General features: G+C 45.4%; 55 protein-coding genes and 1 pseudogene (1 of these 56 only partly in view). 25 read left to right on the top strand and 31 right to left on the bottom strand.

Annotation, left to right across the window (positions count from 1 at the left end; all coding sequences use genetic code 11):
* Positions 1 to 846 (bottom strand): LPS-assembly protein LptD (locus HGH90_RS27965; RefSeq protein WP_169192431.1); only part of this gene is annotated, 846 nt, incomplete at its 3' end.
* Positions 847 to 848: 2 nt separating this feature from the next.
* On the opposite strand from HGH90_RS27965, the gene HGH90_RS27960 reads away from it, so the two are divergent.
* The 11 genes from HGH90_RS27960 (at position 849) to HGH90_RS27910 (ending at position 16,050) form a co-directional block, all read left to right on the top strand.
* On the top strand, positions 849 to 1,007 hold the full coding sequence (locus HGH90_RS27960; protein ID WP_169192430.1) for a hypothetical protein: 159 nt from the start codon (positions 849 to 851) through the stop codon (positions 1,005 to 1,007).
* A 104-nt stretch (positions 1,008 to 1,111) separates the two neighbouring features.
* A complete protein-coding gene (locus HGH90_RS27955; protein ID WP_168767330.1) occupies positions 1,112 to 1,693 on the top strand; it encodes an RNA polymerase sigma factor in 582 nt (193 codons plus the stop codon).
* 458 nt (positions 1,694 to 2,151) lie between these two features.
* A complete protein-coding gene (locus tag HGH90_RS27950; RefSeq protein WP_169192429.1) occupies positions 2,152 to 4,920 on the top strand; it encodes a TonB-dependent receptor in 2,769 nt (922 codons plus the stop codon).
* Between the two features lie 40 nt (positions 4,921 to 4,960).
* Positions 4,961 to 6,499 (top strand): hypothetical protein, encoded by a 1,539-nt coding sequence (locus HGH90_RS27945; protein ID WP_168767328.1) that lies wholly within the window; start codon positions 4,961 to 4,963, stop codon positions 6,497 to 6,499.
* Between the two features lie 66 nt (positions 6,500 to 6,565).
* The gene (locus HGH90_RS27940) at positions 6,566 to 7,549 is read left to right on the top strand and encodes a hypothetical protein (RefSeq protein ID WP_169192428.1); all 984 of its coding nucleotides are present in this window, start codon (positions 6,566 to 6,568) and stop codon (positions 7,547 to 7,549) included.
* Between the two features lie 94 nt (positions 7,550 to 7,643).
* Positions 7,644 to 8,456, top strand: coding sequence for a helix-turn-helix domain-containing protein (locus tag HGH90_RS27935; protein ID WP_168767326.1), 813 nt, complete (start codon positions 7,644 to 7,646; stop codon positions 8,454 to 8,456).
* 264 nt (positions 8,457 to 8,720) lie between these two features.
* Complete coding sequence (locus HGH90_RS27930) at positions 8,721 to 9,422, top strand: hypothetical protein (protein WP_168767325.1); 702 nt, start codon at positions 8,721 to 8,723, stop codon at positions 9,420 to 9,422.
* Between the two features lie 26 nt (positions 9,423 to 9,448).
* Positions 9,449 to 10,420, top strand: a complete 972-nt coding sequence (locus HGH90_RS27925; RefSeq protein ID WP_248277079.1) for a c-type cytochrome — start codon at positions 9,449 to 9,451, stop codon at positions 10,418 to 10,420.
* A gap of 35 nt (positions 10,421 to 10,455) precedes the next feature.
* A complete protein-coding gene (locus HGH90_RS27920; RefSeq protein WP_168767324.1) occupies positions 10,456 to 10,863 on the top strand; it encodes a DsrE family protein in 408 nt (135 codons plus the stop codon).
* A gap of 159 nt (positions 10,864 to 11,022) precedes the next feature.
* The gene (locus HGH90_RS27915) at positions 11,023 to 13,401 is read left to right on the top strand and encodes an ABC transporter permease (protein ID WP_169192427.1); all 2,379 of its coding nucleotides are present in this window, start codon (positions 11,023 to 11,025) and stop codon (positions 13,399 to 13,401) included.
* Between the two features lie 183 nt (positions 13,402 to 13,584).
* A complete protein-coding gene (locus HGH90_RS27910) occupies positions 13,585 to 16,050 on the top strand; it encodes a glycosyl hydrolase family 95 catalytic domain-containing protein (protein ID WP_169192426.1) in 2,466 nt (821 codons plus the stop codon).
* Between the two features lie 132 nt (positions 16,051 to 16,182).
* Here HGH90_RS27910 and HGH90_RS27905 read toward each other — a convergent pair whose 3' ends face one another.
* Genes HGH90_RS27905 through HGH90_RS27895 form a run of 3 tightly spaced genes read right to left on the bottom strand, consistent with a single transcriptional unit; the run spans position 16,183 to position 18,442 of the window.
* Positions 16,183 to 16,569 carry a DUF3037 domain-containing protein gene (locus HGH90_RS27905; RefSeq protein ID WP_168767321.1) on the bottom strand — a complete coding sequence of 129 codons (387 nt, stop codon included), beginning with the start codon at positions 16,567 to 16,569 and terminating at the stop codon, positions 16,183 to 16,185.
* Entirely contained in the window at positions 16,547 to 17,347 is an 801-nt protein-coding gene (locus HGH90_RS27900; RefSeq protein ID WP_168767320.1) for a HipA family kinase, read from the bottom strand. The genes HGH90_RS27905 and HGH90_RS27900 overlap by 23 nt, the downstream gene beginning before the upstream one ends.
* A gap of 45 nt (positions 17,348 to 17,392) precedes the next feature.
* Positions 17,393 to 18,442, bottom strand: a complete 1,050-nt coding sequence (locus HGH90_RS27895) for a winged helix DNA-binding domain-containing protein (RefSeq protein ID WP_168767319.1) — start codon at positions 18,440 to 18,442, stop codon at positions 17,393 to 17,395.
* A gap of 149 nt (positions 18,443 to 18,591) precedes the next feature.
* Here HGH90_RS27895 and HGH90_RS27890 point away from each other — a divergent pair, with 149 nt between their 5' ends.
* Positions 18,592 to 19,551, top strand: coding sequence for a hypothetical protein (locus tag HGH90_RS27890; protein WP_168767318.1), 960 nt, complete (start codon positions 18,592 to 18,594; stop codon positions 19,549 to 19,551).
* 5 nt (positions 19,552 to 19,556) lie between these two features.
* Here HGH90_RS27890 and HGH90_RS27885 read toward each other — a convergent pair whose 3' ends face one another.
* Complete coding sequence (locus tag HGH90_RS27885; protein ID WP_169192425.1) at positions 19,557 to 19,931, bottom strand: winged helix-turn-helix transcriptional regulator; 375 nt, start codon at positions 19,929 to 19,931, stop codon at positions 19,557 to 19,559.
* Between the two features lie 106 nt (positions 19,932 to 20,037).
* On the opposite strand from HGH90_RS27885, the gene HGH90_RS27880 reads away from it, so the two are divergent.
* Positions 20,038 to 20,913 (top strand): SDR family oxidoreductase, encoded by an 876-nt coding sequence (locus HGH90_RS27880; RefSeq protein ID WP_168767316.1) that lies wholly within the window; start codon positions 20,038 to 20,040, stop codon positions 20,911 to 20,913.
* Between the two features lie 216 nt (positions 20,914 to 21,129).
* Here the strand turns inward: HGH90_RS27880 and HGH90_RS27875 are convergent, their stop codons facing one another.
* From HGH90_RS27875 to HGH90_RS27850, 6 genes are all read right to left on the bottom strand, one after another.
* The gene (locus HGH90_RS27875; RefSeq protein ID WP_211093131.1) at positions 21,130 to 22,959 is read right to left on the bottom strand and encodes a cytochrome-c peroxidase; all 1,830 of its coding nucleotides are present in this window, start codon (positions 22,957 to 22,959) and stop codon (positions 21,130 to 21,132) included.
* A gap of 1 nt (position 22,960) precedes the next feature.
* Positions 22,961 to 24,535, bottom strand: a complete 1,575-nt coding sequence (locus HGH90_RS27870) for a purple acid phosphatase family protein (protein ID WP_168767315.1) — start codon at positions 24,533 to 24,535, stop codon at positions 22,961 to 22,963.
* 11 nt (positions 24,536 to 24,546) lie between these two features.
* The gene (locus tag HGH90_RS27865) at positions 24,547 to 25,626 is read right to left on the bottom strand and encodes a phytase (RefSeq protein WP_168767314.1); all 1,080 of its coding nucleotides are present in this window, start codon (positions 25,624 to 25,626) and stop codon (positions 24,547 to 24,549) included.
* A gap of 17 nt (positions 25,627 to 25,643) precedes the next feature.
* Positions 25,644 to 26,909 (bottom strand): right-handed parallel beta-helix repeat-containing protein, encoded by a 1,266-nt coding sequence (locus HGH90_RS27860; protein ID WP_168767313.1) that lies wholly within the window; start codon positions 26,907 to 26,909, stop codon positions 25,644 to 25,646.
* 23 nt (positions 26,910 to 26,932) lie between these two features.
* Complete coding sequence (locus HGH90_RS27855; RefSeq protein WP_169192424.1) at positions 26,933 to 29,683, bottom strand: TonB-dependent receptor; 2,751 nt, start codon at positions 29,681 to 29,683, stop codon at positions 26,933 to 26,935.
* A gap of 236 nt (positions 29,684 to 29,919) precedes the next feature.
* The gene (locus HGH90_RS27850) at positions 29,920 to 31,497 is read right to left on the bottom strand and encodes a tetratricopeptide repeat protein (RefSeq protein WP_168767311.1); all 1,578 of its coding nucleotides are present in this window, start codon (positions 31,495 to 31,497) and stop codon (positions 29,920 to 29,922) included.
* A 175-nt stretch (positions 31,498 to 31,672) separates the two neighbouring features.
* On the opposite strand from HGH90_RS27850, the gene HGH90_RS27845 reads away from it, so the two are divergent.
* The gene (locus HGH90_RS27845) at positions 31,673 to 32,443 is read left to right on the top strand and encodes a DUF1080 domain-containing protein (protein WP_168767310.1); all 771 of its coding nucleotides are present in this window, start codon (positions 31,673 to 31,675) and stop codon (positions 32,441 to 32,443) included.
* 69 nt (positions 32,444 to 32,512) lie between these two features.
* Here the strand turns inward: HGH90_RS27845 and HGH90_RS27840 are convergent, their stop codons facing one another.
* From HGH90_RS27840 to HGH90_RS27820, 5 genes are all read right to left on the bottom strand, one after another.
* Entirely contained in the window at positions 32,513 to 33,781 is a 1,269-nt protein-coding gene (locus HGH90_RS27840; RefSeq protein ID WP_168767309.1) for an acetylxylan esterase, read from the bottom strand.
* A gap of 233 nt (positions 33,782 to 34,014) precedes the next feature.
* A complete protein-coding gene (locus tag HGH90_RS27835) occupies positions 34,015 to 35,799 on the bottom strand; it encodes a RagB/SusD family nutrient uptake outer membrane protein (RefSeq protein WP_169192423.1) in 1,785 nt (594 codons plus the stop codon).
* 26 nt (positions 35,800 to 35,825) lie between these two features.
* Positions 35,826 to 39,200, bottom strand: coding sequence for a SusC/RagA family TonB-linked outer membrane protein (locus HGH90_RS27830; protein WP_169192422.1), 3,375 nt, complete (start codon positions 39,198 to 39,200; stop codon positions 35,826 to 35,828).
* Positions 39,201 to 39,278: 78 nt separating this feature from the next.
* A complete protein-coding gene (locus HGH90_RS27825) occupies positions 39,279 to 40,271 on the bottom strand; it encodes a FecR domain-containing protein (protein ID WP_169192421.1) in 993 nt (330 codons plus the stop codon).
* A gap of 86 nt (positions 40,272 to 40,357) precedes the next feature.
* On the bottom strand, positions 40,358 to 40,915 hold the full coding sequence (locus HGH90_RS27820; RefSeq protein ID WP_168767305.1) for an RNA polymerase sigma factor: 558 nt from the start codon (positions 40,913 to 40,915) through the stop codon (positions 40,358 to 40,360).
* 338 nt (positions 40,916 to 41,253) lie between these two features.
* On the opposite strand from HGH90_RS27820, the gene HGH90_RS27815 reads away from it, so the two are divergent.
* On the top strand, positions 41,254 to 44,055 hold the full coding sequence (locus tag HGH90_RS27815) for an alpha-L-rhamnosidase (protein ID WP_247680045.1): 2,802 nt from the start codon (positions 41,254 to 41,256) through the stop codon (positions 44,053 to 44,055).
* A gap of 6 nt (positions 44,056 to 44,061) precedes the next feature.
* Here the strand turns inward: HGH90_RS27815 and HGH90_RS27810 are convergent, their stop codons facing one another.
* From HGH90_RS27810 to HGH90_RS27790, 5 genes are all read right to left on the bottom strand, one after another.
* Entirely contained in the window at positions 44,062 to 44,877 is an 816-nt protein-coding gene (locus HGH90_RS27810) for an SDR family oxidoreductase (RefSeq protein WP_169192420.1), read from the bottom strand.
* 366 nt (positions 44,878 to 45,243) lie between these two features.
* Positions 45,244 to 46,254, bottom strand: coding sequence for a helix-turn-helix transcriptional regulator (locus HGH90_RS27805; protein ID WP_169192419.1), 1,011 nt, complete (start codon positions 46,252 to 46,254; stop codon positions 45,244 to 45,246).
* 464 nt (positions 46,255 to 46,718) lie between these two features.
* A complete protein-coding gene (locus HGH90_RS27800; RefSeq protein ID WP_169192418.1) occupies positions 46,719 to 49,418 on the bottom strand; it encodes a glycoside hydrolase family 2 protein in 2,700 nt (899 codons plus the stop codon).
* A gap of 77 nt (positions 49,419 to 49,495) precedes the next feature.
* Positions 49,496 to 50,935, bottom strand: a complete 1,440-nt coding sequence (locus HGH90_RS27795; protein ID WP_169192417.1) for a RagB/SusD family nutrient uptake outer membrane protein — start codon at positions 50,933 to 50,935, stop codon at positions 49,496 to 49,498.
* Positions 50,936 to 50,964: 29 nt separating this feature from the next.
* A complete protein-coding gene (locus tag HGH90_RS27790; protein WP_169192416.1) occupies positions 50,965 to 54,315 on the bottom strand; it encodes a SusC/RagA family TonB-linked outer membrane protein in 3,351 nt (1,116 codons plus the stop codon).
* A gap of 378 nt (positions 54,316 to 54,693) precedes the next feature.
* Between HGH90_RS27790 and HGH90_RS27785 the strand changes: the two genes are divergently transcribed.
* Entirely contained in the window at positions 54,694 to 57,387 is a 2,694-nt protein-coding gene (locus HGH90_RS27785) for an alpha/beta hydrolase family protein (RefSeq protein ID WP_169192415.1), read from the top strand.
* Between the two features lie 381 nt (positions 57,388 to 57,768).
* On the opposite strand, the gene HGH90_RS27780 is transcribed toward HGH90_RS27785, so the two are convergent.
* The 3 genes from HGH90_RS27780 to HGH90_RS27770 form a co-directional block, all read right to left on the bottom strand.
* Positions 57,769 to 58,026, bottom strand: coding sequence for a hypothetical protein (locus HGH90_RS27780; RefSeq protein ID WP_169192414.1), 258 nt, complete (start codon positions 58,024 to 58,026; stop codon positions 57,769 to 57,771).
* A 138-nt stretch (positions 58,027 to 58,164) separates the two neighbouring features.
* On the bottom strand, positions 58,165 to 58,728 hold the full coding sequence (locus HGH90_RS27775; RefSeq protein ID WP_169192413.1) for a TlpA family protein disulfide reductase: 564 nt from the start codon (positions 58,726 to 58,728) through the stop codon (positions 58,165 to 58,167).
* 55 nt (positions 58,729 to 58,783) lie between these two features.
* The gene (locus HGH90_RS27770) at positions 58,784 to 60,409 is read right to left on the bottom strand and encodes a hypothetical protein (RefSeq protein ID WP_169192412.1); all 1,626 of its coding nucleotides are present in this window, start codon (positions 60,407 to 60,409) and stop codon (positions 58,784 to 58,786) included.
* A gap of 589 nt (positions 60,410 to 60,998) precedes the next feature.
* Between HGH90_RS27770 and HGH90_RS27765 the strand changes: the two genes are divergently transcribed.
* Positions 60,999 to 63,653 (top strand): outer membrane beta-barrel protein, encoded by a 2,655-nt coding sequence (locus HGH90_RS27765; protein ID WP_169192411.1) that lies wholly within the window; start codon positions 60,999 to 61,001, stop codon positions 63,651 to 63,653.
* Positions 63,654 to 64,467: 814 nt separating this feature from the next.
* Complete coding sequence (locus tag HGH90_RS27760) at positions 64,468 to 67,113, top strand: alpha/beta hydrolase family protein (protein ID WP_169192410.1); 2,646 nt, start codon at positions 64,468 to 64,470, stop codon at positions 67,111 to 67,113.
* A gap of 313 nt (positions 67,114 to 67,426) precedes the next feature.
* On the opposite strand, the pseudogene HGH90_RS27755 reads toward HGH90_RS27760, so the two are convergent.
* Positions 67,427 to 67,858, bottom strand: a pseudogene (locus HGH90_RS27755) (integrase core domain-containing protein); the annotation flags it as partial.
* Here HGH90_RS27755 and HGH90_RS27750 point away from each other — a divergent pair.
* The gene (locus HGH90_RS27750) at positions 67,854 to 68,594 is read left to right on the top strand and encodes a hypothetical protein (RefSeq protein WP_169192409.1); all 741 of its coding nucleotides are present in this window, start codon (positions 67,854 to 67,856) and stop codon (positions 68,592 to 68,594) included. The pseudogene HGH90_RS27755 and the gene HGH90_RS27750 overlap by 5 nt on opposite strands.
* Before the next feature lie 79 nt (positions 68,595 to 68,673).
* Here the strand turns inward: HGH90_RS27750 and HGH90_RS27745 are convergent, their stop codons facing one another.
* From HGH90_RS27745 to HGH90_RS27735, 3 genes are all read right to left on the bottom strand, one after another.
* Positions 68,674 to 70,140, bottom strand: coding sequence for a RagB/SusD family nutrient uptake outer membrane protein (locus HGH90_RS27745; RefSeq protein WP_169192408.1), 1,467 nt, complete (start codon positions 70,138 to 70,140; stop codon positions 68,674 to 68,676).
* Between the two features lie 24 nt (positions 70,141 to 70,164).
* Entirely contained in the window at positions 70,165 to 73,320 is a 3,156-nt protein-coding gene (locus tag HGH90_RS27740; RefSeq protein ID WP_169192407.1) for a SusC/RagA family TonB-linked outer membrane protein, read from the bottom strand.
* Between the two features lie 475 nt (positions 73,321 to 73,795).
* Positions 73,796 to 74,182 carry a VOC family protein gene (locus HGH90_RS27735; protein ID WP_169192406.1) on the bottom strand — a complete coding sequence of 129 codons (387 nt, stop codon included), beginning with the start codon at positions 74,180 to 74,182 and terminating at the stop codon, positions 73,796 to 73,798.
* A gap of 131 nt (positions 74,183 to 74,313) precedes the next feature.
* Between HGH90_RS27735 and HGH90_RS27730 the strand changes: the two genes are divergently transcribed.
* A complete protein-coding gene (locus HGH90_RS27730) occupies positions 74,314 to 75,855 on the top strand; it encodes a sulfatase (protein WP_169192405.1) in 1,542 nt (513 codons plus the stop codon).
* Here HGH90_RS27730 and HGH90_RS27725 read toward each other — a convergent pair.
* The gene (locus HGH90_RS27725) at positions 75,844 to 77,943 is read right to left on the bottom strand and encodes an outer membrane beta-barrel family protein (RefSeq protein WP_168767282.1); all 2,100 of its coding nucleotides are present in this window, start codon (positions 77,941 to 77,943) and stop codon (positions 75,844 to 75,846) included. The genes HGH90_RS27730 and HGH90_RS27725 overlap by 12 nt on opposite strands.
* A 192-nt stretch (positions 77,944 to 78,135) precedes the next feature.
* On the opposite strand from HGH90_RS27725, the gene HGH90_RS27720 reads away from it, so the two are divergent.
* Together HGH90_RS27720 and HGH90_RS27715 are read left to right on the top strand one after the other, a co-directional pair.
* On the top strand, positions 78,136 to 79,200 hold the full coding sequence (locus HGH90_RS27720; protein ID WP_169192404.1) for a sensor histidine kinase: 1,065 nt from the start codon (positions 78,136 to 78,138) through the stop codon (positions 79,198 to 79,200).
* On the top strand, positions 79,197 to 79,931 hold the full coding sequence (locus HGH90_RS27715) for a LytR/AlgR family response regulator transcription factor (protein ID WP_169192403.1): 735 nt from the start codon (positions 79,197 to 79,199) through the stop codon (positions 79,929 to 79,931). The genes HGH90_RS27720 and HGH90_RS27715 overlap by 4 nt, the downstream gene beginning before the upstream one ends.
* A 65-nt stretch (positions 79,932 to 79,996) precedes the next feature.
* Here HGH90_RS27715 and HGH90_RS27710 read toward each other — a convergent pair whose 3' ends face one another.
* Both HGH90_RS27710 and HGH90_RS27705 read right to left on the bottom strand, forming a co-directional pair.
* A complete protein-coding gene (locus tag HGH90_RS27710; protein WP_169192402.1) occupies positions 79,997 to 81,199 on the bottom strand; it encodes a copper amine oxidase in 1,203 nt (400 codons plus the stop codon).
* A 90-nt stretch (positions 81,200 to 81,289) separates the two neighbouring features.
* Positions 81,290 to 82,525, bottom strand: a complete 1,236-nt coding sequence (locus HGH90_RS27705) for an ROK family transcriptional regulator (RefSeq protein WP_168767278.1) — start codon at positions 82,523 to 82,525, stop codon at positions 81,290 to 81,292.
* 159 nt (positions 82,526 to 82,684) lie between these two features.
* Between HGH90_RS27705 and HGH90_RS27700 the strand changes: the two genes are divergently transcribed.
* The 3 genes in view from HGH90_RS27700 to HGH90_RS27690 are tightly spaced (at most 30 nt apart) and all read left to right on the top strand, a layout consistent with a single transcriptional unit that may run on beyond the window.
* Positions 82,685 to 83,908 carry an AGE family epimerase/isomerase gene (locus HGH90_RS27700; protein ID WP_168767277.1) on the top strand — a complete coding sequence of 408 codons (1,224 nt, stop codon included), beginning with the start codon at positions 82,685 to 82,687 and terminating at the stop codon, positions 83,906 to 83,908.
* Between the two features lie 30 nt (positions 83,909 to 83,938).
* The gene (locus HGH90_RS27695) at positions 83,939 to 87,124 is read left to right on the top strand and encodes a SusC/RagA family TonB-linked outer membrane protein (RefSeq protein ID WP_169192401.1); all 3,186 of its coding nucleotides are present in this window, start codon (positions 83,939 to 83,941) and stop codon (positions 87,122 to 87,124) included.
* Positions 87,125 to 87,142: 18 nt separating this feature from the next.
* Positions 87,143 to 87,827, top strand: partial view of a RagB/SusD family nutrient uptake outer membrane protein gene (locus HGH90_RS27690; protein ID WP_169192400.1) — the start only. The gene runs 1,004 nt beyond the window's last position; the window shows 685 of its 1,689 coding nt (coding positions 1-685); its start codon is at positions 87,143 to 87,145; its stop codon lies off the right edge, out of view.

Raw genomic sequence — 87,827 nt, 5'->3', positions numbered from 1 at the left:
ATACGTGGGACTGGCCGTCAGGCTCCAGCTACCGTAAGAATATACATCTCCCCGCATGGTAAGATCGAAATGCTCGCCGAGGCCGAGGTAGTAGCCGCCATTTTCCAGTCCGATTCCTTTTTGTTGGTTCACCACATATTGCGGAGGCAGGATGCCGGAGCGCTGCCCCTGTGTAATCGGGAAAATGGCGAAGGGAATAAAGAGGGGGGTGGGAATCCCTTCAATTTCCAGGTTGGCGGGGCCGGACACCACCAGTTTATCTGGGATAATTTTTATTTTCCGGGCACGGAATTGAAAGTGTGGTGTATCGAGGTCGCAGGTGGTAAAGGTATTTTTAAATCCAAAGATGGTGTTATCTGTCATATGCTTGGCCTGCTGGCTACCGATATAGGCTTCTCCGTATTGGGAGCGGGTATGGTAAATCTTGGCTTTACGGGTGCCGATATTAAATTGGATGGTATCGGATTCGAAGCTCTGGCCGTTGTCGGTCATAACGGGGAGGCCTATTGGTTTTCCTGCGGTGTCTTTCGATTTGGTGGCTTCTACCATGCCGGTTTGCTGGTCTACCCGCATGCGTTCGGCGGTGATGCTGGTATTTTTGTATTTCGTGTCGGTGTTGCCATACAGGAGCATTCGTTTTTCAGGTACCAGCATTACGATAGAGTCTTTTGCCTTATAATGTATGGGTGCGTCTATGCTATCTTTCGACGCCCGGGGCAGGGTATCGGGCGGCAGGGTGTCTGCGGTGGCCAGTGGCAAATGCGTCATAATGGTGTTGGGCCTGCCTGCGGCAATGAGCAGGAGGACAATCAGGAACCCTGAAAGAAGTTGGCAAATAAATCTCATGTATGTTATTGGATGGCATCCGTGACGCGAAAATAGTACCGGAATTGCTGAGTTTGTCTTCATACGCACTTACCAAGAGGGTAGTGATAGGGGATTTCGGGGCAAGGAGGGGTAAAAGTGGCGATGGTAGCGGGGGATTACAGTTGGTAAAGAAAAGTTAACTTTTTCGGAGGATCGTTAGGGGACGTAGGAGCCGGCTATATACTTCATTTTGCCGGCAATGATTTTTGGCGTATCTTGGTTCTCCTCAATTAACTCCAACGTTATGCATGATAACGAATTATGGTACTCTTATAAAGAAGGGGATGTAAAAGCGTTAGAAGGATTGTACGAACAATATTATACCCCGCTCTCCAATTATGGATTTAGATTTACTCCCGACAATGTTTGTGTAGAAGAGAGCCTGCAAGATCTTTTCCGCAAGCTTTGGCAGAACCGGGAAGGAATTACCAGTCCCCTGGTGGTAAAGCAGTACCTGTACCGGTCCTATCGCCGTATCCTATTGCGCCGCCTGGAAGTACCTTGCCGGCATGAAGAAGAGTTTGCCGGAGAGCATATTCCCTTTAATGTAGAGGTAACCGGGGAGCACCCTATGGTAGGGCAGGAGCGCATGGCGGTGCTACGGAGTAAGATCAGTACTTTAATGGGGATCCTGAGCAACCGGCAGCGGGAAGCCGCCTTCCTGAAATATTATGAGGGCCTGTCGTACGAGCAGATTGCGGAGATCATGCATATGAACATCACCGGTACCTGTAAGCTGATTTATCATGCCCTGGAGCGTTTACGGGAAAAAGTAGGAGATTTTACCCTGTTGGTGTTACTATACATTTTGAAGAAAAAAGACTGAGCGGTGTGACCTGTTGAGCCGTAAAAAGAAGCAAGCGCTTTTGGGGAACGGGCAACGGGAGTGTATTGGTGGCCTTTTTTTGGGGAATGTACCGGAATGTAACGGCGCTTGCTTCCGGGTACAAATGTCTATCTAATATTATTTGTTATCAAGGGGATAAGTGCGTAAATTTTTAAATACGTGTTTATACCTTTTTTAGGCTTACTACTAAACCCATTGCCCATACATTTACAAAATATCCCCAACGCTTGATCAGTTTACAGTACAGAATCTCTCCAGAATGATTACAGATTATCTGCTAATACGGTTATCTTACCCTTTTATCGCCCTGTTTTAACTGGAGTTTCAGAGTACTGGTTATTAACTAATTATTACCTTATAATTACTTTTCCATTAATATCATAATAGTCCCTGTCATCTGAAAAGAATTCAAATTTCCTTTGTAGAAATTCTACCGGATGATAAGAACGATACTCATCTCCATTTTACTTTTTTGTAGTATATCAACCGTCTTCAGTCAACAGGCCGACATTACCCTGAAGGGAAGCGTCCTGGATGCGCAAACCAAAGAACAATTACCCGGGGCCACTATTCGTATAGCGGAGTTGAAACGTGCCGGCGGCGCCAGGCTGGATGGTACTTTTAGCATAGATAAGTTACCTGCGGGCACTTATCATTTGCAGGTGTCTTACGTAGGATACCAAACGCTGGATACAACCATCCACCTTACTGCTAATAGCTTCATTGGCTTGGTACTCAACAGCAATGCAAGAGACCTGAAAACAGTTAATATCAATACCAAACGCAATGCTGAATCATCGCAGGCCGCGAAGAAAGCAGAGATGCTGGCGGGCAATGTGATGAACATCGTTTCGGCCAAAGCGATACAGCTATCCCCTGATATTACTATTGCCAACGTATTACAACGCGTATCTGGTGTGTCATTAGAGAGAAGTAGCAGTGGAGATGGCCGTTATGCGATTATCCGCGGGATGGACCAACGGTATAACTACACCCTGATCAATGGTGTAAAGATACCCAGTCCTGATAACAAGAACAGGTATGTGCCGCTGGATATTTTCCCGGCGGAGCTGGTGGAAAGGGTAGAAGTAAACAAAACACTCACACCCGATATGGAAGGCGATGCCATTGGTGGTACAGTGAATATGGTGATGAAGAATGCCCCCGACCGCCTGTACCTGAATGGTAGCCTGTCTACAGGCTACAGCCAAACACTGCTGGAACGCCCATTCGATTATTTTCCTACTGGCGCTATCAATAAACAGTCGCCGTATGAAATGCATGGCCCTAACTACCAGGCGCAACCAGATGATTTTACCCGCGATAACCTGAATTATACGAAAAAGTATTTCACACCCAACGCCATTGGTAGCTTATCGGTGGGTAACCGGTTTTTTAATAATAAGCTGGGGATTATGCTGGGCGCGTCTTATCAGCATACGTATAAAGGTTATCACAGCATTTTTAATCCGGGTGAATATACCGACAGGGATAATGCCGATGGTTACCTGTTTATCAAGCATGCTTACCAGCGTGATTATTCTACTGCCATTACGCGGACAGGATTGAATGCCAAAGTAGATTACCGCTTTAATGAGAACAATAAAATCAGCTTATATTCTTTCACGGCCATACTCGAAGAGGCACAGGCACGGATAGGCCGAGATACCTTGCCTTACACCCCTCGTACAGGCCCTGGTACCGGACAGGTATGGTATAAGTTCCGTTCCAAATACCAGCATCAATCGATCAACAGCACTACCCTGCAAGGGGAACATTGGTTGTTATCACAGCATTTACAGTTAAGCTGGTCTGGTGTATATGCCAAAGCTGCCAATCGCATACCAGATCTGACTGAATATGGCTATGATGGCGGATTTTACGCTGATGGTACGCAGAAAGATCCTTACCTGCACCCCAATATTGTACAGCGTTACAACCGTACCTGGTGGAAAAATAACGACCGTGATTATGCCGCTTATGCCAATGCCGCTTACTATGCTACTATTGCAGATCTGCCATTTAAATTTTCATTGGGCGGTATGTATCGCGCCAAGCACCGGGATAATTTCTACCAGAATTATAACATGGACAATGTAGCTGATGGTTCCGGCTTGCAGCAATGGGTAGATATTTATCACTTCAAGTGGGGCGTGATTAATCCTGCCGGTTCCCCGGCAGAAGCAAATAACTACCGCGCTGATGAAAATGTAGCGGCCGGGTATGGTATGGTGAAATTTACCATACGGAAACTGGAAGCGATTGTAGGGGTGCGCGTAGAGAATACGGATCAGCAGTTTGATACCGATGTGCCTCCCACCCAGGCTGGAAAAACGGGATCCATTAATTATACCGATGTGCTGCCCAGCGTGCATTTGAAATACCTGCTCAGTAGCCGAACCAACCTGCGGTTGTCTTATTTCAGTTCCATTAGCCGCCCGGGTTATTTTGAGATTGTGCCTTATAATTTTACCGGCGACGAATGGGATGAAAGAGGTAATCCAATGCTGAAGCATACTACCGCCAATAACTTCGATTTCCGTTACGAATTCTTTCCTAAACCAGATGAACAGCTATTGATAGGCGCCTTTTACAAAAATATCCAAAACCCGATTGAATATGGGTTTTCACAAACCGGCGTACAAAGTCAATTGGTATATCAGCCGGGTAACTTCGGCGATGCTACCAACTTTGGTATTGAACTGGTATACGAAAAATATATCCGCAACTTCGGCATCCGTGGAAATTATACGTATACCAACTCATCGATCGAAACATCTAAGCTGAAAACGTTTAACCGTATTTACATCGATCCGGCGCCATTGGAAAAACGGCCACTACAGGGGCAGTCGGCGCATATAGCCAACGTGTCATTGTTGTACAAGAATCCTGCACTGGGGCTCGATATGCAGCTGGCATGGCAGTTCACCGGTAAACGTATTGTATTGGTATCTCCTTATTATGGTATGGATTACTGGCAAAAGGATATGAACCTGTTTGATATCTCTGCAGAAAAGAAACTGAATAAGCACTTTGTAGTATTTGCCAAAATACAGAACCTGTTGAATACACCTTACCAGGTGTATATAAAAGCTATAGCGGATAACCAGGCATTGATCCCCTTCGCGCAGAAAGGAAATGAAACCCTTGCCCAGAAGGATGTATATGGCCAGAACTATCAACTCGGTGTACGATTTGTCCTTTAATATTATTCAATAACATCTTTTAAATTTTCAAGCGAAAACTATGAAAAAGATCTTTATTAAAAGTGGTCTGATTGCCCTGACAGCGCTCTCCGTCATCTCTTGTAAAAAGAGTAGTGAGCATGTGGAAATTTCCAAGCCACTGGTAATCGTTGGACAAACGATCAGTGATACCACGCTGCCAAAATTTGATGCCAATGGCAACGCTATTCCATTGAAAGGTACTATGCTGGCTGGTAAAACCTATCATATCATGTCTGATGTAACCATTAACGAAGGCGATACCCTTTACCTGCAACCGGGTGTAAAGGTATTGATTCATGGTGATGGCAAAAGCCCGCAAACCAGTCCCGCGTTTTTGGTAAACGGTACGCTGGCGAGCGATGGCACCAAGGATGCACAAAACTGGTTTACCGTATATGAAACCGCTACTGTAAAGAAGTCGGATGCTACTTATAAGGATAATGCTGCCAACGACCCTGCTTTCAAAGGGTATTGGGGTGGATTCCAGTGTGGCGCCAACGCTAAATTGTTGTTGCTCCGCTGGACACACGTTGAATACACTGGTGGTGCATGGGGCGCTAATGCCGCAGATTATGGCGCTACACCCGGCGATGCGCGCTACACTATTTTCATGAACAGTAAAGGAGGCTCCCTCGGCAGCCTGATCGTGGAAGATTCCTGGTTCTATGGCGCGAAAGACGATGGTATCCGTCCGAGTAATGTATACATGAGCCTAATGCGTAACACCTTCACCAAAATTGGCGCCACCGGTGGTGAAGCCGTTAACATCAAAGATGGTGTAATCGGCGATATGGCGTACAACTTCACTTATGGTATTGCCACCAACGGTCTGAAAACTTCTGGATCCACCGGTAAAAGCTGTATGGTAAACATCTACAACAATACCCTAGTAAACTGTGGTTTCAGACAAACCAAAGCTACCCGCAACGGTTCTATCAATACCGAAACCAACGCAGGTGGTTATATCTTCAATAACATTATCGTTAACTGCAAAGCCGGTCTGAGAATTTCTTTCCACTCAGAGAAAGGTAAGCCCAGCGATACGCTGAATACCCTGTACAATAATAACCTGACAGCCATTGGCAGGGGTTATCCAATGGGTGATGGCGCCGAACAATTCATGGTGTTTATTGAAGCTAAGCAGTTTACACTGAAACAGAGCAACGACCTGAATGGTTATACCAACGGACCTATCGCTGCCGACGGCACCAATGCAGGTACCAACAATCCTAATGATTCGCTGAAGTACGATCCCCAGTTTGTTAACTATGATATGGCTGCTATGAGTTTAGGCACCAATTACCGTATCTACCAGATTCCGGCGGGCGCCGACTTCCACCTGAAATCCAGCTCTCCTGCCATTGGCGCCGGCGTATACGCAGGTGGTACCGGTAAGAATGCCATCCCGGTGAAGCCAAGTGCTCCGTTGCTGACTCAATACGGCATTCCGATGAAAATGATAAAAGCCGGCGGTACCTTCGGTGCTAACATTACCGGTCCCAATAAAGACCTGGGCGCCTTCCCTACTGATAACACCGGCAATCAACATACCTTTTAATTCCTATACCTGACACACGAAAAAGGACGTCTTTGTACGTCCTTTTTCGTTTTAATTTTTGAAAAGATGAACTGCGTTTATACCTGCCTGTTACTATCCGGGATGGCAGCCTTAATGGCGGCATGCGGTAAGGATAGCAACAGGGTAAGTAACCCACCCAAAGATACCACTGCAGTAGTAGTGGATACTGTGAAGACCGCCAACTATGATTTGTCATTCCTCAGCCCCTGCACCCTGTTTATGGCCACGCCGCAGGTAGTGATAACGGAGCGCCAGGACTATGAGGAATTGTCGGGCGTAGCAGCCAGTCATGCGTACCGGGGATTGTTGTATGTGCACGAAGACAGTGGTAATTCTAACGAAGTGTATGTAACTGATAGCAAAGGCGCCAACAGAGGTACGCTGGTACTGGATGGTATCGTTAACCGCGACTGGGAAGATATTGCTGCCGGGCCCGGGCCGGAAAAGGGAAAACAGTATATCTATGTAGCAGAAATCGGGGATAACAATGCCGCCTACCGCAGCGTTTATGTATACCGTTTCCCGGAACCGGACTTGTCGGCCGCCAATGCCAATACCGTTATCCACATTACCGCCGTGGATAAAATAGAGCTGGTATATCCGCACGGTGCTGTAAATGCAGAAACCCTGCTGCTGGACCCGCTGAGCAACGATGTATATATTGCTACCAAAGAAGTGGGTACCAGTACGTTGTATATAGCCCGGTATCCACAATCTACCACCGCCCCAACCACACTGGTGGCGCTGGATAAACTGCCTTTTGATCATCTTACCGCCGGTGATATTTCGGCAGATGGTACAGAAATCCTACTGCGTAATACCGGGCAGATCTGGTATTGGAAACGGCAACCTGGTGAAACTATCTGGGCTGCCTTACTGCGCAAACCCCAGGATGCGCCTTATGCCCGCAACGAAAGACAGGGAGAAGGCATCGGCTTTGCCGCTGATGGCAGTGGTTATATTACCGATTCAGAAATTAAGAAGTACCCCGGAGAAAAAGTGGCTTTGTCATTTTATAAAAGAAAATAAAGGTACGGAAGCGCCGGGTAGTTTATTTGCCTGAAAAACGAGTAAAGCTGGAGAAATTTCAGGACCTTTGGGACATACTTCAAAAAGCCAGTGTATGTTCAAAGTGCAATCTTTTCAACCCCATAGGTTGCTACAGGACTACATCGTTTCTTACCTCGTCCTGGAGAGCGATTTCCAGGAAACGGGTTTCCGGGAAATGATTGTGCTGCCCCATGTGATGCAAAGCCTCACATTCAATATCGGTATGCCCCAGGCAGTATATGATATCACTCACCAGGAATACCCTGCTGCCAACAGTATTACAGGTCCCAACCATGATGTATGCGAGCTACGCATTATGTCGGGTTTTAAACAGCTGGTGATCAACCTGAAGCCAGGCGCCTGGTATAAACTGTTCAGGATATCTTCGCAGCCATTCTGTAATAAAAGCGGCGATTTATCGGTAATACTCGGGCCACAGGTTGCAGAGATGAGCACCCGGCTGAAAGCAGGTGTAAATGAAGAACAGCAGGTGCGTATATTGGAAGCTTTTTTACTGCAACAGCTATGGAAGGAAAAGAAGTATGCCAGGAATATAGATGGGGCCATCCGGCTGATCTTTGCGGCAGATGGCAATATTTCTATCCGGCAGCTGGAGGCAGGTGTGTTTATGACGAAGCGCACATTGGAAAGAAATTTCCTGGAACAAACCGGGCTTCATCTTAAAATGTTTTGCCGGGTGGTGCGCTTCCGTAAAACCATTGAATACATTGAAAGGGAGCGGTTTCCGCAATGGAGCCTGCTGGCACAGAAGTTTGGGTACAGCGATCAAACGCATTTTATCAACGAGTTCAGGTACTTCACGCATTGTTTGCCTCATGAATACCCGGGTTTCCGCAGTGACCTGGAGCAGGCAATGGGATTATAAAATTGTCACTTTTTTCCGATTGTCTCTTTTCTAATTTTACTAATTTTATCCCACTTATACTTCTCATGTTAACGTGGTGAATCGATGTATATCAACCTGTTTCCACATTAACGAGGTCGAAAACACATCGCTGATATTTTTGACCAATCCCTGGAAAGCTACCGGTTTCTAATTAAATGTACTGGCCTGATCACAATGGGCACAGCGGTAGCTGCTTGTGCCATGAGCAAATCTGTTCTTTCTGTTCATCTAAATTTCCATCGTATGAACAATAATGAAAATGGAGCCACCAACCGTCGGGATTTTCTCGGCAAAATCATTGCGGGCGCCACTGTCCTGGGTATACCGGCTATGGTTCCGATTGACCTGCATGCGGCTATCCCGCAGGAGCATATGAAAATGACTACTAACAGCGCCGATGCCTGGATGAATAAGATCAAAGGCAAACACCGCATGGTACTCGACGTTGTACGCCCCAACGAAATATTTCCTTTTGCCTGGCCCCGGGTATTTTTATTGACCAATAGCGCCACCGGCACGCCGGAAAAAGATTGCGGGATAGTAGTGGTATTGCGGCATGCCGGTATTCCCTATGCGATGAAAAGTGAGCTGTGGGAAAAATATCATTTTGGCGAAATGTTCAAGGCGGATGACCCGCTCACCAAGGCGCCTTCCACCAGGAATCCTTTTTGGGAGCCTAAAGCAGATGATTTCAGCGTACCAGGGGTAGGCAATGTATCTATTGGCATTAATGAGCTACAAGCCAGCGGTGTGATGTTCTGCGTATGTAATATGGCGATGACGGTATTCAGTGCGGTAGCCGCACAAAAGATGTCACTTGACCCTGCTGTAGTGAAAAAGGAATGGATGGATGGTATTTTGCCAGGTATCCAGGTAGTGCCTTCCGGTGTTTGGGCGGTAGGCAGAGCCCAGGAAAAGAAATGTGCTTATTGCTATGCAGGATGAAACGTATGCCATTGCAAACCAGGCCGATGCTTCATGCGTTGGAAATTGTGTTGTTTGCCGGATTGCTGTTTATGGTGATCAACTATTTTTTTTACAGAAGCAACGGGCCACGCGAAAAACAAGGGGCGGCCACATTAGTGTGGATAGCCCCGGATACTGCTACCATTCCTGCTACAGCAGACGGTGATCTGATCCGGTATGGGCGGGAGCTGATTGTGCATACTGCTGTTTACCTGGGGCCTCATGGTTCCGTGGCCAGCATCAGCAATGGTATGAATTGCCAGAATTGTCACCTGCGGGCAGGTACCCAGCCCTGGGGCAATAACTATGGCAGTACGGCCAGCACCTACCCCAGATTCAGGGCCCGGAGTGGCAGCATAGAGTCTGTTGAAAGAAAAGTAAACGATTGCTTTATCCGGAGCCTGAATGGCCAGCCCCTGGACTCCGGCAGCCGGGAGCTGAAAGCGATCGTTGCCTATATACACTGGTTGGGAAAAGATATTCCTAAAGGACATCATCCACCTGGAAGTGGTATAAAACAGTTGCCGTACCTGGAAAGAAGTACAGATACCGCTGCGGGCCGAAAGGTGTTTCAGCAGAAATGCCAGCGTTGTCATGGTATTAACGGCGGTGGTATGATGAAGCCCGATGACGCCGAATTCCTGTATCCCCCACTGTGGGGAACAAAGAGCTATAATACCGGGGCAGGAATTTATCGCCTGTCGAAGTTTGCCGGGTATGTGAAGTATAATATGCCTTTCGGGGCAAATTATAGCAGCATACAACTCAGCGATGAAGAGGCCTGGGATGTAGCGGCGTTTGTGAATTCGCAGCCACGCCCGGTGAAAGCGTTTCCCGCGGACTGGCCGGATATAGGCTCCAAGCCGCCTGATCATCCCTTTGGCCCCTTCACTGATACTTTCCCGGTATCACAACATAAATATGGTCCCTTTAATCCTATTGTACTGGCACACCAGGGCCGATCACGCTTTAAGTAATATCCCGGTTTATTTTTTACCAAAAAAATCTAATCATGAAAAAGCTGTTGTTAATATTGGCACTTTCGTTGGGAAGCCGGTTGCTATATGCACAAAGCGACTATAAAGTAGTATTTGATATTACCAGTAAGAATATGGACGATCAAAATGCCGTCGTACGCCAGGCCAGCAGTATCCTGAAAGCTAATCCCGATGCACAGCTGGAAGTCGCAGTATATGGGGAAGCATTGGATATGGTATTAAAAGATAAATCTAAAATTGCACCCGGCCTTACAGACCTGATCAATAAAAAAGTGGCGGTGAAAGTTTGTGGTATGACCATGAAAAGAAATAACAAAGATGCTTCTCAACTGATACCAGGCGTTGAGATGGTGCCGGATGCCATTTATGAAATTCTCACCCGGCAAAGGCAAGGTTGGGGATATATAAAAGTGGCGCAGTAACTTGTGCGGAACTGAACAGGAAAAGTGTCGAAACCGGACAAATTATAAATTTGGATAATTTTATAGTGGTTGATCTTAAAATACCTGTATACTGGCATTGTGTTGGCGTTGTATAACAGGTTCCCTGTGAAGGTTCACTGTTAAATTATCCTGTTGTCAATGCTAAAAAACTATCTGAAAATTGCCTGGCGCAATCTCTGGAGAAATAAAATCTTTTCCCTGATCAATGTATTGGGCCTGACGGTGGGACTCACCGCCTGTTTCTTTATCTTCCTGTATGTGCATTTTGAATTGAGTTACGATCAATTCCATGCGAAAAAAGATCGTATTTACCGGGTGACTTGCGATGTGAAAACGCCCAGCGAAACCATACAAGGAGGAATAACTCCCTGGCCATTCGCGCCTAACATGCAGCGCGACTTCCCCGAGATAGCAGCATTTACCAGGGTGAGTACTGCTAACCTACTGGTGAAAAAAGGGAATGTCAGTTTCCAGGAAGACCAGACACTTTTTGCCGATTCCTCGCTGTTCCGCGTATTTGATTTTAAGCTGTTGAGAGGAGATGCGGCCACTGCGCTCCGCGATGTCAACAGTATTGTGTTGAGCGAAACCGCTGCCAAAAAATATTTCGGAAATGCTGATCCCCTGGGTGAATCTGTGTTGCTTACGGGCGACCTGATACCATCCACCGTAACAGGCGTCATGGCCGATATGCCGGAAAATACCCAGTTAAAGGCCAATATGCTGGTGTCGATGTCTACGCTGACTAAACTTAATCCTGGATTAGATAAATCCTGGGGAAATTTCGGCGCCACCACTTTCCTGTTGCTGCAACCCAATGCCAGTGCCGCTGCGCTCACCGCCAAGTTCCCGGATTTTATAGAACGGCATAACGGCGACGAACGAAGGAAGCACAAAATGTTTTACACGGTAGCCTTACAACCGTTAGCGGATGTATATCTTAATACCACGTACGGCGCCTATGTAAATGGTAGCCGGAACAATGTGTATATCTTTACCGTGATCGCTTTGTTTATCCTCTTTATCGCTGCTATTAATTTTGTTAATCTCACTACTGCCCGGTCGGTAGAACGGGCAAAAGAAATCGGCATTCGTAAAGTAGTAGGCGCTACACGGCAGGAGTTACTAAGACAATTTATAGGAGAATGCCTGTTGCTGTGCCTGATGGCGTTCGTGCTTACACTTGTGCTGTTTTCCGCCTTGCTGCCTGCCTTCAATTTGCTGGCTGGCAAAACGATCAGTGATGGGCTCATCGCGGAACCTGTTTATATTGTCATCCTCTTATTGGCGGCTATCCTGATTGGGCTGCTGGCAGGCATCTATCCTGCATTGGTGTTATCCTCCTTTAAGCCGATTATGGTGTTGAAAGGCCGTTTTTCTACCAGTTCCAAAGGCACCTTGCTACGTAAAGGGCTGGTGGTAACGCAGTTTGCTATTTCTATTACGCTCATTATCGGTACTATCATTGTGTACCTGCAAATGCATTATATGCATAACAAAGACCTGGGCTTCAGTAAAGAGCAGGTGCTGGTCATTGATACCCATGGCGACCCGGCAAGAGATGCTTTTAAGAATGCCATCGCCAGCTTACCCGGGGTAATGCGTACCACAATGTCGTCCGGTATCCCTGGCGGCAATACTGAAGGAGCCTATACCGAAATACAAAACAAGCAGGGGGAAATGCAGGTGGCTAACCTGGACTTATATTTTGTAGATTATGATTTTATTCCTCAATATAAAATTAAGCTGGTAGCGGGTAGGGGATTTTCCAGGGATTTTGGAACAGATACTACTCATGCGATGATAGTGAATGAAACGGCTGTTAAACTGCTGGGGTATACCAAACCGGAAGAGGCGGTAGGCCGGTCTTTCCGGCAATGGGGGCGCGAAGGCACCATTATAGGAGTGGTAAAGGATTTTCATTTTCGCTCTTTACAGGAAAACATTAAGCCGTTGACCATGCGTATCGAACCAGGCGGCTGCGAAGTGCTTTCTATCGTGGTAGCACCCCGTGATCTGCAAGGTACGTTGGCGGGTATTGAAAAAAATTGGAAGACATTGATACCCAACCGGCCTTTCAGCTATTATTTTCTGAACGAATTTTTTGACCGGCAATATCGCGCCGAAGAAAGGTTTGGTAAGTTATTCTTCAATTTTGCCCTGCTGGCCATCCTCATTTCCTGCCTGGGATTACTGGGACTGGCTTCTTACAGCGCATTACAACGCACCCGTGAAATAGGGATCCGTAAGGTGATGGGCGCCTCGGTAACGGATATCGTGAACCTGTTGTCGAAAGATTTTCTGAAACTGGTGATCCTGTCATTTTTAATAGCCACTCCACTCGCCTGGTATAGCATGCATAAATGGCTGGAGATTTTTGCTTACCGGATCAGTATTGCCTGGTGGGTATTTTTAGTATCCGGTGTAATTGCACTCGGAATTGCCATTGCCACTATCAGCTACCAGGCCATCAAGGCCGCGCTGGCAGATCCGGTGAAAAGTATGCGGGCAGAGTAACTTTCTCAAAATATTATCAACACGACAAAGCCGGGAAATTTATTCCAGGCTTTTGTGTTTATTAACGGTTGATTAGCCCTTTATTAAGCTGCCCCGCCGTTATTTGCAGTTGTAAATAAGTTATCGTTATTGTATCTTATCCACCGGGATAACCGGGGAGGTTACCATTTAACTATGATATCCATGTTAAGAAAAGCAAAAAAAAGCATATCCGTTTACGTAATCCTGCTGATGACCGCTGCCCCTGCATGGGCGCAGGAGCAGGCCTTGAAGCTGTGGTACAACCAGCCGGCCGGGGCGGTATGGGAAGCGGCACTGCCGGTGGGCAATGGCCGTTTGGGAGCGATGGTGTACGGCAATCCGGCGGAAGAACTGATACGGCTAAACGAAAACACCGTGTGGAGCGGTAGCCCTAACCGCAATGAAAATCATCATGCGTTGGCCGCCTTGCCGGAAGTCAGGAAGTTGATATTTGCAGGCCAGATGAAGGCCGCGGCTGAATTGGCAGCAAAGACGATGCAATCAGAGCAGATCAACGGGATGTGTTACCAACCGGTAGGCGATCTGCAACTGCATTTTCCCGGGCATGAACAGTACCAGGGTTATTACCGGGAGCTGAACCTGGAGAAGGCGGTGGCTACTACTGCCTATACGTTTAATGGCGTAAAGTATACCCGGCGGGTGTTTGCGTCTATTCCTGACCAGGTGATGGTAGTGCGGCTTACTGCAGAAGAGCCCCGCAGCATTACCTTTTCGGCTGCGCTGCATAGTCCGCAGCAATCGCGTGTGGCCGTAAACGGTAGCAACGAACTGGTATTGTCTGGTGTGAGTGGCAATAAAGACGGGGTACCGGGTAAAGTGAAATTTCAGTCGCTCGTTAAATTCAAAGTGAATGGCGGTACCGTGTCTGCCGCCGGCGATTCTATCCAAATCAGCCGGGCCGATGATGTTACCATCTATATTTCCATTGCTACCAACTTCGTCAACTATGCCGATCTGAGCGCCGACGAGGGCAAACGGGCAGCTGCTTACCTGGATAAAGTGGAAAAGAAAGATGATGAGGAAGTGCTGAAAGATCATATCGCTGCTTACCAGCATTATTTCAACCGGGTACAGTTGTACCTGGGCAATAGCGATGCAGAGCGGTATCCTACAGATGTACGGTTAAAGAACTTTACTGCGGGCTATGATCCGCAGCTGGTGGCACTTTATTTCCAGTTTGGCAGGTATTTGCTGATTGCCTCCTCGCAGCCCGGCGGGCAGCCAGCCAACCTGCAGGGCATCTGGAACCCGTTGATGAATCCGCCCTGGGGCAGCAAGTATACCATCAACATAAATACGGAAATGAACTATTGGCCTGCCGAAACCACCAACCTCACTGAAATGCATGAACCGCTGGTGCAGATGGTAAAAGACCTGTCTGTTACCGGTCGGGAAACCGCTAAGGTGATGTACGGCGCCGGTGGATGGGTAACCCATCACAATACAGACCTGTGGCGTATTACGGGGCCGGTAGATCCAATTTATTTTGGTATGTGGCCTATGGGAGGCGCCTGGCTAAGCCGCCACCTGTGGGAAAAATATATGTTCAGCGGCGATAAGCAATACCTGCAATCGGTGTATCCTGCCTTAAAAGGGGCGGCGGCTTTTTACCTGGATTTCCTGGTAGAAGAGCCCACGCATCACTGGCTGGTGGTAGTACCGTCCATATCGCCGGAGAATAACCCGAAAGCCTATCCCGGCGTATCTATGACGGCGGGAGCTACGATGGACAACCAGCTCGTATTTGACCTCTTGTGTAACACTATTCATGCAGCAGAGGTATTGCATACCGATGCTGCGTTGGTGGAAAAGATGAAGGCGGTACGTAAGAGGCTGCCGCCTATGCAGGTAGGGCAGTACGGCCAGTTACAGGAGTGGTTGCAAGACCTGGACAATCCCGAAGATAAGCATCGGCATGTATCTCATTTGTTTGGGTTATATCCTGCCAACCAGGTGAGTCCGGAAGGCGCGCCGGCATTATTTAATGCAGCCCGCACCTCGTTGATCCAGCGGGGAGATGTATCTACCGGCTGGTCTATGGGCTGGAAAGTAAACCTCTGGGCGCGCTTGCGGGACGGCAACCATGCCTGGAAACTGATCAAAGATCAGCTTACTCCAGCTGGAGTAAGGAACGGAGGAGGTACTTATCCTAACTTGTTTGACGCGCATCCGCCTTTCCAGATCGATGGCAATTTCGGATGTACTGCCGGCATTTGTGAAATGTTGCTGCAAAGCCAGGATGGTTGCGTGCATTTGTTGCCCGCTTTGCCCGATGAGTGGAAAAGTGGACGTGTAGCTGGTTTGCGGGCAAGGGGTGGTTTTGAAATAAAGGAAATGGTATGGGAAGATGGAAAGCTGGCAAAGGTCACTATCTTGTCGACCCTGGGTGGAAACTGTCGTTTACGCGTACCTAATACTTTAGCAACAAAAGGTTTGTTACAGCCTGTTACCGGAGCGCAAACAAATCCTTTCTACCAGGTGGATGCCATCGCGGCGCCGCTGGTTCATGGGAAAGTAGATACGGCGGCTACCGCTGCATTGCCTGCTACGATCCAATATGATTTGATGACGGAAGCAGGGAAAACATATACTTTTACCAGACCATAGTTGTTGTAAATAGCTGAAAGCATAAAGCTGAAAGCAAAAAGCTATTGTAGCGAATGCCCAACGCGATTTTAAATATTCGCAAAGATCAGTTGCTACAATAGCTTTTTGCTTTCGGCTTTTTACTTTCGGCTCTCAAAGCACCAGTTGCTCATGTAAGCGTTGCAGCGTATCGGCGGCGCTGCCGCTGCAAAAGCCGGGATGTACCCGGGAAGTTTGTACCACACTGCTGCGCATGGCGGTGAGCCAGCGGAAGCGGCTGGGCATATCCAATTTGCCGATAGGCCCCCCGGCTTCGCTGCCCTTGCTGATTTCCACGAAAGCCTCCAGGTAAGGGCGAATGGTGTTGATATCTGTTTGGGGAGCAAGCGCCCGTAATTTTTCTTCGTTCAGGGTGAACATGGCCCCCAGAAATTTTTGTGGCCTGGAATAAAGGATTACGCCAACATTCAAAAATTCTTCCCGCTCTACGCTTGGTACAATGCGTATCACGGCATATTCATATAAGTGTTGCTCTTGCATGTTGTGCTTCTTTTACAAAAATTTCGGAGTGGCGGATGCGTGTTGTTAAAAATTCAAAGTATACGTCCCGGCGTTCTTCGGGCGATTCCGTATGTTGATCGCTGATGAGCCATTCATCGGGGATGATATTGACAATACTACGTATGCGCTCGGGCGTTAGTAGCAGCCGGAAGGCTGCGTCTACGGTGTCCAGGTCGCTGGCCTGTGGCAGCAATACATGGTCCTTTACCTGTACAAAGGGCCGGAGAGCCTGTTCCTGCCAGTTTTGCCAGGAGTGGTGAAAATAAAGGGAGGCGCCGTGATCTATCAGCCATAGTTCGTTGCGCCACATGAGCATATTGGTGTTGCGTGGGGTACGGTCAACGTTGGTAAGGAGGCAGTCGAGCCACACAATTTGCGAAGCAAGAGATGCCGGCACCGTATTTACCGTAGGGTCATAGGTAGTGGCCCCGGAAAGATAGTGCAGGGCGAGGTTGAGGCCCACGCTTTTTTTGAGCAGGTCCTGGATTTCCTCATCAGGCTCGGTACGGCCGAAGGCGGCATCGAGGTTGGCAAATACGATTTCTGGAACTTTCAGTCCTAAGGTCCGGGCTATTTCACCTCCTATCAGTTCAGCAATGAGTGCTTTCACGCCTTGTCCGGCGCCTCTGAATTTCAGCGCATACAGGAAACCGTCGTCCGCTTCGGCGATGGCCGGAAGGGAGCCGCCTTCACGCAGGGGCGTTACATAGCGGGTGACGTTAACGGTCCTTAGCTGAAGTTGTATATCTTCTATCATCTAATGTGGGTTGTCGTTACTTAAATCAGCGTATTCGCGGCCAAATTAACCAAATTTGTCCGCTTTGCCCATAAACGACCGGTATGCGGCGATGGCGCGGGGCAGTGCTCGCAATGGTCCGGCAGGCACCTGGGTATCAATTTCCAGGTGGTGATGGGAAATTTTACGGCTCCAGGTGCCGGCAATCTGTCCTTTGTTGATGACGGTAGGTTTATAGATGCCATAGCCGGTAGCAGTAATAAGGGAGGCGGGCAATACATCGCTACGGTCTTTATACGCCACGGTATACTCATCGTAAGCCGGCAACAGCAAAGGGCTGACAGCCATTGTTTTCATGGGCATGGCAGCATCGTACCAATAGGCCTGCCCGTTGGCAATGAATGCGGTGAGCAGGTCTTTATTCTCCTGCAATCCCATTTTGATATCGGGCATACGCAATCCGCTCCACCATTGAAAGTCATTGACCGTGGCGGGGCCCCGGCTACGGAAATACAGCAGCGTGAGCCGGGTAATGGCTTCTTCGCGGGAGATGGCAGCAACAGGTGCGGCCCGGTCATCCAACAGGGCATAAGTAAATTGTTTGCCCTGACGGGGACCACTGCATATAATACCTTCCAACTCTGCATGCATAAGATGGAATCCCAGGCGGATATCATCGGTATCGATACGGGCTTTATGTAGTAACGGTACCAGCAGGGTACGCGTCATAGACTGGCCGGTCAGCGCCTTGCCCAGTACCTGGCTGCTGCGGTGCAACTCTTTATCCGTTATACCCAGGCGGGCATGCAGGCTTTTGTTGAACGCTTTGATGCGTGGAGCTGTCAGGGATAATATCCAGCGGATATCTTCCGGTGATACAAAATGCCAGGTCGGCCGCAGGATGTGGGTGCGCAGGATCTTGCCTTCCTGTAAAGCCGCTTCAATGGAGGCATCGGTACTTCCTTTTACCCTCATGCCGATCGCCCATTTGGCGCCGGCATAATCCTGGGCTTGCATACAGCCCATCCACCGTACCAGGTCGGCAGCCTGGGTAAAGACCGGCTGGATAAGTTGTTGCTGTTGCAACCGGAGTAATGCTATCTGCTGACTGTTCATATACCGAAATTATCCGCCGGGAGTGACAACCGTATGTCAGTTGGCCGGCGCCCGGGGGGAAATTTTTTCCGGGTAGGGTGCTGGTATGGCAGCGGGAGTAGTACCTTTGCCTCCGCCGTAATAATAACGGCGCCGAAAATAATTGCCAGATGATGAAACGTTTGTTTGTTATTGTATTTCTCCAGCTGGGCGTACTGAGCGCCAGCCAGGGGCAATCGGTCAACGAAGACCTCAAAAAGAAAAATGTAAGCGATACCGTCTTACAAAACCGCAACCTGGTAATGCCAGGCACCTTTGATGCCCAGAAAGCTTTGCTGCAGCTGTTTCCCGGGCAGTATTACAAGCGCAGTACCGGCAGCGGCAAGTTTGATGAACTGATCAACTGGGAATGTAAAACCTGCAAAGGCAAGCCTTACCTGAATATCTATGATGAAGGCAGCGATGTATTCCCTTTCCCTGAAGGTGTAGCTACCCGCCTGATGAATGTGATGGATTTCAGGGATTCTTCCGGGATGCAGTATAAAGTGATGAGTTTTAATCACTCTGAGTTTGATCCCGAAGGGTTCCAGGTATCGCGTTTTACGGGAGGGATATTGGGACTGGCCAAATTTGTATTAACCGATGGGGGCTGGAAGCTGCGGATGTACCAGCCGGTCATAGGCGCTTACGGTGCATTTTCCCAGTGCCCTACGCCTAAACCGTTGCTGATAGGCAACGACCAGTATGCATTTCTCCTTAAAAATCTGAACGGAGGTGCGGGTGGTCCTTTTGATGGCGACTATTACCTTATTGGTGGTATCAATGGCGGTTATCAGCAGATTATGGCTGCGTATGGCACAGAGCGTACCGAAGTATCTCCTGAAGAAAATATGTCTGCCTGGACAAGTACCTACGCGGTACCTGCCAGTGATAAAAAGTATTTCCGTGATATAGTGATTACGCTGAAAGGCACTGCCACGGCCGATGACACAGACCGGTTGCCGGCAGAAGTAAAAGCGTTGCTGAAAGGAAAAAAGAAGATCCGATTTACTGCAGAAGAGCGATATGTATATAAAGGCAGCAAAGGGTATGAATTGCAAAGCCCCGTGAAGGCTACCTTACTTCCCTGATTTGTTTACGGGGCGGTGGTTTCCTCCAGTCGCCCCGTAATTTTTTTACGGTGCATCGTTCCCCACTCCGATAATGCGCCGAGCACGTTTCCCAACGTAAAACTATAAGTCGTTAGTTCATACTCCGCCACATGTTTGATATCGGCATGTGCTACCCGGCGAATAAAACCGTTCAGCTCCATTTCTTTCAGCTCGTTCGATAATACTTTGGCAGAAATGCCAATCACCAGGCGTTGCAGCTCATTGAAACGCTTTTTACCGTCCATGAGGGCGCTGATAATCTGCAGTTTCCATTTACCCCCGATGGCATACAGCGCGTCGCCTATGGCGTTCAGTTGGCCCTTGCAATGTTCCGGGCTGGGACAATTATTTTGATCCACTTGATACTGTTTGGCTAACCTGCAGGTTAGTAGTAACCTACAGGTTAGGTTGAATATTTAGTTACCAAAGGTAAGTAGTTTTGAGCTACTAAAACAAGATAAAAAAATGGCAAAAATACTCGTGACCGGCGCCACTGGGCAGCTGGGTAAAGTAGTGGTAGATGAACTAATCAGCAACAGCAGCGCGACGGATATCGCGGTATTGGTAAGAGATCCTGCAAAAGCCGCTCATTGGCAGGCGCAGGGCGTAACCGTGCTGCAGGGCGATTACAGTGATTATCCTTCCCTGGTAGCAGCTTTTAAGGGGATAGACAAACTGTATTTTATTTCCAGCAATAGCATGACAGGACGGATCGCACACCATACCCATGTGCTGAATGCTGCGGTAGCTGCAAAAGTAGGTCATGTTTTTTTTACCAGCGCTCATCGGAAGACGGAAGATGGGAGCTCTCCAGTGGCGTTTATTGTTAATGAATACCTGGAGACAGAAAAGCTGCTGAAGGAAACCGGCATCACGTATACCTTGTTGTTACACGCCCTGTATGCCGACGTATTACCCGGTTTCCTGGGCGATAAAGTATTGGAGTACGGCATGATATCCCTGCCGGCAGGCGCGGGAAAAGCGGCCTATGCTACCCGGGAAGATTTGGGCATTGCAGGGGCGCGCTTATTATTAAGCAGCGGGCATGAAAATAAATCCTATACGCTTGCCGGCAATAAAGCTACTTCCTTTGAAGAGCTGGCGGCTATATTCACAGCGTTATCAGGGAAAGAAGTGAAGTATGTAGCGGCTGCCCCCGGAGCATTTACGGCACAGTTGGTACAAGCAGGTGTACCGGTAGAATATGCGCAGGCAGTAACTGCTTTTGCAGAGGCCATCGGAGCAGGAGAGTTTGACTTACCGGATAATACTTTGGCGGATATTTTGGGCCGGGAACCGGAGTCGATGAAAAACTATGTAGCAAAGGCTTTTAGCTTATAAAACTGAAAGGCGGGTAGACACCCGCCTTATGCCAACTTCATGTGTTTTTACGATGAAAATCTGAGTATTAAAAAGGAAACATTTAAATACTACATAGTAATTTCTTTTTGTTGCCGTTTGGTTTCCGGCCTGCAGCGAGGCAGCAGCAGCACAGCGTGGGCAAAAATATAGCCAGGAAGGGGTGCTGGTATCAGTATTAATCAGGGCTCGTAAAATTCAGTAGTTGTACGTAGTGGCCGGGCGATCGGACAAAGCCTTCAGGAAGGCGATGATATCTTTCATTTCGCTGGTACTGAGCCCGAGTTTGGTAGCTGTCAACGTTTGATAAGTATCTTTCATGCCCAGTCCATTGCCACCGCCGGCATTGTAAAAGTCCATCACTTCTTCCAGGGTACCCAAAGCGCCGTTGTGCATGTAAGGGGCGGTCATGGCAGCGTTCCGGACGGTAGGCGTTTTAAACGCCCGTTGATAAAATGCTATGGGGAAATATTCGAAACGGCCGGCATCTTTGTCGCGCTGCGGATGGAGCAGGCTGCCGTTGCCGGGGATGCCCAGGTTTTCGAATTCTGTCATTTGATAAAGCGGCGGCGTGAGGCCATTGAACAATGGCGCAAAGTGGCAGGTGGCGCACTGGCCTTTTCCCATAAACAGGTTAAACCCATTTACCTGGGCAGGCGTCATCGCTTTTTTATCGCCGGCCAGGTAGGCATCGAATGCGCTGGTTTGGGGCGACAAGGTAAAGAGATAAGCGGCAATGGCGGACGACAGGTGCGTCATGCTGATAGCGGGAGAGCTATCGCCGGGGAAAGCGGTGGCAAAAGCCTGGCGGTAAGCGCTGCTGTCGTTCAGCCGGGTGATGATGACGTCAGGATGCCCGTTCATTTCTTCGGGATTGGCCATCACCATCTGTATTTGTTTGGATAACGTATTGGCACGGCCATCCCAGAACTGGGCATATTGAAACGCTGCATAATAGAGACTGGGTGCATTTCTGCGGACATGATTTTTTCCGTCGGTTGCGAGACTGGTCCGTAGTCCATCGCTGAAATATTTATCGGGTTGGTGACAGGTAGCGCAGTTGCGTTGCCCGTTACCAGAAAGGGCTTTGTCGTAAAAGAGTTGCCGTCCCAGCTTTACCAGCAATGCGCCAGTATCCTTACCACCGGGAAAGGCTGATGCCCGCAAGGCATCTTTACTGAATAAATTTTTTGCATTGTAGTTTAACGCGCTCCGGGTATGCTGATCCAGTTGCAGTTGGCGTACCAGTTGGCCTACACTTTCCTGTAGCGGTAAAGCGCAGCTGGTGAGAAATTCCATGCGGTTAAAACCGTCGAAATCGGCATGCAATTCCAGGTAGCTGATGCACTGCCCGAGGTAGTGGCTTACCGCTTGTGTTTCGGGAGAGATGTTACGGAGCCAGGGCTGTAGTACAGCCTGGATCGTACGCATCGATTGTGCAGTTTCGGTGATGCCGCTTTTGAGTTCGGGAGCATCATAACCGGTAATGCCGTTGGCGTATAGGCGTACCAGTTCTATCCGCAGGCTTTCCATAATGTCTTTATCGGTAGCTTTAAACTGGTACAGCAATGCGGGGAGATCTGCGGCTGAAGAGCTGACCAGGTTGGCCTGATCCAATAGTTCCTGTTGGTGGGCGTAAGGATTTTTGTCGAACAGCAATACAGCCATTTGCTGTAATCCGGCGGGGGACTGATATTCCATATAAGGCTCGTCTATTTCCGTTTTTGCGGGGCGGTTATACACCATAGAAGAACTGAAGAAGAAATAGTCGAGGAAGTATTCAATGCGTTTATAGGCCAGCCGGCATTTTTTCAGGGAAGTTTTAGCGTCTTCAATGCTGGCAGGCTTGCCGGGAGTAATGGCTTGCATGGCTGTTTCCATTTCCCGGGAGGCGGCCGCGAAGTTGGCGGCACCTTCCCTGAAAATAGCAATGGTATTGGCTACGCCCGTATCGGCAGGCGTTTGCTTAAATCCCCATGCCGAAAAGATGGCCAGTAGGGTAAATACCGGCCATATGATCCATTTCATTTTATTTAGACACATGAACGGTAAACGTATCTTTTACTACGTTGAATGTATCGGTCACTGTGTATTTGGTGGTAGCGGCAGTAGGCCTTACGGTAATACTTCTGCCGGTTTCGCTGCTATTGTTCCATTTATAGTTGCCGATAAATGATGCGGTGAGTACCGCCGATTGTCCTTTCCTGATAGTGATATCGCTGTGTTTATTCACATTTTTCATGATGGTAAACTGGTCGCGGATCGTGCCATCGGCGCAAACCCATTTCAGGTCGAGGCGGTTGTCCTGTACTTCCAGCATGGTGGCGCCGCCGTGATCGGCATCTGAAAAATACATGGCCTTATGCGGGAAGGTAGTTTGTTTGCCTCCCAGTTTCCCGGCAGAACCACTTACCACGTATACGGTACCGTTATTACGGGCGCTGTCTTTCACGTAAGGCGCTGCATTGCTGCTGCCGTCATAACGTCCGGAAGAGTTGCTGATATTGTGTTTGGCCGGATCGAAGGTATTGGCCATGCCATAATGGCCCTGTATAAGCCGGGATCTTTCATAGTCGTGGCTATGGCCATTCAGTACCAGGTCTACACCATTGCGTTCCAGCACTTGGATGAAGTGCTGACGGATGTGGATCAGCTCATCTTCTTCATCGGAGTTGTGCGAACCCATGGTATAGGGCGGATGATGCCAGTAGGCAACCACCCAGGCTTTGTTTTTATTGGCGGCCAGGTCTTCTTTTATCCAACGTACCTGTGGCCCCAGGGTATCATACAGGCGGTAGGCGCTGTCTTCTTTACCGTAGCTGTCGAGCGACAGGAAGTGGATATTACCGATATCAAAGGAGTAGAACGACGGCGTATGAGAAGGTACGCCACCGGATTCTCCTTCGGAAGGCATGGTGAAGTTCTGGTAATAAGTAGTCTGGTGTGTTTCCTGTGCATATTTGGCACTCAGGTCGGTATCATGATAATCATGGTTGCCGGGAGCGGGGAATAGCGGGTATTTCTTCAACAGGTCGTCTTTATATACATTGAAGAATTTGGTCTGGTATTCTGCATCGGTACCGTCGGGATAGGCATTATCGCCGAGCAATATCCAGGCATTGAGGTGGTTGTTGCCCAGGTATTTCACCAGCTGTTCTTTTACCTGGCGCTGGTTAATGGAGTTGTCGCCGCAGTCGCCCAACGCGGCAATGCGGTATAGCCCTGCTTTACCGGGTTCCGGCAATGTCACAAAAGAATTGTCGGCATTGCCTTGTAACACCTCTTTCAGGCTTCCAATGCTATAGTAATAGCGGGTGCCGGGTTGCAGGTTGGTCAGCTTTACTTTATGTTCGGTGGTGAGGGACAGGTCGTCTGTCTGCTGATCCAGTTTATCGGGCGCAGTGCCATACTTTACCCGGCTGCGGGCGGAAGCATCGGTACGCCAGCGGATAACGATACTGTTGCTGCTGGCGGCTTGCAGATAGGGCCCGCGCAACAGTGCCGGTGCAATGACGGCTTTCACTTTTTGTACAGGAGCTTCCTGTGCCTGTATACCGGTGAAACCGGTAGCCAGCAACAGGCTGGTGATGATCATGGATTTCATATAATAGGAGACTATTTTTTTGTTGGCGCTACCTCCAGTTGTTTCCCGGCAATATCTTCCCAGCGGTAGTAATGAAAGGTTCTGTCATCGCTCATCACGACAAACATTCCATGTCGGAATGTTTCATTCAGCGGAATGCTTACTATATCTGACCCGTCGCTGTGACTGGCGCTCACTTTCACCACTTTCAACAGCCGGTGGGTGGTCCCTTCGCGGTTGAAGATATGGAATTTATTGGCTCCCTGGTCTGATACCAGGATATATCCTTTGGTAGGGGAAGTTTTGTAGATAGAAATGCCTTCATGATCTTCCGTAAAACCGGTGGTACCAAATACCGACAACTCTTCATTTCCTTTTTCAGGGTCGGCATAATATTGCCTTACGCCGTACTGTTCGTCGGAGTAGTAAACATATCCGGCTTCATTATCTACAGCAATGGCCTCAATTTCTTTCTTGCCACTATAACGGCCAAACTTACGTACCAGGGTAGCCGTTAATTTTCCGTTACCATTATCCGATAGCCGGTATTGCCATAGATAGCCTCCGTCCAGCGGACCGGTTTTACGACCTGCAATGGCGTATTGCTCGCCGGTTTTGCTGGTGTAAATGGCAATGCCCATACCGTCGCGGTATTGGTGGCCTGTTTCGCCTTCAAAGATAGGAATGCCGCCATCGTCGATAGGTAGCATATCGGGGAGTGAGAAGAAGCGGAGCTTATGGGTAATCCTTTCTGTGGTAACGGCATAGTCTATACGTTTGCCGTTGAGGAGTAATCCATAGCCAATGTCCACGTTGTTGGGCCGCTGGAGATGCGGTACTATCTTTTTGATCTTTCCCTGCAAATCAAATACGTACAGGGCTCCTTCGGCCGATTTGTCGGTGCCTATCACCAGGCTCTGCGCGGGATTGGCCGGATTTATCCAGATGGCCGGGTCGTCGGAGTCGAATTGTACGGGTTCGGTGATTACCGCTGGTTGAATGGCAGTCGTATCCGTATATTGGTTTACGTGAGTACTACCAGGAGTAGCACAGGCAGAAAAACACAGCAGTCCGCAGACTGCTGTGTTGAATAATATAAAATGATTACGCATGTTGAAAAGGTGAATCGTTAGTTTTTGGTGCCAAGTGCACCGATAGTAGAGGAAGGAGCGGGCGATAAATACAGCTTACCGTTTAAAACCAGTCCGTCGGGGAAATTACGGGTAAAGGCAGTAGTGCCGGCGCCAATAGCTGGGGAGCCTGGTTGTATATGGAAATCCCAGCTTTCGTTCAGGTCCGGGTTGTTTATGGCCGTATTCAGCGGATAGTTCACGAATTTAGGATCATGGTCGCCCACGATAGTGCTGATCAGGTCATTTTTTCCGCCTACTACATCTTTGCTGGGCTGAAACTGTGTAACAGTTGTTTGATCAAAGCCATAGTAAAGGTTATTACTGAAAGCGGAGCGTTGATCTTCCGGGCCTTTGGTATCTCTTTTTATACCAAAACGTGTGTTGGCAAACAAGTTATTATATAACTCTGCATACACGGTGGCTTCCAGCCATACCGAACCGCCTTTTACAGTGGGCCTCCTCCAGCCGGTATTGAGAATGGTGTTGTTATACGCGATCACATGTGCTTGCGGGCTGCGATTGCCGGAGTTAGACAGTTTCAGGGCATTGGTATTGGTAGCATAAAAGAAGTTGAACCCTACATCGGCCAGGCAGCCGGATTTAATATTGATACCCTCTCCGCCTACGAGACCGGTGCTGTAAAATCTGTTATTAGCGAAGATGATCTTACCACCTTCGATATACGTACAGTCATCCTGGAAGTGGCGGAAAGTACTGTTGGTGACCACCAGTTTACCGTTTACATTGCTGAACCAGAGGGCAGGCAGGTTTTCCCCGCTTTTCGCCTTATACAATCCTTGTTTCACGGAAGTAGACGACTCGGTGGTAGTGGCGCCGCCATATTCTACAACGGTATTGTCGAGCAGGAGCTCCTTGCAGCTCTGGGCAGCCAGGATACCGCCCCATTGTTTACCGAATTTACGGCTGTCTGTGCGCAGGTTTTCTTCGATAGTGAATCTCACAGGGAATTCTTTAGTTCCCATGGAATAGAGATTCCCTTTTACGATTACTTCAGGCTTGGCGAGGGTGTCCATGATCACCAGTACGCCTTCTTCAATTACCAGCGATTTACCTTCCGGGATAATGATATCGCCGGAGATGCGTTTGGTGCTGCCTTTTTCCCAGATGCCATATACTTCCCCGGCCACCGTACCGGCGCCGGCTACTTCTTTGGTGAGGTCTACATCGCTGTTCGCTTTTTTGCAGGCGCCGCCAAGTGCGGCGATCAGTAATGCGCTGCCAATGATTTGTTTGTAGTTCATGACGATGAATATTTTAAATGCGTTTATAATTTGTAGCGTACGCCTAACAGGTAAGTTTGTTTGTAGTACTCTTTCCTGATCAGTGTTTCATTGGCTTTGCCCTGGCCGGGTAATTCGGCATTTTCCGGGTTAACGCCTTTGATAAATATTTCGGCTGGTGTATTCAACAGGTTGCCGGCTTTCGCGAAGATGCTGAAGTGGTTGCGGAACCTCTTTTCTACTGAAATATCCATCTGTATAAATCCTTTCTGCCAGAGATCATTGTCTACGAACTGGGAAACGGTAACGATACGGGGACCAGTGTATCCTACAGCCAGTTGCGCATCCCAGCCATGTTGCGTGTCTTTGTACAGCAGGGAGAGGTTGGCGATGTGCTCCGACTGACCATATAATGGCCTGGTTTGATCTACCGCAATTGTTTTCAGGTCACCTTTTTCATCCCTGATCCTGGCGCTTTTGCTGGTAGTGATACTGGAATGGGTATAGGTATAATTGGCTTTGATACCTATGTTACTGAAGAATTTAATATAGTCTGCTTCCAGTCCGTAGTTACGGGCGGTACCAAAGTTACCGGCAGTGTAATACTGGTCTTGCGGACGGGTGCTATCAGCAACAATGGTATTTTCGATAGGATCTTTTATCTGTTTATAGAATACGCCTATGAGCAGCTGGTCGGAATGATTGGGGAATAATTCGTAACGCAGGTCGAAATTATTGGCTATAGCGCGCTTCAGGTCAGGGTTACCGCGTTCGGTATAATCTTCCTGTACTACGCTGCCGGGTACAATTTCAAAGAAGCCGGGACGGTTCAGGGAGCGAAAGTAAGCACCACGGATGTTCTGGTGTTCGGCTAGTTCATACTTCAGGTTCAGGCTGGGCAGCACATCGGTATATACCTGGTTACCTGCCGGGCGTTTTTCACCCAGCGGGAACAGCATGCTATACCCCTGGTTGGTATGTTCTACGCGTACGCCACCGGTTACCTCCAGGTCAGCAGCTTTGAATTTGAACATACCGTACCCGGCGCTGGTCTTTTCCGATGCATCGTAGGTCAGGGCGTTTGCCACGGCGCCTTTGGGATTTTGTACATCCCAGGTAATACCGGTATAACTGAAGAAGTCTTTATTGTAGAGGGCATTGGGGGTAGATGGATAAAACACATAGTTGTTAAAGAAGCTGCTTCTTTGTTTATCGCGATATAGTCCACCTGCAGATAAATCTACTTTGGTGCCGGCAATTTTAGCGGTGTAAGTCAGATCCAGGTAACCGGCGATATCGTTGTCGGTATTTCGTTCCCAGCGACGGTTGCTTTCTGTGGCAGTGGTCATAGTGTCGCGGTTGTTCTGGCGGATACCATTCAGGCTGATAGTGGTATTGTCGGGTACTTCATTTTTAGCAGCCGAAAAAACAGCCGACCACTGCAATTTTAGTTTGCCGAATTTATGATCACCATGCAGGGTGGCGTTATAGATCTGCTGGTTGATTTTGCGGGAGCGGCTTTGGTAGGTAAGCTGTGCGTCTCCGGTGGCCGGCTTATAGTCGGAAGAAAAATTAGTACTGATGCCTTCGCGGGTCTGGAAGTTGAGCAGGTGCATATAGGCATTGTACAGCGATATTTTGTGATGCTCATTAAATACATAATCTACCTTTCCATGAAAGCCGCTTCGTTGCTGCTGTTCGCTGTATTGGCGTTGCTGCATGCTGGTGATCACGGATACTTTCTGGGTATCAACCTGGCTGGTAGGGTAAAAAGTGCTGGTGCTGCCGCGGAAAGTATTTTGGTAGCTACCCGCGAGGATAACGCCCAGTTTATTATCCAGGAAGCGCTGGCCGATAGATAAGCCGGCTACTAGGTTGGGTGCAAAGTTTTTGTTTTTGTAGTGGAGGGTGCCGGTAGCAAAATCGGCTGGGGTGGCATTATAGTTTTTGCCATGTGCTTCATAAGGCGATTTGCTGTGCATATTGCCGGCATCGAAACTGGTAAAGCCTTTGTCTAATACCATCTGGCTATAACCGGTAGCCACGTTGGCATTTACCGAAAACCTGCCGGGGGCATCTTTCATTACGATGTTTACAACGCCGCCTACTGCGTCACCTTCCATATTAGGCGTCAGTGATTTGTATACTTCGAGGCGGTCCAGCAGTTCGGAAGGGAAGAGGTCCAGTGGTACGTAGCGGTATTTATTATCAGGACTGGGAATTTTTATACCGTTGATCAGGGTGTAGTTATATCGTTTGTCCATACCCCGGAGGATGGCATATTGCCCGTCGCCGTTACTGCTGCGTTCCAGTGATACGCCGGATACCCGTTGGATCACGTTGGCCACCGTGAGGTCGGGTGATACTTCTATTGCTGCGCCAGATACCACGTTCATCACCTGCATGGATTTCTGTTCCAGTTTGCGGGCGGTTTTTTCGGAAGAAGCTTTGCTGTTGGCGGCTATTACCACTTCGCTCAGGCTTTTACTGTTGCGTTCACTGAGGTACACGGTGATGTGTGGATTATCTTTATCCGCTACCGTTACTGATTGTTTTAATGTTTTGTAGGTAAGGTGTGAAATGACAAGGACAAACTGGCCGGGATTTACTTTCTTAAACTCGAAAGAGCCGTCAAGGCCGGTTACAGTAGCGAGGGTGGTTTGCTCCAGTACAACGGTAACGCCTACCAGCGGTTCTCCTGATTTCTGATCGTATACATGCCCTTTGATGCTGGCTGCGTTGGCAGTGATAATGCTCAGCAACAGGCATAGTAACGTTTGTAAAATTGTTTTCATTTTTGATGATTTGGTACAATTCGAGTTAGTGACGAATGGTATCGCAAATGTGCCGGGCTACGAAAAAAAATGCAAGAAAGTAGCGTAAGCAAAACGTAAACAGCGTTAACAGGCCCGTAAACAAAGTGTAATCAGCGTATACAAATGGATGGTAAGTGATTGATATTTAATTGTTTGTTTGTAACAAGAACCGCCATTACTAATATGTTACGTGAATATTACCGGAATGTTAAGCCTCAGAGTGTTTGCACAAAAGTGCTGAGGGTATCTCCTTCCGGTATGTTTAATTTTTTCCGGAGACGATACCTGGCCACGCGCAAACTATCGGGAGAAATACCGAGAATGGTAGCCATATCTTTTGAGTCCATATTCATTTTATGGAGGGCGAGTAATTTAATATCGTTGTTGGTAAGGTCGCTGTATAGTGCATTGAGTTTGTCAAAAAATACCTGGTGTACCTGTTCGAAGATGCCGGTAAAGTCTTTCCATTGCTTTTCGTGGTTCACATTCTGGTTGATTTTGAGTACCAGTTGCTGTAGTTGTTTTTTCTGATCTCGTTTATCCTCCTGTACCATTCCTGACAGGGTATTACGTAACTCATCGAGAAACTGGTTACGTTGAATGACATCGAGGGTGTGGGTAGCCAGTTGTTTACTTTTCAGTTCGAGCTGGTCTTTCTGGATGCGGTTTAGCTCCGCATTTCTTTCTGATACGGCCTGGGCCTGACTGATCTTTAGCTTCTGGCGTGATATGGTAAGCAGGCAAAGCATAATGAGCAGTACTACTACTACGCCTACAGATATATAAATAATGCGGTTGATATGGTGACTGTTTTCCAGCTGCATAATTTCATCATTCTTTTTATTGGTGTCGTAAATGATCTGGAGGAAGTTCATCTGCTGGTTGTTTTCGGCAGAATAAATTTCCAGCAGGCATTTCCGGCTCCACTCCATATAATAATAGGCGCTGTCGTGCTGACCCATCAGGTTAAACGTTTTGGCGATGTCTTTACAGGCGGCGGCTTCCTGGTATTTGTTGTTGGTATGCCGGGCAATGGCCAACGCTTCTTTTGAGTAGGGCATGCTCTGTTTATAGGCGCCCGTTTTTCTTAATATATCGCCAATATTGTTAATCACTTCTATACCGGCCAAATGTTCGTGGTGCAGATCATATAGCTGGAGGGCAGTGCGAAAGCAGGCAAGCGCCGCATCGTATTTAGTGAGATCTTCATGTATGGTACCCAGATTTTCGTATATGCCTGCCATGCCGAGGGTATCTTTGGCGTTCTGGTATTGGGTTAGCGCCAGTTGCTGAAAGTACCAGGCGCTGTCGTATTGCGATTGTTTTTCATAGTAGTGGCCAATATAGCCATAGGTAGCTGCCATGCCGGATTTATCGTTGATTTGGCGATATAACTGCAGGGCTTTGTCGTAGTGGGTTTTGGCCGCTTTTTTATTGATATTCCGGTAATACAGTTCGCCCATATCGTTTAGTACGGCGGCTTCCTGGCTTTTGTGTTGCTGTGCACCAAAGATGGTGGCAGCTTGCTGGTAATATTCGAGCGATTTAGCGTAGTGGCCGAGGGTGAAGCAGATTTTCCCCATTTGTTGCAGGCACTTGCCTGCGGTGAGTTCATCGCCGTTGGCCATAGCTGTTTCCTGCATCTTCCGCAGCGCAAGAAAGGCTGAGTCGGGTGATTGCCGGCCTGGTTTGGCGGTCAGCGTGATAGGTCCCTCAACAGGTTCGCCGGTGGCATGGGTAAATAGTGGAAGCAAAAGCAAGTACAGTGTCAGGAAAGGAAGAAGCCTTTTCATTTTAACGGTAAATAAGCATCAACAATCCGCAAAGAATGTTTTTTTGTGTTAACTGTATGTTACCAAATCGATGGCCGTTGGTATAAAAGTGCTTGCGTCAGTATACTATTTTATATATTATTGTGACACTGGTTATTATTTTGACCCAGCTATTCATTCCAGTTAAAAATTGATTATGAAAAGGAAATTCTTATTTACAATGCTGCTGGCAGGTGGTTTTTGCGCGGCTCAGGCTCAGGAAAAAGCGAAGCCGGAAGATACAGAAGTATATACGCCCGTTCCACCAGAAGTAAAACCCGGTAAATGCGGCGCAGCGCCCTCCGATGCAGTAATTTTATTTGACGGCAAAAACCTGGAGCAGTGGGTAATGGCCGACGACCGCAGCAAAGCGGCTGAATGGACGGTAGGTTCCGGTATCCTGACTGTGAATAAACATGTAGGTAATATCGAAACGAAGAAGACCTTTACCAACTACCAGTTACATATTGAGTGGAGAGTACCTTCTGACATTACCGGCTCCGGGCAGGCGCGCGGCAACAGCGGCGTATTCCTGGCTTCCCTGGGTAAAGGCGATGCTGGGTATGAATTACAGGTGCTCGACTCTTATAAGAATAAAACTTATACGAATGGTCAGGCCGGTAGTATCTACAAACAGTTTGTTCCCCTGGCCAATCCTACCCTGGCGCCGGGAGAGTGGAATGTGTATGATGTGATCTGGACCGCTCCTGTTTTTGCCGCAGATGGTTCACTGACGAGTCCTGCCCGGGTTACCGTTTTATTTAACGGCGTACTGGTACAGAACAATGTAGAAGTAAAAGGACCTACCCAATACATTGGCGCTCCGGCTTACCGTCAGGCACATGGCGCCTGCCCGATTAAGCTGCAGGCCCACGGCGATAAGAGCGAGCCGCTGAGCTTCCGTAATATCTGGGTAAGAGAATTATAATAATAGGATTATTAGTATAGAGAAAAGGTGGACGGATGTTATCCGTCCACCTTTTTTTGGTATGATTGGTCAGCCTTTACGGAAGAACCGCTCTGCAAAGGCAATATATTGCTGCCAGTCATATATCGTCACGTCGTGTTTTCCTGCCCGGACATGATACCTTACCCAGTCTCCCACCGGTTGATGCACTGCGGGATACTGATCGCTGCCGATCGCCTTTTCTCCGAACAATTTATACACTTCGCCGGCATGCCAGGCACTTAAGAACTCGCCTTTGGGATCGGACCATTGGTCGCCTTCCGCGCTGGCCACGTATAAAGGTCTGGGGGCTATCAATGCCAGCAGCATATGCTGATCTACCGGCATGTTGTTGATGTGGGTACTGTATTGTTTGTATTGGCTGTTAAACCAGTGGGGGAAGTGGTCGTTAATAATCGGCATGGTTTCGCCGTACCAGCGCCGGGCCAGTGCAGCTCCGCCTTCGCCCGATTCGTTGGAGATCACGATGCCAAACCGGGGATCGGCAGCTCCGGCCCATAGGGCGGTTTTGCCGAGACGGGAATGTCCGTTTAGGCATACTTGTTTGGCATTTACCCGGGGATCTGTTTGGAGGTAGTCCATCACCCTGCATAATGACCAGGCCCAGGCGCCGATGGCGCTCCATTCTTCTGGCGCGGTTTTCAATGCAGAGCGCAGTTTGGTACGGAATCCCTGTTTCCATCCTTCGGCGTAATCTTCTTCCACATCGCCATAGAAGAAGGTGACCAGGCCAAAACCATGCGCCAGCAGGGTGTCTACCTGCCATCGCTCTGCCTGGCTACCGCGGGAGGCTGCGGTAACATGATTATCGACTACGCCTGGACCGTTGATCGCATATTTCTCTGTAATTGGTATCGCAGGATCATTGGAAACGCATTGGTTACCAAAGAAGTTCATGCCCAGGAATACCGGAGCCGGGCGATGTGTACGGGGCAGGTACATCAACAGGTGAATAACGGCCGAAGTATCATTATTAAAATAGATATCCACCAATTTACGGATAGCCGTGCCATTTAGGGCATGCTCATCGGTGGATACTACCTTTGAACGCATATTAACGGCTACCCGGGGAAATTTACCATAAACGTTTTCTTCGAAAAGATGGAAAACGTAGGGGCGTTGTGTGTGCTGCCATTGTGCGGCGGTATGTACTTCTTTGCCATCGGGCATTTTCAGCACATCTGGCAAGGTGTAGGGCGGTACTTTTGATTCGTCGGTATTGGACTGACGGAAGTCCTGTGCGCCGGCAGTAAGAAATGGAAATAGCAGCAGTAAAAAACTGGTATAACGTAAAGACATGATAGATACATATATGGGTTCAGAAAAACGTGGAATATATGTATACCAAGATAGGTAAATTAGTGGGAAAATTTGACGGGGTAGTATTCCAATATTCAAATTGAATATTTGCCTGTAGTCTGCATAGCGCCGGGTATCCTTTCAAGAACAGTGGGCTATTGCAGCGAACCAGCTGGCCGGTTTTGTGAAGGCCATGCCGTCATTCGCCGCAATAGCTTTACCTGTCAGCACTGCTAGTACCCCGGGTTTTGTACTATTTTCGGATTCCGGTCAATTACATCCTGTGGTACCGGGTTGAGATACATTTTCTGTGTAAATACGTGTGGGTGATTGAGCGGCACTATTTCATATTTCCAAACACCGGCATTATTGGCGGGTGACGTATTGGTAATCTTCATGGCGTGTTTATCTACATTCATCACTGTATTCGCTGTTTTCAAGCGGATGATATCATAAAAGCGCTTGTTTTCAAAGCAGAGCTCAACTCTTCTTTCCTGGTAAATGGCTGCCTGCATTTCGGATTTTGACAAGCCGGGCGCCAGGTTAGGAAGTCCTGACCGTTTGCGCACCTGGTTAACGGCATTATATACCGATGCATCAGGGCCAGCTGATTCGTTTTGCGCTTCGGCATAGCCCAGCAGCACTTCGGCATAGCGGTAGTAGATAAAATTAGCACCACTAACGGCGCCGCCTCCGGGACGTACCAGGGGATTGAGCCGTTTTTTGAAATAATAAGCGGTATTGCCTACGTCGTCAGTGCCGAAATCTATTTGATTTTTAGAAGGACGAACTTTATCGATCCGGGTATAGATGGTATCGGCTTTATCCATCCAATCCATTTTATAGGGGGCGCCATCATAAACAATCCAGTCGTAGAATCTTTTTTCGCGACCCACATATGGCTGTTGAGGGTTGTAGCCAGAAGCAGGATCGGTGATGGGTTTTCCGTTGGCCATGAAGAATTGGTCGACTAATTCCTGGGTAGGGCAATAGTTGCCCCAGGTATAATAGCTGCCGTTAATCCATACAGGGCCGCCATATTGCTCAAAAGAAGATCCCATTGTATTGGCTACTACATGCCGGTCCCATATTACTTCCGAATTATATTCATTGGCTTCATACCAGATGGCAGCAGTGTTGGGGAATAAATCGTAGGATTTGTTGCTCCCGTATTGGTCAATAAATTGTTTAAAAGTGGCGGCGGCGGTGGTCCATCGTTTGGCATCGTAATTATTGTACCCGGCCACTTGTTGAGGATCCGCGCCAGCGGCTGGCTGCCCGGCATTGAATGCGGGGCTGGCAGCGTATAGTTCTACCCATCCTTTCAGTGCAAGGGCGGCGCCCAGCGTGGCGCGGCCGGCATCGGCATCTCCATGGTTATATTTTACTGCAAGATAGCCGCCTTTCACAACGGAGTCGAGCTGTGTGGTGATAAAGTTCACTGTTTCAGCAAAGGTGTTACGTGGCGTATATAAGCCAGCGCTATCCATGGTTCGCCTGTCGGCGGGTGCAGTGATAATTGGCAGCCCGCCAATATGCATCCACAATTCACTGTAGAAAAAGGCACGCAGAAAGCGTGCTTCATCTATTCTTTTATTGAACCAGGCAGGGGAGAAGTTGGCGGCATTGGCTTTTACGTTGGCCAGGAAAGTATTGCACTTGCGGATGCTGATAAATATAGCCGGCCAGTTGGTAAGATCGCCAGAACCGGTTATGCCTCCCCATACCGTGTAATCGTTAGACGCAGGGGATATTATCCCTTGTTTCCAGTTATAGGAAGTATAATAAAACCCAGCATCATTGTCATCCGTATAGTTATCCAAGTTTTCCGGTTGATTCCAGTAGTTGGGCAGCGTATTGTAGATATCATTCAGAAACAGGTCGGCGTTACCTTCCGTGCTCCACTGGATGGCATCTGTTAATTTGGTTTTATCGGTGTTTTCCAGGAATTGTTTATTACAAGAGAGGAGGAATACACCAATGATCAGAAGTCGAAGCAGGCGATATATATGGGTCATAATATTTTTGTTTTAAGAGAATGAAACTAGAATGTAATGTTTAGGCCAAAGACAAACACCTTCTGATTGGGGTAGGCGGTTTCCAGGTCGGTATACCCTACTTCCGGGTCCATAAACTTCAGTTTGCTGAAGGTGAGCAGGTTTTGTCCGGATACATAACAGCGAACGCTCTGCATTTTTGCGGCATTCGCGATGGGTGCGGGTAATGTATATCCAAGTACTGCGGTCTTGAGGCGGAGATATCCTGTTTTCATCATCCAGAAATCGGAATTCTGCGTGTTGTTGGCATAGGGCGACTGATTGGCGCGTGGGTAGCGGGCGTCCTGTGTAGCCGGTGTCCAGTGGTTATTAAGGTATTCGTAAGACGAATTGCTGTTGTTATTATTGAATGGCACCGTTTGGAAGCCACGGATATTTAAACCGGCTAATGCCGATCCCTGGAAGAACAAGCTAAGGTCGAATCCTTTCCAGGAGGCGCCGGCAGTAAATCCGTAGGTGATAAAAGGATATACTGGGTTACCGGTTACCACTTCATCATACGCATCTATTTTACCATCTGGCTTGCCATCCGGGCCGCTGATATCGGCATAGCGGATATCGCCGGGATGCAGTACGCCAAATTGGGTAACATTGTATCCATCCTGGCTATCGATGATACCGTCATTATTTTTATCATCGGAGGTATTAAACAATCCGAGTGCATGGTAGCCAAACTGAGTGCCCATTGGCCGGCCGGTTCTTCTGCGGTTAGGGTTATTAAAGGTGGCTGATGTTTCAAACACCTGGATCATTTTGTTTTTGGCATAGCTGAAGTTGCCGTTCAGGTTGAGTTGCAGGCCATTGGCAAATCGATGCTGGGTACCTGCAGATATTTCTATCCCACGGTTTTCCATGATGCCCTGGTTTTCATCAGACAGGCCCAATCCATATTCCACGGGCACCGTAACGGCAGGAGGCAAAAGCATGCCTGTTCTTCTTTCATGAAAATAGTCGAGCTCCAATTTGAGCATGCCTTTCCAGAAGCTGGCGTCTAATCCTACATCTGTTTTGGTGGATATTTCCCAGGTAATATTAGGATTAGCTTCGGTCGTAATCCGGGAGCCCTGTACCATGGTACCGTTGCCGAAGGCGTAGGCGTTGCCATATAAGTTATAACCATTTAAATACTGGAAAGCAGCGCCGGCGAGATTGCCCGACTTGCCCCATGATCCGCGTAACTTCAGGTAATTGAGTACAGAGCTATGGTCGCGAAGAAAATTTTCTTCCGAGATGATCCATCCGGCAGAGAAAGCGGGAAAATATCCCCAACGCTTGCCAGGCGCAAAAAAGTAATGGCCATCATAACGTCCGGATGCCTCAAAGAGATATTTATGATCGTAAATATACCCGACGCGGTATACAAACCCGAGTTGGCTTCCACTCACGGAGGAGCCATTATTATCGAAATCATTTTTGTTGGAACTGCCCATGCTCAGCTCATCGATGTTGATGGCGAAATTATTACGCCGGGCAGAGAAACCGGTAGAATCGTTTCTGCGGGCTTCTGCTACCAATAATCCGCTAAATTCATGTTTGCCGAACGTGTTATGATAATTCAGGTATCCCTGGTAGGTGAAGTATTGATTTTTAGCATATTCCTGGTTCAACCAGGTATAAGGAGCTGCATTTCCTTCAGAGGTGGAAATCTGTTTCGTATAGGTGTAGGGGGTAGTGGCTGTATTTTGGGCGTAAAAATAAAAAGGCGTATGCCACCCTTTTATTGTAAACTCATTGGGATCATAACTGAAAGTACCTTTGATACTAAGCCCTTTTATAAAAGGCAATTGTTGCTCTACCGCGATGGTTGTTAACAGCGAATTAGCATTCCGGTGGGAGTACCCGGCGTTGAGGATACCAACCGGTGAATTGCCGGCAAACTCGCCCCATAGCCCGTTGCTATAATAAAGATTGGTAATCGGGATCAGTTTGTAGGCACTACGGAATAGCTGCCCCGGCGTAGTTGCGGCATCCACGCTATTGGTATTTTGTACGGCGCCTATGAGCGACAAGGTAACATTGGTGGTAGCAGTGGCATTAATTTCCATATTGACGTTATAGTCATAGCGTTTATATTTTACCGGGTCGAACATACCATCCTGTTGCAGGTAGCCCATGCTGGCAAAATATCGCATTACTTTACTGCCACCACTCAGCTGCAGGTTATAGTTTTGTACGGGCGCCCGCATTTGGACAAGGTCTTTCGTATTGCTGATAGGATATTTATCGGGATCTTTCGCATGGAGGTCAGCATAGTTGTTGATAAGATCCTGGGCAAAAGGTTGCTGGGTGCCATTTGGATTTTCGTTCAGGTATGCCTCATTACGCAGGCGCATATAATCTTGCGCATTTAGCATTTTAGGATAGTAGGTAGGAGTTTGCCAGCCATAATAGCTGTTGAGGGAAAGCGTAGGCACGCCGGTTTGCCCTCTTTTGGTGGTGATCAGTATAACGCCATTGGCGCCGCCGAGGCCATAAGGTGCTACCGCCGCGGCATCTTTTAACACGGTAACCGAAGCAATGGAGGTAGGAGCTACTTCATTGATGTTGTTGCGGATAATACCATCTACCACAATTAAAGGAGAGTTATTTCCTGTAGTAGCTATGCCCCGGATATGGATATCTGGATTGTCTCTGCCGGGCTGTCCTCCATTGGGCCGCATGCTTACGCCGGAAATGTTTCCTGCCAGGGAGTTGGATATATTGGCCACCGGAGATTTAGCCAGCTCCTTTCCTTGCACAGCGGCTACCGCAGCTGTAGAAGAAGTTTTTTTCTGTGTGCCGTAGCCCACTACGACCACTTCATTCAGGCCGCTGGCGCTTTCTTTCAGGACAATGGAGAGCGCGCTGGTACGGCTGCTGACTTCCTGCTGTTCGTAACCAACGTAGCTGAAGATAAGGACTGCACCGGGAGCGGCAGGTAATTCGAAATGGCCGCTTTCGTTGGTGACTGTACCGATGGTGGTTCCTTTTATTTTTACGGATACACCGATCAGGGGATCGCCTTTTTCATTCTTTACCGTACCCGTTATTTTGTCGGCGTGTACGGTATTCGTTCTTATTACGATGGCATTATTGTTCAGCATGGTATAGCCCAGGTCGGTACCCTGGAGAGCTGTAGCCAGCAGTTGCGGTACTGTCGCATTTTCGACATGTAAGGAAACCGAAGTTTGATCAGGAAGCAGATCGTCGTTGTAAATAAGACGACAGCGGCTTTTTTCCTGGATGGTTTTTAATACTGTCTTGATGCTGGCTTTTTCCAGGGAGATCGTTATTTTTTCCTGCGACCATGCTGTGGCATAGCCCTGGGTACATGCCAGCACAAGAAAAGTGATGGCTACTTTTAGTAATAGCGTTGTTTTCATAACATGGAATTAATAAGTGGTTGATGTAATAAAACGGGCGTTGTAATACGTTAGGTCATTGTATTTTATTTAAATTGGTCATCGGTCTATCCAAACTTCCCTGTTATGTACCTGGAAGGTAAAGGATCGGGATAACTGCAAGGCTTTCAATGTTTCTTCTATTGGTTCTGTATCTATAATGCCAGAGAACTTTAATTGCATGAGCGATGGATGGGCGAAATGTATAGATACGCCATACCATTGTTCCATCCGCTGTGCAAGGGTTGCAAATGATTCGTTGTCAAATATGAGCTTGTTGTTAAGCCACAACAAGTCTGTTGCCTTTCCACTGCTGTCTTTCTGCGCGAAGGAGCGTACTATATTGGTACTGGCAGTAGTGGCTGGTACGATGATTTTTTCATTTGGCCGTAACTCCAGTGCTTTCCCGGGCTGATGTGGGAAAGACACGGCTATTTTCCCGCTGATAAGGGTTGTCGAAATAATGCTATCAGTCGTGTAGGCTTTTACGTTAAAGGATGTACCCAGTACCGTAATATTCATCCTGCTGGTATGAATGATAAATGGGTGGGCCGCATGTCCCGCCACCTCAAAGAACGCCTCCCCGGTGAGCGTTACTTCCCTGTTTTTTTTCCCGAACTGCTGGTCGTCGTATGTTAACCGGCTGTGATGGTTAAGACATACTTTACTACCGTCGGCTAATGTCAGGCTGAGTTTACCTGCGCCGGCTTCACTGATTTGTTGCCGTGAGGAGTAAACATGCGGCATCATGATTTCCCAGGCGGTCCAGCCTATGACCCCGGTGATGGCAGCAGCCACAGCCAGTCTGCGTGGTATGCGCCAGGCGGAAGAGTGACGTGCCTGGATGTTGATACGATTCCATATACGTTGCTGTACTACCGGATCAACAGGCAGTGCATTAGTGGGCGATTCCCATAAGGATGTTACCAGCTTTTTCAGTGCAGCTGCATCCGGATGCCCGGCGAGCAGGGCATCCAGCGCGGCCCTTTCTTCAGCGGTAATTTCGCCGCTGGCCTGTTTGCCCAGTAAAATCCATATGATATCGTCACTCATTTTAAAAACTTTGTTATCAGTATCCGGCGCCGGAGTATAAGACAACAAAAGAAGCGGTATACCCCCAAGCGCACCTGGGATTTTTTTTAGAAAGGGTTGCTGATATGTTGTGCTTTTATCCTGAGGAGCTTTTTCAGGGCGATACCTACCTGGTTTTCTACTGTTTTTACGGATATATCCAAAAGGGTGGCCACTTCGCGGTATTTTAAACCATCTTCTTTTACCAGCTTAAATATCAGGCGGCACTGTGGAGGCAGCTCATTGATGGCCACATATATCTGCTGCATGGCTTCATGGCCGATTAGCAAGTCTTCCGGAGTATTGCCTGCCGGTGGTGCTGGTAATATAGTGTCATCCAGCTGCGATGTTTGATGTGGTGCGTATTTGCGGAGATAATTGAGGGCAATATTACGGGTTGTTGCATAGAGATACCATTTCAGGTTTTGTACCTGGTCAAGGTGTTTCCGTTTTTGCCATACCTGGATGAACACATCTGCCACGATCTCTTCCGCCATTTCTCTTGTATGTATAATAGCCAGGGCCAGGTGAAACAGGGATGGGCTAAAGTGGTCATACAATTTTTTCAATGCAGGCGTATCACCGGTATGTATTCCATGTTGCCATTCGGAGATCTCATCGTGCATGAAAGTAAAAATACCCAAATTATGGGTAAATGCAAGTGAATAAATTAAGTGTCTTCAAGACACAATGTATATGTTTACAGGCTATTATCGATACTATATTTATAAATTATAAAGATCCTGGCACATTTGTTATCCGGGTGCCGTATTACTGCATTAGCGCTGTTGGATTCCCATTGGCGGTAGTTTTTTTCCTTTGTATGGCAAGCCCATGTAAAATATCCCCGAAATTTTTATAAATTAATCTTAACGGAGAGGGGAACCGGGCTGACCTTTTAATAAAGTAACCGAGGCTATAGTGAACATGGAACCTTAAACCTTTTATCAAATATCACCCTATTATGATGCTAAAATTCCGCTTCGCACTGTGTTTGTTTTTCCTCACCACCTTTGTTATGGCCCAGGAGGTAACAGTGCAGCACCTGCAATGCCAGTACCGGGATAACCCCATCGGTATCGATGTGCTGCATCCGGCGTTGAGCTGGCAGCTGGCGGGTAGTGGCAGCAATATCAGTCAAACCGCTTACCGTGTGCTGGTAGCAGATAAGCCGGAATTGCTCCGCAAGAACAAAGGGAATATCTGGGATTCGAAAAAGACAAGCAGCCATGAATCTCTGCAGATCCGGTATGAGGGAAAGGCATTGCGTGCCGCCACCACCTATTACTGGAAAGTAATGGTATGGGACGAACATGCAAAAGCCTCTGACTGGAGTGAGTCTGCGCAGTGGTACACCGGGCTGTTACAGGCGGGCGACTGGAAAAATGCGCAATGGATAGGCTATGAGCAAATGCCGGAGCAGGAGCGCATTGTACCGGCCATTACTGATGACAGCGATTCCAAATATCGCAACCGGAAAGATATACTGCCCTTGCTCAGAAAGGAATTCACGCTTCGTAAGCCCCTGGAAAAAGCTATGGTGTTTATTTGTGGGCTAGGGCAGTTTGATCTCCATATGAATGGTAAAAAAGTGGGGGATCATTTTTTGGATCCGGGTTGGACAAAATATGATCAGCATGCGCTTTATGTTACCTTCGATGTTACGTCACAGCTGCAGCCGGGCGCCAATGCACTGGGCGTAATGCTGGGAAATGGATTTTTTTATGTGCCGGGCGAAAGGTATCGTAAGCTGACCGGCGCATTTGGCTATCCCCAGCTGCGGTGTAGGGTATTACTGCAATACAGGGATGGGAGTACAGAGGATATTGTAAGTGATCCTTCGTGGAAAGCCGCTCCGGGGCCGGTTACTTTTTCCAGTATTTATGGCGGAGAGGACTACAATGCTACCCTGGAACAACCGGGCTGGGACCAGCCGGGCTTCAGCGATGCGTTGTGGCGGAATGCGGTAGTGGTGGCTGGTCCACCGGTATTGAATGCCCAGGGCGCGTTCCCGTTAAAAATACTTGATCATTTTGAGCCGGTGAAAGTTACCCGGCTGGCGCCGGGCACTTGGCTGTACGATCTGGGCCAAAATGCATCCGGCATTCCTGCTATCTCTGTAAAGGGAAAAAAAGGGGCGGTGATAAAGATTATCCCTGCAGAACTGATCAGCGAGGCAGGACTAGCGGATCAACGGGCGGTAGGCGGACCGGTATACTTTAATTATACGTTGAAAGGAGAAGGCACAGAGTCGTGGCAGCCTCAATTTATGTACTATGGCTTCCGTTACCTGCAAATAGAAGGCGCGGTACCGGAGGGCAAAGCCAATGCAGCCGACCTGCCGGTACTTACTGCCGTACATGGCTTGCATACCCGTAACGCGGCGCCCACGATCGGGCAATTCACCTGTTCTAACGATTTGTTCAACAAAACATTTAAGCTGATTGACTGGGCTATTCGCAGTAATACGGCCAGCGTTTTTACGGATTGTCCACATCGGGAGAAGCTGGGATGGCTGGAAGAAGCGCACCTGGTGGGCAGTTCTATCCGTTATAACTATGATATCGCTGCACTTTGCCGCAAAGTAGTGCGGGACATGATACATGCGCAAACCCCGGAGGGGTTGGTACCTGATATTGCCCCTGAATATGTGCATTTCGACGGGGGATTTCGCGACTCACCGGAATGGGGGAGTAATGCGGTGATTTTGCCTTATTATATCTATCAGTGGTATGGTGATCGGTCGGTGCTAACGGAAAGTTATGATATGATGACCCGTTATGTTGCCTACCTGGAGAAGCAATCGGATCATCATTTGCTGAGTCACGGTTTGGGCGACTGGTACGATATAGGTCCGAAGTTTCCCGGGGAAGCGCAGCTAACGCCGAAGGGAGTAACGGCAACGGCTATGTACTATTATGACCTGAGTATACTGGCCAGGGTGGCGGGTATTTTGGGTAAGCAGGAAGACCGGCAGCATTACCTGGCATTGGGAGAGGCGGTGAAGCAGGCATACAATAAGGCCTACTTTAATGATAGCACGCGTCAATATGCCAGCGGGAGCCAGACCGCCAATGCTATGTCGGTGTACATGCAGTTAGTACCGCCGGAGTATAAAGCTGCCGTGGTAGAAAATATAGTGGCAGATATACGTCAGCATAACAACGGCATTACCGCGGGCGATATTGGTTACCGGTATTTATTGCGAGTGTTGGATGATGAGGGGCGTTCCGATGTTATTTACGATATGAACAGCCGGTCTGATGTGCCGGGCTATGGTTTGCAGCTGGCCAAGGGGGCTACAGCCTTAACAGAGTCGTGGCAGGGTTACCGGGATGCGTCCAATAATCATTTTATGCTGGGTCACCTGATGGAGTGGTTTTACAGTGGGCTGGCGGGAATACGGCCGGCGCCGGGCAGTATAGCGTTTCATGATATCGTGATCCGTCCGGAGCTGGCGGGCGATGTTACGATGGCGAAGGCCAGTTATTTATCGCCCTATGGTATTATCGGCAGCAGCTGGACAAAGGAAAGCGGTCGTTTTTCGCTGGAAGTGGAGATTCCGGCCAATACGCGGGCAACTATTTACCTGCCTGCCAGTTCTACTTCCGATATTACTATAAATGGAAAAGTAGTGAATGTGGCTAACGGGTATAAAGACGGGCGTTATGTGATGGAAACTGGCTCCGGTAAGTACACGTTCCAGGTTGTGGATACGCCCCCGGCGAATTCATCGGCGGGAACGTATGCCGGGATTATTCATTGATATCGTTTACAGGAACAGGTCTTTTTGCAGTTTACCTCCAGGTACTACCGCATATTTATCAAAATTGGTGATGCCTGCCTGTTGCAATACCGCTTCATCGATCAGTGTTTGGCCGGTATAGGTGGCGGGTTGCTGCAGGATGTATGCTACGGCGTCGGCGAGGATGCCGGGAGTGCGGCTTCTGTTGATCAGTGCTTCTCCGCCGAGCAGGTTTTTTACTGCGGCAGTGGCGATGGTGGTGGCGGGCCAGAGGGCGTTGGAGGCTATCTGGTAGGGCGCTAGTTCTGCCGCCCAGCCCATTGCCAGCATGCTCATGTTGTATTTACTGATGGTATAGGCTACATGGGGGCCAAGCCATTTTGTGTCGAGGTTTACGGGTGGAGAGAGGGTGAGTATGTGTGGTTGTTTTCCTTTTTTCAGGTGGGGGATACAATGTTGTGTAACCAGGAAGGTACCGCGCACATTGATATCATACATCAGGTCGAATCTTTTTGCGGGGGTTTGTTCCGTGTTGGTGAGCTGGATAGCGGAGGCGTTGTTGATCAGCACGTCGATGCCGCCGAAGGTGGCGACAGCTTTTTCCACGGCCTGGGCGATCTGTGCTTCTTCGCGGATATCTACCTGTACGGCGAGGGCTTTACCGCCGGCGGCTTCCACTTCTTCGGCGGCGGAGTAGATGGTACCTCCCAGCCGCGGGTCTTCTTCTACGCTTTTGGCGGCGATGACAATATTGGCTCCTTTGCTGGCCAGTTGTAATGCAATGGCTTTGCCGATGCCCCGGCTGGCGCCGGTGATGAAGATAGTACGTTGTTGAAAAGACATAAAATAACCCTTACATTTTGCGGTGGAAAGAAAAGGAATTTACGAAATCTCTTCCGGTTCGCAAAAGAAGGGTTTAGTTTAAAAATTGCGTAGCCAGGAATGGCTCCGCTTTGATCCTTTTAGACTGTAGCTATGGAGGTGTTTCCTCCTTTACAAGTGGATCGGACTATTTTAAAAGATTTTATCAGGAAATTGTACATACAGAAGGGAAAAAATAACCCTTACATTCCGCGATGGAAAATGTGCCTGGTGGATCTTTTTCCAGATCGCAGACGAAGGGTTATTTTGAGGGATCGAAAACCGCGAAGCCAGGATTAGCTTCGCACCAAACAACCATATCTGTACTGAAGCTTATGTGTGTGTCCTTCATTGGGCATTACGCACGGCGATGTAGGAGCAATCGAAATATGCTTCGAATTTCTTTATGAATTCATCGGTATCTTTCATACCAATGGCATTAGCGATGATGTTAGGTTCAGCTTTGGTGTTGACAATCAGTTTGAACGCCTGGTACATTTTACATTGCAAGTGGAATTGTTCTGCGGAGATAAAACAGGTAGCTTCAAAGGCGGCTTTCAGCTTCCTGGCATTGACATCCAGGATATACGCCATTTTAGCGCTGTTAAATTCTTCTCCTACGTTTTCCTTCAGGAATTTAACCGCATGGGGCACTGCGTCCATTATTTCGGGGTCGAACTTCGGACTGGGTAAATGAGAAAGTTTGTCCTGGTTGGCGAAGTTAATGAACAGGTCGAGGCAGTTGCGATAGAGGAATTTATCTGCCAGCATTTCAATATACCGGCATCCACAGATTTGCTGAATAATTTCAAAGCAAACCTTATTGATTTTATAGGGGCGATCGTGCAGCGGTCCGCTACCTTTCGTGAGTTCTTTTTGTGTTAGCTGCGCCAGTTCCGGGTGTTTGGTGGACAGCCTGGAGAACACATGCGGCAGTACGTTGATATGAAAGCTGAACAGGGTATCGCCTCTTTTCATTGGCGCTTCGTGGAAGGCAGCATCCAGTTTAAAGAGGTTGACTTCCTTGCCGCTTAATTTATAAGGGCCATTATCCGTTATTTCCGCCATTACATCGCTGCCGGCCATAAAATGGAGGGCAATGATAGGTTTGGTGGTAACGGGTAGGAGGGTGATGTTTTCCATGGCGAATACTTCGTGTGTCCACAGGGAAAAAGGTCCCAGTCGAATGGATTGACAAAGCATGTCGAAATCGTAATCATGGGTATAGAACACGCTGGCTGCGGGAATAACTAAGTTTCTATATTCTTCGGGAATTGTTTCAATCGGCGTAAAGTCGGTATCATCTGTCTCAATCCGGAGAACTTTTCCGGGCCATCTGAGGTGGTTAGGAATTTTCATAAGTTTGAAATTTTTTAATTAGATGATTGGTCGAATGTTTTTGAAGCCACAGTTAACAACAGGGTCAGAGGATAATAACAAACTGTAAGCATCATTTTTTGAATTTTATGATTTATTTTGATTTCAAAAAAGTGTGTCTTTTAATGGTACACCTAAAACCCAATGAGCGTACTATTTATTTTAAAATTTTTTCGAGGTGCATCGGATATATATTCACATATATATTATACACTGTTTAAGAATGAGTTGTACTAGTTCTTCTCTCTTTTTTTCTGCTCCTATCCTCATTCTGAATAAACTCACATAATAAATACACCAGTCAAATTCATAACGTACCATAGTTTTAGATTTTTTAAGATTTTAGAAAAAATGGGTCACCAATAAGAATATTAGTGACGATTCATAAGAATGCCAAGGGGTGTAAACCAACCACCCACTTGTTCCGCGCGTTGTTTACCCAAAGCTCAATTATTTTGAGGCCAGGTTGGCTGGCCGGCTTTCATTTTTTGAAGGGTTTCGGCGAACAGTTTTTCGTCGGGGGCGCCTTTCTTTAGTGCCAGTGCCTTTTCTTCCCATTTAATAGCTTCATTGGAATTGTTCGTTCTATGTAGTAGATTGGCATAAGTGTCATATCCTTCAGCGGAACGATCAATATTTTTGTCTATTATATGTCTCATCACATTAGTGGCAAATGTAAGCTCGCCAATATTTTTGGAGTGTTCAAAAAGAATCCAAGTAAGGTTATTTATATGATATTCAGGATAGTGATTCATAGATTTTTTAAAGTAAAGCACATAATACTTTCCATAGTTTTCCCAATCTTTTACTTCAAAACCATAGTATATCATTCTCCAGCCCAGCACGCATTCTTCGCCCAGACTTCCAAATAGGGTAGTAACTTTTTGCTGAATGGTTTCCCAGTTTGGATGATTTTTATAGTATGGAGCGATCTCTTCATTGTAAATTATTTTCTTGACTTTGCGCGTTGCTGAAAATTCTCCAAGAACTGAATCTACTTTTTCCGGTTGTTTAAGACAGAAACTAAACCCAATGTCCTTGCTGGTCCTTGTGATTGCTATTATAAAATCTAAGTTTTCTTTTGAAAAAGGTTGTTTTAAAATGTCTATATAACTATTGCCAACCAATGTGGCATTTTCCTGATCTTTTTTTCGAATGGCCATCAATGTAAGTCTTCTCAGAAAGGTAGAGTCGTTATGTCGGGTATTTTTATATTCTGCCAGTAATTCCTGATATCTGTTGTCATTGTTCCCGGTGTCAATGTTGGCTGCTATTATGAAATTAGGATCCAACGTAAACCCGTCCGTCAGAGGAACCAGCTCCTTATTAAGTGCTCTAATTTCATCTACAGGGATCTTAATTATTTTCCGATCATATGTTAATAGGCCATTTTCTTCTCCTTCAACATCAAAAGGTTGAGTATAGATAGAGGCGGTAAGGCCTTCCTTTTCTAGCTGCTTGAGTTGCTCTGTCATTTTAATATATTTGGCCTTTAGCTCAGCCGGGGTTACCTGTATATATCCCCAGCTTTGCATATCGTCCCATTCATGACCCGGAACAGACACTCCAATACCTCCAAATTCGCCTACGACTCTTGCTTTATTACGTTGTGGCGGCGCATTTCTTGGCTCTGGATATGAGTGAACATCCGTTAAGTCACTGCTGATCCATGGATCGTCTGCAGGTGCCCGTAATTCATCATTTACATATAGCAATTCACCCGAATGTCCATTAACCAGTCTGCTAGGATCGTTCCTTTTTATCCATTTAGTAAGTCGTTCCTGGTCATATGCACCCCAACGTTCATTAAATAATACCCAGGTAGTAATACTGGGATGATTATGGAGTTGTTCCATAGTTTCCTGTACTTCCTTTTCAAATATTACCCTTGAGCCTGGTGGAAGGTCCTGGGGTGGATTGACAAAATCTTGCCAGACCAGTATTCCAATTTTATCAGCATGGTAATACCACCTTTCAGGTTCAATTTTTATATGTTTTCTAATAGTATTGAATCCCAAAGACTTAATAGCCTTTATGTCAAAGGACAGAGCTGCATCCGTAGGCGCTGTATATAACCCCTCTGGCCAGAAACCTTGGTCTAATGTGCCTAAGTTGAACGTATATTTGTTATTAAGGAAGATACGATCGGCCCCTTTTTCGTCTTTTTGGATATCAATTTTCCGCATTCCGAAATAGCTTTTTACCTCATCAGTGACTTTTTTCCCCTTTTTCAATCTGACAGAGAGATCATACAAAAAAGGAGCATCTGGAGACCACAGTTGAACGTTTGGAATATAGATAGTGGAGTTTACCTGCTGCTGGGAAGCCGGTATTTGAAGAGTGTTAATTACTTTTCCATTGGTTGACACAATTATATCAAGACTACTGTTATTCTCCAGATGTCCAGCTATGAGGATAGCTATAGCTAATGTACCTTTTTCTATATCCGGTGTGGTCTTAAGGCGGCTAATATGCGTTGGCTGAACTTTTTCAAGCCATACAGTTTGCCAAATACCACTTGAAGCTGTGTAATACATAGTTTCCGGATACAATACCTGTTTACCATGTGGATTAGGGCCTTGATCGGTAGGGTCATATACTTTTACAATAATTTCGTTATTGCCTGGCTGTAGGAAATTGGTTACATCAAAAGAAAAATTTTGATACCCACCAGTATGCTGCCCCACTTGCCTTTTATTAATAAAGATGGTAGCTTGCCAGTCAACTGCACCGAAATTAAGAATTATGTGGTCGTTTGGGAGCAAGGCTGGGCGCTGGATAATCTTTCTATACCATAGCCTCTGATCTGGCATGAGCGCTTTCTTTACACCTGACAGCGCTGATTCAATAGGATAGGGCACTAGTATCTTGCCCTGGAATGAATTTGGTATTGCAGCAGTTGAATCAGTAATTGCATATTCCCATAGGCCATTTAGATTTTGCCAGTTATCTCGCTGTAGTTGAGGACGTGGGTATTCATTTAATACGTTTGTAGTGTCCATATTTTCCGCCCATCGAGATTGTATACGGACTGTTTGTATTTTGTAGGACGAATTATCAGTGGTTGGTGACGCCGGATTATTCTGAGCAAGGCAGTTTGCTGTAATTAGAATAAATAATGTGCTTAATTTAAATGGTGTATTCATTAGTAATGGTTTATTGAGATTGTCTCCAAGAGTCTTTCCCACTATAATATATATCTATAAAGAGGATAGTTAGTTGATTAATAACCCGGATTTTGTCTTATGTTTCCATCGGCAATAACCTCCGTTGAAGGAATTGGATATAATTGCCAATTTGAGCTCCATATGCCTCCTTTTTGTGGAGTCACCGTGCTCATTACAGTATCGATAGTTTTAGTTCGTTTCAGATCAAGCCATCTGTTCCCCCATTCTGTGAAGAGTTCTACCTGCCGTTCGTGAACTATAGCAGCGAGTAAAGCCGAATTTGTACTGTATTTGTGTTCTTCTAGTCCTGCCCTTTTACGAATGATATTTAAATCGTTTGTTGCGTTGGCTACATCGTTGAGATGTGCTCTCGACTCGGCACGGACAAGATATTGTTCAGCGAGGCGAAATATTGTATGGTATTCTGTTACCGGAGCTCCATATGTCGCTGATTGATATTTAAAAGGAAAGTAGTAGGTAGTACCATCAACATCTACGCTGTCTATCCACTTAGTCCTACGGAGATCTCCCGATTCAAAGTTTTGCAGGAGATGATTGTTTAGGTATACTGGAGTATATGCGGATGGGCCTGTAGACGGAATAATGTATATTTTTGCATCTAGTGTATTCATGCCATAGGTCACTGGTTGGAGTTGCCATATGGCTTCCTCATTGTTCATAAGGAAAACGTTATTTAACGAATCTTCAAGGTGGTATAGAGATGTGTTATCAATTAATTCACTGGACTCGATTTCAGCATTTTTCCAATCACCGGTGTATAAATAGCTTTTGGACAAAAGTGCGATAGCTGCCCATTTGGTCGGCCTTACCCGTTCGGACGTCTTTTTTAAAAGAGAAGCATCAAGATAATCGGGAGATAAAAGTACCTTCGCTTCTGTTAAATCTGCAATTATTTGTGTCCATACTTTTTCCTGAGATGAGCGAGCAAGTAAACTATTAACTTTATAATCGCTAGTTATAGCTAATGGTACGTCTCCGTATAAATTAACAAGGTAAAAGAAGAAGAATGCTCTGAGAAATTTGGCCTCTCCCAGCAGTTGTTGTTTCACGCTAGGATTAAGAAGTGTAGAATTCGTGATTCCTTCGATGGCTAAATTAACTATATAGATTTTGGAGTAAATATTACTCCAAATGTTGAAAGGATTGGGTGCAGCAAGGTTGTTTAAGTAGTATGTTTTCAACGTTGCGTTGTTGGATCCACTGTATAAGACAAGTTCATCAGCACTAAGACCTGTAACAAGACCAATAGAAATAAGATCTAATCCGGTCATACTGGCGGCGCTAATTTGGCTGTAAATTCCCGTTAGAACAGCTGTCGCAGTCTCATCGTTTGTATATACATTTTTCCCACTGATACTAGTTGTTGGGCTATTTACTTCAACTAATTTTTTGCAGCTAGACTGCGGAATGGTAATGAAGATCATGCCCAGGATGAGATAGAAAATATTTTTTTTTATTTTGATCGGTGATATCATAACTCACTTGTTAGACTTAGGAATTTGAATTAAAGTGCAATTTGAGCTCCGATTGTTATTAGCCTTAAAGGAGGTAGTGACAAACCAGGGCTTTCAGGGTCAAATCCTTTATATTTTGTAAATGTTAATACATTTTGCGCATTTGCAAATATTTTCGCATTTTGAAGATGGATTGTTTTTTTCCAACTAGAAGGTAATTCCCACGAAATGGAAACATTTCTCAACTTTATGAATGATAGGTCGGTCCAAACGGCGTTACTATTAGAGAGTGTTGATAAATCTTTACTACCATCGGAACTGAAAGGTTGACGGGTCACATTATCGCCAGGATTTTGCCAGCGTTTTAAAACGTCGGTGGTCTGATTACCTCGCCCAAAGTTAAATAGGCCCGGATAGATATTCGAGATGCCGTAAGTTAGGTTGTCAACGCCATACTTTTTAGTAAACTGAAAGAAGATATCTATTGAAATACCTTTGTAATTGAAGCTATTTTGAAAGCCGCCATAAAACTTAGGGTCTGGACTAACTGCAATGTATCTGTCAGTCGGATCAGAGGGATTTAGCGTCATATTTCCTTTTAAATCTCTATATTGATATTTGCCTGTAGTATCATTAATGCCTCCATAATTAAAGAATGTGGATAATGTGAGAGGTTTCCCTATTAAGAATGCGAGGCTTTTTTCAATGCCAAAGTATGAGTATAATTGATTTTTCGGAATGGTCAAGTTAATATTACTTGTCCAGCTGAAATGTGCTGTTTTAACATTCGTGGTTTGTAACGTGAATTCCCATCCGGTATTATGTATGACAGCTGGGAAATTTCTTGTGATTTCGCTAAACCCAGTAATGAATGGTAACCTGAACGTCGATAATTGATTTCCTGATGTGTTTTTATTGTAATTAACACTAAACAAAATTCTGTTGTCAATAAATCCTAAATCCAGACCAAATTGTAATTTCTTGGTTTCCTCCCATTCTAAGTATGGATTAGTTAATCTTTGTGGGACTAAACCTAATGTGTTTTGATATGGAGTTCCTGTTACAGTAACCGCTTGATATAAGTCAATAAACTGATAATCGCCAATCTGATCGTTTCCCGTGGTACCATAGCTTGCACGCAGTTTTCCGAAATTCAAAAAAGGGAGGACATGCTGACATCCGGGCTCCTCTGAGAAAATCCATGCACCGGCAATAGACCCGAAATTATGAAACTGGTTTTGTGGACCGAAGCGGGAGCTGCCATCTCTTCTAGTGTTAAGGTTGAGGATATATTTGTTCTGCCAATTATAGGTAATTCTCCCAAATAACGCATTGTATTTATAAATAGAGTTAATGGTTGATCCAATCATTAGCGTTGCTGCTGCCAGATCCTCCATGACTAGATCGTTGGTAAACCCACCTGCAGCGATGGATGTTTGGTCGCCATTTTGTTGTGTTATTGTACTTCCTACGATGGCATTCAATGTACCTTTTGAGATGTTATGAGTGAATTCAACTTGTGGCTCGACGATCCATGAGCTGCTGCGATTCGTTGTAAATTGAGATATCCTTATAGAGTATATCCGATCTTCAGGAGTATACATGGAGAGGGGAGATTTTACAATTTCATTTACATTCAGGTTGGTGTATCCAAGAGATGTTTTAAGAAAAAGACCAGGGTAAATCTCGTAACTTAATATCGAACTGGCAAGAAGATTTGTCGTTTTGTTGACGCTTTTTTGTGTTAGCGGGGCCATTGGGTTATTCAGGAAAGTTGTTGATCCCGAACTACTTGGCATCCAATCGATACTTCCATCTTTGTTATAAGGGAGTGGAGAAACCGGGGCCAATTGAAGTGCAAAAGACGTTAAGTCGGTCATTGGTAGTTTGTTATTATCTATAAGGTATGAACCTGAGAGTTGCACTCTGAATTTTTGGTTTTTAGAACTACCATTCATATTAAAATGTAGAGAGCCCTTGGTGTCAGAGAAGTCTCCTGGAAATACCGTCCCCTCTTTTCGATATGCTGCGCCGAGTAAAAACTGCATAGTATTGCTACCTCCTGAAATATTTGCTTCTATATCGGTAAATTTTGACGTGCGACCAATAAGCTCCTTTTGCCAGTCTACATTTCTGGTAGTGTCCCAGGTCCCGTTAAGGTCCCAGTCAAACGCTGATGGCGTGGATATACCATCATTTTTTAATGCTTCATGACGCATTTCCAGATATTCTTTCGTGTTTAGTACGTTTACTTTGTGCCCAACTGTTCCCCAGCCATTTTGAAATTTTACATTTGTTCTGATTTCTCCTGATTTACCTTTTTTGGTGGTTATTAGTACGGCGCCGTTTGCAGCTCTTGAGCCATAGATAGCTGTGGCATCTGCATCTTTAAGAACTTCAATACTTTCAATATCGGAGCTGTTGAGATAGTTTAACGGATTGCCGAAAGAAGTTGTAACGCCTGAGTTTCCGGTTATCATATTTGTTGTTGGGAGTAATTGAGAAATGTATGGAACGCCGTCAATAACATAGAAGGGATCATTGCCGCTATGTAGACTGTTTATTCCTTGAATGCGGACTGTTACACCTGTTCCCGGTAGACCAGTGGCCTGTTGTATATAAATGCCAGGTACGCGGCCTTCAACAGCCAGTAGTGGATTGCCAACGGGTTGTTTTTCTATATCAATTGCTTTTATACTGCTTATGTTTCCTGTACTAAGTCGCTTGGTGGTAATGCCATATGCTATCACTAGCTTTTCGTCAAGTGCATTGGTATGCGTGCTTAATTGGATAATTGAATTTTTTTCATCTGCAATTATTTCCTTAGATTCAAAGCCAATTGAACTTACAACTATTGTACTCCCTTTGCCTATATTTGAAAGTGAGAAGGTGCCGGCGGCATCTGAAATTGTACCACGTTTATCCTTTTTTTCTAATATAGTAGCGCCAGGAATTGGGTTCCCTGAATTGTCAACGATTTTGCCCGAGATCCGTACTATATTTCCTGTTGTATCTGTTTTTGAGATATGGCTTATATTATTATATGTTTTTAATTGGGGCTTCTTGAATATCTGAATTGTATGTTCATTTAGAAGAAAGGATAGTTCCTTTTTGTCATTTAGTAGGTAGGTCATTACCTCGCTTATTCCTGTTTTTATGAAATTCACCGTAATCTTGTTATCCTCATTCAATTGAGTGTCTGAGAGATTGTTTATTACTTCTAACCCAGTTTGTTGATATATTTTCTTGAACACCTCCCTGATGGGTATATTTGTACCAGATATGGTCACTTTGGGAACTTGCCGGACTGTGCTTGCTATTAAACTATGTGGGTTAGAAAAGTAGAATATTGACAGATATAATATTCGTAACAGTATGCGGTGTGATGTTGCTCTTGTCATCTGATTATAATTTAATTGAAGCATTCCTAGATCCAACTAGGTGGTGCTGTCCTTATGCTTATATTACACTTCATGTTTTAGATAGTACTATTTTTTTGTTAAATTTTCCCCCGTTTAGATTTATTAGTGTTGACTAGTACTCAAGACCAGTTATTGGGGTAATATGTCTATCGTGTTATACACTTCGCCCATTTTTATTGCTGATTGGGCCTATATTTTTCCTAATTGTTTGTAGTAGAATCTAGTGAATATTATTTATGGTATGGTTAGTTCTTACTGCTATATTACAACGGTCGCTTATTGTATCTTGATAGAAGAATCTATTAGGGAAATATTGATACTTCGGATATGTATTTATTTGATTAAATGCCGTAATGAATGAAAAGAGTTTTTTGGACGTTATGTTTTTTATTTTTTGCTATTTGTTGTTTTGCCCAGAGTGAGAAAAAGCGTCTCATTGATTCTACGACGTATGGTAGATGGCCGTCATTGGGGAGTCCTATAATTTCTAACGATGGGAGGTACACGGCTTACGAGATTCAGAATGAGCCCGTACAAAATTGTACCCTAGTACTGAAAGAGAATAGTGGTGATTGGGAAGAACGTTTTATAGGTGTGCGATATGCGGTTTTTTCGGCTGACAGCAAGAATGCGATTTTGATAGATACCACTAACGCGTTATGTATCGTTAAGCTGGGAGAGAGAGCTATTAATAAAATTGCTGATGTTAGCTATTTTAATCTACCCTCCAATGGAGATGGAGAGTGGATAGGCTATAGAAGTAATAAGAGTAATGATATTACAATAATGAACATACGTACAGAAAGGAAACGATCTTTATCTTCTGTTGGTAGTTTTTCATTTAGTAAAGATGGGAAGGTATTGTTATATGTGATCGATAGCATGAATCATCAACCAAACCAACAACTGAAACGACTGCATCTATCAAGTGGTGTTGAGGAGATAGTTTGGTCGGGAATAGGCCTTGAAGATATGATATTGAATCAGGATGCTTCGCGTGTTGCCCTCATGATTGAAGGAACGAATGGCAGTAAAGAGATTTGGTACTATCAAAAGAGGAAGGGGCGGGCCGAATTATTAGTTAGTGATGAATCATTCAGTGGATGGGAAGGTTTTGTTTTAAGTAGAATATCCAGAATGAGTGCTGATGGCAGATATTTGTTTCTTACTTTAGTGAAACTGCATAAGACTGATTTTAAAAGAAAAGGAAATTCAACTGTAAATGTATGGAGTTATCTGGATAACAAATTACAAAGTGCACAGTTGCAAGATGGAGATCCTGATCAGTTTTCCTCGGTAGCCGTTGACGTAGTGAGCCATCATATAACCTGCTTATCTAAGAGTAATGAGTTTGTTATTTCGAGTAGCGCGGCCGACAAAGTACATTTGGTGGAGTCTGTCTTGGGAGATGGAGACAGAACTGAGAGTAGCTGGAATAAGAAGGCACTTATAACCTATGCTGTTAAATCATCGGATGGAAAGATAGATATTCCACTCAAATTAGAAGGTGTACATATTGTTAGTGTTTCTCCTGGTGGAAGATATATTATTTATTTTGACAATACAAATAAAAGTTATTATAGTTTTGAAGTACCTTCTGGTATTTACCGTAAGATTACAGGCGATATAAATACATCTTGGATTGACTGCTATAGAGATGATGCCGGAGAGGTGCCTAGGGGAATTGCTGCATGGGTCGATAATGACTATGCAGTTCTGTTGTACGATAGGTTTGATATTTGGATGATTGATCCAGCTGGGAATAGAAAACCTATTAGTATTACTGGAGGATATGGTAAGCAACATGATATTATTTTCTTTCTCGCAATGCAGGAGAATAGTAAGGGCTTGTCAAGAGGTAAGACAGTATTGCTAAATGCTTTAGATATAAATACTAAGAAGAATGGATTCTATAAGGTAGTAATAGGCAGACCAGGCATGCCCGAGAAACTCACCATGGGGAATTATATTTATAAGTTAGTTGGAAACCCATATATCGATCAATCAGGTATATATCCGGTTAAAGCGGCTCTGCGGGATGTGTATATCGTCAGTAGAATGAGTGCAACGGAATATCCCAATTATTTTTATACTGCTAATTTTATTGATTTTAAACCAATCAGTTTTTTGAGCCCAGAAAAGTTATATAATTGGTATACGACGGAACTACACTCGTGGAGAACAGATGATGGTAAAATATTGCAAGGAATATTATATAAACCAGAAGACTTTGATTCTAATAAAGTCTATCCGGTTATTTTTCAGTATTATGAAAGGAAGTCATTTGGGTTGAATGAATATCTGACTCCATCCGATTTGACTGGTGGCTGCGATTTAAACATACCAACATATGTCAGCAATGGATATATTGTTTTTGCACCAGATATTGCATACGTTATTGGCAACCCAATGGCTGGTACACTTAGTGCACTTACATCCGCTGCAAGATACGTAAAATATTTTCCTTATGTAAACAAAAGAAAATTAGGAATAGGAGGGTGTAGCTTTGGTGGAATACAGACAAACTATTTGATCACCCATACGAATATCTTTACGGCGGCCTATTCATCGAGTGGAATGTCGGATCTGGTTAGTGCTTACGGCATAATTGTTGGCGGAAGGAGTAATCAATCTTTTTTTGAATATGGAGGACAAGGCAGAATGGGAGGGACATTATGGCAGGCACCGGAGCAGTATATTGGAAATTCCGCTATTTTCAATGCGGATAAGGTAGTTACGCCACTTTTGCTGATGCACACAACAAAGGATGCTATGAGTTCATTTTTACAAGCGACAGAGTTTTTTACAGCCTTGAGAAGATTGGGTAAAAGAGTATGGTTATTGGAATATACAGATGGAAATCATGGCATAAGTGGCAAGTCGGCTAGAGACTTCAATATTCGTTTAAAACAGTTTTTTGATCATTATTTAAGAGATTTACCCGCCCCTAAATGGATGACGCGTGGTGTACCGGCGGAGATGAAGGATATTGATAATGGTTTAGAGTTAGATTATCGCATTAAAACTCCAGCAGCTATAGAGACAGAATAGATGTCGAAAGTTGGCACATGGTGGATGGATATTAATAGTGGAAGGCTAAGGAGTTTATCGCATTGCCCATAGATTTTGACACAGCAGATATATATTATTTTGTGTGATGAGGTTAGAATGTATCCACAAGTTAAGAATAGAATGATGTAGGATGCTCTGAATAAACATATAAGGCATTAGGCGAGGCAGATTTTATTATTGTATATTTTATCTATCATGGAACCTATACATTAATTAATCTATACTTGGATGTTGGATAAACTGTTATCGCTGATTAGTGATAAAGGGAAACTACCCCTTTAAGAGGTAGCTTCCCAATTGTTATATTCTAAGAACAAATTTATATTAAATAGTTCTTATGAATCGAAGACCTGGATTGAATTAATCAACCTTCTGTACCCTGATAGTAGGACAAGCATTAACGTTGTCAACTGCAACAGAAGCAGTGATAACTGTTGCTCCCAGAGCGTTTGTAATATAAGACAGCTGAGCTGGAGAGTTACAAACTAATTTGGTAGTAGTTGCAGTTTGTCCTGGGGTGAAGAAATTGTTTAGAGATCTATTTGCTTTAAAAGCCAGAGCACCACCGATAACTGCCAGAACAGCAACAGCTGTTAATGCGAATTTTGCTTGTTTCATAATGATAGATGCTTTTTTGATTCAAAAAGCTAAACTTTATTTGGTAAAATTGCCTACTCGATTATAATGGTTTTCGGCTTCCCCATTTTGAGTTGGTTTGCTTGCAAGTATTCCACCAACTCTTATTGCGCAATATTTTTATTTTTTACATTCAAGTTTTAATTGTTGATGTTTAACTTCCCCCAGAAAAGCGTTGTTAAGTCTTTTTTCTGAATTGTATATTGCCAAGTAGGGAATGCCCTGCGCTTTGAAATATTCTGAGAATTTTTGTTTATAGTCAATTCCTACAGTAATGTTTGTGAACTTTTTTAACTCATTTTTCTTGTAGAAAGCTTTCATTTCAGGGTATGAGTAAGGTGTTATTAGGAAGAAATCAATGGTTTTTAATTGTCTGATATTTTCCATTATTTCATGTATTTGTGATTGACAAAATGGACAATATGGGCTAAAGTAGAATAGTACAGTTGGTCTTCCCTTCAGTATGCTTGAAGTATTCAAATAAGTTACGCTATCAGATAATTGGATATCAATGGATGGCATTATTTCACCTTCATGCCCTGTATGTACTGGTTTGTTATAGGGGATTAGTTTTTGAGCGTCATCAGATAGTATGGAGTACCCCAATATTTTGCAAGCTCCGATATATAGGAGAATACCAGTAAGAATGATAATAGTAGTCGGCAAAATATCTTTTCTGGACATGATGTTTTGATATTAAGTACTATATTTTTTTATGTTACTTAAAAGAGTAGGTCTGTTAAGTTTCGATCGGTGCATCAATTTCTTTGTTGAATGCAGTAATTATAAGGTACTCCATTAATAGGGACGTAAACATTATTGAAATTATGATTGGAAATAGTTGAAATCTCAATGCAATAGGCGAGGCAAAGACACTAAATGCAAAGTTTAGTGTCCACAATGCTATAACTAATATCAATCCTCTTTTTAATAATTTGTATTTTTTGTAGCCCTTTAAGAATATAAAACTTAGTAGACTCAAGATAAACAGGACATTCATGCTTCCAGTTAGGATTGGGTAATAGTTTAATACGTTTACGTTGTAATCCTTTACACGGGTTTTTAGCTTCAAGCTTTTATAATCAAACCATACTTTTGCAATTTCAGTTACACTGTCAATACCTGTGCTATAGTGGTCTAGAAATTCTACTGGCGGAGCATAATATTTTACTGCATTAGGAATTAGATAAAATTTTACAAATTCCGTTGGGTATGTTTTAATTAGAAAAGATCCGTAGTCGCTCATTATTGGGCCAACTGTAGCCCACTTTTTTAAAGCTGATGCTGTGGAATCCTTTTTGAACTGTTCTTCCATATATAAGGATAGGGGTGAGTTTGGTGCCCACATATAAAACGTATTCGCCATCAATGCTTCTTGTGGATGTAGTGCGATATTTCTACTGCTGTCGAAGTAGTTTCGGACCATCTTGTCTAATTGTTTGAATTTCGGTGTAACTGGTTTTACATGGCGGCTATCTACATATCTATATGCATATAATGCATTGTTCGCCATTTGCCAGCCTGAGAACGGCGTGAATTGTTTATAGCCAGTAATATCTTTATATTTATTGCTTGTGACCTGCATAAATAAACCAATTAATGAAATACTTATCCCAAATCCTATTATGTTTGCTAATATTCTTCGCTTCCCAAGTAATAAAGCAACTATCCCAATAATTGGATAGAATAAGGCATTATATCGCACGGTAAATGCTATGAATAGAATTAATGCGCTTGAATAAATGAGGAGCGCGCTTGGTTTGTTTATAATCCAAAGTAGGAGTGTAAACCATATCAAACTGAGTGAGAGAAAGAACGCATCGCTGGAAATGTAATTCGATAAGTACAGGTATACTGGATTGAATAACATGAATCCGTATAAAATAATCTTAGTTGCTTTGAGAGGAGCATAGAAATAAAATGTTGTAAACATTAAAGATATCGTACTAAGCTGTAATAGTAAATACTGTAATGCTACGATAGCTATATCCGAGCGAGTGAAAACACTTATTAGTCTGAGGAATTTCGAGTAGCCAATGGGATACGTATTTACTGGGAAGTTATGGTAGGCAGTTTCGAGGTATACATATGAATCTCCATTTATGAAGCCTGCATATGGATAAAAAAATTTGAAAATTGAGAATTGAATTATTATGGCGAATATTCCTATTCCAACTAGCCACTTATTAAATGTAGAATTGAATAGATATTCTTTGAAACTTACTGGATCGGAAGCTACTATTTTAATGCGTTTTTTTAGGCCATCTCCTGGTTCTTCTTTGTCTGTATGTCCTTGATGTGTGTTGGTAGAATGTATCTCCTCCCTGTTTGATACTTCTGTATGCATATTGTCTGTTGAAGCCATAGTGTTACTTGTTGGATGATCGAAGCGCGGTATTTTTACTAGCTGCATCTGGTTTATTCTCAATGGACCGATATATTTCTGGTATTTAGATTTTAGCTAGATCTATAAAAGAACTGCTTCATTGCCTAGGAATTATCGTTGATATCTTGTTTACTATCCAAATGGCTCTATTGTAATAACTTAGAATGTATAATGTTTAGTTTTTCTAGCTCTTGTGACTTGTAAAATTTGGATAGCCACTCATTGTATAATTTATTATTGTTTGAGTTATTTTGGAGATGCGCCACTTGCCATTGATGTTCTTGGTAATTAATATTACTAATTGACATGGTTTTTGGTGTTTGAGGGTTTGTTAAAGATCTATTCGGGGTAAATAACAGAATAACTTTATGTAATGGGTAGGAAATTCTGGTTAATTTTACTCTTCCTATCTCTTTTATTATTGCTGTTCGCCTATTACTACAAAAGTATATGCTGTCACTGCATTGTGCACACAGTTCTATTTTTTTATGCATTTCTAAGTCATCTCATATCTACTGCTATCTGATTTCATTTATAATGTTCAACTTAGAGAACGGTAATATTATCTATGAGAAAATTAGTTGTGCTAGCCCTGTTTGTTTTTTTGTTTATTGATCATGCATGGTCCCAGTCTCTTAAGAACATAAAGATTAAAGGACGGGTTTATGATAATGAACTGAAAGAGTGGCTTCCTTCCGCTACGGTAACCTGTTTGCGTTCAAAAGACTCATCAAAAGCTGCGATTTGTTTTACAGATAGTAATGGCGCTTTCGTTTTTGATAGTTTACCAGCTGGAAAATTCAGTTTACTAGTAACATTTGTTGGTTACCAGAGTTCATTGAGTTCGGTGAAGGAAATAGTGGGTGGCGAAGTCGTGGACGTAGGAAATATAATGCTAACAAGAACCGGTATGACGCTTTCTCAGATTGAAATTGTTAGGAAAAAGGAATTGTTCCGTCTATCTAAAGATACATTGGAGTTTAATGCGGGATCTTTTTCTACCCGTGAGAATGCTTCTCTTGAAGACTTACTCAAACGATTACCTGGTGTGCAAGTAGATGAGAACGGTGATATAAAAGTCAATGGAGAGGTTGTGAAGGCTGTTACTGTCAACGGGAAGTCTTTATTTAATATTAACGGATCTAGAGTAATTGGAAAGAATTTGCAAGCGGATTTGGTTGACAAGATACAGGTGATTGATAGGGATAGGGAGCACCTAGTAACAGATGGTGTGTTAGCAGGAGGTAGAGAGAAAGTGATTAATATTACCATAAAAGAAAAGAAAAAGAAGACTTTGAATGGAGAATTTACTGGTGGGTATGGAACACAGGGTCGCTTCTTTATAAAGAATAACTTAAGCCGATTTGATAGTCAGCAGCAGTTTGTGTTGTTAGGGAACGGTGATAATATAAATGACGGGCATGTTGGCTCCGGCGGTGTTGAACGAAGATGGATGTCTGGAGTTAACTATAGCAATGATTTTAGGGGGAAAATAGGTATGAATATTAGCTATCTAATGAATAGCAATAAGAACGATGATCGAAAAAGCAGCGTTAGGAAGAATTTTGTGGGAGATTCCTCTTTTTTTTATACTGAACAATCGCGATCTCTGAACGAAAGCATTGACCATGGGATTAGTGGTCAATTAGAGTTTAGAATTGATTCTTTACAAAAGATATTCTTTGTTAGCCAAATAAGCTTCTCAAAAAGTCACCAAGATATAAGAAGTGATTTTAGGTCGGAAGGCTCCTTACAACGAGAGCTTAATAGCGGATCTCTTATGAATTTAAATAGAAGAAAGTTGTTCGCTACGGCTAATATGATTAGTTATAGCAGAAAGTTCAGGAAAGAAAGACGCTCACTTGATGTTTCAGTAAGTTATAGTTATGGGAAGGATAGTCAGGAGCCTTATAACGTTTCAAATAGTGTGTATCAACTGGGGAATGGCCATATTTCGGTTGACTCTATTAATCAGACAGGTGATTATGAGGGGGTCAATAGACAATTTTTTTTTATGGCTAGTTATAGGGAACCAATAGCAAAGAACGGATATTTTTTATTTACATTGGCAGAGGATAAAACGGAAAGTGGATCGGATCGTATGGTGTTTGACTATGATTTCTCCACAAGGAAGTATGATCATTTTAATGACAGCATGAGTAATAGCTTTCAAAGTATAAATCAGCATTACTTGGGGAAGATTGGATGGGGGGTGAAAAGGAATAGGTTTGACTACGAGGTTTCCGTCGCCACTTTCCTATTTAAGTTAGATAACGCAAATAACACATTTGGGAACAATATACTGGTGAAAAAGAGCATGCTGCTGCCGGAGGCAAGGATGGGTTACGTGTTTAGCGATAAAGAAGAGATTCGATTGTATTATCAAAAGGGAATCCAGTTGCCAGGTTTGGATCAGTTACAGCCTGTCATTGACAATAGTAGCCCTTTGTATGTTAGACGGGGTAATGTGAAATTGCAACCTGCAGAGGCGAATAATTTATTTTTGAATTACAAGGTGTTTGACCCTGTTTCGATGCATTCTCTTTCAGTTAGTTTCACTGGGGTTATCACGAAGAATCAGTTCGTGAATAATGTTTTAACTGATTCAAGTGGACGGCAAATAATTCAACCAGAGAACGTCGACAAAGCATACAGTTTTAGTATTAGTATTGACAAAGGAATTCTGGTAAATAATAAAAAGAATATGTTGAATTTTGGGTTGGTTTCTAGACTCCGGTATACTCCGGGATATGTTGACGGAATAGAACAAAATACTCGTAACATTTCGTTTACTCAGACAACCAGATATAGCTATACGCATGGTAGATTTTTTGATTGTGTAGCCTCCGCTGTTTTAAATTATGATAATGTGAAATATCAACGCCAATTAGGGCCAAATAATAGATACTTTGTTGCAGGATTATCTTTTAATGGTGAGCTAAACCTTCCTCTAGGTATTACATTTGGTAGCGATTTTAATTATCGTTTTGTAACGGGGGGAATGATGGATCAGAATATTAATGTTTTTATGCTCAATGTTTCACTGTCTAAGTTTTGGGGTTTGCATAGGCAGTTTCTTTTGAAAGCAGAAGGACATGATCTTCTACGACAGAATACAAGTGTAAGTAGAAATACGGGTGTCAACTATATTGAAGATGTAAGGTCCAGTATATTAGAGCAGTTCTTTATGTTGAGGGTTTCTTATTTTTTAGGGAAGAGGTAGGTAATAAATTCGCAACCTTCATTTTAAATTCTTTGGAGAAAACATTGATAAACTCTATTTTAGGGCTAATTAGATAGGGAAACTGTCTTTCCCCCAAAAGACAGTTTCCTAAATGCTTCGGACCCTGACTAGAGACTTTGCTTCTATTCGGCAATCATCCTTACCCGTATTACTCCGCATGGGTGGGTGTTATCCACTGATGTTGAAGCCTGTATTGTGAATGGACCGAATGGATCTATTGTATACGATAGTGATACTGGAGAGTTGCATACTATTAAAATAGTCGTATTGGTTGTTCCAGGGGTATAGAAGGTGGATATTGTTTTGTGTGCCTTGAATGCTATCGCCGAACCGGCGATGCCTACAGAAATCACAACTGCTAGTGCGAATTTTGCTTTTTTCATAGTTGTATTTTTTTAGTTAAAAAGGGACTATAGTTCGGATAGCTAGTATCTTTGGTAATATGTTTTTTAAGTAGATTTAGTCAGTTATGTTAGTAAAAGCCTTTGTATATTTTTTGAAGAATCCCAAATTTTTAATGTAAAATGTTTATGAGTAGCGAAGATCCTGAAATATATGATACTGTTATGGGTTTTAACTCCTGATGGTAGATTGGCCAGTTGGGAATATCTCTTGAAGTTTTTCTTACTTGTTATCGTTTGCTGATCCAAATGTATGTTTATCTACTGCAATACGAATGCTATCGATGGCACTCGATGTTTATTTTTAAGTACCTATTTGACACACATCTTCTTAGGTTATATTTTCTGCTGACATTCAGTTGCAACGGATAAATGTAGATTGGATGTAAATTATGATGCCAGTGACTCTAATAAAGACGATAGTTTTTACAATTTTTTTTGGATTGTTTTTTATTGGTTGCTATTCTCAGGAGATTGCAAAGCCGGCTATCAATGATACTGCTTACGATAAATGGCCGTATTTGAAAGATCCGGCTATAACGCCTGATGGGAAGTACATAACTTATACTGTTTATAATGCATCGAAGAAGTCGGATACAGTTGTGCTAAAAAAGAGTAAAGGAGGCTGGGAGGTTAAATTTGCTGATATATATTATTCTCAATTTACTTCAGATAGTCGAAGGGCGGTTTTAATTGATACCGCGAATACGTTGTATACTATTTTATTAGGCAGTGCATATTTTGATAAGACACTTGGCGTCCACTATTTTAAAATTCCTGCTAATGGAAATGGAGAGTGGTTGGCATTTAAACATGTAAAAAAGGAAGATATGGTGTTAGTGAACTTTATTACTAAAAAGGAAATGATTTACTCTTCGGTGAGTGATTTTTGTTTTAGTGATGATGGGAGAATTTTGCTATATGTTATAGATGATCCTAATTGTCCAGGTGAACAAAAAATAGTCTGGCGTAACCTCGAAAAAAGAAAGGATGTAATAGTGTGGTGTGGTCGGAGAGTAGAAAGTATATTTATTAACGGCTTCCCATCAGTAGCAGTATTTATAACTACTGATGAAGCAAAGAATAGTAAGAAAATTTGGTATTATAAAGAAAGCTCGGATATGCCAGTTTTACTTGTCGATCAGAATATTTTTGGCAGTAACCGAGAGTTTGCACTGGATAATATTTTGAAGATAAGTGCAGATGGGAAGTATGTATTCTTCACGGTGACGAAGGAGGAGAAGATAAATGACAGGAAGAGTGAATCATCAATAGTGAAGATCTGGAGCTCTCAAGATCCAAAACTACAATTAACGGAGGTATCCGATCTACATAAGGATCGATTTGGTACTATGGTTATCGATGTTGATAGTCGACGAGTAACTATCCTTAGGGAAGATAATGAACTGATATTGGGAAGTAGTGTAGATGACGCTATGCATCTAGTGGAGCGTATTCCTGAGGAGGTAGATCTGGAGGAGAGTATTAGAAACGAAAATTTTTTTTCAAATTTTTATATTCGGTCCGCTGACGGCCAACTTGACATGTTATTAAAATTTAAGGGGCCACATATTGCAGCTATTTCTCCTAATGGGAAATATATTGTTTATTTTGATAACGAAAAGTCGGAGTATGTAAGTTATGAGATTGCTTCAGGTAAATACCGGAATATTACTGAGAGAATAAATACTTCTTGGTATGGATATTATTTTAAAGATATAAGAGACAGGCCTCGGGGAATTGCTACATGGACTAAAGATGATGAGAGTGTGTTAATATATGATCGTTTTGATATTTGGATGGTCGATCCCAACGGAATAAAGGATCCGGTGAACATTACTAGTGGATTCGGCAGACAGAATAATATCATATTTTATCTTGGACTAGCAACGTATTCGAATCGAATAGTATTGAAGGGTCAGCCACTTCTACTGAATGCAGTGAGCATAGATACCAAAGAAAACGGATATTATGAAAAAGCATTAGGGAAGGATGTGGCGCCGAAGAAATTAACTATGGGAAATTATATATATCAGTTGATCGACAATCCATATGTTATGCGAAATGGAATATACCCATTAAAAGCAAGAGATAAGGATGCTTTTATCGTGGTGAGGATGAATGCAACGGAGTACCCAAATTTTTTCTATACGGGAGATTTCATAAATTTTTATCCGATTAGCACGTTTCAACCAGAAAAATCGTTTAACTGGTATACGACCGAGCTCCATTCATGGAAAACAGAAGAAGGAGAAGCTTTGCAAGGGGTGTTATATAAACCGGATGATTTTGATCCCAAGAAGAAGTATCCAGTTATATTTCACTATTATGAGAAGAAATCATTTGAATTAAACGATTACCTGATTCCATCCTATCTTAATAACGGCTGTAATATAGACATTCCGACATACGTCAGCAATGGATATTTGATTTTTTTACCTGATATTAATTATGTTGTTGGAGATCCAATGACGAGTACATTGAGTGCACTTACTTCAGCTGCCAGATATGTCGAAAGACTTCCTTATGTTAATAAAGGTAGAATCGGTATCGGAGGGTGTAGTTTTGGAGGAATTCAAACCAATTATTTAGTTACTCATACAAATATTTTTTCAGCGGCATACTCATCAAGTAGCATGTCTGATTTTGTGAGTGCATATGGAAGTATAACGCGGGGAGGGAAAAGTCTGCAGGCATATTTTGAACCTGGAGGACAAGGACGGATGGCAGGGACTTTGTGGCAGGCACCAGATATGTATATTAAGAACTCAGCGGTTTTCAACGCTGACAAGGCAATCACGCCATTATTATTAATGCATACGACAAATGATGGATTATGTCCATTCTCGCAAGCGCTAGAATTATTCATGGCATTACGAAGGCTGGGCAAGAGAGTTTGGTTATTGGAGTATACAGAAGGGAACCATCATATAGAAGGGAAATCAGCAGTAGATTTTAGTATTCGATTAAAACAATTTTTTGATTACTATTTAAAGGGATTACCTGCTCCTGCGTGGATGGGAAATCTAAAGTTATAGAGAAACTGGATTGCTACACTTTTGGACAAAAATAATGGAAGTAAATTAGAAATAATGAGTATAGTATGTCAATACAAATAGTATGTGGTTTTCGTGAGCGTAGTAGAAAATTGAATTTCTCTTATGCTTAAAGAGTCGCAATTCAGTATTCTAGAGAGGAAAGGGCATTGTAAAGGATATCTATCTCATTGTATAGAGTAATATATTAAAGAGTTGGTCTAACATGCAGAATTGGACATGGATTTGTATTCTCCACTGTTGTTGACGCTTTGATAGTGTATGTGACCTTGTCCCCAATCCTGGACACGATAAACTAGAGATTTTGGGCGTTTTTATGTCTTTCAACGACCTCGTTCGGCGTTAGGTTATTAAGCGAACTGTGAGGACGAAAATTATTGTATTCCCAGCGCCAATGTTCTATTTTTTCCTGGGCATCCTCAAGAGATAAGAACCAGTTCACATTCAGGCATTCATCCCGAAAGCTGCCATTGAACGATTCGATAAAGGCGTTGTCAGTGGGCTTCCCAGGGCGGGAGAAATCTAAAGTTACCTTATTTTCATAAGCCCATTTGTTAAAATCCTTGCTGATAAATTCACTCCCGTTATCAACTTGGATTCGCCGGGGAACGATATTTTTTTGACCTTTTAAATCTTCCAGAATTTTCACCACATCGATACCTTTTATCGATTGCCCAACCCCGATTGTCAGGCATTCGCGACTAAAATTATCCACTAAAAAGATGGCAGCAGATGGAACAGTGAGCATCTTTGCCGGCCGGGCTGATGGTAGTGCCGGTAATGTAAATGGGAACGGTACCAATGCAGCATTTAGCTATGTAACTAGCCTGGTGGTTGATACAAAGGATAGCCTCTATGCCATCGACCAGTTTAATAGCCAGGTGCGTAAAATAACTCCTGCAGGCGATGTAACCACTTTTACCAAAATAGCGTTTACCCCTACAGGTATAGGTATCAGCAAATCAGGTACTATTTACCTGGGTGCGCAATATGGTGGGGTGAAAATGGTAGATAGTTTCGGTAATATCACCCCGTTAGGCGGATATGAATCACCCGGAATGGCTATCGCGGTAAATGATGCTGGTACCGCATTCTTTGCCGGTGGTTGGGATTACCCGGTAGTATTCAGTATTGTGGGGGGTGAAAACAACCTATGCCAATTCGGTACTGCCGATGGACCGCTGCGCAGTGCTGCTTTCGCTAACCCTATCGGTATCGTGAGGGACGCCAATACAGGACTCATGTATGTGGCCGATAACTATGCGATACGCATGCTGACCGACGACCAGGTGATCCGGGTGGCTGGCTGGAAAGGAGGCCCCCAGTTAGTAGCAGGATTCGATGATGCACCGCTGGGGGCATCTACTTTCTCTGATATCACGGCTATCTGCACCGATGCGGCAGGTAATGTGTATGTAGCAGAACGGGGAAATAAATGTGTGAGGAAGATATTCTTTAGATAGACAGAGCTCTATTAAAATAAAGAATGGCAGGCGTAGAAACGTCTGCCATTGTCTTTTATGAGGATGTTAAGGAAAACTACTAGTATCCTTCGTTTTGTTTCATATTTGGATTACGATCCACTTCTGCGAAAGGCAGCGGGAAGATAGTATACTTACCATTCCAGGCCTGGGCAGCCAAACCTGCGTGTGCAGGAATGTCGCGGTGTGTTCGCTGGAAGTCGAATACACCTTGTCCTTCAAAGGCCAGTTCAATACGGCGTTCGGTGAGGATGTTGGTGATCAGGTCAGCCGCGGTAGCCGGCGCCAGCGGGGTAGCAGACGCTCTTACCCGCACCTGGTTCAGCAGCTTGATCGCTTCCGGGTCGGCCGTAGCAGTATTGAGACGTGCTAATGCTTCTGCTTTGATTAGCATCACTTCCGCCAGGCGCAGTACGGGTACCCATGCATCGAACGCGGAGGTACCGAAGAACTTCGCCGTATAGAAGGTGGTATCCTTTTTATCTGAGCTCAGCACGATATTGTAGAGCGATTTACCTCTCAGGTCTGTCTTTACATCGAAGTTAGGCAGGCTCAGGTAATCTTTACTGATAGAGATGTCTGCTCTTCCCTTAGCGCCGTAGTGTTGTCCCAGGGCGTTGTTGGTGTTAGGGTTGTCGGCGCTGTTCATCGCCACAGAGAAGATCCTTTCTTTGGAGGTCTGGTAGTTGGCGGAAGCAAATACCGTCACCGGGTTTTCCAAGGCATAACCCGCAGAGGACAGCAATACGCTGTCTGCCAGGTCTCTTGCTTTGGCCCAGTTGCCCTGGTATAAATAGATACGCGCCAGCAGGGCTTGTGCTGCGCCTTTGGTAGCCCTGGCATGATCATAGAATCCGTCGCCGGTTTTAACAGGAAGTACGTTAGCGGCTTCTGTTAGTTCTTTGATCATGTTATCATATATTTCCTTCACGGAATTACGGGGCACTTTATTTTTAGGATCGAGAGCTTCTGCACCATCCTTCGGAGCGGTGAGTATCAAAGGTACACCTGGTTGAGAGGCATCGCTGGAGAAGGTATAGGTTTGTGCATAGATATTCACCAGGTAGAAGTAAGCCAGTGAACGGATAAACTTGGATTCAGCATAGTATTGTGCGGCGTTTTCTGCGCTTACCTTGCTTTCATTTTCTTTTAACTTCTGTGAGAAGAAATTGGTTTCATTGATGGTTCTGTATCCACCGGACCAGCAGTTGAAAGCAGTGGTGCTGTTAGACAGCATGTCGAAGGTAGCCACGTTAGGGAAATAGGCCGCTTTGTTAGCATCCAGCCCGCGTTGATCTACATAGATCAATACACGGCCTCCGAAAAACTCCAGGTTTTGCAGGGCATCATACATCCCCACAGCCGATTTGGCAATTCTTTCCGGGGTGCTGAAAGCTGCATTCGGATCCAGTTTGGCGTAAGGCGACTGGTCATTTACTTTGGAACAGGAAAAAACTACCGTGGAGGCCAGTGCTACGGCTCCGATAGACAGCTTTTTTGTAAGGTTTGATTTATTCTTATGAGTCATAACAATTTTTTTAATCACTAACAATTAGAAGCCAACATTTAAACCAAGGGTAAATATCCTGGGCAATGGTACCGCTCTTGCATCCACGCCATAGTTGATGTTGCTATCGCGGTTGGTATTTACTTCGGGATCGTTTCCTTTATATTTTGTGATCACGAACGCATTTTGTACCAGTCCATATACACGGAGACTGTTAACACCCAGTTTTTGTTTGATGCCAGGGAAAGTATATCCCAGGCTTATTTCACGGGCTCTCAGGAAATCGCCTTTTTCCAGCCACCGGGTAGATGCTTGTGTGATAACGGTGTTGCCCAGGAACAGTTTAGGTACATCTGTGTTTTTGTTGTCGGGCGTCCATCTGTCTTTGATCTCTTCCATGTTGTTGGTAAAGAGGTTACTCATGCCACTCGCCCTGGCCGCATTGTACAGGTAGTTGCCACCGCTGTATTGCAGGAAGATGCTCAGGTCTATACCTTTATAGGTAAAGGTATTGTTCAACCCGCCGTAGAAAGTAGGATAACCGGATTTGTCCATGTACTGGGCATCATTGGAAGTGATGGGATTCATTGGTTTGGTGCCATCAGGAGTGGTCCACCGGTTAGCTACGCCAGGACCAGGATTGTACATCACCAGCTCATTATTGGCGTTGTAGTACATAGGGAACCCGTTTTCAGGATTTACACCACCCCATTTAATCAGGCGGAATACGCCCAATGGTCTGCCCACGCTGGCCCTGTTATTACCACGGGTAATGTCAGTGCCATCTGCAGTGTGTGTAACAACGTTCTTGATAAACGTAATGTTGAAGCTGGTATTCCAGCTGAAATCTTTGGTGTGAATGTTACTGGTGTTGATGGTTAACTCCTGGCCGGTATTTCTCATCGAACCAACGTTGGTGGTCAGGATCGATCCTGGTGTATTGTTAATGTGATCCCATGGTGTACCTACGGTAGCCAGGATAGGCGCATCCAGGATCAGGTTATCAATATTATTCCGGAAGTAGTCAAAAGTAACGGTGATCCTGTTTTTCAGGAAAGTAGCGTCCAGACCCAAGTCCAGGTTTTTAGAAGTTTCCCATTTTAGGTTGGGGTCACCCACCTGGTACAGGGAGAAACCGTTGGCGTCGGCGTAGTTACCGCCGCCATACAGGGTCCTGTAAGCATAGGCCTTGATGTTGGAGTTACCTACCATACCATAGCTGGCACGGATCTTCAGGTCGTTTACAAAGCTGATATTACCCTTGAAGAAATTTTCTTCAGATATTCTCCATCCGGCAGATACGCCCGGGAAATAACCCCTGCGGTTGTTGATACCAAAATCTGAGTAAGCATCTGCTCTCAGGGTCGCATCAATGTAGTATTTAGAACCGTAGTTATAGCCGATTTTACCGAAGTAAGAGTCGAATGCATTTGATTTATTATCACCACCGGTATAGCTGTTGTCGGTACCGGCATACAGGCCATCGTATATTTCCTTGAAGTAGGAATCTGCCAGGTTAGCTTGTCCGGTATATAATTGCCGGGTTTGTGCATATTGTGATTCTATACCTACGGTAGCATTGATAAAATGCACTTTATTAAAGGTCTTCGTATAGGTGGCGTAGTTAGTCCAGCTCCATTGGTTTTGTCTCAGCAGGTTTTCCTGTACGAGGCCATTCAGGTTAAAACCATTACCAGACAGCAAAGGACCACTGTATTGGTCTTCAAAGTTCTGGATGAAGTCAACCCCAAAGCGGGAAGTGATTTTTAATCCGGCAATGGGTTCTACTTCTACATAGGCGGAAGATAAAACGCGGGTGGAAGTATTATCATTTCTACCCATGGTTAATCCCGCAAGTGGATGGAAGAAGCGGTTGGCGCGGGTAGCGGCGCTGATCACGTTATTACCGTCCCCGAGGTCGCCGTTAACCGTCGTTTTGATATACAGGTCGCCGTTTTTATCATAAACCGGTACGTTAGGCATAGCGCCATAAGCAGAAACGGTAGCACCGGCCAGGTAAGTATCGGACAGTACCCCGTTGTTCAGTGCTTTGGAAGCATAGAGGGATACACCTGATTTCAGCCACGTTTTAGGCGTAACATCGAGGTTTACACGCATACCGCCCCTGCGCATACGGTTGCTGAGGATGATACCCTGCTGGTCAGAATATTCACCGGAAGCATAGAATTTCGCTTTTTCCGTACCACCGCTTAGGGATAACTGGTGGCTATGTATAATGCCGGTGCGGAATACTTCTTTCAACCAGTCAGTGCGGTCTGGTTTACCGTCGCCATTTACATCAATATCTTTGGCGATAATGGGCGCTGTTTGTCCGGCAGGAGTGGCGTTGGCCGCTTTCTCATTTTGTATCACGTTGAAATCATCGCCATTCAGCAATTTGGGCAGCTTACCTGCTTTGCTCCAGCCTACATAACCGTTGTAGTTCACGGAAACAACGCCTGCTTTACCTCTTTTGGTGGTGATGACGATTACACCGGCGGCTGCGCGGGAACCATATAAAGCGCTGGCAGCCGCATCTTTCAGTACATCTACCGATGCAATGTCATTCGGGTTGATGTCGGCCAGTGGATTGTAACGGGTACCATTGCCACCGTTGAAGGTGTTTAAGTTAGTGTTGATGTTCATCGGGATACCATCTACTACGATCAATGGCTGGCTGCTGTTACTGATAGAGCTCACACCCCGGATACGGATGTTAACCACATCGCCCAGTACGCCGGAACCAGTGCTGATGCTCACGCCGGCGGCACGGCCGGTTAAAGCCTGGTCGAAGCTGGTGGCAGGACGTTCGTTAATGAGTGCGCCCGATACAGCAGTTACAGAAGAAGTAACATCCTTTCTTTTTTGTTCACCATAACCGGTAACCAGTACCTCATTCAATATTTTGTTGCTGCCGGTCAGAATTACATTCACCGTGGAGCGACTGCCAATTTTTTCTTCCTTTGTTTCATAGCCTACAAAGGAAAATACCAGGCTGCCGGCGCCATCTGCCTGGATAGAGAACTTACCATCAGGGCCTGATACCACACCCGTTTTAGATCCTTTGATTAATACAGATACGCCGGGAAGTACCTGTCCATCTGTGGCATCGGTTATCCTGCCTGTAATCGTTCGAGTTTGGGCAAAAGCATGCACCATACCGATGGCTAGTAAGAGCCATAGTAGTAAACCTTTTTTCATACGGTTTAGATTGGGTTTATATGATTGAAAAAAATTCTTCCGGCTTATCAGACGTAAGAATAGGATTCCTTACAGTATGATAAGAACATGATCATAAAGCAAATATTTAACGTGAATGCCGGCGCGAAAACGTATGAGGAAGACTAAGTCACCAGGGTGACAACATGAATAATGTTGTTGCTACAATACACCATATGCATAGGCTTTCCTGTTGCGGGTTGGGCCGGTTGAAAACAATAGTAAAAACACACTACAGCTAGTAGTAATAGATTTTGTTATGCCATTTCTTTTTTTAAGATTTCAGAATTCAGATTTCGGATATTCTCTAAGCAAAAACTAATTAACAGTACGTTGTTGATAGGTTCTCCCGACTTTGTTAAAGGTTTCCATTCAATAACAATGCAAGGATTGATTTCATTAGCGTGTTAAAAATATGTTGTTTTTTTAATAAAAAAAATTTCTGGCGCTTGTTTTATTACAGTATATAGTTACTTACTTCCAACAGGTTTCCATCCGGATCGCGGAAATAAACAGAACGGATTTTTCCGTTAGCGCCCGTACGTTCTACTATTCCTCCCTCGAGCACCGGTATATTATTATCTTGTAGCTCCTGTAATATATTTTCTACCGGCGTAGCCGAGATAAAACAAAGGTCAGCGGATCCCATAGTAGGTAAAGCGGCCATGGGCGTAATCTCCCGGCCCTTTTCATGAAGATTTATTTTTTGCTGGCCAAAGCGCAATGCTTTACGGTCATCACCAAAGGTGATGATTTCCATACCTAATATCTTTGCATAAAAATCACAGGTAACAGCTAAACTTTTTACTGTGATGACCAGGTGATCCAGGTGTGTAATTATCATGTGCGCAAATTTGGAAAGTGGATATTATCTTTGAAGTAGACCCTTCCTGCAAATATAAATTGGTTTTCCTGGAAAAGGGATTGGTTAAAAAGCGCCTAGGGCGCCTGCAGTGAATAAATGAAAAAAACGTTATGAAGAAAGTTTTTTTATTAACAGCGTGCCTGTTTAGTGGCTGCCTCCTGGCCGCCCGGGGCCAGGTGAAAAAATTACCTAACATCATCTTTTTCCTGGTAGATGATATGGGATGGCAGGATACCTCCGTCCCTTTCTGGGACAGTATTACCCCCGCCAACCGTAAATTTCGTACGCCTAATATGGAACGGCTTTGCCGGGCGGGCACTAAGTTTACCAATGCCTACGCGCATTCGGTTTGTACGCCTTCCCGGGTAAGCCTGATGACGGGCATGAACGTAGCGCGTCACCGCGTGAGCAACTGGACTTCCATGAAGAATAAAGCCGTAGATGGAGCCGACAGCCTGCTCACCATTCCCGATTGGAATGTAAATGGTATATCACCCATACCAGGGCAGGAAAGAAGCGTATATGCCACCCCGTTGCCCGCCCTGCTGCAACAACAGGGATATTATACCATTCAATGCGGTAAAGCGCATTTCGGCGCGTACCAGACGGTGGGCGCAGATCCACTCAACCTGGGATTTGTGAAGAATATAGGCGGCAGCGCCGGCGGGCATCCCGCATCTTACCTGGCGGAAGACGATTTTGGCCGGGTGCCTGGAAAATTCATTCTCCAGGCCGAGATGCCCGGGCTCGACAAATACCGTAAGCATCATTCCTTCCTCACGGAAGATTTGACCCAGGAAGCCATGCTGGCCATGGATACGGCACAAATGAAGCAACAGCCCTTCTTCCTGTATATGGCGCATTACGCCGTACACCTGCCTTACAACGCCGATGATCGCTTTATTCAGCGCTACCTGGATCTGGGATTGCCCAAGCCGGAAGCCGCCTATGCAGCCCTGGTAGAGGGGATGGACCAGAGTTTAGGAGAGCTTATGGATTACCTGGAACAACATCATCTCACAGACAATACCATCATTGTATTCATGTCAGACAATGGAGGCTTTTCCCATCCACCCCGCCAGGGCGCGCCTAACTCACAAAACTACCCGCTGCGGGGTGGTAAAGGCTCCCTCTACGAAGGGGGTGTAAGGGAACCGATGATCGTTCGCTGGAATGGTATTACCACGCCAGGTTCCGTGAATACCCAATATATGATCATGGAAGATTTCTATCCTACTATCCTGGAATGGGCCGGCCTTAAATCGTACAAAACGGTGCAAACCATCGATGGGCGCAGTATCGTGCCATTCCTCAGGAATCCTGCCCTGCGTGATACCACCCGCGCACTGGTATGGAACTTTCCCAACGACTGGACCGGCGGCGCGCTCGGCGATGATAATGCCTGGTTAACGGCCATCCGGCAGGGCAAATGGAAACTGGTATATTGCGAAAAGCAGCAGCGCCTGGAACTATATAACCTGGAAGAAGATATCCATGAAGCGCATAATGTAGCTTCGGATTATCCTCATAAAACCCGGGAACTGGCAAAGCTGCTTACGCAGCAGCTGAAACAGCGCAAAGCGCAAATGCCGCTGTATAAGGCGACGGGGAAGCCCGTACCTTACCCGGATGCGCTGGTGTCATTCCGTTAACCGGTTGTTATGATCCGCGGTTTTATGGCCGGCAATAGCCCTGGCTCCCTGGCTGAAACGCCAGGCAACAGCCAGCGTAACACTCTGGGTGTCCCAGGTACGGCTATTATATCCTGTGAGTCCGGCGACGGCGGTATAATACATACGGTCTATCCGCGTGTGAAACACATCACGGATATTTAATTTGATATCTCCTTTGCCCTTTAATATTTTCTTACCGCCCCCGGCATGCATATACCAGCAGGGGGCGGCATTGTATGGGGGCGATAATTCGCCACTGCTATAGGAGGAAAATATTTCCATGCTCCAGCCTTTATTAAAGTGGTATTGCTGCAGCACAGAGAGGGTACACATATTTCCGCTCATAGCCAGCGGGTTATCCCATAAAATACCTTGGGCACGTATATGCGTGAGCGCGGCCGCAGGTAGGATGCTCCACCAGGCGGCGGGGCGCCATGTACCCTCAGCGGTAATACCGATAACATCTTTCCTGTCCAGGTTTTCATCCTGTTGATATAACATCGCATTCATCACCCGGATGCCGGATATAATATCGTGTTGTACCCGGCTGTAAAACCCACTTACACTGAAGTTATTCCCCGACTGATACGTCAGCTCAATATTATCTGAAAGGGCTGGCAGCAAATTGGGGTTGCCCGCGCTATACGTATATTTATCTACCGGTACGATAGAAGGATTCAGCCGCTGGTACCCGGGCCGCTCTATTCTTTTGGCATAGGAGAGGTTTACCTGGTGTTGATTTTTTTTGTAGGAGATCAGTGTAGATGGAAACAGTTGTGTATTGGTGCGTACAAGGTCCGGAGCACGGGTATACGTTTGTTCCGCCCTCAATCCAAGCTGATAGGAAATGGCGCCTGCTGTTTGTGTATAGTTGGCATAAATGGCGTGTATGCGTTCCTGGTAGTTGAAGCTATCGCGTGTTGTGTAGGTATTGGCAGTGGTGAATTTATATCCTGCCATGAGTTTGATAACAGGGTTAAATGGATGGATATAATCTGTTTGGGCGGTATAAACGTTGACAGTAGCGGGCATACGGAAAATTTGCTGACCAGGTGTTTTTTCATTGGCAACATATGTATTGTATATAGACTGGAGGCGGGTATAATGTTGGCCGTCTGTAGCAACAGACAACTCCCGGCCGCTGCTATCGTATATATGACGAAAGTAGGCATGTAAAGTACTTTGATGATAATAACGCCGGGAAATATTGCGGATATGTAGCTGGCTATCAGGTGTTGGCGGGGCATAATGTTCTGTTCCGCTACCAGCGCTGGTTACAGCTGCATCGCCATACAGGTAATTGATTTCCATACCTGTTGTAGTTTTTGGAGAAAGAAGTATATCGATCCCCGCTTTGCCCAGGATACGGCCATTGGTAGATTTGTCACTGCTGGTTTGTGCGGCATACAGGAGGGTAGTGCTGTTGATAAAGTCTTTCGTATTGTTACGGTCACTAACGCCATTTCCATTGAAGTTATCCACACTGCCATATATATTTACCTGCCGGTACCGGAAGTTGAACTGGCCATTTTGCAAAAGGCGGGCATATCTGCCCTGTATATTTTCGGATAGCAGGCTACCGTTAAAGCCTTTGGCTTTTCCTTTTTTGAGGATAATATGAATAATGCCGCCATTGCCGGCTGCTTCATAATTAGCCGGTGGCTGCGGCATCAGTTCAATTTTTTCGATGGCATGCCCTGGTAACGATTGTAGGTAGGCTGCCAACTCATCGCCATCCAGGTAGATGGGCTTATTATCTATGTAGATGGTGACCTTGCTTTTCCCCCTCAGGTTGATTTGTCCGTTATTGACCTGTACGCCGGGCAGCTGCTCAAGTACTTCCAGGGTATTGCTGCCTGTGGAGGTCAGGAGGGCATCTATACGAATCGTTGTGATGCCTGCCTTTCTTTCCATCAATGGTTTTTTAGCGGTGACGGTTACTGCTTCCAGATTTTTGCTCACCTGTGCCCAGGCGGGCCGGCCTGAAATTAACAATACAGTCACCAGTATTTTAGCTAAATTGTTGTAGCGCCGGGAAGTACGGGTACATGAAAAGATAAATAACATGTGTTATGCTTTATAGTATCCAAAGGAAGTTACCCTGGCATAGTTATCCCGTGAATTTCGCCCAACAACCAACTGTAACCGGGATATAACCGCAGCATACGGAAGATGTCGTATCCGGTGCACAAATGGCTGTTGGTCGAAATAAACAGACAGGTACAGGGGAATAACTACTTTTATATGGTTGGTTGACAAATGAGTATAGATAATTTTAATATAGGCCGTCACCGGTGGTTAACACATCTGCTCTTTTGGAGCATGTATATACTGGTGTTTACCGGTGTACATTCCGATGGAGACGATGGATGGCGGTACTATTTCACCATAGAATTAATGGGGCTGCCCGGCGCAGTATTGGTGGCCTATATGAATATGTACGTATTGTTTCCCTGGTTATTTGTCCGTAAGCGATATGGGTGGTATATTATAAGTGCCATTGTATTACTCTTTGCAGCTTCATTGATGAACCGGGTACTGTCGGAATGTGTATTTGAACCTGTTTTTCTAAGTGAAACCACTCATCGGGACGATATTTTTGTGTGGTACTTTTTGTTGAAGGCCATGTTGTGGTTTTTAAGCCCGGTATTAATGTTCACCCTGGTGTTGCGTATCTTTAAACAATCTTATTACCAGGAACAGCACCAGCAGGAACTGGCAAGAGAAAAGCTGGGAGCGGAATTGAATTTTCTGAAGGCACAGGTACATCCCCATTTTCTTTTTAATACTTTGAATAACCTGTACTCGCTAACTCTCCAGGCATCACCGGTAGCGCCGGTCGTAGTATTGAAGTTGTCGGAACTAATGAGCTATATGTTGTATGATGCACAACTGGCCGGTATTGCATTGGACAAGGAAATCAGCCATATCCAGAATTATATACAGCTGGAGCAGCTGCGCTATGGCAATCGCCTCGATGTATCGCTGAACGTATCGGGCGATACCGGGCTGCGACAGGTAGCGCCGTTGCTGCTGATCCCGTTTGTGGAAAATGCATTCAAGCATGGAGTAAGTAATGAAACTGACGCAGTGTGGGTGACCATTGATATTAAGGTGAAAGGGGATTGGTTGCAGGTGAAAGTAGAAAATAGCCATACCGACCTGGTAGAAGATACGCCTGCGCCTGCGAACCTGTGCAACGGCATCGGTTTACAAAATGTAGTACGTCGTCTGATGCTGTTATATCCGCAGGCGCATGAACTGCAGCAGAAAAAAGAACCTGGCCGCTATACCGTTGACCTGAAAATTAAATTACCCGGATGAGTATCAGCAAAATAAAATGCCTGGTGGTAGATGATGAGCCGTTGGCAGCCGATGTCATTGCTACATTTATCGGGCAATTGGATAACCTCACTATGTTAGGAAAATGTGATAACGCCATTGCCGCTATGTTGTTTTTGCAACAGCATAAAGTAGACTTGTTGTTTCTCGATATTCAGATGCCCAAATTATCGGGATTAGATTTCTTAAAGACGCTATCCAGCCGTCCGGCTGTTATCCTTACCACCGCTTACCGCGATTATGCGGTAGATGGTTTTGAGTTAAATGTACTTGACTATTTGTTAAAGCCAGTGTCTTTTGAGCGTTTCCTGGCGGCGATTAATAAGTACCAGGCCTTACGGGATACCGTGACCGTGCATCCCGGCTTTCTGCCGTTGTTGCATGGCGTGTCGGCAGAGAGTTTTATTTACCTGAAGGTAGATAAGAAGATGATCAAGGTATTGTTGAAAGATATTATCTGTATTGAGAGTTTGAATGATTATGTAAAAGTGAGAACTGTTTCACAGGATATTATTACGTATCAACGGATTACTTACCTGGAAGAGAAGTTACCCGATGAGCAGTTTCTGCGTATTCACCGTTCCTATATTATTGTGATTGATAAAATAAAATCGTTCAGCGCTACCCTGATAGACGTTGGAGGACTGGAGTTGCCTATTGGGCGCCAGTACAAGGCAGAGGTGATGAAAGCGCTGGGGCATACCGAAAGATAACAAAAACGAAAAAGGTGCGGTCATAAACAACTGCACCTTTTGCGTATATAGTAATGGCGGAAGGATTATTTCAGATCAACCGGCACCAACACCAGCGGTGTTGGTAAACAGGAGGCTCCGGGGGGCGAGTAGGTGAAATGTACTTTCTGAACGCCGCCGCCGGCAGGAGGCGTAAATACCTGGATGAGGATAGCTTCCGGTGCTTTGGTCGTTACCAGTTGGTTGCTGGGCAATTGTATTACGCCTTCTTTAAATTTACCGCTGCTTACTACCATGGTGTTGGCCATACCGCCGCACCATTGACCGTTGTCGCCCCGGGGGTTCCATGTCATGAGTGCCAGTGCCTTGCCATCAGAGCTTTTCCACGACAGCTCTATGTTGTAGAGGATACCGTAATTGCCGTCCAGGCTTTTCAGTTCGCCGGTAGTGGCTTCTTTCCCGATTACCCAGGGATCTTTTTCGCCGTCGGCTACCAATACCTGTGTCAGGCCATTTTTGGTGTCGAGTGTATCTTTTACGATGATGCGATAGTTGCTGATGCCGTAGGTGCCGCGGCCGGCGCCTGCATACTGCTTGGTGGCGAGAGCGTTTTTGACACGGCTGGCAGCTACGGTAGCCGGCGTTTTCAGGTCGGTTTGCACGATGCTGACTTCGCCGGGTTGGTCAATCACAAATTCATAGAAGCCGTGCACCAGTTCATCATACTTTACCACTGCCTTATCCTGTTTAGGGTCCAGGCAGATGGAGGCGCCGGGCTTTACTTCACGGGCTACGGTTTCGGGCTGCGATTGGAAGAAGTCGGCCAGTCCCTGTTTGCCTGCAAAGAAATAATTGGTGGTAGGTTGTTGGGAAGAGTATTTCAGCATGCGGATATGCATAGGCTGATTACCAGTATTTTTGATTACCGCGGCTATTTTACGGTCCATTTTTTCCGGTTCCTGTACGCCGTTTACGTTATACAGGTATAATCTTACTGAACCGGGTTGTACAGGCTCTCTAAGGGCTACGCCTTCGGGTACACGAATATATTCCGGGTCATCTGAGATCAGGAACTGGGGACCAGGTAATACAATTTTCTGGTAGGGAAGTGCCGGTATCTGTTCACTAAGTAGGCCGGGCACCTGCATGGTATGCCCCTGCGGCGTATTTTTAATGACGTTGTTCAAGGCGGCGGTCATCTGTTGTGCGTGTGCCAGGTAGCCGGTTACCAGGGCACAACTGAATAACAAAGTTTTTTTTCCGGTGGTTGATATACTCGTCTTTAACATGCGGGAATTTGTTGCGATGAATAGTTAATATTATTATTAATCGAAACAAACTTAATAAAATAATTTAAAAAATAATGACCGTTGATGTAATTATTTATTAAAAGACAGGAGATTGTGTCGTGCAATCAGGCAACCACCAATAATACCGGCTTTTTCATGCAGTTTGGACATACGCAGCTGGGTATCGTTATTTACCAGGCTAAGGGAATATTTATTGAGGGCACTTCGGATGGGGAGGCGGATATAGTCGCCCGTTTCAGCCAGGGTACCGCCGATGATCACCAGTTCCGGGTTAAAGAGATTGATTAGCACGGAAATACCGCGGCCTATTTTTTCGCCCAGTTCGGCAATCAGTTCTATGCAGAGCACATCTTCACTCATGGTAGCCTGTATAATGTCGGATACGCGCAGGTTTTCCGGCATTTTCTTTTGCTGCAGCAGGCTGGAGGTATGGCCTTGTTCTATTCTTTCCTTGAACATGCGGATCAGCGCCTGCCCGGAGGCTTCCGTTTCCAGGCAACCCTTTTTGCCACAGTGACAAATGAGTTCATTGGAGAAAATAGGGATATGGCCAAACTCGCCACTGAAACCGGATTTACCCCGGTATATCTTTCCGTCTATCATAATACCCAACCCGATACCATAGTCCAGGTTGAGAAACAATACATTCTTTTCGTCGTGTACGGTGCCATTGTAAAATTCCCCATAGGCCATCGCCCTGGAGTCGTTTTCCACAAAGGTTTTGATGCCGATGGCATTTTCTACGATCTGGCTCAGGGGCTCTTCATTGAAGTGGAAATAGCTATAGCTATAACCTTTTTCACTGTTGATACGCCCGGAGAGATTCAGGCAGGCCGCAAAGATCTTCTTCTTATCTACTGTTACATTATTAATGAACTGCAGGATAATCTGGATCAGGTCATGAAACGATTCGGGGGTGTTGGCCAGGGTAAAGGGTACCCGCATTTCCGACGTTACCAGTTCCTTTTTAAAGTCGAGCAACCCGAGGTTGACGTAAAAGTTCTTAATATCTACGCCGATAAAAAATCCGGATTCCGCTACCAGGCCGTACATGCTGGCCCTGCGCCCACCTTTGGAGTCGTCTTTCCCGTAATCTTTTACAATACCGTCGCTGATCAGTTCATTAATGAGACTGGTGGTTTTGGGTACACTGATGTTTAAGGCAAGGGTTAAGTCAGTAATGGTGCTGTTGCCTGCCTGGTCCAGATGGTCGATGATGGCTCTCTTCAGGGATTTGTTCTTGTAGGCCACTCCGGCCAGGGTTTCTTCTGAAAAAATTTCAAATATGCTTTCCTGGGTTGTCATGCAATAAGTGTGATATTTTTCTTTAAAAGTACTATTTAATTAATAAAGTTAACAAAGTTGTCTTGAAACATCATTAATTAATAAAAATATTTAGTAATGATTGTTTGGTAATTAAATTAATTATAAATTGTCCTCTGTAAATAAAATAATTTAAAAAGGATGCAACCAAAAGTAGCCGATCAGCCACAACCAGGAGGACAAACACCAGCCGCGTTAGATAAAGACTATTATGCCGCACTGTATAAAGATGAATTACTCGACAATATTTTACCGTTTTGGGTGCAGCATAGCAAAGATGAAAAATACGGTGGCTACTTTACCTGTCTGAATCGCGATGGCAGCGTATTCGATACCGATAAATTTATGTGGCTGCAAGGCCGCGAGGTATGGTGCTTCAGCCATATGTTCAATAAAATAGCACCCCGCCAGGAATGGCTCGACATGGCTCTTCACGGCGCCGCGTTTATGGAAAAATATGGCCGCGATGAAAACGGTAACTGGTACTTCTCCCTCAACCAACAAGGCAAACCCCTGGTACAGGCGTATAACATCTTTAGCGACTGCTTCGCTGCCATGGGATTTGCCTCGCTCGACAAAGCAGCGCCCAGCGACCGCTTTAAGGAAATAGCCCTCACTACTTTTGACAACATCCTCCACCGCCAGGAAAATTCCAAAGGCAACTATAATAAGGCCTACCCGGGAACCAGGCCCCTCAAGAGCTTCAGCTTACCCATGATCCTGTGTAACCTGTCGCTCGAAATGGAACACCTCCTCGGGGCTGACAAAGTATCCGCTTTTATCCCTACCGTACTCCATGAAGTAATGGACGTTTTTTATCAACCAGACAAAAAACTTATCGTAGAAAATGTATTCGCCAACGGCCATTTCTCAGATAGTTTCGATGGCCGCCTCGTCAATCCCGGTCACGGTATTGAAGCCATGTGGTTTATCATGGACCTGGCCCGCCGCCTGCAGGATCCTACACTCCTGCGCAAAGCATGCGATATAATGCTCGATACCCTGGAATATGGATGGGATCAGCAATACGGCGGCATCCTCTATTTTAAAGACATCCTCGGCCACCCGCCCCAGCAACTGGAATGGGACCAGAAACTGTGGTGGGTACATGTAGAAGCACTCATCGCACTGGCCAAAGGATACGTGTTTACCGGCGACAAACGCTGCGCCGAATGGTTCCTTAAAGTACACGACTATACCTGGCAACATTTCCGCGATGCGGCATATGGTGAATGGTTCGGCTACCTGAACCGCCAGGGACAAGTATTACTTCCGCTGAAAGGTGGTAAATGGAAAGGCGCCTTCCACGTTCCACGCGCCCTCTACCAGGTATATTCCACCTTCGAAAACAGTAACAGACAATAATGCTTTTATCCTTCCTGTAAATTAAAAGTTATGAGTAAACCAAATCTAAATGTGCTTATGTGGCGCACACTAATGCTGATGATAGCCTTTATCATGCAGCATACACTGGCGATAGCACAAAACAAAAATGTGACAGGTACCGTCAGAGACGAAAAAGGCAACGCTCTGCCGGGCGCCACCATTCTGGTAAAAGGCACTAAGAAAGGAATCGTGTCCGGCATCGATGGAACCTTCAGCCTCAACGCCGGCGATGCCCCGGTAACGGTAGTAATTTCTATGACCGGCTTTTCCCCACTCACGGTAACGGCTACACCGGGAATTGCCTTTAATGCCGTACTGAAAGAAAATGCAAAAGAACTGAATGAAGTAATGGTAGTGGGCTATGGCACCCAGAAGAAATCATCCCTCACCGGTAGTGTGGCACAGATTTCTTCCGCCGAGCTAAAGAAAACACCCGCCATGAACCTCACCAACATGCTGGCAGGCCGCCTGCCCGGATTGGTAGCTACCCAAACTTCCGGCCGCCCGGGATTTGATGACGCCTCCCTCCTCATTCGTGGACAAGGCACCTATAACAACAACAGCCCGGTGGTGATTGTAGATGGGGTACAACGCTCTTTCGCCAACCTCGATCCATCTGAAGTGGAAAGCATTTCTATCCTGAAAGATGCGGCTGCTGCCGCTACCTATGGTGTACAGGGCGCCAACGGCGTAATCCTCGTCACCACCAAAAGAGGTAACTCCGGCAAGCCCGTGGTATCTTACGACGGAGAAGTGACCCGCACCGCCTTCACCCGCTTTCCCAAATTCCTCGACGGACCAGATTATATGTACTGGTTCAAAAAAGGAGAGCAAATGGACAACGATTACCTCACCGCTACCGGCGGCGATCCTATCCCTTATACCTATTCTGATGCACAGATAGCCGCCCTACGCAACGGTACCAACAAAGATCCTTTCCTTGGCAACACCGACTGGACCGGTATGCTCACCGGGCGCAAAACAATGGCGCAACACCATAGCGTAAGCGTGAGAGGAGGGACCGATAAAATAAGATATTTCTCCAACGCCAGTTACCTGAACCAGGAAGGCGTAGTAAAAGGGTCTGACTACAAACGATACAATGTGCGCACCAACCTCGATGCAAATATCAGCAAGGTGTTTTCCGTAGCGCTGGATCTGGGAGCCCGCCAGGAAACCCGCAACAGTACCGGTATCCCGGCCGATGATGGTGAATACATGAACCCTTTTTATCAGGCGGTAAGAACGCTGCCCAATATCCCGGCTACGTACAACGGCGTGCCCACCGCCACCCGCTCCAACTCCGGTATTGTGAATCCCATCGCCGCCATCGACAACTCCGGTTGGCAACGGTATGTTACCAGCACCTTCCAGGGCGCTATGACCTTTACCGCGCATATACCTTATGTAAAAGGACTGGACCTGAAACTGATGACCGCCTACGATAAATCCTTCCAGGAATTCCGGGGATGGACCGAACCCTATAACCTCATGGTAAGAGAACAAGGCAGCTCCGGCTGGTACTGGAATCCATCTACTCCTCCGGGTATCAATATCAACACTATTCGCCAATCGCAGGCTAACAACTCCCGGCAAACTTTCCAGCCAAGTATCAACTATAGCACGGAAATAGGCAGCCATAGCATCAAAGCGCTGGCACTGTATGAATATTCCCAGACAGATAGAAATAGCTTCTCTGCCGGTGGCGCCAACCTGCCACTCACAGAGCTGAAGGAAATTGATTTCCGCGACAAGGATAATAAATACATTGTACAACCTACCGGCAATAGCGGCACCAATGCCCGCGCCGGCCTGGTAACAAGAATCAACTACGCCTATAAAAATAAATACCTGCTGGAACTGGTATCCCGCTACGATGGATCGCTCTACTTCCCTACGTATAACCGTTGGGGTTTCTTTCCCGCAGCTTCTGCCGCCTGGGTGCTCAGTGAAGAAAATTTCTTCAACCAGCTGAAAGATAAAGTAGACTTCCTGAAACTGAGAGCCTCTTACGGAAAGCTGGGTAACGACCAGGGTTACAGCGATTACCAATATCTCCAGACATTTTCCCTGTCGGCCAACCCGGTATCAGTCATAGGCGATAAATCCGTTTCTGGCATCTACTCAGGCGCTATTCCCAGCACCAGTCTTACCTGGGAAAAAGCCTACAATACTAACGTAGGTATAGATGCTACGCTCTTCCATGGAGGATTGAGCGTGTCGGCCGATTATTTCTACAAACTCACCAAAGACATTCTCGACGTTCAAGGCAACTTATTCCCGCCTTCCATGGGAGGTTATTATCCAACCGTGGTAAACCGCGGTATGGCCGATGTAAGAGGATTTGACCTGCAGTTGACGCATCGTCATAAAGTAAATAACAAGTTTGACTATGCGATAACCGGTAACCTCAACTGGTCGCGCAATAAAATACTCGTGAAGAATGACCCCGATGGGTTGCCTGCCTGGCAGAGAAGCCCGGGCAGAAGCATCGGTGAAAAGAAAGGCTTTATTTCCGAAGGCCTGTTCCAAACCTGGGAGGAAGTAAATAACTGGGCCTCTTCTCCCAGTGGTGGCGCTGCGCCGGGATTCATCAAATACCGCGATATCAACGGCGATGGCAAGATTACCACCGATGATATTACGTATATGGGTCGCAGTAATATACCGCAGCTCATGTATGGCTTAAACCTGGAACTGCGTTATGGCATCTTTGATTTCTCTGCCCTGATCCAGGGTGCTGGTTTGAGAGATGTATCACTGGGTGGGGAATATGAAGGTTCGTCCGGCACCTGGGGCGTGAATGATAACACACCATTTACCCGTCCGTTTTATGGTGGTGGTAACAGCCCTTACTACCTCGTAGAACAAGCCTGGACCCCCGATAACCCGAATGCACGTTATCCACGCTTAACAGCCGACAGGGCAGGTTTCCCAAACCACAACGGCTGGGCCAACTCGCAGTGGGTGAGAAATGGCGCTTATGTGCGGCTCAAGTCTGCCCAGCTGGGAGTAACCTTACCGGCTTCCGTACTGAGAGCCCTGAATGTGGAAAAATGCCGCTTTTACCTGGCAGGCTTCAACCTCCTCACCTTCGATCACCTGAAGTACATGGATCCTGAAATGCCTAATGCCAACAACGGCTTCTATCCTCAGCAACAAATGATGTCTTTCGGTGCTAACCTTACTTTCTAAACGGAAAAGCGATTACTTATGACCACATTACGCACTCATATAAAAACGGCCTTACTGCTGCTCACGCTGGCAGGCAGCGTACAGTCCTGCAAGCTGGATGGTATGCCCGGCGACCGTTACTCCGACGCGGCTATCTGGAAAGATGCCGCCAACGTAGACCTGTACATGTACGGTTTATACGATCAATTTAAGACCTATGCTTTCGGTCAGTTTCCCATCGGCTATAGCAACGCTACCGATGCCTTTACTGATATCGAAAAATATACTTCCAATTCCATGGGGAATGGAACAGTGAACAGGCTGGCTTATAATCCCGGACAGGTGAATGCTGCTTCGCCCAGCATCTCTGTCTGGGACGACGCCTATGGCAACATCCGCCGTATCAACGAGTTCCTGAATGGCATGCAGCTGTATAGCAAACTCACCGACCAGCAAAAAGTGCAGTTTGAAGCAGAAGCCCGCTATCTGCGCGCTTATAACTACTTCTGGCTGGCGCGTATCAACGGTAGCGTAATCATTATGGATAAACTCCCTGCCGATAAAAATCACGCCCGCTCCAGCGAAGATGACGTCTGGAATTTTATTGCTGCCGATCTTAATTTCGCAGCACAGCATTTACCAAAAGAATGGCCTGCAGCACAGAAAGGAAGAGTTACCCAGGGCGCCGCCTATGGATTGCTATCACGGTCATGGCTATACGCTG

Origin of the sequence: Chitinophaga sp. Ak27, assembly GCF_012726295.1 — a bacterium.
Lineage (GTDB): Bacteria > Bacteroidota > Bacteroidia > Chitinophagales > Chitinophagaceae > Chitinophaga.
The sequence above is the reverse complement of the archived record's forward strand: the minus strand, read 5'-3'. Positions and strand labels throughout refer to the sequence as shown.

Bases quoted from the DNA above. Each gene is read 5' to 3' on its own strand.
- HGH90_RS27850 (WP_168767311.1), bottom strand. From the start codon at position 31,497: ATGAAAAGGCTTCTTCCTTTCCTGACACTGTACTTGCTTTTGCTTCCA.
- HGH90_RS27880 (WP_168767316.1), top strand. From the start codon at position 20,038: ATGGCAAAAATACTCGTGACCGGCGCCACTGGGCAGCTGGGTAAAGTA.
- HGH90_RS27800 (WP_169192418.1), bottom strand. From the start codon at position 49,418: ATGAATACACCATTTAAATTAAGCACATTATTTATTCTAATTACAGCA.
- HGH90_RS27770 (WP_169192412.1), bottom strand. From the start codon at position 60,409: ATGGCTTCAACAGACAATATGCATACAGAAGTATCAAACAGGGAGGAG.
- HGH90_RS27945 (WP_168767328.1), top strand. From the start codon at position 4,961: ATGAAAAAGATCTTTATTAAAAGTGGTCTGATTGCCCTGACAGCGCTC.
- HGH90_RS27925 (WP_248277079.1), top strand. From the start codon at position 9,449: ATGCTTCATGCGTTGGAAATTGTGTTGTTTGCCGGATTGCTGTTTATG.
- HGH90_RS27950 (WP_169192429.1), top strand. From the start codon at position 2,152: ATGATAAGAACGATACTCATCTCCATTTTACTTTTTTGTAGTATATCA.
- HGH90_RS27780 (WP_169192414.1), bottom strand. From the start codon at position 58,026: ATGAAACAAGCAAAATTCGCATTAACAGCTGTTGCTGTTCTGGCAGTT.
- HGH90_RS27795 (WP_169192417.1), bottom strand. From the start codon at position 50,935: ATGATATCACCGATCAAAATAAAAAAAAATATTTTCTATCTCATCCTG.
- HGH90_RS27890 (WP_168767318.1), top strand. From the start codon at position 18,592: ATGATGAAACGTTTGTTTGTTATTGTATTTCTCCAGCTGGGCGTACTG.
- HGH90_RS27705 (WP_168767278.1), bottom strand. From the start codon at position 82,525: ATGACAACCCAGGAAAGCATATTTGAAATTTTTTCAGAAGAAACCCTG.
- HGH90_RS27930 (WP_168767325.1), top strand. From the start codon at position 8,721: ATGAACAATAATGAAAATGGAGCCACCAACCGTCGGGATTTTCTCGGC.
- HGH90_RS27940 (WP_169192428.1), top strand. From the start codon at position 6,566: ATGAACTGCGTTTATACCTGCCTGTTACTATCCGGGATGGCAGCCTTA.
- HGH90_RS27855 (WP_169192424.1), bottom strand. From the start codon at position 29,683: ATGAAAACAATTTTACAAACGTTACTATGCCTGTTGCTGAGCATTATC.
- HGH90_RS27765 (WP_169192411.1), top strand. From the start codon at position 60,999: ATGAGAAAATTAGTTGTGCTAGCCCTGTTTGTTTTTTTGTTTATTGAT.
- HGH90_RS27900 (WP_168767320.1), bottom strand. From the start codon at position 17,347: ATGATAGAAGATATACAACTTCAGCTAAGGACCGTTAACGTCACCCGC.
- HGH90_RS27745 (WP_169192408.1), bottom strand. From the start codon at position 70,140: ATGACTCATAAGAATAAATCAAACCTTACAAAAAAGCTGTCTATCGGA.
- HGH90_RS27875 (WP_211093131.1), bottom strand. From the start codon at position 22,959: ATGAAATGGATCATATGGCCGGTATTTACCCTACTGGCCATCTTTTCG.
- HGH90_RS27720 (WP_169192404.1), top strand. From the start codon at position 78,136: ATGAGTATAGATAATTTTAATATAGGCCGTCACCGGTGGTTAACACAT.
- HGH90_RS27715 (WP_169192403.1), top strand. From the start codon at position 79,197: ATGAGTATCAGCAAAATAAAATGCCTGGTGGTAGATGATGAGCCGTTG.
- HGH90_RS27920 (WP_168767324.1), top strand. From the start codon at position 10,456: ATGAAAAAGCTGTTGTTAATATTGGCACTTTCGTTGGGAAGCCGGTTG.
- HGH90_RS27730 (WP_169192405.1), top strand. From the start codon at position 74,314: ATGAAGAAAGTTTTTTTATTAACAGCGTGCCTGTTTAGTGGCTGCCTC.
- HGH90_RS27860 (WP_168767313.1), bottom strand. From the start codon at position 26,909: ATGAACTACAAACAAATCATTGGCAGCGCATTACTGATCGCCGCACTT.
- HGH90_RS27815 (WP_247680045.1), top strand. From the start codon at position 41,254: ATGATGCTAAAATTCCGCTTCGCACTGTGTTTGTTTTTCCTCACCACC.
- HGH90_RS27725 (WP_168767282.1), bottom strand. From the start codon at position 77,943: ATGTTATTTATCTTTTCATGTACCCGTACTTCCCGGCGCTACAACAAT.
- HGH90_RS27710 (WP_169192402.1), bottom strand. From the start codon at position 81,199: ATGTTAAAGACGAGTATATCAACCACCGGAAAAAAAACTTTGTTATTC.
- HGH90_RS27735 (WP_169192406.1), bottom strand. From the start codon at position 74,182: ATGATAATTACACACCTGGATCACCTGGTCATCACAGTAAAAAGTTTA.
- HGH90_RS27895 (WP_168767319.1), bottom strand. From the start codon at position 18,442: ATGAACAGTCAGCAGATAGCATTACTCCGGTTGCAACAGCAACAACTT.
- HGH90_RS27935 (WP_168767326.1), top strand. From the start codon at position 7,644: ATGTTCAAAGTGCAATCTTTTCAACCCCATAGGTTGCTACAGGACTAC.
- HGH90_RS27835 (WP_169192423.1), bottom strand. From the start codon at position 35,799: ATGACCCATATATATCGCCTGCTTCGACTTCTGATCATTGGTGTATTC.
- HGH90_RS27915 (WP_169192427.1), top strand. From the start codon at position 11,023: ATGCTAAAAAACTATCTGAAAATTGCCTGGCGCAATCTCTGGAGAAAT.
- HGH90_RS27910 (WP_169192426.1), top strand. From the start codon at position 13,585: ATGTTAAGAAAAGCAAAAAAAAGCATATCCGTTTACGTAATCCTGCTG.
- HGH90_RS27825 (WP_169192421.1), bottom strand. From the start codon at position 40,271: ATGAGTGACGATATCATATGGATTTTACTGGGCAAACAGGCCAGCGGC.
- HGH90_RS27840 (WP_168767309.1), bottom strand. From the start codon at position 33,781: ATGTCTTTACGTTATACCAGTTTTTTACTGCTGCTATTTCCATTTCTT.
- HGH90_RS27740 (WP_169192407.1), bottom strand. From the start codon at position 73,320: ATGAAAAAAGGTTTACTACTATGGCTCTTACTAGCCATCGGTATGGTG.
- HGH90_RS27785 (WP_169192415.1), top strand. From the start codon at position 54,694: ATGAAAAGAGTTTTTTGGACGTTATGTTTTTTATTTTTTGCTATTTGT.
- HGH90_RS27955 (WP_168767330.1), top strand. From the start codon at position 1,112: ATGCATGATAACGAATTATGGTACTCTTATAAAGAAGGGGATGTAAAA.
- HGH90_RS27700 (WP_168767277.1), top strand. From the start codon at position 82,685: ATGCAACCAAAAGTAGCCGATCAGCCACAACCAGGAGGACAAACACCA.
- HGH90_RS27905 (WP_168767321.1), bottom strand. From the start codon at position 16,569: ATGCAAGAGCAACACTTATATGAATATGCCGTGATACGCATTGTACCA.
- HGH90_RS27865 (WP_168767314.1), bottom strand. From the start codon at position 25,626: ATGCGTAATCATTTTATATTATTCAACACAGCAGTCTGCGGACTGCTG.
- HGH90_RS27790 (WP_169192416.1), bottom strand. From the start codon at position 54,315: ATGACAAGAGCAACATCACACCGCATACTGTTACGAATATTATATCTG.
- HGH90_RS27845 (WP_168767310.1), top strand. From the start codon at position 31,673: ATGAAAAGGAAATTCTTATTTACAATGCTGCTGGCAGGTGGTTTTTGC.
- HGH90_RS27760 (WP_169192410.1), top strand. From the start codon at position 64,468: ATGATGCCAGTGACTCTAATAAAGACGATAGTTTTTACAATTTTTTTT.
- HGH90_RS27810 (WP_169192420.1), bottom strand. From the start codon at position 44,877: ATGTCTTTTCAACAACGTACTATCTTCATCACCGGCGCCAGCCGGGGC.
- HGH90_RS27775 (WP_169192413.1), bottom strand. From the start codon at position 58,728: ATGTCCAGAAAAGATATTTTGCCGACTACTATTATCATTCTTACTGGT.
- HGH90_RS27695 (WP_169192401.1), top strand. From the start codon at position 83,939: ATGAGTAAACCAAATCTAAATGTGCTTATGTGGCGCACACTAATGCTG.
- HGH90_RS27830 (WP_169192422.1), bottom strand. From the start codon at position 39,200: ATGAAAACAACGCTATTACTAAAAGTAGCCATCACTTTTCTTGTGCTG.
- HGH90_RS27820 (WP_168767305.1), bottom strand. From the start codon at position 40,915: ATGCACGATGAGATCTCCGAATGGCAACATGGAATACATACCGGTGAT.
- HGH90_RS27870 (WP_168767315.1), bottom strand. From the start codon at position 24,535: ATGAAATCCATGATCATCACCAGCCTGTTGCTGGCTACCGGTTTCACC.
- HGH90_RS27805 (WP_169192419.1), bottom strand. From the start codon at position 46,254: ATGAAAATTCCTAACCACCTCAGATGGCCCGGAAAAGTTCTCCGGATT.
- HGH90_RS27960 (WP_169192430.1), top strand. From the start codon at position 849: ATGTTATTGGATGGCATCCGTGACGCGAAAATAGTACCGGAATTGCTG.
- HGH90_RS27750 (WP_169192409.1), top strand. From the start codon at position 67,854: ATGGCAGCAGATGGAACAGTGAGCATCTTTGCCGGCCGGGCTGATGGT.